The 115,343-nt window shown below is 67.3% G+C and carries 104 protein-coding genes and 7 pseudogenes (1 of these 111 running past the window's edge); 80 read left to right on the top strand and 31 right to left on the bottom strand.

Annotated features, from left to right (window positions below):
* The 6 genes and pseudogenes from ACIQPR_RS44860 to ACIQPR_RS44885 all read left to right on the top strand — a co-directional run.
* On the top strand, positions 1 to 248 hold a 248-nt coding region (locus ACIQPR_RS44860), incomplete at its 5' end, for a hypothetical protein (protein ID WP_403662062.1).
* Between the two features lie 457 nt (positions 249 to 705).
* Positions 706 to 1,461, top strand: a complete 756-nt coding sequence (locus ACIQPR_RS44865) for a hypothetical protein (protein ID WP_403662066.1) — start codon at positions 706 to 708, stop codon at positions 1,459 to 1,461.
* A gap of 100 nt (positions 1,462 to 1,561) precedes the next feature.
* On the top strand, positions 1,562 to 2,713 hold the full coding sequence (locus ACIQPR_RS44870) for a hypothetical protein (protein ID WP_403662069.1): 1,152 nt from the start codon (positions 1,562 to 1,564) through the stop codon (positions 2,711 to 2,713).
* Positions 2,714 to 3,120: 407 nt separating this feature from the next.
* Complete coding sequence (locus ACIQPR_RS44875) at positions 3,121 to 3,381, top strand: hypothetical protein (protein ID WP_403662072.1); 261 nt, start codon at positions 3,121 to 3,123, stop codon at positions 3,379 to 3,381.
* A 93-nt stretch (positions 3,382 to 3,474) separates the two neighbouring features.
* Positions 3,475 to 4,194 (top strand): hypothetical protein, encoded by a 720-nt coding sequence (locus ACIQPR_RS44880; RefSeq protein WP_403662075.1) that lies wholly within the window; start codon positions 3,475 to 3,477, stop codon positions 4,192 to 4,194.
* Between the two features lie 68 nt (positions 4,195 to 4,262).
* A pseudogene (locus ACIQPR_RS44885) lies at positions 4,263 to 4,460 on the top strand (DDE endonuclease); the annotation flags it as partial.
* A gap of 50 nt (positions 4,461 to 4,510) precedes the next feature.
* Here the strand turns inward: ACIQPR_RS44885 and ACIQPR_RS44890 are convergent.
* The 5 genes from ACIQPR_RS44890 to ACIQPR_RS44910 all read right to left on the bottom strand — a co-directional run bounded on the left by ACIQPR_RS44890 (position 4,511) and on the right by ACIQPR_RS44910 (position 14,265).
* Positions 4,511 to 4,909, bottom strand: coding sequence for a hypothetical protein (locus tag ACIQPR_RS44890; RefSeq protein WP_403662078.1), 399 nt, complete (start codon positions 4,907 to 4,909; stop codon positions 4,511 to 4,513).
* Positions 4,910 to 4,979: 70 nt separating this feature from the next.
* Positions 4,980 to 5,744, bottom strand: a complete 765-nt coding sequence (locus tag ACIQPR_RS44895; RefSeq protein WP_403662081.1) for an effector-associated domain EAD1-containing protein — start codon at positions 5,742 to 5,744, stop codon at positions 4,980 to 4,982.
* Positions 5,745 to 5,882: 138 nt separating this feature from the next.
* Entirely contained in the window at positions 5,883 to 6,917 is a 1,035-nt protein-coding gene (locus tag ACIQPR_RS44900; protein ID WP_403662084.1) for a trypsin-like peptidase domain-containing protein, read from the bottom strand.
* Positions 6,918 to 7,238: 321 nt separating this feature from the next.
* Complete coding sequence (locus ACIQPR_RS44905; protein WP_403662087.1) at positions 7,239 to 8,075, bottom strand: hypothetical protein; 837 nt, start codon at positions 8,073 to 8,075, stop codon at positions 7,239 to 7,241.
* The gene (locus ACIQPR_RS44910) at positions 7,981 to 14,265 is read right to left on the bottom strand and encodes an AAA family ATPase (RefSeq protein WP_403662089.1); all 6,285 of its coding nucleotides are present in this window, start codon (positions 14,263 to 14,265) and stop codon (positions 7,981 to 7,983) included. The genes ACIQPR_RS44905 and ACIQPR_RS44910 overlap by 95 nt, the downstream gene beginning before the upstream one ends.
* Positions 14,266 to 14,580: 315 nt before the next feature.
* Here ACIQPR_RS44910 and ACIQPR_RS44915 point away from each other — a divergent pair, with 315 nt between their 5' ends.
* The 5 genes from ACIQPR_RS44915 (at position 14,581) to ACIQPR_RS44935 (ending at position 16,899) form a co-directional block, all read left to right on the top strand.
* A complete protein-coding gene (locus ACIQPR_RS44915; RefSeq protein ID WP_403662092.1) occupies positions 14,581 to 14,727 on the top strand; it encodes a hypothetical protein in 147 nt (48 codons plus the stop codon).
* 42 nt (positions 14,728 to 14,769) lie between these two features.
* Positions 14,770 to 14,940: a hypothetical protein gene (locus ACIQPR_RS44920; protein ID WP_403662095.1), complete on the top strand. Its 171-nt coding sequence runs from the start codon at positions 14,770 to 14,772 to the stop codon at positions 14,938 to 14,940.
* A gap of 3 nt (positions 14,941 to 14,943) precedes the next feature.
* The gene (locus ACIQPR_RS44925; protein ID WP_403662098.1) at positions 14,944 to 15,210 is read left to right on the top strand and encodes a hypothetical protein; all 267 of its coding nucleotides are present in this window, start codon (positions 14,944 to 14,946) and stop codon (positions 15,208 to 15,210) included.
* Positions 15,211 to 15,333: 123 nt separating this feature from the next.
* On the top strand, positions 15,334 to 16,239 hold the full coding sequence (locus ACIQPR_RS44930) for a restriction endonuclease (RefSeq protein ID WP_403662101.1): 906 nt from the start codon (positions 15,334 to 15,336) through the stop codon (positions 16,237 to 16,239).
* An 84-nt stretch (positions 16,240 to 16,323) separates the two neighbouring features.
* Entirely contained in the window at positions 16,324 to 16,899 is a 576-nt protein-coding gene (locus tag ACIQPR_RS44935) for a hypothetical protein (RefSeq protein WP_403662104.1), read from the top strand.
* A 1,256-nt stretch (positions 16,900 to 18,155) separates the two neighbouring features.
* Here the strand turns inward: ACIQPR_RS44935 and ACIQPR_RS44940 are convergent.
* On the bottom strand, positions 18,156 to 19,163 hold the full coding sequence (locus ACIQPR_RS44940; RefSeq protein WP_403662107.1) for a hypothetical protein: 1,008 nt from the start codon (positions 19,161 to 19,163) through the stop codon (positions 18,156 to 18,158).
* 261 nt (positions 19,164 to 19,424) lie between these two features.
* Here ACIQPR_RS44940 and ACIQPR_RS44945 point away from each other — a divergent pair, with 261 nt between their 5' ends.
* The 4 genes and pseudogenes from ACIQPR_RS44945 (at position 19,425) to ACIQPR_RS44960 (ending at position 24,270) form a co-directional block, all read left to right on the top strand.
* Complete coding sequence (locus ACIQPR_RS44945) at positions 19,425 to 20,222, top strand: hypothetical protein (protein WP_403662109.1); 798 nt, start codon at positions 19,425 to 19,427, stop codon at positions 20,220 to 20,222.
* 649 nt (positions 20,223 to 20,871) lie between these two features.
* Positions 20,872 to 22,066 (top strand): annotated as a pseudogene (locus tag ACIQPR_RS44950) (IS110 family transposase).
* Positions 22,067 to 22,184: 118 nt separating this feature from the next.
* Positions 22,185 to 22,685, top strand: a complete 501-nt coding sequence (locus ACIQPR_RS44955) for a hypothetical protein (RefSeq protein WP_403662112.1) — start codon at positions 22,185 to 22,187, stop codon at positions 22,683 to 22,685.
* Between the two features lie 130 nt (positions 22,686 to 22,815).
* On the top strand, positions 22,816 to 24,270 hold the full coding sequence (locus ACIQPR_RS44960) for an NF041680 family putative transposase (RefSeq protein ID WP_403662115.1): 1,455 nt from the start codon (positions 22,816 to 22,818) through the stop codon (positions 24,268 to 24,270).
* 9 nt (positions 24,271 to 24,279) lie between these two features.
* On the opposite strand, the gene ACIQPR_RS44965 is transcribed toward ACIQPR_RS44960, so the two are convergent.
* The gene (locus ACIQPR_RS44965) at positions 24,280 to 24,696 is read right to left on the bottom strand and encodes a hypothetical protein (protein WP_403662118.1); all 417 of its coding nucleotides are present in this window, start codon (positions 24,694 to 24,696) and stop codon (positions 24,280 to 24,282) included.
* Between the two features lie 491 nt (positions 24,697 to 25,187).
* On the opposite strand from ACIQPR_RS44965, the gene ACIQPR_RS44970 reads away from it, so the two are divergent.
* Entirely contained in the window at positions 25,188 to 25,805 is a 618-nt protein-coding gene (locus ACIQPR_RS44970) for a type 1 glutamine amidotransferase domain-containing protein (RefSeq protein WP_403662121.1), read from the top strand.
* A 75-nt stretch (positions 25,806 to 25,880) separates the two neighbouring features.
* Here ACIQPR_RS44970 and ACIQPR_RS44975 read toward each other — a convergent pair.
* From ACIQPR_RS44975 to ACIQPR_RS44985, 3 genes and pseudogenes are all read right to left on the bottom strand, one after another.
* Positions 25,881 to 26,745, bottom strand: a pseudogene (locus ACIQPR_RS44975) (IS5 family transposase).
* Between the two features lie 58 nt (positions 26,746 to 26,803).
* The gene (locus tag ACIQPR_RS44980; protein WP_403662124.1) at positions 26,804 to 27,232 is read right to left on the bottom strand and encodes a RacP protein; all 429 of its coding nucleotides are present in this window, start codon (positions 27,230 to 27,232) and stop codon (positions 26,804 to 26,806) included.
* A 3-nt stretch (positions 27,233 to 27,235) separates the two neighbouring features.
* A pseudogene (locus ACIQPR_RS44985) lies at positions 27,236 to 27,316 on the bottom strand (DUF6192 family protein); the annotation flags it as partial.
* Between the two features lie 66 nt (positions 27,317 to 27,382).
* Here ACIQPR_RS44985 and ACIQPR_RS44990 point away from each other — a divergent pair.
* From ACIQPR_RS44990 to ACIQPR_RS45000, 3 genes are all read left to right on the top strand, one after another.
* Positions 27,383 to 28,663, top strand: coding sequence for a tyrosine-type recombinase/integrase (locus tag ACIQPR_RS44990; RefSeq protein WP_403662126.1), 1,281 nt, complete (start codon positions 27,383 to 27,385; stop codon positions 28,661 to 28,663).
* Positions 28,664 to 28,725: 62 nt separating this feature from the next.
* Complete coding sequence (locus ACIQPR_RS44995) at positions 28,726 to 31,098, top strand: tyrosine-type recombinase/integrase (protein WP_403662129.1); 2,373 nt, start codon at positions 28,726 to 28,728, stop codon at positions 31,096 to 31,098.
* Positions 31,099 to 31,257: 159 nt separating this feature from the next.
* A complete protein-coding gene (locus tag ACIQPR_RS45000; RefSeq protein ID WP_403662132.1) occupies positions 31,258 to 32,256 on the top strand; it encodes a hypothetical protein in 999 nt (332 codons plus the stop codon).
* A gap of 18 nt (positions 32,257 to 32,274) precedes the next feature.
* Here the strand turns inward: ACIQPR_RS45000 and ACIQPR_RS45005 are convergent, their stop codons facing one another.
* Positions 32,275 to 33,897: a DUF4158 domain-containing protein gene (locus tag ACIQPR_RS45005; protein ID WP_403662134.1), complete on the bottom strand. Its 1,623-nt coding sequence runs from the start codon at positions 33,895 to 33,897 to the stop codon at positions 32,275 to 32,277.
* Positions 33,898 to 34,147: 250 nt separating this feature from the next.
* Here ACIQPR_RS45005 and ACIQPR_RS45010 point away from each other — a divergent pair, with 250 nt between their 5' ends.
* Positions 34,148 to 35,134: a phosphotransferase family protein gene (locus ACIQPR_RS45010; protein ID WP_403662137.1), complete on the top strand. Its 987-nt coding sequence runs from the start codon at positions 34,148 to 34,150 to the stop codon at positions 35,132 to 35,134.
* Here ACIQPR_RS45010 and ACIQPR_RS45015 read toward each other — a convergent pair.
* A complete protein-coding gene (locus ACIQPR_RS45015; protein ID WP_403662140.1) occupies positions 35,095 to 36,387 on the bottom strand; it encodes an ATP-grasp domain-containing protein in 1,293 nt (430 codons plus the stop codon). The genes ACIQPR_RS45010 and ACIQPR_RS45015 overlap by 40 nt on opposite strands.
* Positions 36,384 to 36,941 carry a hypothetical protein gene (locus ACIQPR_RS45020; RefSeq protein ID WP_403662143.1) on the bottom strand — a complete coding sequence of 186 codons (558 nt, stop codon included), beginning with the start codon at positions 36,939 to 36,941 and terminating at the stop codon, positions 36,384 to 36,386. Before ACIQPR_RS45020 ends, ACIQPR_RS45015 begins: the two co-directional genes overlap by 4 nt.
* A 62-nt stretch (positions 36,942 to 37,003) precedes the next feature.
* Here ACIQPR_RS45020 and ACIQPR_RS45025 point away from each other — a divergent pair, with 62 nt between their 5' ends.
* The 3 genes from ACIQPR_RS45025 (at position 37,004) to ACIQPR_RS45035 (ending at position 38,759) form a co-directional block, all read left to right on the top strand.
* The gene (locus ACIQPR_RS45025; protein ID WP_403662146.1) at positions 37,004 to 37,522 is read left to right on the top strand and encodes a recombinase family protein; all 519 of its coding nucleotides are present in this window, start codon (positions 37,004 to 37,006) and stop codon (positions 37,520 to 37,522) included.
* A 40-nt stretch (positions 37,523 to 37,562) separates the two neighbouring features.
* Complete coding sequence (locus ACIQPR_RS45030; RefSeq protein ID WP_403662149.1) at positions 37,563 to 38,270, top strand: GNAT family N-acetyltransferase; 708 nt, start codon at positions 37,563 to 37,565, stop codon at positions 38,268 to 38,270.
* A gap of 72 nt (positions 38,271 to 38,342) precedes the next feature.
* Entirely contained in the window at positions 38,343 to 38,759 is a 417-nt protein-coding gene (locus tag ACIQPR_RS45035; protein ID WP_403662152.1) for a hypothetical protein, read from the top strand.
* A gap of 67 nt (positions 38,760 to 38,826) precedes the next feature.
* Here ACIQPR_RS45035 and ACIQPR_RS45040 read toward each other — a convergent pair.
* The 10 genes and pseudogenes from ACIQPR_RS45040 to ACIQPR_RS45085 form a co-directional block, all read right to left on the bottom strand.
* Positions 38,827 to 39,120: pseudogene (locus tag ACIQPR_RS45040) on the bottom strand (recombinase family protein); the annotation flags it as partial.
* A 325-nt stretch (positions 39,121 to 39,445) separates the two neighbouring features.
* Positions 39,446 to 40,204 (bottom strand): N-6 DNA methylase, encoded by a 759-nt coding sequence (locus ACIQPR_RS45045; protein WP_403662155.1) that lies wholly within the window; start codon positions 40,202 to 40,204, stop codon positions 39,446 to 39,448.
* Positions 40,201 to 40,731: a hypothetical protein gene (locus tag ACIQPR_RS45050; protein WP_403662158.1), complete on the bottom strand. Its 531-nt coding sequence runs from the start codon at positions 40,729 to 40,731 to the stop codon at positions 40,201 to 40,203. Before ACIQPR_RS45050 ends, ACIQPR_RS45045 begins: the two co-directional genes overlap by 4 nt.
* A complete protein-coding gene (locus tag ACIQPR_RS45055; protein WP_403662161.1) occupies positions 40,728 to 41,942 on the bottom strand; it encodes a recombinase family protein in 1,215 nt (404 codons plus the stop codon). Before ACIQPR_RS45055 ends, ACIQPR_RS45050 begins: the two co-directional genes overlap by 4 nt.
* Before the next feature lie 67 nt (positions 41,943 to 42,009).
* Positions 42,010 to 43,011 carry a DUF6884 domain-containing protein gene (locus ACIQPR_RS45060; RefSeq protein ID WP_403662164.1) on the bottom strand — a complete coding sequence of 334 codons (1,002 nt, stop codon included), beginning with the start codon at positions 43,009 to 43,011 and terminating at the stop codon, positions 42,010 to 42,012.
* Positions 43,012 to 43,276: 265 nt separating this feature from the next.
* Positions 43,277 to 44,023, bottom strand: coding sequence for a hypothetical protein (locus tag ACIQPR_RS45065; protein WP_403662167.1), 747 nt, complete (start codon positions 44,021 to 44,023; stop codon positions 43,277 to 43,279).
* Positions 44,024 to 44,074: 51 nt separating this feature from the next.
* Positions 44,075 to 44,458, bottom strand: a complete 384-nt coding sequence (locus ACIQPR_RS45070) for a hypothetical protein (protein WP_403662170.1) — start codon at positions 44,456 to 44,458, stop codon at positions 44,075 to 44,077.
* Between the two features lie 382 nt (positions 44,459 to 44,840).
* A complete protein-coding gene (locus ACIQPR_RS45075) occupies positions 44,841 to 46,139 on the bottom strand; it encodes a hypothetical protein (RefSeq protein ID WP_403662172.1) in 1,299 nt (432 codons plus the stop codon).
* 58 nt (positions 46,140 to 46,197) lie between these two features.
* On the bottom strand, positions 46,198 to 46,668 hold the full coding sequence (locus ACIQPR_RS45080; protein WP_403662175.1) for a hypothetical protein: 471 nt from the start codon (positions 46,666 to 46,668) through the stop codon (positions 46,198 to 46,200).
* 848 nt (positions 46,669 to 47,516) lie between these two features.
* Positions 47,517 to 47,861, bottom strand: coding sequence for a hypothetical protein (locus tag ACIQPR_RS45085; protein ID WP_403662178.1), 345 nt, complete (start codon positions 47,859 to 47,861; stop codon positions 47,517 to 47,519).
* Between the two features lie 1,099 nt (positions 47,862 to 48,960).
* On the opposite strand from ACIQPR_RS45085, the gene ACIQPR_RS45090 reads away from it, so the two are divergent.
* The 3 genes from ACIQPR_RS45090 (at position 48,961) to ACIQPR_RS45100 (ending at position 51,074) form a co-directional block, all read left to right on the top strand.
* On the top strand, positions 48,961 to 49,425 hold the full coding sequence (locus ACIQPR_RS45090) for a hypothetical protein (protein WP_403662181.1): 465 nt from the start codon (positions 48,961 to 48,963) through the stop codon (positions 49,423 to 49,425).
* Positions 49,426 to 50,011: 586 nt separating this feature from the next.
* On the top strand, positions 50,012 to 50,386 hold the full coding sequence (locus ACIQPR_RS45095) for a hypothetical protein (protein WP_403662183.1): 375 nt from the start codon (positions 50,012 to 50,014) through the stop codon (positions 50,384 to 50,386).
* Positions 50,387 to 50,528: 142 nt separating this feature from the next.
* A complete protein-coding gene (locus tag ACIQPR_RS45100; RefSeq protein WP_403662186.1) occupies positions 50,529 to 51,074 on the top strand; it encodes an SLOG family protein in 546 nt (181 codons plus the stop codon).
* Positions 51,075 to 51,163: 89 nt separating this feature from the next.
* Here ACIQPR_RS45100 and ACIQPR_RS45105 read toward each other — a convergent pair whose 3' ends face one another.
* Complete coding sequence (locus ACIQPR_RS45105) at positions 51,164 to 51,499, bottom strand: Lsr2 family protein (RefSeq protein WP_403662189.1); 336 nt, start codon at positions 51,497 to 51,499, stop codon at positions 51,164 to 51,166.
* Positions 51,500 to 51,863: 364 nt separating this feature from the next.
* Between ACIQPR_RS45105 and ACIQPR_RS45110 the strand changes: the two genes are divergently transcribed.
* From ACIQPR_RS45110 to ACIQPR_RS45195, 18 genes are all read left to right on the top strand, one after another.
* Positions 51,864 to 53,567, top strand: a complete 1,704-nt coding sequence (locus ACIQPR_RS45110) for a DHH family phosphoesterase (protein ID WP_403662192.1) — start codon at positions 51,864 to 51,866, stop codon at positions 53,565 to 53,567.
* A 31-nt stretch (positions 53,568 to 53,598) separates the two neighbouring features.
* A complete protein-coding gene (locus ACIQPR_RS45115) occupies positions 53,599 to 54,402 on the top strand; it encodes a lysostaphin resistance A-like protein (RefSeq protein ID WP_403662195.1) in 804 nt (267 codons plus the stop codon).
* Between the two features lie 180 nt (positions 54,403 to 54,582).
* The gene (locus ACIQPR_RS45120; RefSeq protein WP_403662198.1) at positions 54,583 to 54,975 is read left to right on the top strand and encodes a hypothetical protein; all 393 of its coding nucleotides are present in this window, start codon (positions 54,583 to 54,585) and stop codon (positions 54,973 to 54,975) included.
* Positions 54,976 to 56,306: 1,331 nt separating this feature from the next.
* Positions 56,307 to 58,148, top strand: a complete 1,842-nt coding sequence (locus ACIQPR_RS45125) for a phage/plasmid primase, P4 family (protein WP_403662201.1) — start codon at positions 56,307 to 56,309, stop codon at positions 58,146 to 58,148.
* Positions 58,149 to 58,155: 7 nt separating this feature from the next.
* Positions 58,156 to 58,389: a hypothetical protein gene (locus ACIQPR_RS45130; protein WP_403662204.1), complete on the top strand. Its 234-nt coding sequence runs from the start codon at positions 58,156 to 58,158 to the stop codon at positions 58,387 to 58,389.
* Positions 58,390 to 58,455: 66 nt separating this feature from the next.
* Positions 58,456 to 61,629 carry a hypothetical protein gene (locus tag ACIQPR_RS45135; RefSeq protein ID WP_403662207.1) on the top strand — a complete coding sequence of 1,058 codons (3,174 nt, stop codon included), beginning with the start codon at positions 58,456 to 58,458 and terminating at the stop codon, positions 61,627 to 61,629.
* A gap of 180 nt (positions 61,630 to 61,809) precedes the next feature.
* The gene (locus ACIQPR_RS45140) at positions 61,810 to 62,310 is read left to right on the top strand and encodes a hypothetical protein (protein ID WP_403662210.1); all 501 of its coding nucleotides are present in this window, start codon (positions 61,810 to 61,812) and stop codon (positions 62,308 to 62,310) included.
* Positions 62,310 to 62,639, top strand: coding sequence for a VRR-NUC domain-containing protein (locus ACIQPR_RS45145; RefSeq protein ID WP_403662212.1), 330 nt, complete (start codon positions 62,310 to 62,312; stop codon positions 62,637 to 62,639). The genes ACIQPR_RS45140 and ACIQPR_RS45145 overlap by 1 nt, the downstream gene beginning before the upstream one ends.
* A 418-nt stretch (positions 62,640 to 63,057) precedes the next feature.
* Entirely contained in the window at positions 63,058 to 63,420 is a 363-nt protein-coding gene (locus ACIQPR_RS45150) for a hypothetical protein (protein ID WP_403662215.1), read from the top strand.
* A gap of 229 nt (positions 63,421 to 63,649) precedes the next feature.
* The gene (locus ACIQPR_RS45155) at positions 63,650 to 66,622 is read left to right on the top strand and encodes a helicase-related protein (protein ID WP_403662218.1); all 2,973 of its coding nucleotides are present in this window, start codon (positions 63,650 to 63,652) and stop codon (positions 66,620 to 66,622) included.
* Positions 66,623 to 67,039: 417 nt separating this feature from the next.
* A complete protein-coding gene (locus ACIQPR_RS45160) occupies positions 67,040 to 67,252 on the top strand; it encodes a hypothetical protein (protein WP_403662221.1) in 213 nt (70 codons plus the stop codon).
* A 66-nt stretch (positions 67,253 to 67,318) separates the two neighbouring features.
* Positions 67,319 to 67,771, top strand: coding sequence for a hypothetical protein (locus ACIQPR_RS45165; protein WP_403662224.1), 453 nt, complete (start codon positions 67,319 to 67,321; stop codon positions 67,769 to 67,771).
* Positions 67,772 to 68,012: 241 nt separating this feature from the next.
* Entirely contained in the window at positions 68,013 to 68,258 is a 246-nt protein-coding gene (locus ACIQPR_RS45170; RefSeq protein ID WP_403662227.1) for a hypothetical protein, read from the top strand.
* Positions 68,255 to 68,662: a hypothetical protein gene (locus tag ACIQPR_RS45175; RefSeq protein WP_403662230.1), complete on the top strand. Its 408-nt coding sequence runs from the start codon at positions 68,255 to 68,257 to the stop codon at positions 68,660 to 68,662. The genes ACIQPR_RS45170 and ACIQPR_RS45175 overlap by 4 nt, the downstream gene beginning before the upstream one ends.
* Before the next feature lie 99 nt (positions 68,663 to 68,761).
* Entirely contained in the window at positions 68,762 to 69,040 is a 279-nt protein-coding gene (locus tag ACIQPR_RS45180; protein ID WP_403662233.1) for a hypothetical protein, read from the top strand.
* 492 nt (positions 69,041 to 69,532) lie between these two features.
* Complete coding sequence (locus ACIQPR_RS45185) at positions 69,533 to 70,024, top strand: hypothetical protein (RefSeq protein WP_403662236.1); 492 nt, start codon at positions 69,533 to 69,535, stop codon at positions 70,022 to 70,024.
* A 394-nt stretch (positions 70,025 to 70,418) separates the two neighbouring features.
* Entirely contained in the window at positions 70,419 to 70,841 is a 423-nt protein-coding gene (locus ACIQPR_RS45190; RefSeq protein WP_403662239.1) for a hypothetical protein, read from the top strand.
* 380 nt (positions 70,842 to 71,221) lie between these two features.
* Entirely contained in the window at positions 71,222 to 71,590 is a 369-nt protein-coding gene (locus ACIQPR_RS45195) for a hypothetical protein (RefSeq protein WP_403662242.1), read from the top strand.
* A gap of 943 nt (positions 71,591 to 72,533) precedes the next feature.
* Here the strand turns inward: ACIQPR_RS45195 and ACIQPR_RS45200 are convergent.
* Positions 72,534 to 72,737 carry a hypothetical protein gene (locus ACIQPR_RS45200; RefSeq protein ID WP_403662439.1) on the bottom strand — a complete coding sequence of 68 codons (204 nt, stop codon included), beginning with the start codon at positions 72,735 to 72,737 and terminating at the stop codon, positions 72,534 to 72,536.
* Positions 72,738 to 72,794: 57 nt separating this feature from the next.
* Between ACIQPR_RS45200 and ACIQPR_RS45205 the strand changes: the two genes are divergently transcribed.
* Both ACIQPR_RS45205 and ACIQPR_RS45210 read left to right on the top strand, forming a co-directional pair.
* A complete protein-coding gene (locus ACIQPR_RS45205; RefSeq protein ID WP_403662436.1) occupies positions 72,795 to 73,115 on the top strand; it encodes a hypothetical protein in 321 nt (106 codons plus the stop codon).
* Between the two features lie 262 nt (positions 73,116 to 73,377).
* Positions 73,378 to 75,894 carry a hypothetical protein gene (locus tag ACIQPR_RS45210; RefSeq protein ID WP_403662245.1) on the top strand — a complete coding sequence of 839 codons (2,517 nt, stop codon included), beginning with the start codon at positions 73,378 to 73,380 and terminating at the stop codon, positions 75,892 to 75,894.
* 75 nt (positions 75,895 to 75,969) lie between these two features.
* On the opposite strand, the gene ACIQPR_RS45215 is transcribed toward ACIQPR_RS45210, so the two are convergent.
* Genes ACIQPR_RS45215 through ACIQPR_RS45235 form a run of 5 tightly spaced genes read right to left on the bottom strand, consistent with a single transcriptional unit; the run spans position 75,970 to position 80,268 of the window.
* Complete coding sequence (locus tag ACIQPR_RS45215) at positions 75,970 to 76,428, bottom strand: DUF6283 family protein (RefSeq protein WP_403662248.1); 459 nt, start codon at positions 76,426 to 76,428, stop codon at positions 75,970 to 75,972.
* Between the two features lie 40 nt (positions 76,429 to 76,468).
* Positions 76,469 to 77,866, bottom strand: a complete 1,398-nt coding sequence (locus tag ACIQPR_RS45220) for an NAD(P)/FAD-dependent oxidoreductase (RefSeq protein ID WP_403662251.1) — start codon at positions 77,864 to 77,866, stop codon at positions 76,469 to 76,471.
* On the bottom strand, positions 77,856 to 79,055 hold the full coding sequence (locus ACIQPR_RS45225; protein WP_403662254.1) for an MAB_1171c family putative transporter: 1,200 nt from the start codon (positions 79,053 to 79,055) through the stop codon (positions 77,856 to 77,858). Before ACIQPR_RS45225 ends, ACIQPR_RS45220 begins: the two co-directional genes overlap by 11 nt.
* Entirely contained in the window at positions 79,052 to 79,660 is a 609-nt protein-coding gene (locus tag ACIQPR_RS45230; protein WP_403662257.1) for a toxin, read from the bottom strand. Before ACIQPR_RS45230 ends, ACIQPR_RS45225 begins: the two co-directional genes overlap by 4 nt.
* The gene (locus tag ACIQPR_RS45235; protein ID WP_403662260.1) at positions 79,657 to 80,268 is read right to left on the bottom strand and encodes a hypothetical protein; all 612 of its coding nucleotides are present in this window, start codon (positions 80,266 to 80,268) and stop codon (positions 79,657 to 79,659) included. Before ACIQPR_RS45235 ends, ACIQPR_RS45230 begins: the two co-directional genes overlap by 4 nt.
* 621 nt (positions 80,269 to 80,889) lie before the next feature.
* On the opposite strand from ACIQPR_RS45235, the gene ACIQPR_RS45240 reads away from it, so the two are divergent.
* The 5 genes from ACIQPR_RS45240 to ACIQPR_RS45260 all read left to right on the top strand — a co-directional run bounded on the left by ACIQPR_RS45240 (position 80,890) and on the right by ACIQPR_RS45260 (position 87,085).
* Complete coding sequence (locus ACIQPR_RS45240) at positions 80,890 to 82,809, top strand: helix-turn-helix domain-containing protein (RefSeq protein WP_403662263.1); 1,920 nt, start codon at positions 80,890 to 80,892, stop codon at positions 82,807 to 82,809.
* Between the two features lie 2,101 nt (positions 82,810 to 84,910).
* Entirely contained in the window at positions 84,911 to 85,429 is a 519-nt protein-coding gene (locus ACIQPR_RS45245; protein WP_403662266.1) for a hypothetical protein, read from the top strand.
* Between the two features lie 141 nt (positions 85,430 to 85,570).
* Complete coding sequence (locus ACIQPR_RS45250; protein WP_403662269.1) at positions 85,571 to 85,738, top strand: hypothetical protein; 168 nt, start codon at positions 85,571 to 85,573, stop codon at positions 85,736 to 85,738.
* Positions 85,739 to 85,747: 9 nt separating this feature from the next.
* Positions 85,748 to 86,041: a hypothetical protein gene (locus tag ACIQPR_RS45255; RefSeq protein ID WP_403662272.1), complete on the top strand. Its 294-nt coding sequence runs from the start codon at positions 85,748 to 85,750 to the stop codon at positions 86,039 to 86,041.
* 408 nt (positions 86,042 to 86,449) lie between these two features.
* Entirely contained in the window at positions 86,450 to 87,085 is a 636-nt protein-coding gene (locus ACIQPR_RS45260) for a hypothetical protein (RefSeq protein ID WP_403662275.1), read from the top strand.
* 83 nt (positions 87,086 to 87,168) lie between these two features.
* Here the strand turns inward: ACIQPR_RS45260 and ACIQPR_RS45265 are convergent, their stop codons facing one another.
* The gene (locus ACIQPR_RS45265; protein WP_403662278.1) at positions 87,169 to 87,639 is read right to left on the bottom strand and encodes a LysM peptidoglycan-binding domain-containing protein; all 471 of its coding nucleotides are present in this window, start codon (positions 87,637 to 87,639) and stop codon (positions 87,169 to 87,171) included.
* Between the two features lie 271 nt (positions 87,640 to 87,910).
* Between ACIQPR_RS45265 and ACIQPR_RS45270 the strand changes: the two genes are divergently transcribed.
* The 29 genes and pseudogenes from ACIQPR_RS45270 to ACIQPR_RS45410 all read left to right on the top strand — a co-directional run.
* Positions 87,911 to 88,852, top strand: a complete 942-nt coding sequence (locus ACIQPR_RS45270; protein ID WP_403662281.1) for a hypothetical protein — start codon at positions 87,911 to 87,913, stop codon at positions 88,850 to 88,852.
* Between the two features lie 112 nt (positions 88,853 to 88,964).
* Positions 88,965 to 90,011, top strand: coding sequence for a hypothetical protein (locus ACIQPR_RS45275; RefSeq protein WP_403662284.1), 1,047 nt, complete (start codon positions 88,965 to 88,967; stop codon positions 90,009 to 90,011).
* Between the two features lie 325 nt (positions 90,012 to 90,336).
* Entirely contained in the window at positions 90,337 to 91,578 is a 1,242-nt protein-coding gene (locus ACIQPR_RS45280; protein ID WP_403662287.1) for an AAA family ATPase, read from the top strand.
* Between the two features lie 110 nt (positions 91,579 to 91,688).
* Entirely contained in the window at positions 91,689 to 93,374 is a 1,686-nt protein-coding gene (locus tag ACIQPR_RS45285) for a hypothetical protein (protein WP_403662290.1), read from the top strand.
* A gap of 176 nt (positions 93,375 to 93,550) precedes the next feature.
* Positions 93,551 to 95,458 carry an AAA family ATPase gene (locus ACIQPR_RS45290; protein ID WP_403662293.1) on the top strand — a complete coding sequence of 636 codons (1,908 nt, stop codon included), beginning with the start codon at positions 93,551 to 93,553 and terminating at the stop codon, positions 95,456 to 95,458.
* A gap of 221 nt (positions 95,459 to 95,679) precedes the next feature.
* Positions 95,680 to 96,324 carry a TetR family transcriptional regulator gene (locus ACIQPR_RS45295; RefSeq protein WP_403662296.1) on the top strand — a complete coding sequence of 215 codons (645 nt, stop codon included), beginning with the start codon at positions 95,680 to 95,682 and terminating at the stop codon, positions 96,322 to 96,324.
* Positions 96,325 to 96,452: 128 nt separating this feature from the next.
* Positions 96,453 to 96,587 carry a hypothetical protein gene (locus ACIQPR_RS45300; RefSeq protein WP_403662299.1) on the top strand — a complete coding sequence of 45 codons (135 nt, stop codon included), beginning with the start codon at positions 96,453 to 96,455 and terminating at the stop codon, positions 96,585 to 96,587.
* A gap of 368 nt (positions 96,588 to 96,955) precedes the next feature.
* The gene (locus tag ACIQPR_RS45305) at positions 96,956 to 97,096 is read left to right on the top strand and encodes a hypothetical protein (RefSeq protein ID WP_403662302.1); all 141 of its coding nucleotides are present in this window, start codon (positions 96,956 to 96,958) and stop codon (positions 97,094 to 97,096) included.
* A gap of 275 nt (positions 97,097 to 97,371) precedes the next feature.
* Positions 97,372 to 98,148 (top strand): hypothetical protein, encoded by a 777-nt coding sequence (locus tag ACIQPR_RS45310; protein ID WP_403662305.1) that lies wholly within the window; start codon positions 97,372 to 97,374, stop codon positions 98,146 to 98,148.
* A 619-nt stretch (positions 98,149 to 98,767) separates the two neighbouring features.
* A complete protein-coding gene (locus ACIQPR_RS45315) occupies positions 98,768 to 101,566 on the top strand; it encodes a UvrD-helicase domain-containing protein (RefSeq protein ID WP_403662308.1) in 2,799 nt (932 codons plus the stop codon).
* 127 nt (positions 101,567 to 101,693) lie between these two features.
* The gene (locus ACIQPR_RS45320; RefSeq protein WP_403662311.1) at positions 101,694 to 101,879 is read left to right on the top strand and encodes a hypothetical protein; all 186 of its coding nucleotides are present in this window, start codon (positions 101,694 to 101,696) and stop codon (positions 101,877 to 101,879) included.
* Between the two features lie 88 nt (positions 101,880 to 101,967).
* Positions 101,968 to 102,381, top strand: a complete 414-nt coding sequence (locus ACIQPR_RS45325) for an SsgA family sporulation/cell division regulator (RefSeq protein ID WP_403662314.1) — start codon at positions 101,968 to 101,970, stop codon at positions 102,379 to 102,381.
* A gap of 122 nt (positions 102,382 to 102,503) precedes the next feature.
* A pseudogene (locus ACIQPR_RS45330) lies at positions 102,504 to 102,647 on the top strand (VWA domain-containing protein); the annotation flags it as partial.
* A 146-nt stretch (positions 102,648 to 102,793) separates the two neighbouring features.
* Positions 102,794 to 103,876, top strand: a complete 1,083-nt coding sequence (locus ACIQPR_RS45335) for an AAA family ATPase (protein ID WP_403662317.1) — start codon at positions 102,794 to 102,796, stop codon at positions 103,874 to 103,876.
* Positions 103,877 to 103,970: 94 nt separating this feature from the next.
* Positions 103,971 to 104,390 carry a hypothetical protein gene (locus ACIQPR_RS45340; protein ID WP_403662320.1) on the top strand — a complete coding sequence of 140 codons (420 nt, stop codon included), beginning with the start codon at positions 103,971 to 103,973 and terminating at the stop codon, positions 104,388 to 104,390.
* Positions 104,391 to 104,395: 5 nt separating this feature from the next.
* Positions 104,396 to 104,758 carry an HNH endonuclease gene (locus tag ACIQPR_RS45345; RefSeq protein ID WP_403662323.1) on the top strand — a complete coding sequence of 121 codons (363 nt, stop codon included), beginning with the start codon at positions 104,396 to 104,398 and terminating at the stop codon, positions 104,756 to 104,758.
* Positions 104,759 to 104,810: 52 nt separating this feature from the next.
* Positions 104,811 to 105,302 (top strand): annotated as a pseudogene (locus tag ACIQPR_RS45350) (LacI family DNA-binding transcriptional regulator); the annotation flags it as partial.
* Positions 105,303 to 105,474: 172 nt separating this feature from the next.
* On the top strand, positions 105,475 to 105,807 hold the full coding sequence (locus ACIQPR_RS45355) for a hypothetical protein (protein WP_403662442.1): 333 nt from the start codon (positions 105,475 to 105,477) through the stop codon (positions 105,805 to 105,807).
* Positions 105,808 to 106,062: 255 nt separating this feature from the next.
* Complete coding sequence (locus ACIQPR_RS45360; RefSeq protein WP_403662326.1) at positions 106,063 to 107,529, top strand: hypothetical protein; 1,467 nt, start codon at positions 106,063 to 106,065, stop codon at positions 107,527 to 107,529.
* Positions 107,530 to 107,763: 234 nt separating this feature from the next.
* A complete protein-coding gene (locus tag ACIQPR_RS45365) occupies positions 107,764 to 107,886 on the top strand; it encodes a hypothetical protein (protein WP_403662329.1) in 123 nt (40 codons plus the stop codon).
* A gap of 123 nt (positions 107,887 to 108,009) precedes the next feature.
* The gene (locus ACIQPR_RS45370; protein ID WP_403662332.1) at positions 108,010 to 108,213 is read left to right on the top strand and encodes a hypothetical protein; all 204 of its coding nucleotides are present in this window, start codon (positions 108,010 to 108,012) and stop codon (positions 108,211 to 108,213) included.
* A gap of 1 nt (position 108,214) precedes the next feature.
* Positions 108,215 to 108,667: a helix-turn-helix transcriptional regulator gene (locus tag ACIQPR_RS45375; protein ID WP_403662336.1), complete on the top strand. Its 453-nt coding sequence runs from the start codon at positions 108,215 to 108,217 to the stop codon at positions 108,665 to 108,667.
* Complete coding sequence (locus ACIQPR_RS45380) at positions 108,654 to 108,878, top strand: hypothetical protein (RefSeq protein WP_403662339.1); 225 nt, start codon at positions 108,654 to 108,656, stop codon at positions 108,876 to 108,878. Before ACIQPR_RS45375 ends, ACIQPR_RS45380 begins: the two co-directional genes overlap by 14 nt.
* Positions 108,879 to 109,121: 243 nt before the next feature.
* Entirely contained in the window at positions 109,122 to 110,171 is a 1,050-nt protein-coding gene (locus ACIQPR_RS45385) for a hypothetical protein (protein ID WP_403662342.1), read from the top strand.
* A gap of 26 nt (positions 110,172 to 110,197) precedes the next feature.
* On the top strand, positions 110,198 to 110,881 hold the full coding sequence (locus tag ACIQPR_RS45390; RefSeq protein WP_403662345.1) for a hypothetical protein: 684 nt from the start codon (positions 110,198 to 110,200) through the stop codon (positions 110,879 to 110,881).
* The gene (locus ACIQPR_RS45395) at positions 110,874 to 111,182 is read left to right on the top strand and encodes a hypothetical protein (RefSeq protein ID WP_403662348.1); all 309 of its coding nucleotides are present in this window, start codon (positions 110,874 to 110,876) and stop codon (positions 111,180 to 111,182) included. The genes ACIQPR_RS45390 and ACIQPR_RS45395 overlap by 8 nt, the downstream gene beginning before the upstream one ends.
* Positions 111,183 to 111,498: 316 nt before the next feature.
* The gene (locus ACIQPR_RS45400) at positions 111,499 to 112,287 is read left to right on the top strand and encodes a hypothetical protein (protein WP_403662351.1); all 789 of its coding nucleotides are present in this window, start codon (positions 111,499 to 111,501) and stop codon (positions 112,285 to 112,287) included.
* A gap of 507 nt (positions 112,288 to 112,794) precedes the next feature.
* Positions 112,795 to 113,214, top strand: coding sequence for a hypothetical protein (locus ACIQPR_RS45405; protein ID WP_403662354.1), 420 nt, complete (start codon positions 112,795 to 112,797; stop codon positions 113,212 to 113,214).
* Between the two features lie 219 nt (positions 113,215 to 113,433).
* Positions 113,434 to 115,343, top strand: the 5' portion of a protein-coding gene (locus ACIQPR_RS45410; protein ID WP_403662358.1) for a hypothetical protein. 124 nt of this gene lie beyond the right edge of the window; only the first 1,910 of its 2,034 coding nucleotides appear in the window; the start codon lies at positions 113,434 to 113,436; its stop codon lies beyond the right edge, outside the window.

Below are 115,343 nucleotides of genomic sequence, written 5' to 3' on the forward strand. Positions count from 1 at the left end.
GCGACTACTTCAACGCCGTGGGCAGCGAACTGCGCACCCTGGGCATGACCACGCTGGAGGGCGTCATCACCGTCCCCCACCACGAGGACCTGCGGAACTGGCGCCGACCGCTTCACCTGCGCCCTCACCTTCCCGAGTGCGGCGGCCCCGTCAACGCCTTCCGCCCCGACGGATTCCTCACCGACGGCCTGGACGACCTGCTGACCACCGTGACCCACACCCTCCACAACCATCCTCGACCACGCTGACCAGCACGCCTTCAATCTCGACATCCACCAGTCACAGGCAATCGGTGATGGCCGCTACCAGAACAGCCATCTCGTAGCGGACTGCCAGCCCGTCGAACCGCGCGGCAACGGCCCGGTGCCTTTCGAGCCGATTGATGCCGCACCCGACCGCGTGCCGCCTCGCCGTCCTCAGGATCGAAACCTCGTCGGACGGTTGCCATACGAGCTGCGTTACCTGAGGTTACGAGCCCTAGCGATCCTGGTGAGCACGCACGACGGTTGAGTCGACATTGAGGTTCCAGGTGATCAGATTCCTCGCGTCGGAGTGGGCCCTGGTCGCGTTTGTACGTGAACTGGCTAGCCCATCCTGCACGACAAGCTCGAAGGCGCTGCGCCTGATCGCTTCCCCACGGAGCATCGTCAATCGGTGGGGCCCCACAACTACTGCACGCGTACCAACCACCGAGGGGAATCCTGCATGTCCACGCTCACCGCACGCCCCAGCCTCACCAAGACGCGCCCCGCGTACGACTGCCACACCGGCGCCATGCTCCGCGAGGCGCTCGAAGCGCTCGGGATCGTGCATCACGTGGACCGGCCGTGGCGCGGGCTGCCAACGGAGTACCTGGTGTGCGTCGTGCCGGGGCGTGCGCAGGTGCGGATCCACTGTAGGGCCGACCCGTCCGCCCGCACCTCGGAGAGCCGCCGGTTCGCCGATCACTACGACCTGCCCACGGTCGCACTGTGGGCCGTGACCGCCACGGTCTCCGACGACGAGTCAACCCGGTTCGTGTTCAACGGGTTTGGCGACGGGCACAAGCCCGCGGCAAGCGCGGGCATACAGGCCGGGAAGTGTGCTGCTGCCGTGGCCGACCACTTCGGGCTGACGGTGCCGGAACCTGAGCACACCTGCCTGCACTGCGCGCGCGTTGTCGAGTGGATCGAGGCAGACGGGCAGGGCGCTTGGCACGACTCGTCCAACGGGATCGGGTGCGTGGACGGCGAGAGCCTGCACGCCCCGGAGCCGCTGTGCGGCTGGTGCGAGGACTACGGGCTGATCGAGATCTTCGATGACTCCACCGACGCCCTGAAGGGGCACACCACGTGCGACAACGCACAGTGTGTCGCCCGGCGCATCATGCGCAGCGATCAGGCCGAGCGCGAGCGCCAGGCCGCGCGGGCCCAAGCCGCCGCGCACGAGTGCACCGGCCCCCTGTGCTGCCCCCCGTTCTAGCCCACATGGCGCCCCCGCCCCTGCGACGAGTGCGGGCAGGCCGGCCGGGGGCACGGAGCACATACCCGACCACGGCAGCAAGCCCGAGAGGAAACCCAGCATGACCACGCAGGCCCGCAGCATCGTCCGGGACACCGTCGAGCCCGAATACACCCGGTACACGCCGACCAACGGCGAGAAGCCCAATGGCGCCGACTTCGGCGTGGACGGCTGGCTGTTCGCGCTGCCCGGCGAGACGCTCGCCGGGGTCCGGTTCCCGCGGGCCATGTACGCCGTCTTTCAGGTGAGCGAGCACGGCGCGCTGATCTGGAGGGTGCGGGAGGCGGAGGGCGAGCGCAAGCAGGTCGGATCCGACAGCACGAAGCGTAAAGGCGCGCTCGCGCTCGCGGTGAAGGCGGTCGCTCAACAGCGGGAAAAAGCCACCGCGCCGGCAACTCGTGACCAGGGCACGCATGCGAGCGGTACCGCGTGGCGCCTGGCCCCCGAGGACGGCGAGGGTTCCCAGGTGTCGGCCACCATGACCGAGCTGCTGGAGCGGATGCGTGCGGCCCGACTCGCCGCCCTGCCGAGCGTCGCGGAAATCCGGATGGCCTACCCGCTCGCCGGCGGGGGCGCCACGCTGCGTCTCATGACCGCCGAGGACGGCACGACCGAACGCCACATGATCCCCCTCACGGAGCGGGGCCCGGCGGGTCGGGAGAACGACCCCGCCGGTATCTACCTGGACGCCATCACCGACGGCGCGAACACGGAAGGGCTGAAGACCGCCGCCGGATGGCACCTGATGCGGCGCGGCTTCGACTACGCGCCCGGCGCGGCCTGGGCGCTCTACACCGGCAGCGCGAGCAGCGAGGCGCAGTGGAAGGAGTGGGCGCCGATGCTGCCCGAGGGACACCGGTGGCCGCACACGGTACGCGTCGCTATCACGGCGACAGCCGAACACCTCGCCTACATCGACCGGGCGTACGGTCCCGCACCGGAACTGCCGGACCTTCCGGCCGGTGTGAGCGCGCGCCCGTCCGGCCCGCGTTCCTGGCAGATCTGCTACGCCAACCGCCGGTTCTGGCAGCTCTCCTGCTGGCCCCGGATGGGCGGCGACGTGTGGACCCTGTACGCCGACCCGGCCCGTACCAAGTCTCTCGCCAGGGCCGCGAGCCCAGGGGAACTCCTCGCCACCATCCCAGTCCGTGACGTCGAGGCACAGGCCCGCGCGGCACACGCAAGGCCCACGAGACGGGATCCGACACGATGATGATCCTCAGCAAGAGCGAGGAGCACACGGAGGCCGAGGCCGCCGCAGAGGCCACGTACCGCTGCAGCCTTCCGCCGAACCGGTTTCTGCCCTGCGGCTGCTGCCCGGACCAGGTCTGCGAGGACTGTGAGCACTGCGCCCACACGTGCGAGTGCGGCACTGGCGGAACCCCCGCCCAGGCCGCCGGGACCGCCGGTCAGCTGTGCCCCAACGGCCAGCCTCGCCCGGAGTGCTCCGAGAGCGACCCATGCGAGCCCTGCTGGCAGGACCAGCAGGACGAGGGGGACGCGATCGAGGCCAGCAGGGGCCTTCGCTGAACCACGCCCCCACAGCCCCGCCCCCGGTGCAGGCCGACCCGAACGGCCGGCCGCCCGCCGGTTCCTAGAACTCCGCAGAGCCCTCGCCGGTTGAGTCTGCCGCTCGCGGTGCTGGTCACGGCCGTGCCCGGGCACGGCCTGCCGCGCGAGTCTGCCGTGCTGGTCGGCGCCGGAGTTGTCGGCCCGGTCGCCGCGATGCTCGTGGTGCTCCCGGTCGTCCGCCCTCGCCTGGCCCACGCGGCGCGCGGCAGCTTCCTCTACTGGGTCAAGTGCACCCCCGAGGTTCTGCCGGAGGACCTGCACAACCCCGGCGACCACACCGCGCGGGCCGCGCACGTCATCCACCTCTAGCCGGGGCCTGCGGCTCGCCGGGGACGTCACCGCTGCTTCGCTCGTCGCTCTCGCTGCCGCCCTGCTCGCCGCCCTCATCTGAAGGAGACCGCCGTGCTCGTCGGCGCACGCATCGAACTCACCGCCAGGATCGACGCCCTGGGCTTCACCGCCCACCCGGGCCAACAGGGAGTCGTTCAGGAGATCCACACCGGCGGCCACTACACCGTCCGCATGGACAACGGCCGCACCCAGTTCCCCCGCCGCACCGAGATGACCTCGCCCGGCAGCCGCGACTCCCAGCTTCTGGGCCGGGCCCGCGCCGCGCTCGCGCAGCTCAGCGAAGGCCCGACCGCCCCTGGTCGCCCCGACGGGAGCGACTCCAACGGCTGGTCCACCGGCACCCCCGAGGTGGACCGCACCACCCTGGCGTGGGCCGCCGCCTTCACCCTTCTCGCCGACCACCAGCCCGACGCCCAGCTGATCGCCTACGTTGCTGGCGCCGACGCGGTGCTGCGCGAGGAGGTCGTGCGCGGCATCGCCACCCTGCAGAGCGATCTCGCCGGCGGTGCCCCGGTCGACCACCGGTTCACACGCTGCGCGTACTGCGGCAGCCACGGAGGCGACCCCACATTCCCCACTTGCGAAGAGCGCGGCTGCCCACCCGACTACGAGTTCGTCGGGCACGACCACGGGTGCCCGGTCTGCGGCGGCGCGACGTGGGAGCCCGACTGGTACGGCGAGCAGCAGATCCGCTACTGCGACGGACTGCTCGCCGACGCGCTGCCGCCCGCCCCACCAGGCGGCCTCGCCCGGCTCCTGCGCCGTGCCTGACCGCTACCGAAAACACCCTGACCAACACCTGTCAGGCCCGTTACTGATCTTTTCGGGTTGCGTTCGGGGTGGAAGGTATCTGGTCTCTGTTACGGCGCGGACCGATGGCAAACACCGCATTCACCGACCCCGACCACCTCACCCGCACCCTCCGCTGCGGACTCGCCCACATCCAACGCCATCCCGAACTCATCGACGGCTGCCTCGCCGAGACCGGACTGACCCTCACCGCAGACCACCCGAAGCCGATCCGAAAAGATCAGTAGACCCGCAACGTGTTGATTCCCTGCGGACCCTTAGCCGTGCCACAACCTACCTATTGGCTTCTGCCTATCGATATCGACTGCAGACTGCCGTGGAGCTTCTCCAGCGCGTCCCGCACATGCTGGCGCAACAGCTCGCGTTCCCCGACGAACGCCGCGTAGCTCCGTGCGTTGTACGGATCTGGGATGACGCCGTCGAGGAAGACGACGAACGTGGAGACCGCGCCCTGCGCGGTGTCGATCGCGATCGTAGTCCTCGCTTCGAACTCCCTGGCAGCGGCGCCCACCTGCGAGTTCCCCGAGAGGAGTAGTGCGTCTCGAAGCACCGTGCGGAACCCACGGATCTTCTTGTGCCACTCAGTAGCGGTTATCCGGTCGGGTGGTTCGATCTCTTGGGCCAGTTCAATCCAAGTGAGCACGAGTGACTCGGCTTCCCTGAGTCTCTTGGCCACTGCACCCTCAGACGGCCCCCCACCTGATGATGGCGTGCGCGCCGGGGCTGCGGCCAAGGCAGTGTCGTGTTCAGTGCGGGGGGCGAGGCAGCTGCCGCAACTCGCTCCGTAGACGTGTCAGTAGGGGTTCGAGTTGGTCCAGCAGTGTGGGCACCCGCCGCGTGTGCACGGTCCGCTCTGCAGGCGTTCCCCCGGGGGCGTCCACCGCACGCAGCGTCTCCAGGAGTTCACGAGTAGGGGGCGTCGCCGCTCTCGCGGCAACCACGGCTTCGGTCCCCAGGTCCGACCGGGTGGAGTCTTCCTCCGCCAGCCGGACCACATGACCCAGGAGGTGGCGCACGGCCAGCCGGAGGGCCACTTGATCTTGCTCCGTGGTAGCGAATTCGCCCAGGGCAGTTCCTATCGCGCTCAGGAGTTGTTCCTGGAACTCGGCAGGGTCGTCCGGAGCCCGTACGGGAGGCCGCAGCTGGGTGATCGAGGCCAGTGAGCTGTCGGGTTCTGCCTGCTCTGCCTGGTCGAGCTCGCGGATCAACGATTTGAGCTGCGGATGGAACGCTGCGACCGTCCTGTCCTGCAGCACGGTCATAAGGGTCAGCCGGAGCACTTTGGCGCGCGCAGCACGGTCCATGACATCGGACCACAGCTCTTTAATGCTGCCGGCGTTGTCCCAACCGATCTCCTTGACCGGCAGACCGATCACGCTCTGGAGGAGCAGACGGGCACCAGCCACAGTCGGATAGGCGTCCGTGAGGACTTCACGCAGCTCCTGCATCCGCGTATCGGACCAGCTGGGTGTCGGTTGGTCGAGCGGGGCTACATCGTCCGGATTCCTCACCTTCCTTCCTCCGCAATTCCGGTAGGGCCGGTTGGCTCCCAGGAGGGAAGGCAAGGATCGGTGGGCTTCTCGCCGGTGGTGACCAGCACCCGCCCGCCGTCGCGCTGCCCTCGATCTGTCCCGCGATGCATCCTCGTCTCACACCACTCCGGCTGCGGCCAGGCCGTCTGCCACACGTTGGATCCGGACGCCCTGGTTTCGGAATTCCCGCGCATCACCGACCCCCTCCTCCACCCAGCGGTGATGCAGGGCAACGAGGCGCCACTGCTCGTCGAACACGGGAGACCCAGATGATCCTGCCTCGGTGTCGGTCCAGTACTGGACGACATCGTCATTGACGTGGCGCACGGTGTTGTGATGCACACCGATCTTCTTCACCCCTCCCCTGGGGTGCTGAATGATGTAGACACGGTCACCCACCGCAACGGGGGCTGCGTCCGAGAGTCCGATCGCCGGGGCTTCGTCTGGCATCGCTTCGGCAACCTTGATGATCGCCCAGTCGTATTGCCTGTCGCCCCTTATCGTGTCCGGTACGCAGGCCACCACCGTGTGGGCGAGGTCCCGACCGGAGTGGTCCCTCTCATAGCCGAACCACGCCTCAACGCTCGAAGCGGGCAAGCCGGCCGCAGCGTCGTCGAAGAGCACATGATGGTTCGTCAGCAGTGTGTCGGCGTCGATACGGAACGCCGTGCCGTGGTACTGCCGCCCCGTCGGCATGGTGACCAGGAGCCGGGCAACGGCGGGCGCGAGTTCCACTCCACGGCGCAGAAAGGCGACGTCGAGGAGGGAGTACGTCTTGAAGATCTGCCGTTCCTTCGCGTCCGGCGCGGTGAAGTGCTTCCACGTATCCGGGGCGGGAGCGCGAGGTGCTTCGAGAACCGGTGCCGCCTGGACCAGTTCCTGCAGCCGCAGCCCGACGGCCGTATCAGCACTCGACTCGATGTGGCCGAGCAGTGCATGCAGCCTGTCCTGGTTTCGGGCCTTCTCGAGCAGCTCGTGCCAGACCAGGGACATCGGTCGTCCCCAGCCGATGTCGGCGAGTCTGATGCCGGCCTGCTGCGCGATGGGGATGACCGGTTCTTCACGGTAGTAGGTGTCCGCGAGGAAGTCCCTCAACTCGCGTGCCGCGGGTTGGCTCCAGTCGAACGGAAGGGAGTCCAGGTAGTGCGGCACGTCGGCCCTCCACTCATGGCACGGGGCAGGACACCGGACGCCAGGTCCCAGCTGATCCGCCGGCCGGCACGCCATGCCGACCCCTCCCCTTACGGCCGTTGGATTTTACTCCCGGCCATGGCCGCCAGGCAGCTCCTTGGTGAGTTCCGCCCGCGGTCTGACAATCCCTCACGTTTCGTGACCGCTCCCGTGGCGTCAGTACGGAGCCTCCACAGGACGTGGTGCTTCCGGTCAGAGTCTCGTGGGTTGGTGACACGTGGCCGTCCGGCCGGACGAAATCCGCGTCGAGCATGCTGCTCGGCGCCCAGGGCCTGCCGCTGCTCAGGGATTGTCACCGTCGCCAGCAATCTGCTCGACGCCACTCGTCTGTTCAGCTCCTTCGTCCGTGCCGTGCGACTGGTCGGCCGCTCGGTCGGCTTGTATGGGAAGACCTGCTCGCGCGACGCGGTCGATGACGATCTTTCGGTAGGTGTCGGCCAGCCGTACCAGGGGGTGCTGCATGACCTCGTCCGCAGGTGAACCGCTCGCTTCGCCGGTCTTCGGAGCGTTGAACTGCTCAATGAGCGTTGCCAGCTCGCCGAGAACTTCGATGTACTGCGGTGCGACGGCGGCTCGGCGCAGGATCACGGTCTCGGCATCCGTGAGGTGTTCCCCCGAGGCATTGAGCCAGTCCTCCTCGTTGCCGTCGGGAGCGCTCGCTGCGGCCTGCTCACTGAGCGCGGCGAGGATCACCTGGTGCACGGCGCTCAGGCGTGCGGGGAGTGTTCGGCTGGGCCAGGTGCTCTCCGTCAGCTCGGGGATGTCGGCGAGGGCGTTGGCCAGCGCGGCGGCCCTTGGCGGTGGCCAGCCCTCGGGCCAGGTGGAACGGGCCTGCCACAGTTGCAGGATGGCGGTCCTGGCTTCCTCCGCCCGTGCGGGAGCGCTGACGTCGCCGGCGCGGGCGGCGTCGTCGGCGGCCTGCATAAGTCGGGCGGTGTGGTGGCTGAGCCAGCGGATGAGCGTGTTGTTGGTGCGTTCTTCGTCGAGCTCCGCGAGGATCCGCTCCCCGAGCTCGGCGAGCGGATCAGCGGACTGCTGCCCGGCCGTCTGCGTGGATGAGGTAGAGCCAGCTTCGGCGGTCGTCGTGGCGGGCGGCTGTCCTGTTGCGGCGTCGTCCAATTTGGACCTCCACGATGAGGCTGTATCCGGTGGTCGAGAGGTACTTCAGGAGCGCGTCGCGGGTCACGTGGACGCGTGATCCGTTGGTTGTCCTGCCTGCGCGGCTGTCGTCGGGGTCACCGTCCGACCACTGCGTCCACTGGGCGAGGACGGCCTGGTCGGCTGCGAGGAGCCGGATGCCGTCCTGGTCCGGGTGTGTGTGGGTCTGCCGCCGGAAAGCGTGTCCGGGCATAGGGCCTTCGGCGCGCAGCCCCTGCGCGTAGGGGTCGTGCTCGTCGAGGTTCTCGGGTCGCAAGGCGGGGTCGCGCAGCCAGCCGCGCAGCTCGAAGAGCCCGTGGTCGACCTCGTGCGCGGTTTCGTCCTCGTCGGGGAGTCTCCAGTCCCGGGGATCCGTGGCTGCGGCCAGGGCTCGTTGGAGGTCCTCTGCCCGGTCGGGGCGCACGAGTGCCGAGGCGACGTAGACGTCTTCGTAGCCGCCTGCCCAGGTGATGTTCATGAAGGCGGCGACGAGTACGGACGGGGGCAGGTCGTCGTGCATCAGGCCGAAGATTTCGTTACTGTCCGTCAGTTGGGGGGCGGCCCAGGCGCTGTCGTCCGGGCCGGAACCGAGGAACAGGTAGGGCTGTGCGGGCGCGGGCTCGCTGAGGTCGGCCAGCCATGGCCCGTCGGGCAGCACGTGCCGGGCCAGCCACTCGTTCCAGGGGTTCTCGTTCTCGGTCCATGTCTCGATCAGCAGGGGATGGTGCTCGTCGACGAGTTCGCCGGCCGCGGCCAGCATGGAGTGGTACTCCAGGTAGAGCCGCAGACTCTCCTCCGGTGGGATGGAGCCGTGGCGGTGTCCCATGCGGGCCGAGACCCGTTCACTGCGGAGTTCACGCGTGTCGGTCCACCAGTCCTTCTCGCTCAGACCCCACTTGTCCAGGATCCAGGTCTCGGCCTTGCGCGCGATCTCGTCGACGGAGAGGTTGAAGACCATTGCGAGCGGCCGGAACCAGTAGGGGATGGTGTCGAGCGCATCGAAGCGGTAGAGGTCGCCGGCATCGCTGAGGCCGCCACTGTGCTCGTTCTTGAGGGTCCGGTCGATGCTGCAGCGATCGGGGCGGTTCGCGGCCTCGAGCTGGTCACGGGAAGGGTCGTCCGGAGCCGCCAGGGCAAGGGCGGTACGTCGCGCAAGTTCACGGATCTGCGCATGCGGCAGGTCGGTGCTGGTGGCGTGCCGGACGAAGATGGCGAGGTGCTCTCGCATCAGCGCAGGCTTGTCGCAGGCGACCCGGTGCAGGGCGGTGAGGAGACCCGTGACAGCCGAGAGCCGATAGAAGTGCAGAGCCGGTGCCCGGTAGGGGGCGGCATCGGCGCGGTCGAGGCAGGCGACCAGCGCCGCGGCCAGCGGCCGTGCCGTGGCGTGGTCCTGGTGGCTGAGCAGTTCCCGTGCCGCGTGTGCGGCCCGCCACCGGATCTCACGCCGGGGGTGGCCGAAGGCGCTCCACAGCAGTGCGGGCAGCGGACTCTCGTCCCTCTCGTCCGGCTTGGGATGTGCCGGGGTGGTGTCAGCGTATGGGGATAGAAGGCCGGTGAGGGCGTCGGCTGCGGCAGCGGGTTCGCACAGGTGACCGAGTACGACAGCGACGGTCTGCCAGCCGAAGACGGTCAGGCGCGTCTGCGCACGCGGTAGTGCGCGCAGGATCGCGCTGCGGATCGTGGCGTCGTCGCCGAGGCTGCGCAACTGCCGTGCCAGGTGTGGGGGATCATAGGTCCAGACCAGGTCAGGCAGATGCTCTGCGAGGAGGGCGGTCACAGTGGTCTTGGCCCACGTTTCGACGCCCGGCCATTGACGCCACTGCTCGACGAGGCCGGCCAGGGTCTCGATCACGGTCGGCGCGTTGGTGGAGGCCAGTGAAGCGGCTGCGTTGAGGGCAGGCAGCCGCTCGGTCATCGGCGCGGCTTCGACGACACGGGTGAGGTGCTGCACCAGCGCGTGACCGTACGGCGCAGCTGTTCCCATGGCTTCGATATCTGGGGCGAGCGTGCGCCAACTGGCCTCGGACACCGACGCCGACGCTGTGGGCGCCCCCTCGCTGGGGGTGTCCTCGGTGTCCCCGATCCAGGTGGCCGAGCAGCCCTCTGATTCATCAGCTCGGCCCTGCGGAGTCAGCGCGATGACCGGTTCGAGCATCGGCTGAACGGCCGCCGCCTGGTCGAGGGTGCGTGCCGCGTCGACGAGCTGCGAAGCGAGCCGGGGTTGCGATCGAACGGGGACTCGGAGCCGCAGCCACGTGGCGGCGCGGAGTAGAGCTGTCCGCGCGGCCGCCCGGCTGCTGGCCGACGCTCCGGAGGCGAGGTGCCGTGCCACGGTGATCTGGAAGTCGAGGCGCCGCAAATCGTTGTCGATCAGGTGGTCGAGGGCGAGTGCTTGCCCGCCAGGTAGCGCTCCTGTGGTGACGGCCCCTTCGAGTGCGGCCGGCAAGGCCCGTGCGAGTGCGATGCGGTCCTCGTCGTCCCAGCGGCTCGCCGTGGCCAGACCGAGGCTGCAGTCGAGGCTGGCCGTGGCCTTCAGCACCTCCTCGTACGGGATGACGCTGGCGTCGGTGACGTGCGGGGTGACGGCTTCCACGGCCGCGACCAGACGCGAGGCGGTGACGGCGCGGTCCGGCGCGGACAGGTCGGCGCGCTGCGCCAGGTCGGCGTAGACGCTGAGCAGCCGGGCCGACTCGTCGTTGATGCCGGCGGCCGCGTCGACGGCCTGATCGAACAGGTTTCGGCCCAGCTCGGAGTGGAGGGTGCCCGCGATGTCGGCGCTCCGGGCCAGGAGCTCCAGGCGGTCTGCAGCGTCGTATCCGTCGTCGCGGGCGGCCTGGGCCGCCTTGAGGCACAGGCCGGCTGCCGTGTTCGGATGTGCTCCGCGCTCGGTCAGCACGTCCGCCAGGTCCAGCCACAGGGTGGGCGCCCCGTCGCGCAGCAGCCCGGGGGCCGCGTCTGCCAAGTGATCGATGATGCCCGCGGGGGCACCCGTCTCGATGGCGGCACAGGCCACCATTGTCGCCCACGCGCGGAACTCTCGGTCGTAGGTGAACCAGCGGTACGTGGTGAGTTCGGTGCGCGCTTGCAGGCCAGCCGTGCAGAACGCCTCCACGTCACCGGCGTTGGCCTGGCCAAGGACGGCCCGAACGTGGAGAAGGCCAGCGGTGATCAGAGGGTCGACCCGCTTCACCCAGCCTTCACGTTCACTGGTGTGAGGGTCGTAGCTGCGGCCGGTGCCCTGAGCGGGTGGTCGCAGGGAGGCGGGGAGCAGTTGTTCGGCGTCCGTCTGGGTGTCGCTCAGGGCGGCCGACGCGGCGTGGCTGTAGAGGGTGATCGTTGCCGGGCTCGACGGTGAGGTGAACGCCCGCTGGGATGTGGGCAGTTCACCTGCCCAGTGCTCGGCCAGGGCCAGTGCGGACTGACGGTCGCAAAAGCGCAGGGCCACGTCGAGGAGCTTCCGGTGCCACGGCGGGTGAGGCTCGGTGGCCGGCACACGGGTGAGGGCGGCCGTGACCTTGTCCACCCATGCCGCGGGAGGCGGGGACGCCGCGCTGCCGAGATGGGCCAGCACCGGCGCCTGGGCGTGCGCAGGCACGCGGTGCTGGGTCAGGGCGTCGTATGCCTCCTGGGCGTCCAGTTCCCCGGCGAGCCGGACCGCGAGACGTTCCGTCACCTCTGTGACGAAGGAGGCCGGCCGCCACCGCCGCAGCAGGCGGATCGCGGCCTGCATGCCATCGAGCCGGTAGCGTGCCTCCGCGGCGGCCGCTACATCGTCGGCGCCGACCTCCCAGGAGCTTCCTTCCTCCTCATGGGAAGCCATCCAGCGCCGCACCCACGCACCGGCCATGTCCAGGGCGTTCCTCGCCTCGGCCTGCCGCTGCGGGTCACGTGACAGCACGCCCGCGAGCCGCATCCACACCGGGCCCAGCCACTGGGTATCGCCGTGCCGGGGGGCGTAGGCCTGGAGCAGGTCCACGTCGGCGTACTGGGCCACCAGATCCATGTGGGAGTCGACCAGTTCCGACAGGCTCTTGGAGCGCGATGCGGTGTCGCATCCCCGCGCGGCGAGCCGGACCGCGTCCGACGCCGATCCGGTCTCGGCAACCGCCAGCGCGGCCAGGCGCAACCGTTCCATCTGGACCTGTTCGCGGCGAAATCCATCGGCGATCCCGGCCGGGGAGTCCTCGGCCAGGACCAGGCCGACCAGTTCCGTCAGCCGCTTCGCTAGGTAGAGATGGGTGGCGACATGCGCCGCGGCGTCCGCGCTGGTCGCGCGCTGCTCGAGGAACAGGTCGGACAGGCGGCCGTGCGCCTCGACGACCACCTCGTCGTCCACGCGGCCGCGGACGAACGTCTCGAAGTCCTCGTCCCGGAACTGGATCCGCTCCCCGACAAGCCTGATGCCGGGAGCCAGTCCCTTCGCGAACGCGGTCACCTTCTCGGTGGGCACATCGAGCGCGGATGCCAGGGTGGCCATGCTGACCGGGCGGGCCAGGGCCAGCAGGAACGCCAGCCACCTCTCTCCGCCCGCGTCCGCGCCGCCGGCCTGGAGCCCCGACGCGAGCAGCAGCTCGAACATCTGCTGAGGGGTCCGCTCGCTCTTCTTCAGCAGGGTCGCCATATTCCATGCTTCGGTGCGGTCCTGCTCCAGGGTGTAGTTCTGGGCTCTGGGATTGCCGCCGCTGCGACCGTGGAAGTCCAGGCACTCCTCGTCGGAGGCGGCGGGCCGGTAGCGGCGCAGATGCGCAGCCGAGGTCTCAGCCCTGAACGGCGGCAGCGGCACCTGCGCGGCGCGGTCGGCATCGAGTGAAGGGACGCGGTGGGATCGCGCGGACAGCACCACGGACACACGTCCAGGCAGCGGCAGCCGGACCAGGTCCATTAGGAAGCTCCGCTCGTCGCGCTCCCTAGCCGCGACCGCGCTGTTGTCCGCCGCGTCCACCGCCAGGACCAGCACCGCGCCGTCGGGAAGAGTCGTGACGGCCTGCTCGAGTGTGCGGCTCAGCCGACGCCACAGGTCCCCTTCGTCGGCCAGGGTCCGCACCAGCAGAGGGGTACCGCAACGCTGCGCCACCTCGTTCACGACCTGGGTGACGAACCGCCTGGGGGTGTGCCTTTCCTCCCCCGCGCTGAGGTACTCGCCCGCCCCGTAGCAGTCGAACAGCACTACCTGCGAGCCGTCCGGAAGGTGGTCCCCGATCTGCCGCATCGCCGTGGTCTTCCCGACGCCCGCGTCACCGTGCGCGACGGTCAGCCTGCCGATGTTGGCCGTGACCGCTGCGGCGATGGCCTCGGCGCCCACCGTCGGCAGCGGGTTCTGGAGCGGCTCCAGGCGTGACGGCGCCGGATAAAGGTCGAGCAGATCGGCGACACCCAGCGTCGCCAGCACATCCTGGGCGGTGACGCCACCCCGGCTCGAACCCGGCAACGCCTGCTGACGGACCAGGTCGAAGAGCCGGTTCGCCGAGTCCGGGCCGTGCCCGGGCGTCAGCACGCTCGCTCCCGACTTCACCGCCCGCGCGAGCGCGGTCCGGTCCATCGTCCCGGTCGTCGACAGATCCAGAAGCTGCAGGAAGCGGCAGAACTCAGCGCTCTTCAAACGCTGCCCGATGGTGTCGGCCAGCGTGGCGATCACCGCGGCCTGGTCGGACGGAAGAGCGGCCTTCAAAGCCACCCTGGTCGGGGCGGTCTCCCCGGCTGTCCACTGCGCTGCTGCTCGCACGCTCTCCAGCAGCAGGGGATCTCCGGGGCAGTTGCTCACCAGCGCGATCCGGGCCTTGCCCAGTGCCTGGTCACCGTGGTCGTCCCGAAGACGCGTGTACGCGGCCGCGAGATCAGCGATCACCGACCGTTCCGAGTCCGCCTTCCCCTCAGCCTTCTTGGCCCGCTTCTGGCACAGGCGGGCAGCCGTCCACGCAGTCTCCGCGTGCCGGGTGCTGTATTTCAACTGCGACAGCACAATCCGGTCCGCGCTCGCTACGTCACGCCCCCCGAAGTACTCAGCGACATCGACCGTCTCGTACTGCTCGTCCGGGTCGTCGACAACAGCAAGGCCCTCGACCGTGACAAGTTTAAGCTCCGCACCAGGGGAAACGAGCTCAAGAGCCCGCCCAGCCGTCCACCAGAAGTGGAAATCATCCCCGGCGTTAGACTCGGTCGCGCCCACCAGCACTCCTCCCGCACCACCGACGACACGCCACAACCTACTCCGGTCAGACCGCAGCCCGGACACAACAAGCGCAGCCGAAGCTGACACTGATCGGCCATAGCCAGGAGCGCACGGCGGACGCTGGGCACGACAGCGGCGAGAAGAGTTGGGGGCCGCTCACCACCACCGCGACCTGGGAGAGTGCCTGCGTCACTGCTGGATCTCGAAGGCACACGCAGGACGGCTGCGCTCCCAGGACCCAGGTGCGTTGCTGGGACTGCCGGAGAGGCAGTGGCTGGACGCGAAGGCAGACCGTACGAGCCGTAGAACCCTCGTGCTGTGGAGGAGTTAGCGAAGGACCTATGCCTGGTCGACCCGTCCGGCGGCGGCCGGGACACCGCGGGCATCATAGGTGTCTTCCTCGGTGCCGAAACCCGGGTGTGGATCACCCACGACCAGCCCGCGGCGATGTCGTCGGCGGAGTAGTCCAGTACTGCCTGCCTGTTGGCGTGCGCAACGAACGCGGCCGTGATCTACGTCGAGTGGAAATACGGCCCCGACATGTGCCTGTCGGCGATCGGCACAGCGTGGCAGGCCTTGCAGAACGAGCTGACCATCCCCGAGGGCAAGCTGCTGCCGGGCATCGACGCGGTCAGCGCCCGGCAGGGCAAGTTGTTCAGGGCGGAGCCGATCACATAGCAGATGGTTGAGTACCGGGTGCAGTTGCGCGGGAGGTTCGTCGGCCTGGAGAACGAGTGGGCCACCTGGCAGCCGACCGACCCGGACTCGCAGGGCCGGATCGACGCCGCGTGCGTCCTCGTGTCCCTCCCCGTTGCCGGACCGCCCCGCAGCCCGGACAGTACGGGCGCGGTCCGGCTGCGAGCAGGCCAGCGTCCGCGTACGGCAGGAAAATCGACAAACGACACCCAGCCCGCCGCCGCGGCCACAACCACCCGTCTCGGCATGTGACGGGCATGTGGGAAGCCCACCACCTCGCGATGACAGGCCTTGAGTGACGAGTGGGCGCCCTGGGGCAGCTGGCCCCGCTGGAGGGGCCCCGTTGTCGTTAGCCGTGCGCCAAGATGACCAGTCATGGCCACCCATGAAGAGGAACGCCCTGACGCGGCGGACGACAACCTCGAAATCGAGCCTTGGCATGAGTCGGATCTGCTCCGGGAGCTGGCTGCCCTGCGGTCGATCTCCAACACGCAGCGCCGCGGCTACAAGCTCGAAGCACTGCTGGAGCGGATGTTTCGACGGGCTCACTACCAGGCCGTGCACAACCCGAGGATGGCGCGCCCCCGGCAGACCGACTTCGCGGTCATCTCCCACAGCCACCGCTATCTCGTCGAAGCGAAGTGGGAGAGCCGACGCTCCGGAAGCAAGGCCATCGGTGAGGTCCGCACTCGACTCCGCCATCTTGACAGCACTGTTGTGGGCTTGCTGTTCACCATGTCCGGGATCACCGGGGAAGCGGACGGGGAGATCGTCAGAGACCGCAGGGATGGACTGGTCCTCGTCTTCGACGAGGTTGACATCCTCAGGGCTTTGAGGGACCCCCAGGAGTTGGACCGTCTTCTTCGCCTGAAACACGATGAACTCGTTGTCCACGGGCGTGTCCATCGCGGCGAAAAGGAACGTGAGGCCGAGAAGGCCGCCCGCAGTTCGCGCACGACGGCAGGGAAGCTGCCTGCGAGCCGCTACAGGCTGCTCAACGGCAGCGGGGACACGGTGCCATGGTTCTACGGAGCAGGAGGGTTCAGCTCCGGAGTCTTCTGCCTCGACCTGCCCGATGTCGACTGGGTGCCGGCTGCGGGAAGCGGCGTGTGCCTGGATATTCCGGTCGCCGCATGGGGACAGCCTGACCTCCTCCGCCTCCTGGACGCGCTGAACGAACTGGGGTGGATGGGTGAGCGGAGTCAGTGGAGCATCCAGCAGCATGGCCGGAACTGGCATGGCTGTGGCGCCGATGCCTTTGCCGAAGCCCTCAAGAACTGAGAAGAACGAACCAGTGAGCTTGAAGATCCCCACCACAGCGAGGAGTTCGTCTACTTCGAAGTCTGTGACGGCGGTTTCTACACCGTGTCAGGCAGCATCTCCGCAGAAGAAACACGCCACGTCATGCGCTGCAAAGTCTCCTTCCAGCTCATCGGAATGCCGCTGGACCCCGGCTCGCTGCAGCAGCTCTACCGGCAGTTCGACGTCCCCAGCCGCGGCTACTTCCGTCCGCTGGTCGAACGGTCACTCACCCGACAGCGATTCGACGGCCGCATCCCGCTGCAAGTACTGGGATACATCATCGAGCCCGCCGATCAACGCTGGGACGACGAAGACTGGGTCATCGGCCTCCTGGCCGTGAATCCCTTCTACGGCACTGACCTCCAGCCGCCCGACGATCTGGCAAGCGACCTGGACCGCACTGGCGTGATCGTATGCAACCTGCGCTCGCACCATCCCCTCAGCAAGCCGCAGGAGCGCTACGAACTGTGGTTGTACGAGCGGGCCAGGACTTCAGACGCCCACGCGCTGTGCATTGTCGCCGAGTGGTGGGAGTCCGAGGACAGCGACGAACAGCGACCGGCGGTGGGGCGGGCCGCAGCTGGCTACTTCACCGACCAGGTTCGGGAAGTCTCGGTTCACAATCCTTTGATGGCATAGGCGGCATGGTCCGGACGCGTCAGGCGCGGCCTTGAACAGAGTGGGGACGGTCGGCCGGGACCGTCATCCGGTCCAGCCCAGCCCATCTCATACACCTCGAGGCCGTCTCGGTACGCCGTGTATGCCACCTAGGCGCGCAGCCCCTGCTGCACCGCAACGTCCCAGCTGCCGGGTGCCGGCCACGACGCCCTGCAAGGCCTGGAAAGGCATGACGAGGTCATTCCTGACCCCGGAGGCGCCAGGTCAGTATGCCGCCCCGAGCAAGGCGAAGAGGACGGCTTACGCCGTGCTGCTGCATGGACCGGCTGCGCGTCCAGGCGGCGCCGACGGGAGTCAGTGGCTGTTGCTGCGCGACCGCACCGGCAAGCGCCGGTAGCCGACGCACCAGCAGCAGCCACACTTCAGAAACGCGTCAGCCGCCCAGGACGCCGTCGAGGCAGTCCTGCACCGGCCCGTACAGGCCGCGCGGAACCAGCATGCGGAACAATCGTCCTGCAAGGCCCAGACGACCTCTCCAGCCGAAGGATGCCCGGCTGTCCGTTCATCGTCATAGCAGCGTTCTGCACCGGTTCGTGCTTCTCCCTGCGGATGCTTCTCGGAAGTTGAGCCTGAACCTCCCTTCTGACGGAGTATCAAACTGGTGGGGGGACCGGGCGACCCAGCCCTCCTACCCGTTTGATACGCCGGCGTCTCGCCATGGGCATCCCCGGGTTCCGGGGGTGTCCCTGACGAGACGTTTTGCAGCCACCGGCCGGACGCGACAATGACACTGATCGCCGAAGCTCCGAGCAAGCCACCGATGGGACCCGCCCATGCACCGGTCGGGAGATCGTCCGCCTCTACGGACTGCGGCCCTGGATCGAGCAGAGCTACAAGCAGATCAAGGACGAACTCGGCTGGGCCGACTTCCAAGTCCGCTCCGACCGCGCCATCCGCCGCCACCAGACCCTCGTCTACTGCGCCTTCTCCTTCTGCTGGGACCAGTGGTTCGCCCCACCCGGACCCCTGGATGCCACCGCGCCGGACCCGTGCCCCGACGAGGGGGCAGAGAGGGGGACCCACCCAGTCCCACCAGCCCCAACCGCCTTGCTGGCCCAAGGCCTTACGCGCTATCCGTTCCTGGCTCACCCCTGCCCTTACCCTCACCCGATGGTGGCAAGCCTGGACGGATAAGGACCCACCCTCCGAACTCCAGTCCCTGATCGACGCGGTCACCACCGGACACGGCATTGACCTCTACAGCCGAAGCTAACGAACTACCGGTAGTCGCCGGAGGGTGTCATCCGGTAAGGGTCGAGTGCGGCCGCGCGCTCGTGATACGGGACCAGGCGCGAGACCATCGCCCACATGTCACGCTCGGCGGCGAGCGTGGCGGGAAGGGCGAGGCCGAGGCAGTCGGCCAGGGGTTTGCGGCCGGAGTTGACCAGGGCGCGGACGGCGGCCGCCCATTCGTCGGTGGCGGCGACTGCCGAGCGGTACCAGAGGGGGACGAGGCCGAACAGCACGGCGATCGTGCTGAGCAGCAGCGGGGTGTCGGGCCGGGCGGTGGTCAGGGTCAGGGCAGCCAGGATGCCTGCGGCTACGTGTCCGAAGAGCAGGGCTACGAAGAAGTCGACGCTGGTGCGGGCGAGGTCGACCTGACGGCGGACCTGATCGGGCACGCAGCCGGTCAGCTCGTTCCACAGGAGCTGTGTGTCGAGGCGGTACCTGTCCCAGCCGTATTCCTCGAAGCGGCGGATCGCGTTGCCCAGCCGGGTGGGTGCCATCTGGTCGTCGTCGATGGGGTAGCGGGCCAGGCGCTCCTGGATGAGGGCGCGTTGGACGGCGGTGCGGCGGCGGTCCCGGGTGACCGTGCGCCTGAGGCGACGCTGGGCCAGGAGCTGGGCGAGCTGCTCGCTCGCCTCCGGTGGCAGGTCGCCTTCGTCGCACTGGCGACGTTCCAGACGCAGCACCGTCAGCCGGTCGGCGAGGTGGGCCTTGATCCGCCGGTTCCGCCGGCAGCCCGCCAGGCGGTCGACCCCGACCGTCCACTCGCTCCCGCACTGCGGGCACTTCGCCCTCACGCCGGCCGTCACCGCCCCGGTCCGCGCCCTCGTCCGCCGCGTCCGACGCCAGCTCCTCGACCGGCAGGCGGACGAACAGAACACCGCGGTCGCCTTCGACACCGGAATCAACGCCACCCCGCACCCCCGGCACAGCCTCGGCCCGCCCGATGCCGGCTCGACGGCGACCAGCCGCAGCCGGGGCGCCTTGTCACCACCCATGTGGTCACCGTACGGAACAGACACTCTCGCCGGCCATCAAGACGAGCTCAGGCTGCTTTCCGCAGACCAGCCAGCCCGCGGGCATCAGCCGACAGTCATCCGCATTCTTGCCGCGCTCAAAGGCGCTTCTCGGCTGACCGATCGGCTCGCGCACAGCTCCCCTCGTAACCTCTGGGGTTTATGGTTCGGCTGATCAAGACCGGCCTGACGCGGAGCAGCGCTAGCAGGTCCGGCCGACTACGTGGGGAAGAGGTCCGCACTGTGAGCACGAAACGCTTGGTTGCGTATGCCGACTTGCGTGAGCCGACTCCGATCCTCAGACGGGTGCCGCCGCGCACCTCACCTGTATGGCTGCGACCGGTCGGTTACCTTTCGGTGACTGTCATCTGGTTCGTCGTTTTCCTCTTCGCCGTCGGGACAGTCTTCTTTGCCCTCCCGATCGCGCTCAGCAATATGTCCGGACACGGAGGAGTGAGGCACTCGGCCACATTCCAGCGTTCCGACTGGGTCGCGACCGTAGCCGTGATCATGTTGTTCGCAGCACCCACTCTTGGCGTCGTCTCTTACATGCTGCTGTGTTCCTCGGCCGGCTTCACTCTCAACTCGTTGATACTATTCACGCGGAGCTTTAGATTCCGCTATCGCGACGAGATGCTTTCCTTCGGCGCGCGCACGGGTGGAGTCGGAAATGTCGGCGGCTCCGAGGGATCTTTCAATGGTGACACCATTTCACTCACGCCGTTCCGCATGACACGCTGGTCAAAGATCGGCACAATTCTGGTATGCAACGGAACATGCCTCAACATCAACCAGTTCACGCTAGGCGCCATGTGGGGACCAGGCTTCTTGTTCACAAGTGCTTGGTTCTTCTGGCCGGTGTCCGGGGTTGCCGAGGTTCTCTGCGCGGTGACATCAATCGTCTTCGGCGCATGCTTCTTGTGGGTTGCATGGCAGCGTCGACACAAGTTTTCTGACGTTATGCCCGGCGGTTTCCGGAAGACACCCTATGAGCACTCCTGGCCGAACACTCCACCAGCCTCACGCACCCGAAGCCGATAGCGGCGAGCATGAACAGAAAGACATCTACACCCGGATAAAATTCCTCTAGCGGCTACGCCCGGATAGTCACTTCGCGGCGTCCGGCGGCGCGGACGGTGCAAATTCTGATCCCTTTCCAGTTGGCGGGGTAGTGGCCACTTTTCTAGCCTCAGTAGTTCATGATTCCTCCGGTGTGTGCAGCCGTCGACGGCTCCCCCTACACACCACACGCGAGGCACGCTCCCATAATCATGGAAGGTCACCAGCGGGCAGCGTTCCTCGGAGAACTGGCGGCAGTTGATTACGCGGGCCCACCAGCACCGAGGCCATGGTCGTCGACACATCAGCGCAGCCTGGCCTCGTTCAGCGAGGCCAGGCTGTCGCGCGTTGGTACTACTGGACTTGTCATGCAAGGACCCGACACAGGCACTAAGCTTGTCCTACCTTCCAAGCGTGGGTCTGAGCTGGTCCTTCGTAAGATCGGCGGGCCCGGGGGTTTCGGGTATGGCTGTGAGCTTGTCGCCGTTGGATGGCTCAAAGAACTTGGCCGCCCGGAGCCCCGCGACGACTCGACCGCTAATTGGGATACGCGACTTGATCGCTGTGTAGGACAACGTCGGCGAGGTCGTCTGCGGGATTGCTGTGTGACGACAAGCTGGCGGAGGTGACCGTGCCCCAGATCTGGGCCGGAGTGGACATCGGCAAGGAACACCACCACTGCGTGGTGGTCGACGAGCGGGGCGAACGCCTCCTTTCGCGTCGAGTCTTCAACGACGAGACGGCCCTGCTTGAGCTGATCGCGGACGTCCTCGCGCTCTCCGGGGACACATTGTGGGCGGTGGATATCAACCACGGCGGTGCCGCCCTGCTCATCGGCCTCCTGCTCAGCCACGAGCAGCCGATGGTCTACATCACCGGCCTCGCCGTGCACCAGGCTTCGGCCGCCTACCGAGGTCAGGGCAAGACGGACGAGAAGGACACGTTCGTCATCGCCGACCAGGCACGCATGCGCAAGGACCTCGGTCTCTTGCGACCCGGCGACGAGATAGCCATCGACCTGCGGACCCTGACCGCCCGCCGCCTCGACCTGGTCAACGACCGGACCCGCCAGACCAACCGCCTGCGGGCTCAACTGCTCGATCGAGTTCTTCCCCGCGTTGGAGCGTGCGCTGAACCTGAGCAAGAAGGGCCAGGTCGTCCTCCTGACCGGCTACCAGGTGCCGGCCGCCATCCGTCGCAGCGGAGCCACGCGGATCCGGACCTGGCTGAGGAACCGCAAGGTGAAGAACGCGGCCACGCTCGCCGAAACAGCCGTCGAGGCGGCCAGGGCCCAGCACACCGCCTTGCCCGGAGAGACCCTCGCGGCCGCCATGGTCGCCCGCATCGCCAACGGTGTGCTGGCCCTCAGTGAGGAGATCGCCGAGCTCGACGCGCTCATAGAGGCTCGGTTCAACGAGCACCGACACGCCACGGTGATCCGGAGCCTGCCCGGCATGGGCACTCTCCTCGGCGCCGAGTTCATCGCCGCAACCGGCGGTGACCTGGAAGCGTTCGGTACGGCCGACCGCCTCGCGTCGTTCGCCGGCCTCTCACCCGTGCCACGCGACTCAGGACGCGTCAGCGGGAACATGCACCGCCCGCGCCGCTACCACCGCGGCCTGCTCCGCGCCTTCTACCTCTCCGCCATGGCCAGCCTCAGAACCTGCACCGCCTCCCAGTCTTACTACGGCCGCAAGCGCAACGAGGGGAAGGGCCACAAGCAGGCCGTGCTCGCTCTGGCCCGGCGACGAGCCAACGTCTTGTGGGCCATGCTCCGCGACGGAGAGTATTACTCTGCCTCACCAACCGTCACAACGGCGGCTTGACATCGTCATTGGGAAGTTCCTTAACCTCCGTCCGGCCCTGGCAGGGTGGTTGGCGGGCCTGAGCATGAGCGGCCGAATCGGGATGCGTTGTTCGGCAGGGCAGTTGCATACTCACCGCATGGCCAGGTTCTCTGCTCGGTTCCGGGACCCGCGCAGCACCGAGTACGACTTCATCAGCTTGATCATGGTGCGGTGCCCCGGTTGTGAGAAGGCCGCCCGTGTCGTTCCGGCGCCCGAAGACTCCGGTTCCGGGGGGCGGATTCTGTTCAGGCCGCGGCGCCTGGTCTGTCATGGCTGCGGACTGTCACGGGTGTGGAGCGGCCGCCTTGTCACGCTCTCTGCCGGCACAGCTCAACCAGCGACGGATCCGTACTTCGGTATGCCGCTGTGGCTCCAGGTCGAGACCCGGCACGGGTGGTTGTGGGCCTACAACCTCGAACATCTCGAATTGATCTGTCGGTTCGTCCAGGCGTCGCTGCGGGAACGAGCTCCCTGGTACGACACCGGACAGAAGATGACCTTGGTGGCCCGTCTTCCGACATGGATCAAGAGGGCGAAGAACCGAGACGAGATCCTGCGTGCGGTCAGCCGGATCCACGCCTCACTGCTTGCCGCCTGACCTGCTGACCAGCGTCCGAACGGTACTCGAACTTGATCTCTGGTTCCGCTGTTCAGCGGACGTGCGGGCGGCCTCCGCACCATCATGTGCTCCGACCAAAGAGGCACTTGACCAGTACGAAGGCCGTGAGGTGAGTCTGCTGCCTGATTCTGTTCCGGCGGAGGCGTTCGCGAACGCCTCACGCTTTCGGGACGATTTATTCGACTGTCTGACCACGCGCGGCGACGAACTGTTCGACCTCGTCGACGCGTTGCTGTGCGCGGACGGGCCGGTGGCCTCGCCGGTGGATCTGACGTTGGTGGCCGAGCACCGGCGTGGGCACGGCGCGATGTACGAGGCCCTGAACCGCGGGAGTGTGGACGTGCCCCGACTGCGGCAGGTGCTGGCCGGTCTGCCGATGCCGCGGGCTGCCGATGGGCGCCTGGTCCTGGCGGTCGACGTCAGCCACTGGCTCCGCCCCGATGCGCCGACCAGTGCGGACCGCCTGTTCTGCCACGTCTACGGCCGCAGCGGACGTTCCTCGGACCAGTTCGTCCCCGGCTGGCCGTACTCCTTCGTCGCCGCCCTCGAATCGGGCCGGACGTCCTGGTGCCAGCTCCTGGACGCCGTCCGTCTCGGCCCCGAGGACGACGTCGCCGAGGCCACCTCCGCCCAGCTCCGCCGTGTGGTCACGGACTTGATCGAGATGGGCCGCTGGCACGTCGGCGACCGCGACATCCTCATCGTCTTCGACGCCGGCTACGACGCCCCGCGCATGGCCCACCTCCTCGACGGCCTCCCGGTCGAAGTGCTCGGCCGGATGCGCTCCGACCGTGTCATGCGACGGCCGACTCCCACGCTCAAGGAGTACGCCCTGGCCTATCCCCAGGGCGGGCGACCGCCGAAGCACGGCAAGGAGTTCCGCTTCGCCAAGCCGGACACCTGGGGCGAGCCGGACGCGGCAACGACGCAGGTCACTGACCGGTACGGCACCGCCCGCGCGATGGCCTGGGACCGCATCCACCCCCGCCTGACCACCCGCTCCGCATGGATCGACCACACCGGCGCACTCCCCATCATCGAAGGCACGCTGCTCCGCCTCCAGGTCGACCGCCTGCCCGGCGGAGGCGACCCGCTCCCGCTCTGGCTCTGGTCCTCCGCCACCGGCCTGAACACCGAGGACGTCGACGCGCGCTGGCAGGCGTTCCTGAGGAGGTTCGACATCGAGCACCTCTTCAGGCTGATGAAACAGACCCTCGGCTGGACCCGCCCGAAGCTGCGAACCCCCGAGGCCGGCGAACGCTGGACCTGGCTGATCATCGCCGCACACACCCAGATCCGCCTTCTGCGCGAGGCAGCCGCCGACCTGCGGCGGCCGTGGGAGAAGCCCGCCGAGCCCGGCCGGCTCACCCCCGCCCGAGTCCGCCGAGGGTTCAGAAACCTCCGCCCACATCTCACTTGCCCGGCCCGTGCACCGAAACCCTCAACACCCGGACCAGGCAGGCCACTTGGTTCGAAGAACCGGCGGCCCGCCACCCGCTACGACGTCGGGAAGACGACCAGACGGCCCGAAAGCATCATCGAACGAGACAACCTCAGAGGATAGAAGACGTGCTCAGGGCCCACGCTGGTCCAGGACGCGATCTCGGTATGCACGCCAAGCATCGAAAGCCGACTGGGCGCGGTCCGCGGTGAGGAAGTCTCCCGACCCAGTGTCGAAGGCCCGTGCTTTCAACGCATCGGCGACCGCGAGGGCAGCGTGAGCTGCTGCTTCGCTGTCGCCATGGATGAAGAGACTGACTCCGGCGACCGGGGCGTCATCAGCCTCGTTGACCGGGGTGCTGATGGAGAAGCCGGGACCCTCGTAGTCGCCCCAACCATTCTGCGCATACTCGATGCCCGGCAACACATCTGCAAGGACACCGCGAACGTCGCGGCCCGCGCCCAGGCTCGGTGGCTCCCAGTCTTCGGGTATCTCGTCTATCACCTCGGCCTCGGGCGGAAACCGCATGATGAATACATCCCAGCTCACCCGCACAATCTACGCGCCAGCACTGACACTCAGCCCGGCCCTGAACCGGCCGCCTGGTTAAAAGACAAGGTAAGTACCTGTTCCATATCTCCGCCCGGTCGTGATGTTCCGGCGAACGGCTCGTTGGGCCATCATGGGAATGGTGATGGCCGTGTTCTCGTATAGCTGCCGCCGCCTGCTATGTAGCGCTGAGTAGTTACGCGGACCCGCGGTCGCGCTGCTGGAGGTCGACGAAGTCGGCGTGCGCTTGCTCGGCGGCCTTGGGGTACGCCTGTTGCTTCTCGTGCTCGGCGAGTGCTCGGTAGATGTTTGCGACGCTGGAGAGGCTTGTCCCTTGCGCTTGCCGGTGGGGATGATCAGGGCGGGTTGAATCTGCCCGACCGACTCGCCGTTTGTACGGCGCCGCAGCACGGGAGCGACAGCAGATGGTGCGAGTCCTTGTGATCATGACTTCTCATGGGCAGCTCGGCTCGTCTGGGTTGTCTACGGGGGTGGGACTTCAGACGTTCGCGGCTCCCTACTACGTGCTCACCGAGGCTGGTGTGGAGGTTGTGGTGGCCTCGGTGCGAGGTGGGGAGCCGCCCATCGATCCGCTGAGCTTCGGAGAGGGCGTCGAGACTGTCGCCCTGCAGCGGCTCACCGGGGATGCTGTGGCGATGGGGCTGTTCCGTGACTCTCGTCCTCTGTCGGCGGTGTCGGCTGAGGATTATGACGGTCTCTTCGTCGCGGGAGGCCATGGTGGCATGTGGGATCTTGCCGACAACGCGAGGGTCGCGACGTTCGTTGCTGCCGCACTGGATGCGGGCAAGCCGGTGGTAGCGGTGTGCCATGGGGTTGCCGCGCTCTGCGGGCTGCATCCAGCGACAGGCCGGCCGCTGGTGGAGGGCCGGAAGGTGACTGCTTTGACGACGCGCGAGGAGATTGAGCTCGGGCGGGCTGCGGTTGTGCCGTTCCTTCTGGAGGAGCGTCTCGTCGGGCTGGGTGCGGTCTTCGAGGAGGCACCGGCTTTCACGTCGCACGTTGTGGCAGACGGTCCGCTGATCACCGGGCAGAACATGCGGTCGGCGGACCAGGCTTCGCGATCGCTTCTGGCCGCGATTAAGGGGTGAACCGGCTGTCCTGGACGGGGAGTTCGTGGGACCGTGATGGTGGGACGGTCCGTGTGGCGTTGACGACCGTGAACGTCAGGGAGGGTCAGTCCCGGTGGGCGTCGCGGGAGGCGGACTGTCCGTTCCTGCGGGAGGACCGGCGGGTGATGCGCCTGGTCATGAGTGTGATCGCGGCCCAGGTGATCAAGGATTCCGAGTGCTGGATCAGCCGCTCGTAGTCCCTGGCGTGACGGCGGGCGTGCATGATCCACGCGAGCGAGCGCTCTACGACCCAACGCCGGGGCAGGATCACGAACCCGGTGGCGTCCTTCGGCCGCGAGACGGTCTTGAGGGTGAGATCCAAGTGGGTCTTCGCCCAGGTCACGAGCTTGCCCGCGTAGCCGGAATCAGCCCAGACGATGGTGATCTCGGGGTGCATGAGCCGCAGCCGGAACAGGACTTCCTTCGCGGCGTCGCGGTCGGTCACGTCGGCCGGGGTGACCATGACGAACAGCGGGAGACCCTTGGTGTCGACGACAAGGTGGCGCTTACGGCCGTTGATCTTCTTCGCGCCGTCGTAGCCGCGCGAGTCACGGCCGACGGTCTCCGCGGCCTTCACGGACTGGGAGTCGATGACGGTGGCGACCGCGCCAGGCGCGCGTCCCATCTCGCGGCGGACGTGTTTGCGGAGCTGGTCGCGGATCTGTCCGACGACGCCGGCCGCCGCCCAGCGGGCCATGAAGTTGTAGCAGGTCCGCCAGGGCGGGAAGTCCTTCGGCAGCGCCCTCCACTTGCACCCGGTGTCCACGACGTAGCGGATCGCGTCCACGACCTCGCGGCGGGGGTGCTTCTCCGGACGTCCCCCGCGCCGGGTCTCGCAGGCAGGGGCGGGGAGGAGGGGTTCGATGAGCGCCCACTCGTCGTCGAAGGTGTCGGAGGGGTAGCAGCGCCTGCGCGTCACGGCGAACTCCTCTTCTCCGGAAGGGGGTTGGGGGACGGCTTCGCCGTCCCCCAACCCGTCAGGTGTCGATGTACTCGGCGATCACGTCGAGCGTGGACTCGACGGAGGTGAACTGGGTGTGCAGGTGCCTGATCCACCGTCCCTTGGGCTGGAGCGCCGCGTGCGGGGCGACGACCGCGGAGATGAACCGGCGGATCTCGGTGAGCTTCTCCCGGATGACCACGAGTTCGTATGCCTGGAGCTCGGCAGGGTCCGAACAGAAGCGGTAGCCGTCCTTCTTCGTCCAGATCAGCGGGGGCCAGCCCCGCTCGGTGATCGTGTCGCGGAGGTGGGCCAGGCCCGCGCGGGCCTGGCTGGGAGTCAGCTCGCTCGCCCGCAGGAGCTGGGGGAAGGTCAGCCCCGCCGGACGGGCCTCGAAGAGGACGAACCGGATCGTGTCGGCGTGTCTGAGGGATGCCGCCGACAGGCGCCTGGAGGCGGGGGGCACCGCCTATTCGCCTTGCAGGAGCTTGGCGAGCGCCTCGTCGACGTCGACCTTCCCGGTGTCCACGGCCGTCTCGATCCAGTCGAGGGCCCGTTGACTGAACTAACTCCGGCGTTTTAGCAGGTCAGAGCATGTTTCTGCTAGCTTCCCGTCATGGTTGATCTGAACGATCCCGGGCGGGATCTGACACGTTTTCTATTGCCCGAAGCAGGGCGGTTAGTCGAGACCGGCGAGCCGCAGGAGCCCTACCGCCTGCTCGATCCGGCTGGTCTGCCGGTCGTTCCGGTCGCGGCGTTCTTCGCCGAGTTGCAGGCGGCCAGCAGGCCCATGACCACGGTCCGGTCGTACGGCATGGATCTGCTCCGGTGGTACCGGTTCCTGTGGGCGGTCGATGTCGCCTGGGACCGGGCGACCCGCAGCGAGGCGCGGGACTTCTCCCGATGGCTGCAACTCGCGGACAAGCCGGTCCGCGTTCACTGGCGGTACCAGCGCCAGGGCGTGACTGTCCCCGGCCCCAGACCGAGCGGAGCGAAGCGGGCTGAGCCGGGGGCACCGAACCCGGTGACGGGGAAGCCGACGCCTGGCAGGAAGTACGCGCCGACCACCCGCGCGCACAGTGAAACGGTGCTGCGGTCTTTCTACGAATTCCACCTCGAAGAGGGCACCGGGCCGATCATCAACCCCTTCCCGCTGGACCGCTTCCGGCGAGGCCGGGCCAACGCCCACCACAATCCGATGGAGCCGTTCCGACACGAGCAGCAGGGCCGATACCGGCCGCGCGTGCCCAAGAAGCTCCCGCGCCGCATCCCGGACGAGATGTTCAACGCGCTGTTCGCTGCGTTGAAGTACAACCGGGACCGGGCCCTGCTCGCGGCCTGGGTGTCCACCGGGGCCCGGGCCGACGAACTGCTCACCAGCCGCCAACTGGACGCCGACCCGGGCCAGCAGCTGATCACCGTCGTCCGCAAGGGGACGCGGGAGAGCCAGCCGCTGCCAGCATCGCCGGACACATTCGTGTGGCTGCGGCTCTATCAGGAGGACACGCGGCGTCAGGGCGCCCCACATGGACGTCGGCTGCCGTTGTGGTGGACGCTTCGGCGGCCGTGGAGGCCACTGAACTACCATGCGGCCAGAGCGATGTTCGACCGGGCGAACGACCTGTTGGGATCGAACTGGACCCTGCACGACCTGCGACACACGGCCGCCTACCGCATGGCGCGCGACCCTCAGATGCCCCTGACGGACGTGAAGTGGGTCCTCGGCCATGCCCATCTTTCCACCACGGAAATTTACCTCGCCGCCAGCCGGGACGAGGTGATCGAGAGCGTGCTGGCCCACCACGCCCGCCAGGCTCGTCAGCCGGTCCTGCCGCCTGCTCCGGCTCCCGGCTACGACCCGGAGAGCCTGGACGTGCTGTTCGGACGGCGGCCATGACCACGACGACAACCACGACGCCACCTGCGGCCAGGCGCTCAGGACACCGGCCCTCGGCTCCGTTGCACGGTTCCGTCCAGAGGTCCCTTCGGTCCGCTTTCCCCGCGAGACCGGTTCCCGACACCTGGCCGGCGACCGCCGAAGACAGGGCCCAGGTCAAAGAGCGCCTCGCGGAATTCTCGGCGAATGCGAACAGGCACACGCGCTACATCCGAGGCCGCGGGGCACAGACGATCCTGCGCTGGCTGGAGTTGTTTCCGGGCGGCACATGGCAACAGCGGTGGCTGAACTCCGGCTCTGACGAGCAGCGACGGGGATGGCTCGACCACCTGATGGAGGCGATCAGCGACGGCCGCTACGGACGCGTCGACCGGACCGAACTCTCCTCCGGCGCCCTCGTGTTGGTCTGCGCTGATGTGATCCGTCCCAGCCTGGAGTGGCTGATGACGCGCCAGTCCCTGAACCTGAGGCAGCTGGTCAGCGAGCGCCGTGACCCGGACGGCTTCGCCGCCCTCGCGGCGCCGGAGCTGTGGTCGACGAACCTCGGGTTCAACGCCCGCTACCAGATCGCGATGCTGGTGGTTGCCAAGGGCGGCGGGGTCCGCGACATCAGCGTCGGCGACTGCCTGGAACTGCGGGAGACCGAGGCACGCGTCTACGTGCACGCCGGCTCCGGGCGGTCGCTGTTCTACTCGTGGCTAAGGGAACTCGGGAACTTCCCCTCCGAGGCGCCTACCACCATGCGTGACGTCAGTAGGCACTCCGGCCAGGTCAGCGCCGCCGAACTCGTGGACCGCTACAAGCTGCGGTGCCGCCCCGTCCGCGACCTGATCGTGGACTACCTGACCGAGCGTCAGCCATCGCTGGACTACAACTCTCTCGAAGACCTTTCCCGCACCCTCGCCCGGCACTTCTGGGCGGATCTGGAACGTCACCACCCCGGCATCGGCTCTCTCCGTCTGGACCCTGAGGTCAGTGCGGGCTGGAAGAAACGCTGCCGCACCAAGACCACGGTCCGCCGCCTGCCCGACGGCACATCCGTCGAGGTCGCGAGCCCTCGAACGAACGTCATCAATCTGCTGACGACAGTGCGGGCCTTCTACCTGGACCTAGCCCAGTGGGCTCTGGAAGAGCCGGGCCGCTGGGGCCCGTGGGTCGCCCCGTGTCCGGTCAAGGAAGCCGAGATCTCCCAGCGGAAGCACGTCACCCGGCGCAAAGCTCGCATGGACCAGCGGACCCGAGAGCGGCTCCCGGTTCTTCCCACCCTGGTCAAGACTGCGGCCGACGAGCTCAAGAAGGCCAAGGCCCGGCTCGCCGCCGTCCGCGCGGCGCCACCGGGAACCTCGTTCTCCGTGCTGGGCGAGACCTACATCAAGGTCAAGGGCACCCGCTACACCGACCACGCGGCATCGGCCACCGCCTATGACGCGAACGGCCGGCGGCACTGCCTGGGCCCGGCCGAGCAGCGCGCCTTCTGGGCCTGGGCGGCCGTGGAGTTCCTCCGCCATACCGGAGTTCGTATCGAAGAAATGCTGGAGGCGAGCCACCACAGCATCACCCAGTACAGACTGCCGACCACCGGCGAGGTCGTCCCCCTCCTGCAAATCGCCCCGTCCAAGACCGACGAGGAACGTCTTCTCCTGGTGAGTCCGGAGCTGGCTGATGTGCTCAGCGCGATGGTCTGCCGAGTGCGCGACGCTTCCGGCGCGATTCCTCTGGTCCGTGTTTACGACCCCAACGAACGTGCGTGGAACCCGCCATTGCCGCTGTTGTTCCAGTGGTGCTGGGGCGGCCAGAACCGGCCGGTGTCGGTGTTCACGATCCGAAAGTCGCTGGACGAGACCCTGCTGGCTTCCGGCCTGGCCGACGCCACCGGCCAGCCGTTGCGCTACCAGCCGCACGACTTCCGCAGAGTCTTCGTCACCGACGCCATCATGAGCGGTCTGCCGCCGCACATCGCACAGGTCATCTGCGGCCACAAGACGATTTCCACCACGATGAACTACAAGGCGGCCTATCCGACCGAGGCGATCGAGGCCCACCGGGCATTCATCGCCCGCCGCCGGGCACTGCGGCCGAGCGAGGAGTACCGCACGCCCACGAGCGAAGAGTGGGATGCCTTCCTGGCCCATTTCGAGAAGCGCAAGCTCTCCGTCGGTACATGCGCCCGCGCCTTCGGCACACAGTGTGTTCACGAGCACGCCTGCATCCGGTGCTCGCTGCTGCGGCCCGAGCCGGAACAGCGGGCACGGCTCGCCGAGATCCGCGACAACCTCATCGCGCGGATCGCCGAGGCCGAGCGGGAGGGATGGCTCGGCGAGGTCGAGGGCCTACGCGTCAGCCTCGTCGGCGCCGAGAGCAAACTGGCCCAGCTCGATGCCGAGGTGAACCGGCGGACCATGGTCGTGAACCTCGGCATGCCGTCATTCGGCTAGGAAACGGGACGGCTGCCGAGGGCCCAAGCCCAGAGTCCGGACAATAACGGACGCACGGGACGTTGAAACCCGCATGCCAGTCGGTGGCATCGTTCACTACCGTGGTGCCCGCTCGGTCCCATAGGAGGGACGGTTGACGAGCCGGAGAGGCAGGGACCGATGAAGCAGCTTGAGCTGGTGATCGTGCAGTTTGAGGAGGTCAAACGCCTCATCGAAGTAGGCCGAGTACCGCAGCTCAGGCTCGCGTTCATCCTCCTTGACAGCGCCGTCGAATTGATCATGCATCGCCAAATTCAGGACGCGCTGGCTCTCGAACATTGGGATCTCCGGACTCTGGAGAACTATCGACGAGCCGAGGACGACGGCCGCGGCAACGATGTGATCAGGGCCGAGATCAAGGAACTCGAAAGACAGGTGACTTCGAAGGGAAAGAGGAAGAAGATCAATCACAGCTTTCCCGACAAGATCGACTTCCTGGTCGATCGGGGCAGCCTCCCGAACGAGGTCGGCCCGGTACTCAAGCGGCTGCACGAGTACCGCAATGAGACCTACCACCGCGATCACCACCGCCTCGAAGTGATCCGTCCCGCTGTGCTGATCTACTTCGACACTGCTTGCACTGTCCTTTCCACATACAGCCCTGGATCGGTCGCTGACGAAGAGACAGGGCCTGAACTCGATCGCTTCATCGAGGGGTTCACCGGCTACTGCGATCCCTTTGACTTGCCCGAGCGAGCAGCGAACCAACTTCGGGAAGAGGTGGGGCTGGACCTCGAAGCCGTTCGCGACGCGCTGACCAAGCATCTGCTCGGGCGCCTTGAAGAACTCGAAGGGAACATCCGATATGTCGAGGGCTTCTTCCCCGACCTCCTTCCTGGCGACGCCCTCCGCATCATCCAGGTGGCCGAAGGTGACACAGAGGCGATCTTCAACCGCGATGTGATGCGAAGCCGGACCTACCCACACGACGAAGGCGACCTCGTGACCTGGCGCGAGCGTGCAGCCGCCCTCTCCGGGATCACAGAGAAACATGCCCTCTTCACGGAGTTCGCTGCCATCGAGACATCCTTCGAGAGACTCGAAAAGCAAGCTGCCTTCGCCGTCGAGCAGATCGATGACCAAATTCAGATGCAGTTGGACGCTCATCGAGGGAAGTGAGCTCCACGCAGCGTTAGTTCAGAGAAGGTGCCCCACTTCTTGCGGATCGCCCTTTTGAGCTTGCGCAGGTTCTTCGGCTCCTTCTGCGGCTCGGGCTCGGTGAACTTGATCGCGCCGTTGCGGTTCTTGCCGCTGATCGTGACCCACGGGAGCTTCGGCAGTTTGGTGTCCAGGGCGCCGAGCTCGGCGCGCATCTCGGCCTTCAGCTGGGCGGTGAAGACCTTGCCGTCGCGCGGCTTGTTGAGCTTGTCGTAGTACTCCGCGCGGCGGGTCTCGAAGTCGTCGGGCAGGTCGTCGTCGGGGTTGCGCCACTTGTCGGCGCCGGTCACCCAGATCTCCTTGCAGCGCAGCCTCTCGCGCAGGGCCTGGAAGACGCATGACGGGCTTGTGCTGGTCGTTGGAGGAGCAGAAGTCCAGCACTTCGAGGAGCTTCATCAGGCCGCTGCGGTAGTGGTTGGAGTAGGAGGACTTGAACACCTCCCGCTTGTTGCGGGCGAACTCCGCGTTGGTCGCCTTCATCTCCGCGACCAGGTCCTTGAGGGTCTTCTCCCCGCCGGCCGCCGGGAAGACCACGGAGCGGACCGAGCCGTCGGGGGCCCCGAGGGATGCGGTGGCGATCTTCCCGAGGAGGCCGGACTTGCCGCGGACCTTGGTGAACTCGGCGACGAACGCCTCGGTCACCTTCTTCTCCGCTCGCGCGTTGATGCGGTGCACGGTGGAGTTCAACAGCTCCACCAGGGTGTCGGTGATCTCCCGCTGACGCTGGAACAGCAGCGCGGCCAGCAGGACGTGCCGTACGGGATCGTCGAAGCGCCGCAGGTGGCTCGGGGAGGCGGCCGAAGTGCGGGCCCGCCAGGCGCCCACGACCTGCACGCCGATGCCGGTGAATGCCTTGGCCGGGACGCCGACTGCACGGACCTGCTTGAGCTTCTTGATCTCGTCCAGCAGCGAGTTGAGGCTGACGTTGCCCGGATGGGACTTGATGTCGGAGAGCACCGACTCCGTATCGTCTTCGTCCTCTTCCTGGGCGTCGCCGTCCACCGCCGCCCCGTCGCCCTGTTCGGTGGCCTCGCCGGTCGGGTCGGTGAAGACCAGCGCGTCCAGCCGGCGGGGACAGTCCTGCACGCGCGCGAGCCGTGCGGCGACCTCGGCGACGGCCCGTTCGTCGGCCTGGTGCAGCGCGGACCGGATGATCGTGGTGATCTGGGCCGCGGTCGGCGGCTCGATCAGGTCCACGCGCATCTGCCGCAGCAGCTCGGCCCGCACCTGCTCCTCGCGGCGTTCGTCGTGCCAGATCACGTCCACCAGGTGCGAGACGAGCTTGACCAGGTCGGTCTTCGAGCACTCGTGCCACCCGGTCAGATCCCGCAGCTCACTGCGGTGCCGCTTCGCGGCACGGGAGGTGAAGTCGTAGAAACCCAGCTCGGACGCGGCGACGCCCACCTGCTTGGCGACGTGCTCGACCGCGTCGGGCGGGAGCTCCAGGCGCATCCTGGGAAACCGGCCGCGCCAGGCCAGGAACTTCAGCTGAACGGCGAAGCCCAGCCTCGTGGCGCCGGTCTTGTTCCGTAGCCAGCCCGTCTCGTCGCCGGACAGGGTGAAGTGGTCCACCACCCCGTCCAGACCCAGATCCCGCCCCACTGCTCAGCCCCTTCGCCCGCCCCCGTGATCACCTGTCGGGCTGGACGGTAGAGGCGCCGCTGTACGGCGGGCGCGGGTATCGGCGAAGTGCCCCAGTGCGGCGGGCGGGCCTGGTAGAGGGGCGATTGGCCCGCCCAGGGCCGGGAGGGCGGTTTCTAAGGGCCGTGTCACCAGGACGGATGCGTTTGCGCCGTAGCGTCGTGCGCGGTGTATGTGACGAACAGCCTCCGGGCGGGGCATCCTGAGCGGCATGGACTTCCAGCCGGTTGAGCGCGCCTCGGAGGCGTTCCAGCAGTCACTGACCGCGGAGGAGATCGGGAAGGTCTGCCGACGGGCCTTCGGGGACGCCGCCATGCCCGTGTCCGCTGTCGAGCTGGGCACGGGGATGTACAACAACGTCTACCGCGTCACCCTGGCCGACCATGCCCGGCCGGTGATCCTGCGGGTCGCGCCGCCGGAGGCCCGCCAGTTCCGCAGTGAGCGCCACCTGATGCGCAACGAGTACAGCAGCGTGCCGTGGCTGGCGGTGATCGCGCCGCTGATGCCGCAGGTGCTGGCCGCCGACTGGTCGCACGAGGTGATCGGCCGGGACTGGATGATCCAGACCCACCTGGATGGCATCCCGGCCCCGGAGCACCTGGGAACGTATCCGCGTGCCGCGTGGCCGGTGTTCTTCCGGCGGATGGGCGCCATCACCCGCTCCGTGCACGACGTGCGCGGCCCGCACTTCGGGCCCGTGGGCGGCCCGGGGTACGCCACGTGGGGCGAGGCGGTGATCGCGTCGCTGGAGGAGATCGCCGCCGATCTGGACGGCGTCGGCCTGGACGCGGCCGACGTGCGTAAGGTCGAGGCGGTGGCCGCGCACGACCGCGCCATGTTCGACGAGATCACCGAACCGAGGCTGCTGACCGGGGACCTGTGGACCGTCAACGCCCTGATGGACCCGGCGGCCCCCGAGCCGGTGATCACCGGCGTCCTGGACTTCGACCGCACATGGTTCGGGGACCCCGCCGCGGACTGGACCATCCGCATGGCGACGGCCAAGGCGGACGAGCGCGAAGCGTTCTGGAAGCCCTACGGCGCCCTGGACCGCTCGCCCGCCGCGGTGTGGCGGGCGCGGGTCTACGAGGCCCGGCACCTGGGCGCGATCCGCCTTGAGCGCCACCGGCTGGCCAAGACGGACGCGGTCCGCGAGAGCTACGGCGCGATGGCCGAGGTACTTGCCGGCCTGACCTGAGCGGGCCCGTTCGGGTGCGGCTCGACGTGGATGCGGATCTGCCGCAGGAGCGCGTCGGCCCGCTCCTCGACCCCGGCGGCGTCCGGGCCGGTGACCACGAACGACCCCAGCTGGTGGCCGTTGGTGTCCGGCTCGTGGACGAGGCCGCCGAGCGCCGCCCGCCAGCGGACGAACGGCACACCGGGGCCCACCGTCGGGAGCCCGGAGAGCGACGTCAGCCGTCCGGCGCACGGGCTGGTCACGAACCGCACGGTCGCGTATCCGCAGGCGGTGGGTGCGAGCTGGGCCGGGCGGCCGAGGGCGACGTCGAGCAGGGCCGCCCAGACGTCGATGCCCAGGGCGTGCTGGATCAGGACCCCGATCTGTCCGGCGGCGAGGCGGGCGCCGATCTCGATGACCGTGCACCGCCCGTCCCCGCCGACGATGACCTCGGTGTGCGAGGCCCCTTGCCGGATACCCACCGCGCCGATCGCCGCGCCCACTTCCCGGTACACGGCCGCCTCGATGGACGGGGGCAGGTCGACGGGGAGGCTGTGCCCGGTCTCGACCCTCTTCGCGCCGTCGGTCACCTGCTTGCGGGTGACGGCGAGGTGCGTCGTGGTGCCGTCCTGCGTGAGGGACTCGACGCTGTACTCCGTCCCGGCGGCGTACGCCTGGACCAGGACGCCCGCCTCGCCGCCGCTTGCGTACATGCCGGCTACCGCGCGGGCGCCGTCGGCGGCCGCGGCGGCACCGGCCGGGCCGCTCACCACCGTGACGCCGGCGGAGCCCGCCCCTGACACCGGCTTGATGACGCACGGGAAGCCCACCCGCAGGTCCGCCAGCGCGGCCCGCAGCCCGGCCGGGTCCCGGACGAGGACCGTGTACGGCGTGCGCACCCCGGACGCGGCGAACGCCTCGGCCATGGCCGCCTTGTCCCGGGCCGCGTGTGCCCGGCCCGGGTCGTTGCCGGGCACCCCCAGCTCGGCGCAGAGGTGCGCGGCGAGCTCGGTCAGGTACTCGTTGACGGTCAGCACCGCGCCGACACCGCGGTGACGGGCGTACGCGGCGATCTCGTCGACAGCCCGGCCGGACTGGGCGAAGTCGGTGACGACCCGCCCGGCCAGCAGGCCCTTCAACTCCGGCCCGTAGCCCTCGTACGCCGCGGCGGTGGTCGCGGCGTGGACCAGGTGCCCCCGGGCGGCGGCCGCCCTGACGAGGGCGCCCGCCTCGGGGCCGGCCGCGGCCAGCAGCAGCACGCCCGGGAGGCTCACGCCAGGTAGTCCTCGAAGCCGCCGGTGCGATGGGTGTCCAGGGTGAAGCAGTGGAAGCCGCCCCCGAACAGACGCCGGTGCCGGTGGCGTACGGGCACCACGTCGAAGCCCTCGGCCTCCAGCAGCTTGGCCAGGCCGGTGCACTCCTCGTTGACCAGCACCGTGTTCTCGTCGACCGAGAGCACGTTGAGGTCGATGTACGGACTGGTGAGGACCAGATCCTCGTAGTCGTCGTACACCGGGAACGCGCCCGCATCGGGCTCCGGCGGCACGACGAACTTCCACGAGCGCAGCGGCTCGGGCATCAGGTCCCGGATGCCGTCGTGCCGGGCCAGGAAGACCCCAGGCTTCAGGGCGAGGACCATCGAGTCGATGTGGTTGTCCGCCATCCGCCACACCCGGTGGACGCGGTACTGGTGGCCGAGGTGCCGCTCCAGCCACTCCGCGCCCTGGGTGTGGTTCTCCTGCGCGACGTTGACGACCAGGTCGCGGCCCAGCCGCAGCACCTGCGCGCCGTCCAGCATCATCTCCACGCCGACGTCGTACGGGCTCACCTGCCCTGCGTACGGCGCGGGAGATCAAGGCGCACGCCCCGCACTGCCGGGTCATCTTCACCGTGTACGAGATGAAGCGGCTCGGCCGCGACGCCGCCGAACTCACCGCGCTCGCCGACCACCTCACCGCCCACGGCCTGGTCCTGGAGATGCTCGCCGGGCCCCTGCCCGGCATCTACGACCCCACCGGCGCGGCGCCGCTGCTGTTCGCGTTCTTCGCGGCGATGGCGGAGACCGAGCGGGAGAACATCCGGGAGTCGACGCTGGAGGGCCTCGACACCGCGGCCCGCAAAGGCAAGCACGGAGGCCGGCCGCCCGTCATCACCGACGACATGCTGCGCACCGTGCTCCGGCGGAGAGCGAACGGCGAGTCCGTCGAGCAGATCCAGCCCGACCTGATCATCCCCACCGGCAAACGCAAAGGGCTGAGCCCGTCCGTCGCCAGCGTCTACCGGGCACTCGCCGAGCACACCAAGCGCGAGGCGTACCCCGAAGCCGTCGAGCAGGCGCGCGCCGACTTCGCCGCCCTCCGGGGCGGGGAGGTCCCCGGTCCCCGGACCGAGCCCGAAACCGTACGGTGACCTGGACAGAGCATCAAGACCACCCAGGGGGGACCCATCCATGGCCAAACGCACCGCGAAGAAGACGCCGCTGGTGTCCGCCGACCGCGTCCGCAAAGGCTGGCAGGGCCCGGCTGGCACCCTCATCCGCCTCGCCCGGCCGCAGGACGCCGATGCCGCCGACACCCTGCTCGCCACCTCCGGCGACGGAGTCGAGTTCCTGCCCCAGCTGCGGACCGCCATTGAGGACGGCGCAGTGGCCTCCACACTCCTCGCGGGCCTCGCCGGACCCAAGGCATACCGCCACGCGGCCTCGATCTCCTTCACCAGCCAGCCCATGACCGAGGCCCTCACCACCGTCTGCCTCCCCCTCGTGGCCACCGACGAGACGGACCGCACCATCGCCGCGCTCTCCGCGACCGCCCCCGGAACCCTCATCGACATGGCCATGAAGAACGGCTACGGCCTCGACAGGGCCATGGCCCTGAGCCTGTTCGTCGCCAAGATCCACGGCCTTGCCGTCACCGAACACGCCCGCGGCCAAGGCATCGCCGCCGCCCTCCTCAAGCGGACCTGGCAGGTCTACCGGCAACTCGGCTACTACGTGGTGTACGGCTCCTACGAAGCCGACCGCGACCTCGCCACCTTCTACTCACGCTGCGGCTGGACCGTCCACGCCCCCGGAGAACCCTTCTCCCTCGACCCCATCGCCCTGCCCTTCAGGCTCGGCGCCGGCCACGACCAGTGCATGTTCACCCGCTGGCGCTGACCCGCCGCAGGAAACCTCAAAGCCCGGCCCGCGAGAGCCGGGCTGCCCCTCCAAAACCTACCGGCGGGTTACTTGTCACCTGGTTCGCCGCTCGTTAACGGCACCCCTTTCAGCATCGACCAGCTCGCCTTTGCCGAGCAGCAGGCCCACCTCTACGTCGGCTGCCACGACCGTGAGAAACCGACAGCACCCCGCAGATTCGATCCGAGCCTCAACCCCGTCACCAACGACCAGGGCGTGGTCGTGTTCCCGCTGCGGACCTTCCGCACCCTCGACTTCCACGCCGCGGGGTACGGTCCGGAAGCGTCGATGCTGCTGTGCGCCGGTACCGCCGTGGCCGAGTCCGCGGTTCACGAGGCACTGGAGATGCATCAGCTGTCTCCGGGGCAGCCCGTTCTCGACCCGCACACGGCCGGTCTCACCATTGACGTGACCGTCCACTGGGCGTCCGGCACGATGCCGACCATCGGCTGGGCTCACGCCCAGTGAGCCGCAGTTACTCAGGGCAGGAGTCGTTCAGCCTGAGCAGCGGGGCTCCTACGCCGCGGGAGTGTGTCTATCCCTGAAGCGTCCTGCTACCCGACGGGGACTTGCCCCGTCGGGTAGCAGGACGCCCGTGCTCGTACCCGTCGGCTGCCATCGTGAACATCATCGGAAACAGCTCCTCGGCAGAGGGCTCCGTGAGACTGCGCAGCGTCGCACCCGTCGCGTTGACCAGCCCGACAGCAGCCCGCAACGGCTCAGGGGTCCGTGCGAGCCTGTCGTACCGCCAGACGACGACTTCGTCGCCGGCCGGCAGTTCTGCGACCAGCTCGCGCAGCCCGGGGCGGTCAGTGCCCGCTGTGGTGCCTGAGACCTCTTTGCCAGAGCGCGTGTACTGCCCTGCGTTGGCAGGCCGGGCACAATTCGGCCAGCCGCTGCTGCTCGGCGGGGGGCGAGAGCGTCACCATGGTCCGAGCTGGCGGCCTTGTGGCGAGTCTCCTCGACGGTGCTGTTGCCCAGTGAGCAGCCGGGCTTGGGCGTGGTGCGGCTCATGATGCGAGGCTCCGTCTCGGGTACGGGGTGAGGCCGGGCAGGTCGTGGTGCTTTCTGCCGGGCGGAGAAAGCCGACCTGCGCCGAGCCGGAGTGTCGTCGCTCTCGATGTCAGAGGGATCGGTTCGTTCCTGCGTGATCGTCATCGCTGTACCTCCAGAGCAGCGGCGGGTTCTTCGGTGGTCTCCTGAGGTGACACGATGATCAGCCGCCGTGATCCATTGACCGCTCGGGCCAGCCTGAGCCTCCGGCTCCAGCCGCCCAGGACATGAGCGGGAGTGGGCCACGCGTCGAACGTCTCCAGCGTGAGGATGTCGCGACGGCGCACCACTGCGGGGATGTGCAGCAGCGCCAGATGGACGTAGATCATATGCATGGCCTGCGGTGCTAGGTCCTCCGCCGTCACGTGCAGCTGCGTCTGTGGGTTCAGGCTGTGCCCGATCATCGCCTGCGCCAGGGCGACCATGAACGCGCCCGCCCCGCAAGTGGGTTCATACACTTCGGCGAAGCCGTCCCTCTGCACCTGCTCGACCACCGAGTCGATCTGCATCTCGGCCATCAGCTGAGCGATGTCGTAGGGCGTAAAGTACTGGCCGAGCCGCTCGTTGCCGAGTTCCAGCGCCATGTAGAGGCGGCCGAGTACGTCGCATGGCTCGCGCTCCATCTCTGTGGTCACCAGCGCCAGGGCCTCCGCGAAGCGGTACAGCTCTGTTCTGCCGTAGCCGCCGGCGATCTGGAGGTACTGAACCTCGCGTGCCTGCCAGGACCGGCTCCCGCGGACGTCCACGGCGTTACGAAGAGCCAGCGCCGCCATCTCGACGAAGTTGTCGAAGACTTCGCTCATCCGCTTCGTACCGGTGTTCGCCGCCAGCAGCTTCACGATCTCCCGGTAGCCGCTCATGTGCTCGGCACCGCAACAGTCGGAGCATCGGAGGTCCGGACGCCACGGTGGACCTGCGGATCGGAGGGAAAGGCGTGCAGGTTCCAGGAACCTTGAGCGGCAGGCCGCAGGAACCCGTACGGGCGTACGTGGGTCATACGGTGCCCTCGGTGTTCTGGGCTGATTCCGCAGGAGGCTGTGAGTCGTCCTTCTTCGTCTGCTCGGCGAGGATCTGTTTCACCTGCCAGGCCGTTGCCCGTGTTGCCAGGGGCGATGTCACGCCGCGTGGTGCGCCGCAGAGCCAGGGCGTGCACCGCGGCGCGCAGAGCCTGTTCACGTGCGTCGTCCGCGGCCCGGAGCGTCTCCAGCTCCGGTGTCACTGGGATGAGCGTGACCTTGGTACTTACGCCGACGAGTTCGAGCGCCTGCGCGGCGTTCGCCTCGGTCGCCCTCAGCGTCCGTCCGTGCGCGTACACCCCGTGCTTGGCAAGGTGCGTCATCCACGTCCGGCCGCGCCGGTGGGCCTCGCCCTGGATGGTTTCGCTCACGTCGCGCTCCCCAAGTCCTCGATGACCTGCTGGACGAGCGTGTCCGGCACTGGGGAGGGCAGGACGATCTGTCGGTTCCCGATCTGGTACAGCGTGTGCGTGGCGTTACTCCTGTCCGCGGTGACCGTGAGCCCGCGCCGGGAGGCCGCGGCCCGGATCCGCAGCAGCGGGCTGCCGTCGACGCCCGCACGCAGTCCCGCGGTGACCTCTTGGGCCTGCATCCACTCCTCCATGCTCACCACCGGCTTGTGCACGACCTTCGGCGACCACACCCACTGGGAAATGGGGTTGCGCCGCGAGAAGCCGGCGCGGCCGGTGCGGTTCGCCCGCCGGCTGTACACCTGGTAACCCGTCAGCTTCGGGTTCGAGACCAGGCCCTCGACCCTGTTGTAGGTCCACTCACCCTCGATCGGGTACCGGTCGGGCTCCGCCTTGAGGATCGCGACGATGTCCGGGCCCTTCAGGTGCTCCTCGCGCCGGAGGCGGCACAGCTCCGGGGCGGCGTCGAACCGGCGTGAGTCGGAGTGCGGAGCGAGCTTCTTCTTCGGCCGATCCGCGCCGAAGCGTCCCTTCTCCCGTACTGGGGCGTTCTCGTCGATCACCGCGATGTACGGGTACGGCGCATAGCCGTGGTTCCAGCCGTTGATGGCGTGCTGGATCTGCCCGCCCATCGACATCTCGTTCAGGACGGTGCGGTAGACCTCTGCCTCGACCTGGCCGTAGCGGCGGCTTCGTAGCTGGCCGGACTTGGTGCCGCCGACCGGCTCGTTGGCGTACACCACCTGTGCACCGAGGCGCTCCAGCTCGTGCTCCACGGTGAGGCTGGTCAGCATGGCGCGTGCCATGCGGTCGGAGCGCTCGGCCAGGACGTGGGTGACACCCAGCTGCTCGGCACGGTCCACGAGGTCCTGGAGCCCGCCGTCCCGGGGGGTCGGTACGGCGAGAGCGTCGTACATCTCCTGCGGCCCGCGGCCCCGAAGGTCCGGGGGCAGCATCCCGGACTCGACGTCCCAGAAGTATGCGACGAACTCCTCGCCCTCCTCTAGGCGTTCGGAGGCGAGGACCACCTGCCGCGGGATGGACGAGGCCGGGTTCTGGTTGTCCTTGGTGGAGACACGGCCTAGGAACACCGCGGGGCGAGGACGTGCGTCGGTCTGCCGGTAGTTCGGCAGGTGACTGAGGTCGACGGGCGGGGCGAACGGATTGGTCATGGCGTTCCTACAGACTGGGAGCGGACAGTGGTGCTCTGCTGGGGCCCGGACGGCCTCTCGAGAGCGTTCACCGTGCGGCGTGCTCGTCGTGGAGGGTGGCGGCCTTCTTCCACCAGGCCTCGCGCACGTCGGCTTCATCGCGGGCCCGCGCGCACTGGCCGCGCTGGTCGCCCATGCCGCCGACCAACGGCGCGTGCAGGTGCGGGACAGACGGTAGAAGCAGCGCGGCGTAGTCCTGACCGCCGAGGCAGATGACGTCTGCGTCGTCCAAGCCGAGGCTCGCCGCTTGCTGGCGGATCGTCTCCGGCGTGACGGCCCGCTCGTCCTTGAGGGTGACGTCGTAGGGGTGCAAGGGCCGGTCGAGCGGGACGAGGCCGTGGAGCGCGGAGGCGACGAAGATCAGCACGGGGTCGGTCAGGGCGTCCGCAGCGGCGCGCAGGCACCGGTGGTAGTCGCCGATGTAGAGCTCCCCAGCAGGGTGGCCCGGAAGCGGGTTGCCGTACCCGTTGACGCTCGGGTCCGGCAACTTCTTCTCTCCGCAGGCGATGACCACGACGCGCCGCCGGTGGACGTCGATCTGTCCGCGCTGCCGGGCGTAGAGCCGCCCTGCCTCCGTGAGATAGAGCGGGCGGCTCGTCTCCTCCCACGTCGCCTGGCTCGCGCCGTACGGCTCGGGCCGGACGACGGCGTATCCGCTCGCGGCGATCTTCCGCAGGGTGGAGCCGCGGAACCACGTCTGGCCGGCGCGGCAGGCCGGATCGTCCCGGCCGGGGACGTTCTGGTCCGGGCGCCGTGCGGCGGCGAGCACCGCCTCGTGCTGCCGACCGGGCAACTTCGGCAAGATGCCGGGCACGTCCGCCGGCGCACCGCGGTTGGGGTTCTCCTTCCGCCAGGCGTCGAGGGCCGTTCTTCCGTCCTCGGTCATCCAGTGGGTGCCGCCGTCGGCGGTGTGCGGGATGATCAGGCCGTCGGACATCAGCTTGGCGAGTGCTGCGGGGTGCCCGGCGACGAGGCCGTCATCGTTGGTGTCGAGGATCTTCGCGCCGGTTGGGCTGAGGCCGTGGCTCATTTGGTGGTTCCTTTGTTTCTCTGGATAAACGGTGAGGGTGAAGTGGTCTCATGCCGCAGAGTTGGAGAAGCGTGCCAGCGTGCGCCGTCTTCCTCGGATGCGATGGGGCGCCGTTCGACTGCTGCGTGGCCGGTCTCGTCTTGGCGGACCTTGGCTGGTGCGCGTACTGAAGCGCGCCGTTCGCAGAATCCCGGTTGGACAGCTGCTCGAACCCGTACGCGACTCCCCATGTTCTGAGAGATTGCTACGGATTGAGCACTGAAGATCAGAGATCACCGGGTGCATCGGGGTGGACGGGGCAGGGCCCGAACCCGGAGCTTCTATGGCTGGCGGGGTGGACATGGGGGCGGCCCGAGAGGCTGCACGCGGTCTTCGGGTCCTCGTTGCAGAACTCGACGCAGGTGCAGTCCTGGATTTCGTCCATCACGGAGTCGGAGGAGTCGTCGGTGTCCTCGGCCCGAGGAAGGCACCGGTGGCGGTCAGCCAGGAGGTCGAGACGGGCGAGCGTCCAGCCCTTCCCGTCGTGTCCCGCCTGAGTGGTGATGGAGGTGCATTTCGTGCACCGGAGGCCCTCGGCCACCGAAGTGGTGCTACTGAGGGCGTTGTTGACGACCTCGAAGTTGTCCCTCGGGAGAGCCTCGGGTTCCGCCAGGGCGGCGGTCTCGGCGCCGCCGGTGAAGAACTCCAGCAGCTCCAGCGGTACAGCAATGTCGTGCCCGCGCTGGTGCACGCTCCGAATGGCCGCACCTACAGGGTTGGTGACAGCAGCGCGGAGGCGGTCGACTTCGCCGTTGAGTCGAGAGATCCGGGCGTCACACTGCTCATGATCTACTTCGTCGGGGCCGTCCCACGGTGCGGGAAGGCATTCGGGTCCGCCGGCGGTGAGGATCCCGTCCATACGTTCCCAGAGCAGGCGCACCGGGTGTCCGATAGGCAGCTGCTGGACGGTCTCGGCCATCAAGGTGTGGAGCTCGTCCGTGCCCAACTCCTCAAGGCCGGTCTGCGTACTCACGCTGTTCCATCCTCCTAGTCCGAAGGGGTTCGCTGGCTATGGCCCCGGAGCTCAGTCGGTAACGCGGTAGGGGTGGCCGATCTGCGGCTCCTCCCCGTCGGCGGTGCAGTTGTGTGGCCATCGGCACGCGACGGTCTCGATATGCATGCCGGAGTGCTCTTCACAGCGGACCTGGTTGTTCGGGGTGATCTCGGGGAGCGGGATCGGGATGACCACGGTCGGCACGGATCCGAGCTCGGTTCCGTCGTCCGCGTGCCGCTCCAGGGCGACGGACAGCGCGGTGTCGCGGATGTTGAGGGTCTGGGTCTCGCCGTCGTGGTGGGTGACGAGGGCGGTGTCCTCGTAACTGATCCAACCCGAGTCGTCCCTGGTCGCCTCGACCGTGACGGAGATGACGGCCTTGCCGGTGGATTCACGGTGCTGGAGGGTTTCCACGGCCGCAGGTGTGAGCTTCTGATTTCCATGCTGAGTTCTCCCGTCCTGCAGTCAGGCGATGCGCTCAACGTGAGCGACGGTCACGGTCTCGGCAGCGTCGCGGTCGAAGCCGCGTTTCCCGGAGTGGTGGACGAATCGGGACGTCCCTTGCAGAGCGGGCCCAGCGAGCCGGAGCTGCGTGCGATGCGGGCCGATGGTTCGTGCGCACTTGTGGCAGCCACAGTGGTGCAGGGCCGCTGCCCGACCTCCTTGAGCGCCCGAGCGAGCTGGGCGCCCTCGCCCTCCCTCGGCGCCCGGGGCGTATGAACGCCCCGGGCGCCGAGGACGAAGTCGCCGGTCTCCCCGGCCTCGGCCTTCGAGGCCACATCCAGTGCCTCACACATCAGGCCATCTCGTTACTGCGCTTGCCCGCGGACTTCGCGGAGAGGGCCTGCTGCTCGACGTGGCGTGCCGCGATGTACAGGCCCTCGCGGTTCAGGTGCCGCGAGTAGCTGGAGTCGAGGTAGAGCACGGGCACGTCGCCGGCAGCCTTCAGCAGCGCCGGGTGCAGCAAGTGCTTGATCGGGCCCGAGCCGCCGCCGTAGACATACACGACCTCGGTCGTCGCGCCGGCCTGGGAGAGGACGTCGCCGAAGGAGGAGACGATCTCGTCGACCAGGTAGCTGGCCTCGTCCTCGACGAAGCCGGCGGCACGCTGGTGACGGTTCCTCACCAGCACCGACGGCTCCGCGTGGAGGAAGTCCGCCAGCTGCTTGCGCGAAGAGAACTGGAGCGTGGCGTCCGACTCGCTCATGCGCTCCATGGCGTTCATCAGCGCGGTGCCGTAGCCCTCGTCGAGTGTGGCAGCGGCCTCAGGGTTGAACCGCCCGTCAGTGAAGACCGGGAAGTTCACGGTGCCTTCGCCGACGTCGACGCCGATCGTGTGCTGCACCGCCACCAGATCGGAGGCAGAGACACCTTCCACGATGGACGTGTCGCGGGCGCGCAGATCATCGAGCAGGGCCTGTGCGAGCGGCTCGCCCTTGTCGGTGATGGCGAACTGTGCGGAGGCACCCTCGGCCATCACCTGGACGTCGACGAACTGAAGACGCACTGAGACGGGAGTGCTGAAGTTCTTGATCGTCACCAGGTGCACCGTCGGATCCGCGCTGCCCAGCAGACCGATGAACTCGGCGGCGTAGGCGTGGCGACGCGCGACGAACTCAGAGATCGGCAAAGCCAGGCCGGCGCGCACCTGCACGCGCAGCTCGTGATCGGGCAGCGCACCGTTCTCGCGGACGTAGTCGCGCAGGGCCTTCGCGGCGAAGACTCCCAGGACCAGGACCTTGCTCAGCTCCTGATCGGCCTTGGAGTGCTTGCCCAGCACCTCGAACTCGGTGAATTTCGAGCCACGCACAGACAGCGCTGCGCGTCCGAAGATCCGGCGGTCCGATGCCGCCACCAGGGGAGTGGTGAGCGAGCAGTCGATCTGGTTGTAGAAGTCGCCGGCCAGTACGGAGGCGGCATCCGCGTCGGGGAGCGGCACCTTCGGCGAGGTGCGGGACGTCGAGACGACCGCGCTGGGCAGATCGATCTCGTCGAAAGCCCCCTGCCTCGTGTTCTGGATGACCCCCTTGACGTAGCCGTTGCCGACGTCGATGCCACCGGTAAGAGTGATGGTGTCGTTGCTGCTGGCGCTCATGAATTCGGTCCCTCGGTGTCTGTGCTGTCTGCCTGGAAAATGAAATTCACCGCGTCACTCAGCGCCGAGTACTCGCCATGATTTCGTCGATGGATGCCTGCTTCGGCGGCTCCGGCGGCGCGCTGGGGGCGCTTGCCGCAGGCTCCGCGCCCGTCTCAACCGGTACGGAAACCGGCTCGGGCCGGGCCACCGGCGCTGGTGTTGTCCTCTCGACGACGGCGTCGGCCTGGTCGGTGACCATGAGCTGCGGCTGCGGTTGAACCGGCCTGGCGACCGGGCGGCGATCGGTTGTGGCCTCGTCGTCCTCGTGCTGCTCAGTGCTCTCCAGCGGCGGCCGGCCGCGACGCGGCAGCTGCTCGACGGGCTTGTAGAAGACGTCGACGTATCCGTCGCGCTGAATGGACTCTCGAATGAGCAGTCGCAGCGACTGCGAGATGTCCGCCTGCTTATTGAGCCACTCGATCACCGAGGTGTCGGCAGCGGGCACGGTCCAGCGGACCTTGCGAGGTTCACCGGACTGGCTCGCCATGGCGCTCACCTCGCTCCGCCACTCGCCCCTGCACTTCACCCGACCGTTCGCCGGATGTCTCTCGCTCTGTCACATGGACTCACCGCCCTTCGCGTTTCCTCTCGGATGCGAGTTCACTCTAGTGTCCCTATCGAGTCCTATGCAAGTACCATTCGATACGTCAGTAAGGTGCCATGTGAGTCCCTATCGAGTACCGACGGGGACACTTGCGGGACACCTCGGTGTCTCCGCCTGGGGCGGCCGCGCGCAGGCCGCCGAAGCCGTGTGCTGGTTCACCCCGCGGGCGGCCGCATGGGTGTTCACGCCGGACGCCTCTGAGACGCCCGCCGTACCGGCAGCGATCCAAGAAGGCCTCATTGGGCTACCTGCGGCGTCCCGTTGGCGTCCCGTCTGTGTCTCTGGGGATGTGCCACCAGGCATCCTGCATAGGCGAGTCCTCAAAGAGCACCGGGGGTGACGTAGGGGCAGCACGGTCGGAGCGCGGTCGAGACACCAGGGAGGCACGCGCGGGGCCTTGAGGAGCCCTCTGCAACCATTCGGCGTCTTATCGACGTCCCTGTCGTGTCTCGGGAGTGTCCCGATGAGTTACCTATGAGACACGGGTGAGACGTCGTTTCACGGCTGTCACGTGGGGCCGGGAAGCTTGACTGCGCCCCCTTGGCTCAGCCCGCCGGCGGGCGCGCGGACCAGCTGCGGACAGCCGGCGGAGCGAGACCGGTACCGCCGGCGACGTGCCACTGGAGCAGTGCTGTTGCGACGGTCGGTGCAGGGGCGTCATCGGCTCGCACGATGGGTGGACTTGGGGCGTGTCTGTCGGCTCGGAGCTGCTCCTTGATGCCGGCGACTTATCACCCTGTGTCCGCGTCCGGGCGCCGCAACTCTGCTGCCAACTCCTCCCGAGTGAAGCCGATCGACTGGTCGCAGGTGCCGGGGTGGCCCTCGATGAGCAAACACGCGTCAGAGGCAACGATCTTCTGGCACCCCGGCGCGATCCGCAGCTCCCGTCGGCCCTCGTCGTCCCAGAGCAGCCACCACAGCACGAGCCCTCCAGGCTCGGTGTACTGCATCTGCGCGCACGCTGTGTGCTGCACATCGGGTCCGTGCACACCGAAGTCGCAACCGAGCGGCTCGGCATCGACCTCGAAGTCCGCGCCGGGCAATGCGTTCAGGGCATGCACCTCGTCGTCAGCCAACGCCACTTCTGCTGAGCAAGGCATGGGCATGGGGTCCTCCGACTCCAAATCGAGTGGCAGTGTCACTCTTCAGGCCCGGCAGACACCGAAAACGGCAATAAATCTTGGAAGTGCGATGGTGACCTGCCTCACAGTGGCCTGTGAGGTTTCGGGGGGTTGCCGCAGCTGGCGCAGCGTGATGGTGCAAGGCCGGCTGAGGCGAGCAGTGGAGCAGAGCGACCCGCAGCCGAAGCGACGGCGTCGCGAGAGGACGGATCCGCTGCGCGGCGAAGGCTGTGACACCCACGGCAGCAGAGCCAAGAACCGGGGCTGCGCCCAGTCGGGAGCAGACCCGTACCCCCGCCTCGCTCGAGCCTCACGAGGCGAATCAACGTAGGGGTACGGCCGTATCACGGACGACAAAACGGCAGTACACCCAAAAGGCGTGATGACCAGGGGAAACAGCCTGACCCGTACCCCCGCTGCGCGGAAGGGGAGAGGGGGTACGGGTCAAGAGGGTACGGACCGTTTCCCCTGATGTTCCAGGCTTCCGCTAACGCTCCAGCCGTGGAACAGCTAGGACGACAGCAAGGAAGTCAAAGGGCATAAGGGAACCTGATAACACGTGTCCTGCAGACCCTCGCTTCGCTCGGCCTCTCCGCTGCGCTCCGAGGACGTGTTAGTCGGCATAGCCGACGGGTTCCACCGTTCCCTTCGCTCGCCGGTCCGTCGGTCGCTGACGCTCCCTCCGGCTATGCCCAGCGCTGCGCTTGGGAAGTGGAATGCCCACCACCGACACTGCTTCAGTTCTCCGCCGACGGGGGAGAGTGCCGTTCCGCGTTGGGGGCGAGGCTAGTGGCGGACCTGCGGCGGCTGTATCAACAGAGCGGTATCCTGGCCGTTCTTGTCTGGGGTCTTGGAGACGAACATGGCTTTGCCGGCGAAGCCGAAACAGCCCGGCTCTTGGAGAGCGATAGCCCGGGACGGCGTCCTCAACCCGGAAGAGACAGCAGTCCGTGCCGCCGTGCTGGCCGAACTCCGGGACGCGGAGTGTGCACAGCACACAGCTACCGTGGGGGAGTCTCCAGCTCATGAGCCTGTGACTCCGCTGAATGAGCGCTTGATCAAGTACCGCGCGATGATCGATTGCGCGGGCTGGGCAATGAGCTCCACCCACACTGAGGACCGAGCCCGCATCGAGGCATTCCACACGAACGGCGCGGCTATCATGATCACCATTTCCCCTGGTCGCAACAAGGGCGCACGCGCCTACATGCTGACGCCGGGTTGGGCATGGTGGCGGAAGATCCCCTTGCCTGCGGTGGAAGCGTTCGTCACACGCCTGGAGATCCCGCCCAAGGCCAAACGGCCGCCAGTCGGATCCCCGTGCACCTGCGAGAAGGTGAAATACCCCACCCGGGATCGTGCGATGGACACCCTCACCGACATCACGATCAAGAGGGTCATCAAACGGAACGGCGTCCAGTCTGAACGCAGCGCCTATCGCTGCCCCTGCGACGACCGGGTTTGGCACGTCACCAGTCAGGACCCGCGCATGCCGAAAAACGACGATGACCGGCGGTGAGGAGTTTCCCCTGTCGGTCGCCCTGTGCCGGTCGTGTTGAGGAGTGGGCACGGGGGGAGAGCCTGTTGGAGTCGGCCCGCTCTCAGCGTTGCTGGCCGGGTGGTGTCCGGCGGCGTTCCGGGCCGGTCAGTGACGTGCGACGTAGTGCGCCCGGCAGGGCTCCGGCTTCGGCGTCGTGTCTGACTTTTCAGCCAGCGCGCCGCAGGCTACTGATACTCGTCCCTGTCCAGAGTGGTGGGGACGACGCCGCCAAGAGTCCACCCCCGGCGCACGCGGACAGCAGCGAAGGGTTGCTAGTGGATCGCCGGGCGCTGCGCGTCGCGACGCCCCGTACTACGGCGAGCCGTGAACGATGGGCGGAGCAGATCACGCCAGCGAGAACCTCCGAGGTCAGCCAGCAGAGCTGGCACGGGAGCCGGGTCGAACATCGAGAGCACACCTGCACGAGTGGAAAACAACTGCGACCACGACCGGGAACCCCAGCACCAACGGCCCCGGCCCGCACCGTTCACCTCGGCGGTCGAAGTCGAGCCTGAGCGGCCGAACTCCGGTTGTACGACCACCAGCCCACGCTTTGGAGCGCCTGATGCCTAGCCCTGACGCCCGTTCCGTTCAGCTCGCCCAGTCCCGCTACTGCAACGACTACGGGCCCACCGTCGCCGAATCCTGGGATGAACTCCTGCCGAGCACCCGCGAGTTCATCGTCAAGGAAGCCACCAGTTGGCTCGGGGCTGCCATCGCCGCCGGCCTCATCCCGGCGACCGAGCCAGCCTCCGAGGATCTCGCTGCCGCCGACGATCCGACCCATCTCCGTTGGGGTCTGGACGACGTCATGTGGGGCGACGACGACACTCTCACGGTGCTTCTGTCCGACGAGAATCGGCGCCCATACTGGCTGGAGCTCGACCCGGAGCGCGCCGCCGTACTGTGTCGGAACCTCGCCGGACCGGTCGGTGAGTAGCCGGCCGACAGCGAGACCGGCACTCCGTGGTGTGGCCATGACGACCCACCATCGAGCCCGGTATTCGCCTGCCGGTATGAGTCGGCAACATACAGCCCGCCACACCTACCAGACGTCATCACCACAGCTCTCGACTCCAGCTGTGGAGACCGCCGAGTCCCAAGGTGAGGAGACTCAAATGATTGCTGAAATGAATCCCGAATCGTTCTCGCACGTGGTCCTCGTCACCGGTTCCCGAAGCTGGAACGACGAGCAGAGCATGCGCTCGGCGTTCAACGACGCCTGGCGCGACTGGGGAACGGAGAACGTCACCCGGCCGGTACTCATCTCGGGGCACTGCCCCGAGGGTGCCGACGCCATGGCCGAGCGCCTGTGGCGGGCCGCCGGCTTCGAGATCCGAACCTTCCCCGCCACCTGGTCGGCTCATGGGAAGCGGGCCGGCTTCCAGCGCAACCAGGAGATGGTCGACACCGCCCAGGTCTTCCGCGAGGCAGGGGCGCAGGTGCTGTGCACGGCCTTCCTCGACCTCTGCAGGAAGCCCGGATGCTCGCAACGAGACCGGGAGCAGCTCATGCCACATACGCCGGGGCACTTCTCGCACGGCACCATCCACTGCAGGTCTCGCGCGCGAGCCGCGGGGATCAAGACGACCAAGGTGATCCATCCGTCGCTGTTGCCGCCGTCCTGAGACGCGCGAAGGGCCCTGCAGCACACTGCAGGGCCCTTCAGGGACGGATGGGAGGAGTCGGCCGGGAGGGCGAACGCCAGGGCACAGCGCTACTTGCTCCGATCGATGCCGTGCGCCTCGTCGTAGGCCTTCATGACCGCCTTCGGGATGCGCCCGCGCTCTGCGAAGTCGTGGCCCTCCTTCTTGGCCCACTCGCGGATCTTGTCGCGCTCCTCGGCAGTCGTCTTGGGTACGACTCGTTTCTTGGGCGCCGGAGCCCCGGCTTTCCGACTGACCTCCAGGTACGACTTCAGCGCAGCCTCAAGGCCTTTCTGCTCCTCAGCTGTGAGATCCACCTCGTACCAGGTGTCACCCAGGCCGAAGGTCACGGTAGCCGCATCCGGCTTACCGCTGAGATCTGACTCAATAATGCTTCGAATGGCCATACCGGCGAGAGTAGCCGATATGTAAGGGCCTTGGAAAGTCTGTCGCAGTCATTCGAGATAAGTGTGCCATTGGATGCCTGAATGAGACTCGGGGGTGCTGCTGAATAGGCAGTAGTCGTGATTGGTGCTGCTAAAATCACAGCAATAGGGCAAGGGGGTCTCGTACCCCGTTCCCCACCGACCAACGACCCTGCCCGATCGAGAGGCATCCACCATGTCCACGCTCCATATCGTCGACGACCGTTCGCTCACCGACGAGGACACCGACCTCTTCGAGCTGCTGTGCCAGCGCCGGGGGTGGTCGGATCGGTACCTGAAGGAGATCGAGTCCACCGAGCACGACGAGCTCCTGGACCTGGCCGAGATGGTCGAGGCCCTTGCGGACGCCCGAGCAGCGGGCAAGAGGATCGCCATTGCCCCCGACTTCGACATGGACGGCATCTCCTCCGGGGTCCTCGGCTACGCCGGCCTGTCCGAGCTCGGCTTCGACGTCGAGCTGCACCTGCCCGACTACCGCCGCGGGCACGAGCTCGCCCCCGAGGACATCGCCGAGATCCACGCGAAGTGGCCCGACACGCGGGTCCTGCTCACCTGCGACGGGGGAGTGAACTCCCGCCGTGGTATCGCCGCCGCACGTGCCCTGGGCTGGATGACGCTGGTGACCGATCACCACGAGGAGCTCGCGCCGGGCTCGACCGCGGACGTCACCGTCGACCCGTGCCGGATCGACGAGACCTACGCCCACACCGGGATCTGTGGTGCGCACGTGCTCTACCAGGTGATTGAGGCCTACGCCCGCGTGCACCGGCCCGAGAAGCTCTGGGAGATCCACCTGCTGCGCCTGTTCGCCGGCGTCGGCACCGTCTCCGACGTCATGCCCGTGCTGTACGAGAACCGCCAGCTGGTGCGCGACGCGATCTCGATCGCCCGCCTGCTGCGCGTCGCCGCGCCGAAGACGATTCCCAATCCCTGGGGTGGGTTCGACGCTGATCCCGATGCCATCGACGTCGATCAGTCGATCCTGATGCAGCTGCTGCGCACCGAGCCGCACCACCCGGTCTTCCTCCGGGCCTTCGAGGGCTTCGCGATCGTGCTCAAGGCCTTCGCGCAGGTCGGCAAGATCCGAGATGTCGATGACCTCGACGAGAGTTTCTTCGGCTTCTACCTCGCCCCGGCAATGAACAGCCCGCGCCGCACGGGGGCCTCGCTTGAGCCGTGCTTCGCGGCGTTCACGGCCGCCGGTGCTGACGTCAAGCTCAAGGCCGCCCACCAGGTGATCGAGAACAACGAGCTGCGCAAGCATCTGGTCATCGAGCACATGCAAGAACTTGCCGCCGGGGACCAGCCGTTGGCCCCGTGGGTGTACTTCTCGGACGCCTACCCGGGCATGTACGGGCTGCTGGCCAACCGGATGATGGAGCTCAACGGCCATCCGGTCGTCGTCGTCAACCGACCCGCCGGCTCCGACGATTTCGTCAGCGGCTCCGGTCGCGCGCCGGGGTGGTTCGACATCATCACCAGCCTGGAGCCGTACGACGGTCTCAGCGCCATCGGGCATCAGCAGGCCTGCGGCGTCCGCGTCGCGAAAGCCGAGAAACTGGGCGACCTCGTCGCCGTGCTGCAGGAGGCCACCCAGGTCGCCCTGCTCGCCGGCAGCACTGATGGCCCGAACGGTGATCTCGTGCTCGGCCCGGACGCCGACTGCGACGCCGGCCTCGAGGACATGCAGCCGTTGTTCGAGCTGGTGCGCCGGACCGAAGGACTCAAGCCCTTCGGGCACGGCTTCTCCGCTCCGGTCGTCGAGATCGCGGTCGAGCCCCTGGGCCTGCGCGTGGACCGGATCGGATCCGAATCACAGCACCTGCGGCTGGTCACCCGGTCCGGCCTGTCCTGCCTGTGGTGGAACGTCGCCGAGGAGAAGTTCGACATGCTCCAGGGCTTCGTGCAGCGTGCCAGCCGCACCGAGCTCGGCACGCTGCGCTTCACAGCGACGCTGCAGCTGAACACCTTCCGCGGTGACACCCGCGTCCAGGCCGTCATCAACGAACAGATCACCACGGCTGCTTGAGCCTCATACGTCACCCACAGAGGAGGAGACCTTGACGACTTCACCGATAACTTCACGTCTGCTCCGCATCGGGTGGTGCGTCCTTGTACCCTCCGCCACCATCGCGGTCTACCTCGGCCTCGGCACCGTCGCAGTCCGCCTCATCGGAGAGCCGATCGCTGCGACCACCCTCCTGGACATACTCGTTGTCGTCCTGGTCGGCTCGGTGAGGATCCAGCAGCCCCGGTGGCTCGCGCATGCGCCGGCCCCGCGACCGGGGCCGAAGATCCCACGCTCCGCGTGGACCGTCCTCGGCTGCGCGGTCCTGGCCTTCCTCACCGGCCAGTCGCTGGCCTTGTGGATCTACGTCACGGCCGGGTCCGCCGGCTTCGACGGGTCGAACCAGGCGAGGCACGCGGCCGGGGCCATGGTGACCCTCCTGCTCACCCTGGTTGTGGCTCCCGCGGGGGAGGAGGCCCTGATCCGAGGGCTGATCTACCCGTTACTGCGCAAGCGGGTCGATGTCCTTGCCTCGATGCTGGTCACCGCCGTGGTGTTCGGCCTGCTGCACGGCAACGCCGTGCAGTTCGCCTCGACCCTGCCACTGGCGGTGCTCCTGGCCCTGGTCTACGAACGCACGCGCGTGCTGTGGCCCTGCGTGCTCCTGCACCTGGGCTTCAACCTCGCTGCCGCCCTTGTCCCGGCACAGGCTCTCGGCGCTCTGGCGAACCCCGTTCCCACGGTGTTCCTGTGCCTGGCCTTCGCTGGTTGTGCCTCGGGGCTCTACCGGCGGGTCGCCGGCGGGACTGCGCCAGGCGCCGTCCAGGGCCTGGGAGGCGGATCCGCGAGGCAGTGAGCGAGGTGCTCAGCCTCTTCTGAAAAACGATGGTGCCCTCCGTGCGGGATGTGACGGCCTTTCAGGCGCCGGTCCTGGCGCGGAGGGCATGCTCGTGGTGACCGGGGTGATCCGGTCACCAGGGGTGTGGCTGAAAGTAATTGTTCAGTCATACTCGTCAGGAGAGGAGAGGATCTCATCATGGCTGTCGTCAGTACCTGCACGTACGACTCGCGAGGAACGCTCGTCCGACCCGACACGCTCGACATCAGCCGTGCGAAGATCCGTCTGGACCTCGACACGGGTGAGAAGCCGACCTTCGATCGCGGTCACATGCACGTCTTCGTCGTCTCCGACATGGGTGTCACGGCCGAACAGGCTCGTGAGCGCGTGAAGCTGAGGCTGCGCCGGTTCTTTGATCGCGCCGAGGTCGTCTACGGCTTCCGCAAGATCACGATGAAGAAGAGCCAGAGCAGGAACCGGCTCAACCTCAACACCACGATTTCCTACGAGATCCTCTATGCCGTCGACGCAGACGGGCGATCCCGTAGTCGCAGTCCCGAGTCTGCTCATGCGGGATACCAGCCAGGCTGAAGCATGGTCACTCCTGGGTGATTCGCGCCATCCACGCCTCGCACTCATCAGCACATGCAAAGAGGCCGAAAAGCTCCCTTCCCACGGGGATGCTCTCCGGCCTCTCTGTTTTCACGTTCCAGTGCAACATCGATCACCTGGCGTCAACGATAGCAGCTGTCGGGTATCACTCGCAATGAGAAGTGAACGTCAGTCAAATGCCCTCTCGTATCGAGTAGAGCCTCATGAGTGAACGGCTCGGACAAGGATCTGACTCACGCCCGGGGGGCGCGTCTGGAGCCTTCCGCGAGCCCCGGGACGCCGAGGATGTTCCATGCGGCTTCTGGTCCCGCCGAGGCTCGGTCGTGCCGCCTGGGAGCCGCATCGCGGCTCGGCGCGGAAGTCCGCCTCGGCTTGGTCGCCAGGGCGTGCATCGAGTTGCCAGCTGTACCACGAGACGTGGTACACCCCTGAAAACCCGTCCGACCTGGGTAAACGCCTGTACCGCGAGGCTCTTTCCCGCATCGGGTGTACCACGTGGGAGCGCCGACGTGGTACGGCGTTTTGTCTGGTCAGCCAGCGTCTCCCGTCGATGGACCACGAGTACCACGTTTTTTTGACCGTTTGCATAGGGGGTGCGGTCGGGAGCGATCCAGGCGGCCTCCAGCCCCGGCTCGCCAGTCTGCTCTCTCATCCCCCTGCGCGTGTATCTGGTCTCTATTTCCTGGTACAGGTGGTACAGGGGGTATGTAAACCCTTCCTGACCTGGGGAAACACCTGTACCACGTAGGAAATGGCACGTGGTACAGCCTGCTCTTGGACTCCCGAAATTCCTGCTCCGACCTGGGGAAACGGGTGTACCACGTCACGTGGTACACGCTCGGATGCCCCTAGAGGGTATGTGTCTATCGGGGTCCTCCTGGGGGAGCGTCCAGTTGATGCTCTGGTGGCAGCCGGCTCGGCCGGTCGGAAGAACTCCTCCGAACCTTGACCGCAGGCCGGGCGGCTCACGCCGCCCGCGGGTGCGTGGTCGAACACGAGAAGCCAGTGACTCCGCGGGGCGTGTGTCCGACGGAGTCGCTGGCTTTCGCGTGCCGCCCAGGGCTGCGACGCGTGTGGCATGGCTGTGGCGGTCGCGTGCACCCTCTCCGGTCCCTATTGGTGACCCTTTCGGTCTTCCGCCGACTGTCATTCAGTGTATCAGTCTGATCTCTTGTCTGATGGTTTTTCGATCGTTGCGAAAGGACATTTGAATGACGTAGGGTCGAGATCGCGTTCCATTCGATTACGAGTCCAATCGGCTTCCCACTCATCGCCGGCAGGAACTCGATCATGATCGAGAAAGCAGCAACATGACGCCTCCTGATGCCCTCATACCTGTACCTACCGCCTGTTCCAACGCCGGACCGCGCACCAACCCCGTCGCCGACGTCCTGGCCAGCGTCATGGGGTACTTCTCGAAGCGCAACGACATGGCTCCGCAGAACGAGATCGTCACCCTCGTCACTGCCGCCTACCTCGACCAGATCGACCCGACCGATCCTCCGACGTCTCGCGTGCTGGAGAAGGAGCTGCTGGCAATCGTGGGCGGCGTCATCAGGGCCGAGAATTTCAAGGCGGCCGTGGCCGCCGAGAAGTACCCCCTGCCGAGATATTTGACGTACTGGCAGGTCGCGCAGATTCTCCTGCGTCTGCACCACGTCATCCGGATCGCGCCCAACGCCAAGGACACCGACCGCGAGTACGACCTGCTGGCGATGTACCAGGCCGAGGGCCGCGCGCGTGGGACGTACACCACCAGCGAGGACGACATCCGCACCACGGCGCGCATGTACAACACCCAGCTGACCCTCAAGGAGTTCGCCGAGGTCCTGGCCGTTTTGCGCGAGGACAGCCCGCGCCGGCACCAGAGCACGAACCGTGACTTCATCGCCGCGCGCAACGGCATCGTCTTCTACGGCAGCGAGCCGCTGGACGGCACGATCTTCGGCAAGGACTTCCACTTCGAGCCCAAGCAGGTCCACCCCTTCGACCCCGCCATCGTGCTGCTGACCAAGAACGACGTCGACTACGTGGACGACGCCCCGCAGCAGGTCATCACACACCCCGCTGACGGAGACTGGGAAGTCGTCGCCTGGATCGAAGAGCTCTTCGACCAGCCCGGTGACGAGGGTCTCGCCGACCTGATCTGGGAGATCATCGGCGCGATCATCAGGCCGCACGTGCGCTGGGGCAAGACCGCCTGGTTCTACTCCGAGCAGGGCAACAACGGCAAGGGCACGCTCTGCGCGCTCATGCGCAACCTCGTCGGCAGCGGCGCGCACACCTCGATCCCGCTCTCGGACTTCGGCAAGGACTTCGCGCTCGAACCGCTGGTACGCGCCAACGCGATCATCGTCGACGAGAACGATGTCGGGACGTTCATCGACAAGGCGGCCAATCTGAAGGCGATCGTGACCAACGACGTCATCCAGATCAACCGCAAGTACCGGATGCCGATCGCCTACCAGTTCTTCGGCTTCATGGTCCAGTGCCTGAACGAGTTCCCGCGTGTGAAGGACAAGTCCGAGTCGTTCTACCGCCGGCAGCTTTTCGTGCCCTTCACCAAGAGCTTCACCGGAGCCGAGAAGAAGTACATCAAGGACGACTACCTCCAGCGCCGCGAGGTCCTGGAGTACGTCTTCTGGTACGCGGTCAACCGTGCCGGCGCGTCGTCTCCGGGTGACTACTACCAGCTCTCGGAGCCGGTGGCCACCAAGGAAGTCCTGGCCGAGTACAAGGAGGCCAACGACCCCGTGCGCGCCTTCTGGGAAGAGTTCCGCGGACGGCTGGTCTGGGACCTGGCACCGTTCACGTTTCTCTACGACCTGTACAAGGCATGGTTCGCCGACGTCTCGCCGTCGGGCTCGCCGGTGAGCAACAAGCAGTTCATCACTGACCTCGTGGCGATCGTCCGGCCGGATGCCCTGTGGCACTGCCCGGACAAGAACCGCAAGATCCGGCCCGGCCAGATGATGCACACCCCCGAGGTGCTCATCGCCGAGTACGAGCTGAAGAAGTGGATGCACACGAGCTACACCGGCAGCGACCCGAAGAAGAAATCCCAGCCGACGCTGCAGGCCAACTACCGCGGACTGCTGCGGCAGACGGGCGCATCAGCCCCGCCCGGCGACACCACTGACGAACAGGACTGATGCATCCATGGCTAGAACTGCTGGCGCACTCGGCGAACGCACCCAGGCCGTACTCGATCTCGCCCGCGGCCAGGGCCGCCTGATCACGACGATGTCCGGTGTCGCGTGCGAGCAGCGGATCACCAACCTCGGCGTCCGCTCGCAGATCACGGCGGACCCCGTGGAGAAGGCCCGGCTCTTGAGTGAGGCGTCCCGGCGCATGAATCTACCGCGTCGGCGCTCCCCTCACGACTCCCTCTGAGGCCACGCACGCCTCCTCCCCAGGCACCGGCCGTGATGGTCGGACCGACGTAAGGAGATCCCCGTCATGACCACACAGCGAACACCCGTCACGGCCTCGAAGGCGCGCTTCACCTTCTACGACATCGAGTCGTTGCCGGACGTCTTCACCCTGTGCGCCTACACCCCGCGGACCGACAGAGCCGTCGACGACCTGGAGGTCTTCTTCCTCGCCGACGACCAGCAGCTCTCCGACACCGTGGACCCGCAGGCGCTCTATCAAGCCGTGGTGCGCTCCAACCCGGGCCTGCCCGCGGTGAGCGTCCAGCTGTGGAATCTGCGCGGCGAGCGGGGCAACCTCCGCCTCGCCGAGCTGATGGGCCTCTCGAACGCGGACCAGGTCAACGACCGCAGCGAGATCTCGTCCTATCCGGTGAGCCTGCGCCCGGTCTGCGACACGGATCCCGAGTACGACCCGTTGAAGCACCCGTTCCTGGCCGGGTACAACTCGTGGAACTACGACACGACCATGCTCGCGCTGTACCTGATGGAAGCCTTCCCGGCTCCGCACTCCGGCCGTCTTGTCCAGCCGACCACGGCGCGCGAGATGCGCGAGCACAACGACAAGCTGTTCAACGAGCACACCGGATACATGCCCGGCTACCTCGGCTGGGACGGCCCGGCCGCCAAGATCCGCCGCGCCATGATGCACTCGGGGCGGCACCTGGACGTCGCCCGTCTCAATGAGCTGCAGACCAAGGTGAGCCTCAAGCGTCTGCTCGGGATGCTCGGCCGCCAGATCAAGGAGTCCGGAAAGCTCAGCCACGACACATCGATCGCCGCGGTCGAGGATCTCTACGAGCTGCTGGCCTACAACGTCTCCGACTGCCTGGGCCTGGCCCAGCTCTTCCGGCACCCGGCCTACGCCAGCAACTTCGATCTCAAGGCCGGGCTGCTGGCGCAGTACTCCGAGACCGTCTACGCCAACAACGGCTCGGTGCGCCGGGACCGCCTGACCATCGACTCGTCCTCGGCGAAGTTCGTCGGCCGCATCCTCGCGCCGTACACCTCGCTGAACGACATCGAGGCCGTGTCGTTCCTCTATCCGGCCAAGGAGGTGGCCGAGGAGCAGGGCATCGCCCAGGTCAACGTGCTCGACGAGTGCGTGCGCTTCTTCGAGGAGAACGTGGCCCCCGACCCTGCCAAGGACCCAGCCGTGACGCCGGCACAGGCGACGGCGCACCGCCAGTTCATGCAGGTCGTCACCTACTACCGCTCGATCGAGGGGCAGAACTTCAACGACTCCGAGGAATACGGCGACCTGTTCGATCTCCCTGCCAAGTCCTTGCGCGAGCTGCCGAAGACGCCGAACAACGTGCCCTACTTCCACCGTGACGCCTCCCCGTCGTCGTGCTTCGCCACGTTCAGCACCGGCGGCATCCACGGCGCGGAAGCGGACATGGCAGTCTTCGACGCCGACTCCCTCGAGCACCGGGAACAGGCAGCCATGATCGGCCTCGCCAAGCTCTTCTACCCGGACGCGAAGGACTTCGTCGCCGAGGCCAAGCGCCAGCACAACCTGCTCGCGCTGCCCGACGGCACAGCTGTCGACAAGCGGCTCGTGCTGCTGGGCTCGGACCCGAAAAAGGTGAAGTACCGCAAGCCGAAGAAGGACGACCCGGACCAGGCCGAGCAGCTCGCGCGTGCACGGGCCCAAGTGCCGGATCCGGCTCAGCTGCTGAACACTCAGCGCCCGGACACCGAGGCGATGCACGTGCGCCTGGCCGACGGGACCGTACTCGACGGCAAGGTCGTCCTGGCCGTCACCTCGGCGGTCCAAGCCGTCTATCGCGATGAGCCGGCGAGGAAGGCACCCGCGCTGTTCACTGCGAAGGCCGACAAGTCCACCAAGCTGCACCCGAAATTCGCACGGACCTCGGCAGGCCTCGTCATCCACGAGGACTTCACGAGCTACTACCCGAACCTGCTGCGCCAAATGAGGGCGTTCTACAATCCCGATCTGGGCGAGGACCGTTACACGACGATCTTCTTCGAGAAGGAGCGCCTGGGCTTCGAGATGAAGAAGCCGGGGATCTCCGCCGAGGAGAAGGCCCGGCTCACCACCTTGCGCAACGGCACGAAGCTGATCCTCAACTCGGCCTCCGGAGCCGCCGACGCCGCGCACCGGACCCCGATCAGGATGAACAACCGCACCGTCTCGATGCGGATCATCGGCCAGCTGTTCAGCTGGCGGATCGGGCAGGCCCAGACGCTGGCCGGCGCGCGGATCATCTCGACGAACACCGACGGCCTCTACTCCGTTGTCGGCGGCGAGAACGGCTTCGACGAGACGACCAACAACCGGGTGCTCGCCGAGCAGCAGGCCGTCATCGGCATCGGCATCGAACCGGAGCTGATGTTCCTCATCAGTAAGGACTCGAACAACCGGCTCGAGCTGGAGGCGCCCAGTGAGGACCGGAGCGTCGCCGACAGCCCGATCATCACCGCCTCCGGCGGGACGCTGGCCTGCCATGCGGGTCCTACCCCGACGAAGTCGCTGGCCCACCCGGCCGTGATCGACTTCGCCCTGGCCCGCTACCTGCAGACCGTCGCCAGCAGGGGAGAGGAGGCTCTTGCCGAGCCGTTCGATCCCGTGCTGGGCCGGAAGATGATCGAGGAGGCGATCGACCCGGCCGATCCCGGACGGACGCTGCTGCTGTTCCAGAACGTTCTCGCCGCCTCGCGTGGCTCCATCACCTACCCGTTCGCAGCCGACCCGGTCGGCGCCGGGCCCGACCGTGACGACAACGAGGACGCCGATGCGCAACTGGTGAACCCGCGGGCCCTGCAGATGGTCAACCGGGTCTTCATCGTCCACGACGGCACCGATAGTGCCGTGAGCCTGCACAACGCCGGCGCATGGAAGGTGAACCCGGTCAGCCAGAGCAAGCGACGTGAGTCCGGCAGCGCCGGGGTGCGACGTGACCCGATCGCTCTGGAGATCCTGCGCCACCACGGGTGGGCGAGGAACCGCAGGGAGGCCAGCACCTCCGACGGCTCCACGCTGCTGCCCGATGACCAGGACGTCGTGATCCGCCGGATCAACGGCATCGACCCGCGCTGGTCGGTGGTCGTCGTCAACGACGACCTTCGTACGCTGCCGGCCTCCCGGGTCGAGCGGCTCATCGGGGCGCTCGATCTCGACGTCTACACCCGGATGCTCGACGAGACGTTCACCAAGAACTGGAAGAACGCCGCCTGATCAGCTCCCCGCTTCACCATCGGACCGCAGGGTGCCGGGCCGTGCCGACACGACGCTGCTCGGTGCCCGATTCGAATGTGAGATGAAGGTGAATCTGGCTCGCCATGGCAAGGGAATCGAGAGACGTCATGTTCCAGACCACACTTCCCGTGCGCACCGTTGAGAGGGGGGTGACAAGTTGTGAGTGCTCCGACCGAATCAGTCCAGCCCGGTCAGCGCTGGCGGCGTAAAAGCGACGGGATCCTGACCAAGATCACCTCCGTGGAGCCGCCGGAGCAGTTCCGGCGCTCGGTCCATCACCGCGCACGGCGCCGAACAATCACCGAACTCGGCTCATTCCTGAAGAAGTATGAGCTCGCGTTCCAAGCTGTACCTATCGAAGCCGCGGCGCAGGCCGAGGACGCCCAGCTCCAGGAGAAACTGAACACGACCCGTGACGGCGTCCTGGTCGCTCCGGGCCAGATCTGGGAGTACCTCGACTCCCGGCAGAAGAAGCGCCGCGTCGTCGTCGTGTCTGTGCAGAGCGGCAGGGCCCGAGTCCGGATGCACTACGGCACGAGGCTCTCGACCCTCAGCGTCTCCCGGATGCACAAGCATTCCACCGGCTTCCGGCTCGTCGTGCCCGGTGAGCTGAGGTACGGCGCGTCGGTGGCTCCCTCGCACGAGGACACGCAGCGCTGATGGCTCGCACGCCCGAAGGCGTCGTCGAGGACTACCTCCTGACCCAGTGCCGGGCGAACGGCTTCTTGTGCCTGAAGTTCGTCTCGCCGGCCCGCGGGGGAGTGCCGGACCGAATCGTCGTCGCCCCGCACGGCACTGTGTTCGTTGAGGTCAAACGCCCCGGCGGTCAGCTGCGGAAGCTGCAACAGCGGACGCACGCCAAGTTGCGCCGGCACGGGGCCGAGGTCCACGTCGTCGACGACAAGCCGAGCGTCGACGCATTCATTGCCTACCTCCTCAAGACCTCATCCGACCAACAGAGAGCAGCACCATGCCCCACAGATACATAGGTGTGTCGTGAGCGAGCCTCGCTACGCGTGCCGCCGGTGCGGCACGTGGAAGTGCTCCGCTTGCGATGGGCAGCGGGCGAACACGAACGTCCGGTACGTCGACTACCCCTGCAACCGCTGCCGGGGCCTGACCGGGACTCTCATCCCGACCATGCACACGACCAAGATGTGGGGCACGCACAACGACGGCCCGCTGCCGATGGCGTACCCCTACGGCGAGCGCCCTCCGGCCGGAGAGTGGGCCCTGGGTTTCGGCAACCGGGATTTCCGCAGCCGCACTACCGGGGCGTGCCCGTCCCGGCGGACATGCGGTTGGACCCGGAGTCGTTCCGGCGAGGCGTGGACGCCGCGCTGGAGCGTTACGGCATCGGGGGCGCATCGTGAGGTACAGCGGAAAGATCCGGGAGTCCGTTCAAAGGTGGCGCCGCTCCAGGCTGGTCGCAGTCTGGGGAGCCGGCTGGACGCACAGAGCCTCCGCCTGCTGGATGAACTGCCAGCCGACGCAGACCCCGGGGTGCTGAGCACCATCCGGGGCCGTCCGGCCAGGGCCGACATGCACCAGCTCATGGCCGAGCGCCATGCTGAAGTTCCATCGTCGGACTCCACCCAGGAACCCAGACCGGCCCAAGAGATCACGGTGGCCCAGGCGTTCATCCAGCACAGCACAGCTTCAACCGCCTGGTTCGACGCCCAAGAAGGCAGCCTTCCCGCGGATACGCCGCTGAAGGTGATCTTCGACGAGTCCGATCAGCCGCTATTCGAGGTCATAGTGCGCGGCTGAAGCCGAGACGAGGTCGAATCCACGCCCCAGGCGCGGGATTTCAGATACGAGGTCTGCCGGCAGCCCTTCACCATGGCGGCTGCTCTGGGCTGACACAGGTGGGTCCATCGCGATCACGCTTCGTCCACCCCTCCGGCCAGCGACAGCGCCGACATCACTCCCGAGACATGCCCGACTCGTCCTCATTCAAGGCGCATTTCATGCCTGACCACTCACTCGAAGAGAAGGGATGACCAGCGACATGACTACGGCTACTGCTCCGTCCCCGATCTCGCTGATGCCGCATCAGCAGCAGATCCACGACTTCCTCGTTGACCACCCCTTCGCCGGCGCGTGGCTCGGCGTCGGGGCCGGCAAGACGCTCACGACCCTCAGCGTCCTGCAGACGATCCGCCCGATGGGGCACATCCTCGTCATCGCACCCGTGGCGATCGCCCGCTCCACCTGGATCGACGAGATCGAGAAGTGGGGCTTCCCCATCCGGACGAAGTCGCTCATCGTCGACGAGAACGACAGGAAGCTCTCCAAGGCCAAGCGTCTGAAGCGCTTCCAGGAAGTCGCCACCGATCCGCCGACGATGTACTTCATTAACCAGGACCTGCTGACTCAGCCGTCCCAGGAGACGAAGCTGATCACGCCGGTGTCGGGCGCAGTGCCTGCCCCGACCCTCTCGCCGGAGGCGACGGCGATACTGGGTCTGCTGCAGGCGCGGGGGCCACTGGGCCGAGACGAGCTGATCGGCGAGTACCGTGCTCTGGTCGCGGGCAACGCCAACAACCGGGTCCCCGCCAAGGCCAAGATCCGCACCTGGATACAGGAGTTGCTCAAGTCGGCCCTGGTGACGTGGGAAGCCTATGACTGCCGAACCTGTTCCGGCGCAGGCTGCGCTCAGTGCCGCTTCGGTCTGGTCGACCAGCTGCCGGTCCAGAACATCAACGGCCAGAGCACCATCATCTGGCCCTTCCAGACGGTCATCATCGACGAGTCCCAGGGCTTCAAGTCGCATGACTCGCAGCGCTTCCAGGCTCTGTCGAAGGTGCGGCCAGCCATAAACCGCCTCATCGAACTGACCGGAACGCCAGCTCCGAACGCGCTGACGCTCGACAGCCCGATCCTCACGCCCACCGGCTGGAAACCCATGGGCGAGGTGCAGATCGGCGACTTTGTTGTCGGCGCCGATGGCCAGCCAACCGAAGTCGTCGGGGTATGGCCCCAGGGTGATAAGCCTATCTTCCGCATCACCTTCAACGATGGGACCTTCGTCGACTGCACCGAGGACCACCTCTGGGCCGTAAACAGCCGCAGTCGCCGAGGAAAGGAGCTTGACCCGCTGGTCATCCCCACCGGTGAGCTCACGAAGGCCCGCAGCCGCAGCCGTGCGACCGATCTTGAGATCGGGCTCATGGACAAGAACGGAGCTCCGCGTTGGACCATCCCGACGGCCTCTTCGGTCCAAATGCCTTCGCAGAATGTCCCCCTGGACCCCTACCTTCTCGGTGTGCTTCTCGGTGATGGCAACACCAGTCACTGTCCGTCCTTCACCACCATGGACGACGAGATCAGGCAGTACGCCGAGGATGCACTTCCCTCGGGGACGCAACTTTCTCGCAAAACCCCTCGTATGGACTCGAAAGCTGACGCCTACTACATCACGACCGGGAAGCGCGGGGGTAGCATGCCCGGGTCACACAGGGGACAAGCCCCTAACCCTGTGAAGAAAGCGCTCAAGGAACTTGGGTTGTATGGTCGGCGAAGCTGGGAGAAATTCATCCCCGAGCCCTATATGTGGAACGACGAAAGCGTTCGGCTCGAACTTTTGCGAGGACTGTGTGACACCGATGGTGCCAGCAAAATCGGCCGTGGATCGACTTCGCAGTTCAGCACCTCGTCGCCACAGTTGGCTGCCGATGTAAAGTACCTCGTCTGGTCCCTGGGCGGCTATGTCACCGAGCGTTTCGAGCAGCGCGAAGGCCCTCAGGAGATGCCGCCCGGCCACTTCTCCATGATGCGCCGCCACCATGTCCTTTCCTTCGGTCTGCCGGTGAACCCATTCAGGTTGACGAGGAAGGCGAGGAACTGGGAGAAGCGCTGGCGTGTCCGAGAGAGGGCGATCCGCTCCATCGATCCCTTCGGCACTGCCCCAGCACAGTGCATCACGGTCGCCGCAGATGACGGGTTGTTCCTCACCAAGGACTTCGTGGTGACGCACAACTCGCTACACGATCTGTGGAGCCAGGTCTACCTGCTCGACCAGGGCCGGACGCTGGGTCAGAACATCACCGCGTTCCGTGACCGGTGGTTCACGCCGAAGATGGTGCCCGGCACCACGACGCCGGCGAAGTGGATCCCCACTGCGAATGCCGAGGCCGAGATCCACCAGGCGATCTCACATCTGGTGATGAGCGCTCAGAACACGAACCTGCAGCTCCCGGCGCTCAGCATCCAGGACGTCAACGTCACGCTCCCGCCGGACCTGCTCCAAGCCTATAAGGACTTCAAGCGCGACCTGGTCCTGGACATCGTGCAGACCTACACCGACGGCGACGGGAAGCTGACGCAGAGCGTCGAATCGATCGTCGCCGCGAACCAGGCGGTACTGACGAGCAAGCTCATGCAGTTCGCCTCGGGCACGCTCTACACCGCGGATCCTGACGACCCGGCCACGAAGGGCCGGTACGAGGTCATCCACGACAAGAAGATCGAAATGACCGAGTACCTGGTGCGGAACAACGGCGGCGAGCCCGTGCTCATCGCCTACCACTTCAAGTCCGACAAGGAACAGCTGCTCACGCGGCTCCGGAAGGTCGGCATCGACGCGCAGGCCTTCGACGGTTCGCGCGACATGGTCCGCCGGTGGAATGTCAAGCAGATCCCGGTGATGCTGCTCCACCCCGCCGCCGCGGGGCACGGCCTGAACCTGCAGCACGGCGGCTCGACGATGATCTGGTACACGCTGCCGTTCTCGCTCGAGCACTACCTGCAGACCAACGGGCGGCTCTTCCGCACGGGCCAGACGAAGCCGGTAACGATCCATCGGCTCATCGCCAAGGGCACGCAGGACGAGCGGATGCCCTCCGTGCTCGCCGGCAAGCAGCAGGTCCAGGACGACCTCATCCAGGCCGTGTCCGGGGACTTCAACTCCGAGCAGGCGCTCCTCGCTGCCCTGGAAGAAGAAATCCGCGAGGACCTCACCGACCTCTAGGCCTCCGAACGGGTCTGACCTGCACTCATTCAACGGCGGCCCCACTGGGATCCCACAGCCGGGCCGGCACCATCGCGCACGACCGGAGCCGATCACCGTGATCGTCTCCGTACCCGCCCCCTTCGCCCACGACGGTGACGAGATCACCGGGACCGAGAAACAGATGCTCGACGAGCTCCACCTCCGCAAGACCGTTGGGCCTTGGGGCGGGTCCCGATCTCGCTGACGAAGTGCTGGTCGCATTGTGTGAATGTGCGCCTGAGTTCCCCGTAGCCCCGCTCCTCGCGGACGGCGCCCCCGGTCTTGCGGAGTGAGCCGACGGTCGCTCGTCACTCGCAAGGGTGAACGCTGAGGAAGCCTCACCTGTTCATCAGCTCCCAGACCGCGTACTCACGCGCAGCGGTCACCATCGGCTGGATGCAGGTCGTGCTGCACGGACTCCCGGTCACCGCCAAGCGACTCCGTGAGGACCGGATCCTCGAAGAGGCTGCCGTCACCGGCGCCGACCCGCAGCACCTGTGCGTGGTCTTCAACATCACCCCGGAGACAGGTCTGCGCTACATCCGCTTCTTCCAACCAGACCCGGCGTACAGCGACGACGCGTCGCCCAGCCACATGGAAACATCGTGACCGGAGTTCCCACCTGTCAGCGGCCAGTTAGGGTTCCCCAGTCGTAGCCAGCTGACGGGGAATCACATGGCCGCGACGAAGCACACCGTCAGTGATGGCTATGAGCACCCCCATTACAGAAGAAGGCGCACCATGATGCCCGTCGTGCACCTCACCACCAGCTACCCGGAATACGTCTGGGAACTGCACACCCCCACCGACGTCGTCGCCCGCGCCGAGGCACTGGATGGCGAGATCGTACGGATCTGCCGGATCACCGTCCCGCTGTGCCACCGCGGACACGGCTACGCCAGCCTCTTGTTGCGGGCCGTCCTCGACCACTTCCCCGATGTAACTGTCGGCCTCGCAGCGAGCCCGCCCCCTGCAGCGCCCGGACTCGATCGCACAGCGTTGCGCGCCTGGTACGCACGCCACGGCTTCGTTCCCGCTCCTCTGAGGAACGATCCACACCGCATGCTCCGCCCGCCCGCCCCCGGGTCGTCACCGGCCGTGTCCGACGCATCGAGGATGGGGAGTTGAACTGGCCGCGAGTGGGGGCCGCCTGCGGGGAATCACTGACCATGCGCGGGGAAAAGATCTTGGCCGCTGTCTCCCACCGGGAGTGCGCCGCGAGCCAAGTTATCGCGCATCTGATCCGGCACCGCCTCGGAACTCAGAGGTGGCACCGCATCCGAGATGGCCGGGACATCTGCTCCATCCTGCGCGCAGGAGCAGTACCTGCGTCGCGTCACCGAACTGACTCAGGATACGAGGCCGTCGCATGACCAGCACCAACAACGACACTGCCGCCGTCGTCACCAGTGCCTCCCCTGCACCCCTGCCTCGGTCCGGCGGCGCGTGGGCCCGCGACCTCGGCGATCAGTACAGCAAACTCGCCCGGACCTCGACAGACCCGCAGCAGGCTGAAGCCAATGCCGCCGAGGCGCGCACGTACTACGACATCGCGGACCGTATGGACCGCGCCATATCCGACACCGGCCAGCCCGGAGAGGAGCACAAACCGTGACTGTCACCAACGACGAGAAGCACCGCCCGCCCGCCCCGGAGCGCTGGACCGACGGCATGCGCACTCAGCCCCTTCGGATCGCCGCGCGCACCGAGTGGCTGTACAGCGAGTACGACCCCAGAGTGATCGTCCCGGAGGGACGCACACGCCACGCGTTCTCGCGCAGCGCCAACGTCACCGCGTCCGATGTGCCCAGCCCCTCCGAGTCCATGCAGGACCTGGCCAGCCATCTGCACCGCGCTGTCGCCGCCTTCGGCGACGACAAGGACCTGGTCATCGAGGTTCGGCTCGCCGACGACGACAACACCCGGGTCCTCGAAGAGTTCTTCTCGCAGGAGCTCCGCATCAGCTTCGATCCGACGCGAAGCGTCACTCAGCCGGGGGAGGAGCGGACCGATCGCTGAGAACACTCCCGCTCCCGCCGCCGAGCTGCCCAGCTCGGAGATCATCCCTTGGGGTACGGCGTTCTGCCGATCGGCTACTGCAGGTCCTCCGTGTTCGGCATGGAGTACGTTGAGCGTCGGGTCTCCTGGAGCGGGATGGACCCCGAGAACGGCGAAGACCTCTGGGCCGTGGCGCACATAGGCGCGTGCCTGGCTCCCGACGGCGCCCGGGAGTACGGGCCGCCGCCGTCATTGCGCAACGACAACTGGCCAGCGCGCTACCTGTTCAGCCGCAAGGAGGCTCTGCGCCGAGCAGCCGTGGCCGTCAGCCAGATCACGTTCAACAGCTGGACGATCGTCCGGCGGAACAAGCACTGCACGGCACATATCGCTGGGTGAGCGCGTGACCACCTCGGCTTCGCGCCCTACGGGCGTTGGCCTCGGGGGTCTGGGTCGGCATAGCCGACCCGGATGCGGGATCGACACCGGAACAGGCCGGGTGTTCGTGTGTCGGTCCGTTCCCCGTTGATACCTCGGCGTCTCGGCATGGACATCCCCGGGTTCCGGTGGTGCCCCCGACGAGACGTTTTGCTGCCACCGGCCGGAAGCGACAACGACGCTGATCGCCGACGCCCCGAGCAAGACACCGAAGAGACCCTCAATGCGTCAGCCGGGACACGCATCGGCCTCCAACCAGACTCCTGACGGCCTCCCGCGAGCGCCGCGCTCTGACGACGGGGCTGGCCATGGATACCAAGGAACCGAGCGCCTCCATCATCCGCGCAAAGGGCAGCGCCTCCCTCTAGGTCATGCGAGGGAGCCCGCTCGGGGAACCGAGACGGCCCTGTCCCGATTCCCCGAGCGGGACTCGATCTTCAAGGACCAGAAGTGATGAAGCACAAGACCACAGAGATCGTCGACGCCGCGATCCAGATGTACGCCGACCTCCAGGAGATAGCCGGACTCATCTCGCGCGTGCTCGCGAAGTTCCCCGCGGAGACGGTGCCTCAGATACTCAGGCCGTTCCTCGGCTCACCGAGCGTCGCGTTCGCGCGACCGTCCATGACGGGCGACGGCAAAATCACGCTGCGACTTGAGCGCGGGCTGTCCCAGGTGCAGGCCCAGATCCCCGATACGTGGCTGATGATGCACCAATCGGAACTGACAGCCGCCGTACGCGAGATCTACTGGGGGGACAAAGAGCACCGCCTCCGCCGCGAGCTCACCCGACTTGAGAAGTCCATCGGGGACCACAACCGCCAGGCTGAGCATCACCGTGTCAGAGCGAGCGAGGCACTCCAGGAGTACAACCGCCTCGCCACCAGGATCCGCCGGCGCTCGGCCCGTAAGAGCCGCGCCGCCGGGGGAGACACCGATGCCTGACTTCATCACCTCCGGTTCCGGCGGGGAGGCCGAGCAGGTGTTTCCTGGGCACGAAGGCGGAGGCGGCCCGGGACGGAGGCGGCCCGGGAGTTCGGGTACACCGTAACGATCGCCGAGAGGACGACTTGGTGCGGGTCGCGGACAGCCCCATGCCCCGGACGCCGCCGAGAAGTATGCCGTACACCTTCTGAGCACTGACGACGAGCGCGTCCGCGACAAGCGGGGCCCGTCGGCGCGATCCCGGTCAGCGACAGACACCTGGCTGTTCGCGGGCTACGCCTCCTCGTGTTACCCAACCGAGCTGGACCCGCTGCCGCGCCGTCAGGACGGTCCCGGCAACACTCCGCCCGCGACGACCGACCGCGTTGCGTGCGTAATGGAAAGGAAGCACGACATGGAGCAGACGGCCGCCAGTCCCTCCGCACCCGCACAGTTCACGCCCTCGCTGCGTGTGGAGCGGTTCGACGAGGTGGTGCAGTACGACGACGCGGGGATGGCCAAGCCGCCGCAGCGGATGTACGAGAAGGTGTGGCAGGGGCGGTGCGGCCCGGACTTCACCGTCGAGGACGGCGAGGACAGCTACCGTGTCCGGCCCTTCCGGCTGCGCGTCCGCTGGCTCCATGATGGCGACGCCATACCCCGCTGGAACAGCATTGAGGTAACCGGCCAGGTGGTCCTGCCCGACGACTGCCTGCACCGCCGTCCCGTCCGAGAGATCTGGACCCATTGCCACGCCGAGCTGGGGGAGGTTCCCCACTGGTTCCTCCAGTTCGTGAGCGCCAACCCCCCTGCTCCACGCACCGCCACGGAGGGCTGACACACCACCCGGCCCGGCCGGTTCGCCGTCGTACACGGCGGGCTCGGCCTGTCCCGGCTCCTGTCGTCGCTGTGGCCCGTTGCCGTTGCCGGCCGAACGTCATGCTCGCCGCGCCGATCGCTACCCTGCTCACTGCGATCGTCCGCCACCTGTGCGCCGATGTCTTCAGCCGACAGGATCTAGCTGGGCATCTCTTGGCCGCCCAGCTCTTCCCCGGCAGCACCCGCCACACCCTGACCCTGCCCCCGCGGGATCTCCAGACCTGCTGGGCGTCCTGCTGGAGATATGCATCGCCTTCTCCGGCGGAACGCTCTCGCCTGAGGCGTGCGGTTTCACCGAAGCCGACACGCGATGCAACCGCCACACCAGCGAGACGCCGCATGGAACTGCGCCTGCTCTCCGCGCCTGCCGACCCAGGCTTCCGCCTCAGCCTCGATGGCACCGCCCGCTTCGTCCACGAGGGCTACACAGTCTCGGTCCAGGTGCGCCGTGCCACGCCCGAGGACGCCCTGAACTACCACGAGTACGAGTACGACCCTGACGAGGTCGTGATGGCCGGTGCCGTGACGCTGGAAGGCACCGACGTGGGTGCCGCCTGGGCCGTCGCGAACGAGCGCGACGCCCACGACATGCGAGAGGCCCTGGAAAGGGTCCTGCGCGAGGCCGTTGACGACCTCCGCCGCACTGTCGCCCGTCTGAACGCCCGGGAGGAGGAGACCGACCGCACGTGCCGCGCCCAGCAGCCGTAACCCCTCACCACCGGCCCCGCCCCGTCGAACCGGCCTGACCGCTCGTCCGCTTCCACCGCCCACACGCGAAGGAGACGCCCTCGTCGACGCGATCGAGCCTCACGACCACACCGTGACCGACCCACGAGACCTCGGGCAGCTTCCCCCCCCCGGCCACCGCGCCAACTATGTACCGCCTCGGCACCGATCCCGGCCAGGAACTCTGCATCAGCTGGGCACTTGGCTACGGCGGATAGGCATTCGACCCTCAGCTCCTCGACGCCGACACCATCATCGACAGTGCGGCCCGCTTGCACTTGCTGCTGGCTACCGGCAGGCGGGCATGATCCGGCACATGACCCCCTGCGCCGCCGCCCCGTTCAGGCCTGTGGCGGGATCATCCCGGGCACGGCTGCGCCGACCACGGAGCACGCCAGACTCCGGCGATGGTGTGGCACGACGAACCTCAGTGCTCGGGCTGGACCAGAGCGCGCCGCGCAGAATCCAACCCACATCACGCCCCCTCAAGGAGGGACTGACCCATGGCCCGCACGCAGAAGATCACGCAGAATCAGGTCAACCATTGGAAGAACACGCTGGAGCAGATGCTCGAAGAGGGCGACTTCAGGTAGGACGGTCGGCCGCTGAGTCCCGAGGGTATCGCCCAGCGGAAGCAGGAGATCGCCATGCTGCGCGGACTGAACACCCTTCGTGTGGGCCAGATCGTCGATCTGGACACCGTTCAGCCCATTGACGAAAACCCCACGTCGCTGGAGGCGCCCAGTCTCGGCGAGTAGGGGCAGCTCGGCACCAGGTGAATCCGGTCCCGAGCGAGGGCGGCCGAAGCGAGAGGGAGTCTGATCAACTCTCGGAGACGAGAGGCGCGGCCCTTGTGAAACCCCGTCGAAATCCTCCTTTCGGCGGGGTTTCTCTGTGTCCGGATTGACCTTCCTGCGCGCTGGGGCTACATCAAATCCGCCTGGTTGCTTCTCCGGAAGAACGTCAGCCAGTACTGCCCCGAGCACACCCCGAATGGGTCGCCGAGCGGCGCGCCCGAAAGAAACGCGACAATCCCGAGGAAGAGGGCTGAGCAGTGCCAACCACCCGTCAGCCCCTGGCCGCCCGCATGCGGCCAACGTTGCTCGACCAGATCGTCGGAAAGGCGCACCTCGTCTTCCCGCGCTCGCTGCTCGAACTGCTCGTGTCCGGCCGCGGCGCGACCTCAATGCTCCCGTACGGCCCGCACGGATGCGGCAGACCACCATCGCCAGCGTCGTCGCGCACCAGACGAGCCGCGCTTCGTCGAAGCCCAGGCGACGGTCGTGATCGCCATGGCTCCCAAGTCGCCGGCAATCGTCTGCGGTGTCGGCCAGGCGCTCGGAGATGTACGGGTGGCCGCACGGGCGAGGTCCCGGTGCATCTGCGCAATGCGTACTACCCGGGAGCCAAGGTCCTCGGCCACGGCCAGGGATATCTGTACCCGTACGGCTCCGAGCACGGCCTTGTCACCCAGCATGACCTACCTGGCCGAGCGCTCGGCACGTAGTACCGCGTGCCGACATCCAACGGCTTCGAACAGACCATCAGCCAGCTGCTGAGCGCCGACCGTAGCCCCACGACGACCCAGGAGAACAGACCATGGCCTACACCACTGTTGACCCGCCCCTCCTCACCGAGGACGCCCTCACCGTCCCGTACGACGAATCCCGGTCGCCCCTGCTCCAGCGCCCCCCAGCTGAGGCACTGCTGTCGGTGGATCCGTTCCGGCGTCGCTTGACGATCTCCGCTCGCGCTGGGCGGAGTACCTGATGAGCAGCACGACGACGGCCGCCCTCGTCGGGGCGGCCCCCAGTCTCCGGCTGGCACTGGCCGCTGGCCCCCAGGCCACGGCCGGCTTGCAGAGCCCGGACAACGACGCCGCGCGGACCATGTCCGCTCTTGGCTGGTGCGCCGCGTTCGTGGACACGGTGCGCCTGGCCGCAGCCGGTGGCCTTAGAGCCGACGATTCCGGGTTCCGTGCGGTCGACGCGGACGGCCGCACAGGACGGCGGGTCAAGGGTGAACGGGTGCGGCTACTCGCTCGCTGCGGATACCTGGCGTCTCACCCCTCGGGCCTGGTCGTGGCGACGGAGGACGGACACGAGGCGCTCAGGCTCGCCGAGGCTGCCGGGCCAGACGTGCTGTGCGATGAGGCCGATGTCATGACATCGGTTCGCAAGGCCCGCCGCGCCCGCCAATGGGACAGCCGCGCTGGCCAGGACGCGCACGCCTTGCCGGTCCTCCCAGGGGGTGGTGAGGAACGCCGCCGCCTGGCCGCCGCCCGCAAGCGCACGGAGCGGGCGGCCGTCGAGGCGGAGAAGACCCGCAAGCGCATCGAGGCCCGGATGCGGCGGGCAAGGATCCGAGACCGGCGGGAGGTCCGCCAGAAGGCGGCACGGGAGGCTGCGCACACCGCGCCACGCCGGTGCTGCCGGGGGGTGTGGCCGCTGGAGGGGCGGTGCGGGGAGTGCCGGGAGCTGGCAGCGCTGGGCATCGAGGATTTCCCTGCGCTCCCTGCGGGCGACAGCAGGACGCAGCAGGATCACGACAACAACAGGGATGGACACACGGACATGGCGGGTAAGCGACGCATCACGGTGAACCGGATCACAGAGCTTCTGTGGCACGCGACCACGCGCGGGCAGGTCTACACGATCGTTGAGGAGGACGACCTCGAGTTCCCGTGGATCGTGGTGTCCCCCGACGGTGAACCCGTCGCTCGTCTGCCCGTGACCATCGACGAGCCGTCGACCGACGACATCCGCGACATTGTCAGGGCACACGCCGACGGCAAACCCGTTCCTGGCCTTCCCGCCCGCTCCGAGCGGGCCGCCGAGGTCCCCGCCTCCGGCGACGCCGACAACGCGCCGTCCCCCGTGCGGGCGGTCGCGCTGGACCTCTACGAGACCAAGTGGGTGGCCGAGTGCGACCGGCATGGCCCCGTTTCCATGGCCCTCAACAAGCACGGCGACCCGGTGGCCGACATCTCCGCCGCCTACGTGCACACCTCCCGGGATGAGGCCGACGACGCCGCCCGCCTCCATCTGGACCAGCACACCGCACAGGACGTGGAGATCATGACCCCCGACGACATCGACGTTGCCCAGTCGCTGAACTTCAGCCGCGCCCAGTGGCGCGCCCTCCGATGGATGCGCGAGGGCAAGGTGCGCGAGACCGCAGACGGGTTCACAGCCTTCGACATCTCCCCAGACAAGGCCGACATTTCCGCGAAGATCAATAAGCAGCGCGTACCGGGCCTTTGGAGGGCCGGATTGGTGAAGGTGCACGCTGTCGCCCCCGGCGTGCGCACGTTCGACCTCACCGATAAGGGCGAGGCGGCGTTCCACCTGTGGTCCCAGGCCGTGCGTATCGGTGCCGTGACCGAGCCGGAGAAGGACACCAAGCCCACGGCCGCGAAGGAAGGCCCCTACCGTTGGCTCTCGGCGGGGGACACCTGGCCTGGTGAGGCTGAGGCTGCGCAGGACGCCGCCGACGCGGTGGCCAAGGCCAAGGCTGAGGCGGCAGGGCTGCGCACGGCCGAGGAAGAGCGCGCGGCACTGAAGGCCGCGACGCCCACCGACGAAGAAGTTGTCGTGATCAACACCTTGGGGCGCGAGGGCCTGGACGAGAATGCAGCGGCAGTGCTGGCGGCCGCATATATCGGGCACGTCGTTACCCGGTACCGGCCCGAGGCTACGTCGGTCCGTCTCGATGAAGGCCCGAACGAAGATGAGCGGCACGTGTCGCGGACGTACAACGTCAACGGCGTTGAGAAGCCGATCACGACAGAGGCGGACGACACGCTGTCGGCGATCCCCACCCACCTCACGGACGCCACGGCCTGCACCTGGCACGCGCTCTGCACGTTGGTGAATGAGCGGTACGGGGTGTACTGGCTCGACCTTCAGGCCGCCATGGAAGCAGGCAGGGCCGTGCTCGCCGAGTTCGCCACCGATGAGGAGCTGGAGCCGCGGGCGTCGCGTGAGTTCGTGCACATCGCCGAGCCGGGCACGAGCGCTGAGGTGATCGAGTGGGCCGGGGCTGGTCTGCTGTGGCAGCACGGGGACGGGTTCGCGCACGCGGGCTGTATAGTGCCCGCTGCCCGTGTAGCGCCGCTGATGGAAGCGGGGACGCTATACCGGTCTGCCGACGGACGGGTCTACCCCGTCAAGGACGCGAAGGCCGAGACGGCTGGCGAATCCGAGGTGAGCAGCGCCGCCGGCGAGGTCATAGCGGAGACGGGCGACGAGGCGGCGGACATCGTCATTCGCCACTGCCGCGCCTAGGGGGAATGAAACGACCTCTTCCTCAGATCCGGCCCTCTGCGCGATAGCTACGATGCCTAGCTCGCCGCTGCTCCATTACCCTCGCCTTTCACGGCCGACTCGGCGGCGCCGAAGCTGCTCCTCGCGCGCTTCGAGGAGCGCTTCCAAGGTGGGGTGTAGGCGCGGCCAGGTATCGGGGGGCCTCAGACGGCCTTGGCTCAGCGCCTTCACCGTGATCGCCAGGTGAACAGCCAGGTGGTGTTGTCCGATCACTGCGAGCCACCCGGCACACCAGGGCAACGGCTGAGTGCTGTCGGACTGTTCGAGGGGGCAGTCCACGACAGGGGCTTCAAAGGTCGCTAGGTCGCGAGGTGTGCCGTTGGCGCGGGCTAGCAGGTCCATCTCGTGATCCGACACGGCTGTGAGATCGGAATCCCTACGCCACAGGCACTGGGCGCATGGATGGTCCCGCGAGTGGTACGTCGCGCCGGGCTCGAAGGCCAGGACCGTAACGTGGACCGCATCGTCGCTGTGCGGTCCGCTGGTGTGCTCCACGTTCGTCTCCCCATGGATTCGACTGCCTGGTATCGGACAGCTAGGAAGCGCTCTTCCATTCCTGTTCGCTCAGCGGCGCCCGGCTCAGGTGGGGCTTCACCGGGCCGAAGATCATGGGGATGAGCATGTCCGGCGAGAAGAGGCGCGCAGCTGGCTTCTCCAGACTCATCACGTCCAGCAGAGCCCTGAGGGCACGAGGGTTGCGGGCCCCAGTGGCCACCGCCTGGTCGATGAATCGGGCGAGGAGTCGCTCCACTGCGTTGGGGGGTGTGTCGGTGGCGCCGGGGTAGAGCGCGTCCTGTCCGACGGCGAGGTCCCAGGCGGCGGCGACCGGGCGGGCGGCAGCCCGCTGGAGGCGCTTGGCGGTGCCGGGTGCGGTGATACTGGTGGTGCGCAGGATGTCCCGGACGGCTATCGCGCACTGGGCGGCGACTGTCAGACCGTGGCCATAGACGGGGTTGTAGGCGGCGATGGCGTCGCCGAGGATCGTGTAGCCGTCTGGCCAGCGTTGTGCCTTTTCGTAGTATCGGCGATGGTTGGCGGTGCTGCGGGTGGTCGCGATGTCTCCGATCGGTTCGGCGTGCTCTAGGAGCCGGCCGATGACGGGGTCGCCGAGGCTGCGAGCGAAGTCTCCGAAGAAGCCCGGGTCGCTAGTCGGTTCTCCGCCGCGGGTTCCGGAGAGGGTGACGATCCACTGGTTGTCCTCGATGGGCAGAATGATGCCGCCCTGGCCAGGGGCCTTGGCGGGGTTGGCCTGGACGTTGATGAGCGGGAAGTTGCGGTCGGCGGTGGTGCCCGGGGCCCGGTAGAGACGGGTGGCGTAGGCGACGCCGGCGTTGACTTCCCGTTCACGGGGCCTGGGCAGGCCCAGGCGTTCGAGCCATACGGGGGTGTGGGAGCCACGGCCGGAGGCGTCGACGACGAGGTCAGCGTCCAGGGTGAGTTTGTCTCCGCCGGTGCTGACATTGAGGGCGGTGACGCGGTTGGCATCGCCGACGAGTCCGAGCGCGGTGGTGTTCTCGCGGAACGTGACGTTCGCCAGGGCTCGGACGCGGGCGCGCAGCACGGAGTCGAGGAGATCGCGGGAGCAGACGAGATTGCGGTGATGGGCCGCTGTGAAGCGCCGGAACCAGACCTCGTTGGGTGCTCGGGAGACCATGTCGCCCATGATGTGGACGAGACGGCCGCCCTTGGCGACAACGTCGTCGGTGACGCCGGGGAGCAGGTTGTTGAAGGCACGTACTCCGCCGCTCCACACCAGGTGGGCGTGGCGGGCTTGTGGGACGCCGCGGCGGGGTTCGGGTCCGTCGGGCAACAGATCGCGTTCGACGATGGTGACGTCGGCGAATTCGGCCAGGGCGGCTGCGGCGAAGAGCCCGGCTGCGCTTGCCCCGATGACGACGGCGGTGGGTCGGCGGTCTGTGGAATTACGAGGCATGTGTATCGGCGCTTTCTGTGCCGGTCACCCGCTGGCGGATGCCGTCGACGAGGCGGGGGTGGTGCAGGACCTGCGCGATGGTGTCGATGTGCTCGTGGATGTCCGTGCCGAACTTGAGCTGCTGGTCCGTGAGCGTCTCGGGGCGGGGCACACCGGCGCGATGAGCGTCGATGGCAGCGCGCACGGTGACGGCGCGGGCTACGTCGCGGGCCTTGTCCTCGGCGTAGCCGGAGGGTGCGGCTCGGTGGGCTCTTTGGTAGAGGTCCTGATCGAAGTAGGGGACTAAGACGCGTAGGGCGTCGTGGATGCGCTGCTGGCGCTGCACCAGGCGGAGGTCCAGCGGCATCCAGAGGCCGAACCGGGCGGGGGCGGAGGAGGGGGTCACCTCACCCACCGCCCGCCACAATGAGCGCAGACGCCAGTACTCGCGCCGGTCACGGACCCATTTCTGCTGGAGGGGACCGGCCTGGGGAACGATGAACCCCATGGCCACGAGGATCCCCGACAGGAGCGCGAAGGGCGGTGCGATGTTGGTGCTGAGGATGTCCCAGTCGCGGCCCGACCAGCGGGCGCTGATCGCGATCAGTTTCACCACGTCGAAGACGAGTCCGGAGGCGAAGCCGAGCTGCAGGAAGACCACGCCCGATCTCAGCCAGCGGTTCTCGACCTCGGGGAACCACTTGATCAGCATGTAAGTGGCGACCGCGGACGTCGCCATGTGGGCGCCCAGGTACAGGAGGATGTGCTCGCTCATCCAGGGGGTGCTGGCGTAGTAGGTGTCGAGGTCGTAGATCCTCGGCTCGGGCACGCGGGCCAGTAGGAAGGTCACCCACAGCATCACGATGATGCCCGTGTAGATCCAGTAGATGAGGCGCATCCGGCGCTGGCGCCCGGCGGAGGGCTCCTCCCGCCATCGCATGATCATGGTGAGGGCGGTGGCGCCGAACGCGGTCAGGAACGAGTAGGCCCAGGGCGAGGCGATGTTGGGGACGCCGGTCCCCCGGTTGAGGCGTTCGATGTTGACGGGGGTGATGACGACGAGCACGGCCGTGGCGAAGCCCAGCAGAAGCGTTGTGGCCTTGACGTTGGGATCCCGCCAGGCCCGCACGATGGTGGGTAGCTTGAGGAGAAGGGCGATCGCGAGGAACGCTGTGGGCAGGGCGTACGGGATGTGAAAGTACGCGCTCACGACAGGCGCCCACCGCGGTTGAGGAGGGAGAGGTTTATTCGGCCCTCGACAGTCGCGTCGCTGACCGGCCCTTGCGCGTACTCCCCCGTCATCCAGGTCCGCACCGCCCGGCCGAAGAGCAAACCGAAGGTCTCCGCGTCCACTTCGTGGTCGTCGGCGGAGTGGGCCCGGGCCGTCACCGTGAGGACGGACTCCCTCGACGCGTCGTACTGGTCGAGGATCTGTTCCACAGCTCGCCGCACCGTTTCAGCCGACTGGGGGGCGCCGTGCGTGCGGGCGGCCGCGGGCATCCCGGCCGTGTGATGGCCCGCGTTGCCGTCCTCTTCGTGCCACAGTTCGTGGCCGAGGATGACGAACTGGGCGCCGGGGGCGGTGGCTGCCTCGACGACGATGAGGGAACGGTCCCCGAAGTCCAGGCGTACGCCCGACATTCCGGCTTCCGGCGGGAACGAGTGGAACTTGAGCTCGATCGGCCGGCCTTTGCGGACACTCATGGCCCGGCAGAACTCCTCCATCACAGCCCGGGGTTCGGCCGGACGCTTAAGTAACTTCGACACCTCCTCCCCTAAGTCGCTGAGCAGCGCCTTCATCGCCCTGGTACTCATGTGCCGGACTCACCCTTCTGCGGCAACACCGATTGCAGCACTCCCCGGAGAACCCGTTCCACTTGATCCCGTGTCAGGTCGCCGTCCTGCCTCATGTGCGCGCTTTCCACTCCGTATTCGCGCATGAGCTGCGACAGAGGATCGGTGTCGGTGCCTTCCAGCTTCCGCAGGACGGGAAGCAGCACGCGGTTGAGCGCCTCGTCGGCCGCAGCGGTGAAGAAACGCTCGCCGCCGTCGACGCGGAAGTACCCCGCCAGATGATGCAGGAGATCGACGTTGGGCATCTTCTTGCCCTCGCAGACGCTGCGCGCCCAGAAATCGGAGATCCCCAGCGCCTTGTGGAGGTCGGCGGCCAGGTGCTTCATCTCTTTGCCGGTGTCGGCGAGATAGGCGTCACTGACCACCTTCATACGCGCGCAGACACGGTCGGAGACCGTATCGGGCGTCGGTTTGCCGCCCTTCACCAGGCGTCTGACAACGGTGACCGGCAGAGCCGTCTTCGCGGCCAGAGTCTGCACGTCGAAGATGTCCGCGCGGTCGAGGCCCTGTTCGGTGATCAGCTCGTTCAGACGTCGCAGCGTCTCGGGCAGTGATGTGGATGGCTCCAACGAGGTTCTCCCTACGGGCCCGTGGGGGCGGCGGCTCCCGCGCATGTGCAGGGCAGCGTACGTGCAAACAGCCCCGGTTCACAACGATCGTTTCTCAGCCGAACGCGATCGTTAGATTTCCAGCGTTCTTCCCAGATAGGGGCAGACCCTCGCTCGTCTCCCCGCAGGGCAGCTCTTTCCGCCTGACGAGTCACGCCAACGATCGTTCGCGAAATTCGATCGATCGTTGACACTCGGCGTTTGCGCGTAGCAATATCACCGGACAGCGGAGGTGCCTCGTCCGGCTATCGGGCGTGATCACCATCGCCGGTGCTGTCCTGCCCATGCCCCCCACCACAGGGAGACACCCTTGCACGCGCCACGCGCGCCGAAGGGCGCCCATCTAGCGGGATTTGGTTCCCGGCCCTGCCGTGGGGGCGAGTTACTCCCTACTTCCGGACGCCCTCCGAACCCCCTGAGTGAGAGCCGCTCTGGGGATGGATGTCTCGGGGTGTGCCGCCGTGGTCGGCAGTACGGGTTGACGGGAGTGGAGCTATGAGGTCGTGATCGCCGCAGGCCTATGCCGGCGAGTCGGTACCAGGGGTGCCACACACCCTCGCCCCAACTCTCGAGGAGTACGTCATGCCGACCCTGGGCTCGCTCCCCACCGACCAGCCTGAACTCGAACTGACATTCGTGGCGAGCGGTTCCCAACGTGCCCAGACCGCAGAAATCAGCGGCGTGGTCACGTTGACTCCGTACCAGCTACTGGAAGACGGAGTCCCGTCGGCCCTGCCCGATGGCTCGCTCGTCCTGATCACCGACACGTCGCCCTTTCGTCTCCGAGGCCGCAACGCGACGATGCTCGAGCGGTTGCTCCAGCGGATGAGCCGGGACGGCGGAGCAGGTCTGGGTCTGGCCGTAAGTGCTCCCCCCGGCGTGCGCCAGCCGTTCCCCCCGGACATCGTGGACGTGGCCGCCCGGCTGGGCATCGCCCTGTTCGCCACGTCCGCGCCTACCGAGTGCTGGGAGCGCGCGCACGAGGAGATCCAGCAGTCCCGCCTGATGTTCGCCGAGCGCCGCGCTGCCCAACTCGGCTCGCTCGTACAGGAACTGCCGGCTCAACTGGCCGATCCCCGGGCCATGCAGCGCATCGCGGACTGGCTCGCCCGAGTCCTCGACTGCCAGGTTCTGGTCAGTGAACCGGAGCGCGTCCTCGCCGCCTCACCGGCCACGGCCGCAGAGCAGTTGGCCCGGGCCATCATCCGCCAGTCCGTGGACGGAAGTCTCCCCGAGACGCTGTCCGGACCTCACACTCAGCTCATCTCGCTGGCCCCGGCCTCGGCTGCGGACACCGTACTCGCAGTGGCCCGCAAAACCCCTTTCGATGAGGCGGACCTGCGGTTGCTGCAACATGCGGCAAAACTGCTGGGCCTCGTGGACCAGGCGCACCGTGAGTACCGGGCGGCCTCCGACGCGTCCCGCGCGGCGCGCAGCGCAGCAGTCGAGCTTCTTCTGGACGGCGAGGTCGAAAAGGCGCGGCGCGTCATGGCCAATCTGGCGCCTGGACTTCTGGAAACGGAAACTGTACGCGTCTTCGTTGTGGAGACCCAGCAGGCGCACCGGGATCTGGCTGCACGCCGCTGCAACGCAGTTGTCGGCCAGCAGACCCTTGTCTTCTCTGACCCGCGAGACAATCGGCGGATCCTGATCGTGCATCCGATCCGCTCCGACGGCGACACCGGAGCGCAGGTCTCCGCCGAACTCACCCGCCTGGTGGGCACACTGGGACCCCCCTCGTCCCTGGGTGGCAGCGGCGTCTACTCTGTGACGCTGCTCGCCGACGCGCTCAACGAGGCCATCACCGCACAGAAGTTCGCCGCCTTCCAGCTGGACCCCGTGGCTCTGTCCGTGCACGGCTCCGACCTCGTCAGCCTCCTACCGCAGGTAGAAGCCCAGCAGTGGGCCCGCCGACTGCTGAACCCGCTGATGCGCGACGAGACACAGTGGGAGTCCATGCGGGAGACCCTTCCGGCTGCCCTCGCCCACCCGTACACGGTGGCCGCTCGTCGGTTGCGCCTGCACCGCAACACCGTCATGCGCCGCGCTTCACGAGCTGCCGAACTCTTGTGCGTGGACTTTGCCTCCATCAACGACCGCATCGCCGTCGCCCTGGCCATGGAACTGGTCACGCAGCGGGAGGTGTCCGCATCGCCGCAGCTGACGGGTTCGGAACCGCCTTCTCTGGAACGACTGTTGGGCACTCCGCAGGTACACGCCTGGGCACAGACCCTGGTCCGGCCGGTCCAGGCGGACAGACGCGATCTGGTGTCCACGGCACTCTCCTGGCTCGCGTTCAACACCCACGTCGAGCCCGCGGCCCGCGAGCTCGGCCTCTCTGCGGTCACGGTCCGTTCCCACCTGCGAGCCCTGGAAGGCCACATGCAGCGCGACCTGGCCACCCTCGTCGGTATACGTGATCTCCAGTTCTCGTTGCACGTCGTCACGGGGCAGCCTGACTTCAGCTCAGACCGTCCAGACATGTCCGTAGTCGCCTCCTGACTGTCGCCGGGCGCCGGCGCGGGACCTGGCCTTCGTCTCCCTCCCATCCTCCGGTCTGCCGACCTCGAAGGGCGGCACGACGGCGACGGTTATGTCCGCTCGTACCCGCACGAACCGAACGGTGTGGCGCAGACGGTCTCCAGCGTCCCGGGAGATGTCCGCGCAGACCTCCACGACTGTCTCCGGAACGACCAGTGACACCTTCAGCTTCTCCCGTGAGCCTCAACATGCAGAGAAGGACCGCCTGGCCCACGAGTGATCTGTCTCACGGGCTGAGATAGTCCGTCGGCGCTTCGCGCCCGGCCAGCCGACATGTCGCTGGTACGTTCCAGATATCGTCTTTGTCCCTCCGAGTCGTGCCGGCCGGGCATCAGGATTCCGGGACGGCGCGGCGCTACGGTGGCCGTGCCGACGGCCGTCTCGAGGATGTCGCGCACACTGAACTTCCGCCAGGAGTGCCCCTGACCGATTGCGTTCGCCGCCGCCCTTGAACACACGGCCCTTCGCGCCGGCCGCGGGCCATGCCAGCCACCTGCGGGCCAACTCCACAGCATTGGTCGACGGCCACAACGTCCAGGGTGCCGAGAGACCCTCCCGCAGGAACAAGTCCTCCAGTGCGTACCGCCTTTCGACGTAGGGACGCTCAAGCAGGCTGCGGCCGCTCAGATGGGGCAGGTCGAAGGCGACATAGTGAGCCAGCCAGACGGCCGCGGCAGGTTGTGCGGCGGCACCCCGTCGGTGCAGCCGACGCGTCTGTCAAGCCTCTCGAAGCGAGCCTGCTCTCCTCCCACGCAGCCAGTTCGCCGTCGAAGATCACGGAGCAGTCCAATCAGCCGATGGATTCGGTGATCTCTGGAAAGGCCGTAGCCAGCTCACCGCCCCCTGCGTGAGCGCAGTACCGGGGAACCGTCAGCAGCCCGCGCTGCGAAGGCCCGGAAGCCATCATTCGGTTCGGCAAATCAATTCAACGGGAGGGTGAACGTCTCGGCGGGTGCCGCCAGCGTCGGCTCGGCGGGAAGTTCGATCACATCGGAGGTGCTATCACAAACCCCTCACCGACCCAAGGAGGACACGAGAAAAGCGGCTCGTCAAGAGGGGGTAAACTCACCCCGTCAAGATCACGAAGGTCCACCGGTGAAACGGCGCTTTGCCGACCAACTGGCCGGTCGAGGCGTGGCGTTGTGGATGTGGCGGAAAGCCTGTCAAGTGCCGGATGAGTCATGCCGGGCACCGCGATAGGTGCATCCCCGACACGGCCGTCATGAGGAAGGTGCACTTCCGTGCTGGCACGCGGCCAACTGGTGCAATGCCAACAGGTGTCAATGATCAGTTTGTGCACCGGCGAAATGGCATCGCCCGCAGCATATGCCTAGTGTTGCTGATGCAAGCCCGGCCCCACCACCGGACGAGTACAGGCCGGCGGCGAACTGACCCGGTGAGCGGCAACGAATGCGCCGCAGGCACCAGGATGCGGGCGTCAGAGGGTGGCTCTAACCACCGTCCCGGCACTCGCTCTCGCCAGCGCAAAACCAGGCCCCTGCCAGGGGCTGTGCACAACGACTCTCAGCAGAGTCCACCAGCAGATCTGAGGAACCACTGGGGCCTTCCACCGGCCTGTTCGAGCACGTCGGCGGTGCACAGAATAGACCTGTGCGCGGCGTGAGAACAGCGCGGCCGCTGGACTTCTATGAGAGAAGGCCCCCCGAGTCAGACGGGGCGAACTGCATGACCTCCAAGCACGCGACGGACCAGCCGGCACCGCGCACCACAGTGACGGCTCACCGCCGATGCTCCTGGGCACAGCGGGACCGTACGAAGGACCTCGGCGCAGCCGGGCTGAGTGGCTAGCACCCGACCACGCCCGACGGCGCGTCCGAGCCTGTCGCGGGTTTACCAGATCCACGGCCGGCCCTTCCGCCCGGGGAGGATCTGCTTTCCCCGAGCGAACGGCGCGCAGCAGGAGCGAAGCGAGCTCCCAGCAACTGCTCCTGCCGCGCCGCAGTGAAGAACGACTGAGGTTCGCTGCTCAGGCATGTGCCGTAGCCAATACGCACCCTGGCATTGCAAACCTCCCGGATCTCGCATATGAAGGAGCGCACCGGTGATCCACCCCCACCCAGAAGCGTCCAACTCTGACGAGTTCAAAGGCTTCAACGAAGCCCGGCGCATCATGTGGTGCCATGACGCTCGTGCTCGCGTGTACGAGCGGTTCGAGCAGACGAGGTTCGTCGGTGACATGAACGTTGCAGCGGTCCACGTCGACAACACCACCAGGGCAGACCGTGTGTTCCTCGTGGCATTCGACAAGGCTGGCCAGCAGATCGGCGTCGACACGCTCTACATTGACGAGCCAAATCAACACCTCGACATCGCGCCCGAGTTCGACCACGACTTAACCGGTATGGACGTCGTGCCGGACTCTCAGCTTGACCAGGCCATCTCTCGCGAGAACGGCTGGGTCGTCAACCTGAAGGTACTGCGCGAGTACGACTCCATGGCCGATCGCCGGGCCACTCAGCGCGCGGTGTTCCTGGCGCATCTGCAGGACATGATGAAGAGCGGTGACGTCCGCGGATTCCTGTTTGGCCGGGGTGAGTCCGATGACACTGATGCGGCGTGAGAGACCACGACCTCGTACCTCAGACGACCCCGTCGGCAGCCTGGCCGGCGGGGTCGTCTGATCTCTGACGCTGTTCCAGTGCTGCATTCTCGCAACAGGTGCATTGACGAAGGTCCATTACCAGGGGCGGTGCGCCCCTGTGTGGCGATCCTTTCCCACACTGTCGGAGATCATTGCCCGCTGTGCGCGGCAGTTCACGTCGTCGAGCTGCGCCGCCCCGCCGCCGCCATCGCCGCCAGGGCACGCATGGCCCTGGGCGCCTATCGCGCCGTGCCCGGGCACGAAGCCGCCCACGAACTCGACTGCTGACTCCACGACATGTGGTCCTACAGCTACTTCGCCCTCCGCAACGACAGGGACACCACCCGGTGGACCTTGATCAGCAAGGAACTCTTCGACGCCCAACAGCTCCTCAAGACCACCGAGCCTGCCGCCCTCGCCCTGGCCGCCCATGCCACCATCGGTCGCTTCGAACACGCAACGGGCGTCACGCCTGGCGTAGGGCCGGAAACCCTCTGTACCCGCGCCGAAGCTGACGCGCCGGATACGCCGCCTTCGACCGCCTCCGCCTACACATCCCCCTTGACCACCGCGACGACCGAGAGCTCGTAGCCCAGGCTTTCCTCGCCATCCTTGACAACCCTGACAGCTCCGATCCCTGCACCAGCCGCAATCCCGACGAGGACGAGCAGGGGCCCACCTGTTGACCGGACACCGCTCCCTCTTCGACGGCAGGCGCCTTGCGGGCCTTGCCCGTCAACTCGAAAACCTCTCCACCACCGCAGACGCACGCCACCCCCTGCGGTGTATCCAGCGATACAACCGACTCTGAAGGTCCACCCGACCTCCAACAGGGGAGGGGATCAGCACAGCTGATCCGGGTGCCGAACCCAGGCGGGGTGCTTTGCAGGGAGACATGCCGTGGACCGGCTCACGCCGGTCCCGGGTGACGCCGCGCGGTGAGCTCTACGAGGTCACACAGTTCGTCTTCGGCACCGTCGACTTCCAGGAGCAGCAGCCATGAGCAAACCGCTGGGCACGGACGACCTCACGGTCAAGTTCCACAGCGACCGTCCCAGCGTCGACCGCGGCGTCGGCGTCTGCTGCGACGAGGCCACGATCTGGCAGGCCCCTGAAGGAAGTCTCTACCGCGTCGTCCAGCGTCTGGACCCGGCCGAGTTCCAGATCGCGACCCTCGTCCCCACCGGGCGGATCACACTTCTGACCTTGCACAAAGAAGCAAACGGCGTCGCCGACCAGGATGAAGCGATGAACCACTGGCTGGACATCCGGAACCTTCCCCCGGCCTCGAATGGCGACTGGGTGGAGCCGGCCGGACCACACAGGACCACGAAAGGAACAACGATGGCCGAGCTGAGCATCGACGAGGTCGTACAACACTTCACCACACGCGACGGGAACGGCTGGATCGCGAGCGACGAGTACTTCCGAGCCGACACGGAACGCCGCGCGCAGTTCCGGGCAGCCGTCGCGGACCGGATCAGGGATCTGCTCGTCGACGGCACCGGAGACGGAGACCTCGTCGACGGTGCGGTCACGGCCGAGAATATCTGCAACCAGATGTGGCACCTGATGAGCCACGCCGCGGAGGAGGACGCGCTTGCGCAGCCCGAACCGGTTGAGAACACCGCCTGAGAAGACGACGATGCCCCGACTGCCTCTTTGCGATCAGGGCATCGAATCAGGCTCGGTACCCGGCAGTGCTGCCGGCCGGGTCGTCACACCGGCGGAATGAGCAGCGAGGTCCACGCGTAGATGAGATCCGGATTCTGGATCTTGTTCGTTTCGACCAGGATGCCGATCGGCACTCCCGTCGTCCCTGAGATCGCGGTGAGCGTATCGCCTGGCTTGATGGTGTAGGGCTTCACCTTCGGCGCGGGCTTCGCCTCGGCCGGTGCACCTGATCCGTTGGGCTTGTCCTCGTCGCCGCGACCGGGCCTCGGATCCTGGCTTGCCCCGTTCTCGTCCTGCTTCCCCGTGCCGCCCTCGCTCGGCTGCTGGGCGCTGCCGTCTCCGGCGTTCCTCTCGCCGGGGTTCCACGGTGCCCCGACCGGGGCGTGATTGCCCTGCAGTGCCTGGATGAGGCCGCCGTCGGACATCGCGAGCTGCGTCAGGCCCCATCCGGCGAAGAGCGCCGCTCCGCCCACCATGACGCTGGCGGCGATGACGGGTCCGTTGCCGAAGCCCATCGGGCCGACGTGACTCCCGGCAGATGCTCTCGTCTGTGCCGACGGTTTCGACGCCGTCCCCACTGGCCTCTGAATCGCAGCCGTCATCCCTGTCTCAACCCCTCTGTGAATAGCTCGTACGATCATTCGTGCCCGACGTCGATATCCTACTCATGCCCGAATCGAAGTTGCTGGAATAGTGGACTGGATGGCAGTACGAATCCTATCCGATAGCCCATCGATGGAGCCTTGAACCGCCGACCGCCAGACCGAACGAAGGAACCGCACCACCATGACCAACTACTCCATCTCCGCCAAGAAGATCACCGAGGGCAAGACCGTCTTCATCCGCGGGAAGCTCGGCTTCGCCGTACTCGCCCGCCTCATCGAGGGCGCGGAGCTCGTCGCCAGCGACCAGCGCAAGACGAAGAACGGTATGAGCCCCGTCGGTAAGCCGCACACCACCGCGACGATCATTCACGCCGAGGTCCAGTTCGCCGATCCGAACAACCCCACCCTCGAAGAGCAGTTCGTCTCCGAGCGTCGCTACGACTCCCCGAAGCGGCCCGAAACCGGATCCAACTACTCCATCGACTCCAAGGGCAGCACTCTGCCGGTCATCGCGATCCCTTCTGCGAAAGGCGACGGCACCTACGACCAGGACGAGTCCGGCCGGGAGCTCGCGCAGGGCCTCGACGTCACGCTCGTGCTGCGCACCTACAAGCCGAAGGACTTCAGCAACCGCGGCCTGGCCCTCGAACAGGTGATCGTTCACGAGGCGCCGCGCTACTACAAGGCCGGCGGCATCGATCAGGCTGAGCTGGCCGCGCGTGGCATCGTGCTCAACGGCACGCCGCGCCCTGTTCAGGCCACTCCTGCCAGCGCTGTCCCTGCCGCCGTCCCGGTGGGGACCGAAGTGGAGGACGGCCTGTCCTTCCCGACCCCGCAGCCGGCGTCCGCACCTGTGGCCGTGGCCGCGCAGGCTCCGGTTCAGGCTCAGGCCCCGGCGCCCGCCGTGGCTGCGCCCGTCGCTGCTGCTCCTGCTCCGGTTGCTGTTCCGGCCACAGCTCCGGCGCCTGCCCAGCCGGAGACCCTGGAGGAGAAGCTTGCGCGCCTGGAGGCCGAGAACGACTCCCTCAAGAACAACGGTTCGCCCGTGGGCGCGCCGGTGGCCACCGGCTCCTGGAACGGCTCCGGCCAGGCCCCACAGGCGGGGATCACCTACCAGGGCTGATCCACGCTGATCATCGATGAGACCCCTGTACTCGCAGCTGTTCTGTGCAGTACGGGGGTCCTGTCTTTCTCTTCCCCTCCTGACGCCTCCGATCGAAAGCGTGCGTCCCACGATGACTGCAGCCGACCCCCATGCCTGGTTCCCGCAGTTCTACGGCAACCCTGCGATCCGCACCCTCGCCAGTGCCTGTCGGTGGACCATCTCCGGACAGATCGGGGAAGAGAGCCCTGACGATCCCGCCAAGCCGCCGAGGCGCAAGGCCCCGATCGACGTCCGGCACCTGCTCGCCGGCTGCACCTCCAGCTGTCAGCACGCCGGCCCACTACGCGGAGCCTTCGCCCTGGACGAGACCTGTCTGCTCACTCTCGACGAACTCACCGCGGCGATACCGAAGGCCGCGAACACCGCCTTCTATCTCCAAGCCCAGACTGACGGGCTGCTCGTCCTCGACATCGAGGCCGACTGCCCGTCAGGTGTGGCCGCAGACCTGCTGCGGCTGCCGGGCATCCTCTACTCGGAGCTGTCGATGTCCGGCCAGGGCTTCCATCTCGTCATGCCGCTGCCGAAGAACTTCCACGACTTCCCCGTAGCCGCCAGCAAGCGCGTCCTGCGTGAGGAACACGGCTGGTACGAGCTGCTCCTGGACCACTGGTCGACCTTCACCCGCCAGCCGGTGCCCGATCGCATCCTTGCTCGCGTCAACGCAGCAACTGGCGCGCTGGCCTGCGCCTCCATGGAAGACCTCTACGCGCAGCTGGCCGTGAACGCCAGCGAGAGCTCCGGTGCTTCAGCATCAGATGTCGACACCGCCGAGGACATGCCCGACATCCCGTACTCGCAGGCCATCGTCGAGCAGACCCTGACCAGCGCACGCCATCAACTCCGGGACCCCGGCGACTTCAACCACGACATGTCCCGTTGGGAGTTCTCCGTTCTTGCCTCGCTCTACGGGTGGATGCGGACGCAACTGCGCGCCTACAGCGCCGTCGGCGTCGAGTACTCGACGGGCGATACCGCGTGGTTGCTCTACAAGGCGGCGGTCGATGTCATCCCTGCGCGCCCCAAGCACAGCGAGCGGCGCAACGGCCGGCCCTTCCTCCTCGACCGGGCGGCTGCGCTCGTGGCCGACCGCGAGGCCCGTTCCGCCTCGACCAACTGACCGACGCTCCGTGCCTGTTCCTGCTTCTGGTTCACCCGCTGCCACCGGCAGCGGGTGGGGCGGATGACGGGTGCTGTGACAGGGCCGAGCACAGGTGGGGCACAGTGCTGGATCGCGCGGAGCGCGATCGGGTGGCGAAGTGCAGTGGGGCTCCATCGCCACCCATGGCGGGAGTACAGGTCTCCGCCGAGTTCCGACGGCGCGGCCCGCTCCACAGGACCGTTCACGGCCTGTGCGGCCTCGGCGACGTCGAGAGCAGCAGCGCCGTCCTCCGACATCTCTTCTCTTTCTCTCTTTCTCGCCCGCGCACAGAAAAGACATCGGCATGAAGTTCAACGACACCCTGACGACCCTCATCAAGCAGTCCCTTGAGGTCGGCGCGACGCCCGCTCTCATGGGCGAGCCCGGCATCGGCAAGTCCAGCTTCGTCGAGGGCCTGGCCTACTCCATGGGCACGCGGGCTTTCACGCTGCCGTGCAACCAGCTCGCCGACAAGGCCGACCTCACCGGTGCACGCCTGGTGCTGTACACCAAGGACGACGGCACGCAGAGCTACAAGCAGGTCTTCTACCCGCACCAGGTGATCCAGGAGTGCATCGACTACGCCGAGACGAACCCGCGTGAGTGGCCGATCCTTTTCCTCGACGAGATCAACCGCACCACCTCGGACGTCACCTCCGGCGCGCTGACCCTGGTCACGCTGCGCCGGATGGGGTACGTCGAGCTGCCCAAGAACGTCCGCATCGTCGTGGCCGGCAACGACAGGGGCAACGTCACCTCGCTCGACGAGGCCAGCCTGTCCCGCTTCGCGATCTTCCACGTCGAACCCGACGCCGCCACCCTCATGTCCGTCCTCGGCGACAACATGAACCCCTGGGTGAAGACGGTGCTCACGCAGTACCCCGGGCTCATCTTCCAGAAGTCGACACCCGAGGCCATCGTCGCCGACGGCCAGGACGACGACGACAACGGCAACGTCACGATGGCCGATCTGTTCGACGGCGGCGAGGAGATGAACCAGCTCACCACGCCGCGCACCATCGACAACCTGTCGAAGTGGCTCAACACGGCCGACCCGCAGCAGCTGGCGCAGTACCTGGCCACCCCGATCCAGAACGGCGACCGCGAGACCTCGCTGCTGAACGAGGCCATCGAGGCCTACGTCGGGGACACCATGTTCACCACGCAGCTCGTGTCCACCATCGCCCAGGACCTGGCGAGCAACGCCGGCAGCGTGCAGCAGAACCGGGTGAACGTCCCGAAGCCGAACTGCTATCAGAGCCTGAAGGACGCAGCGACCATGACCGCCATGGCCGCGGTCATCGCGACGCTGACCGACAACGAGAAGTCCGGGTCGCTGCTGTACGCGCTCAAGGAGAGCCAGGACAACGCGCGCCTCATCGAGCAGCTGGCCCAGGTCATCACTCAGATCGAGCCGGAGCACACCCGCACGCTCATCGAGATGGTGACCAGCCATCAGATCGACCGCCAGAACCTCGAGGCCTTCATGGAGATCGACGCTCCGATCGTCAACCAGGCCAAGCCGGTCCTCTCGGCCTTCCTCTGATCGCTCGCTCATTGGTGGTGGGGACTGCGGCGGGCTGCCGTCCTTGCTGCAACTCCCCACCGCCGGCGGCGTTCTGCCGCTGCCTTGTCCTCAGAAGGAGACCACGACCCATGACGATCACCGTCACGAACCAGAAGCCGGCCATGCTCGACGCACTGCACACCATCTCGTGCACCGGTGACTACGACCCGATGCCGGCGATCCAGCAGACCCTCATCGACCCGCTGCTGGAGCCGTTGAACCCCAACGCCCCGGCAAGCATCACCGACGCCCAGGGCGCTGATCTGACGGGGGGCATCCCGGATCTGGTCCTGAGCTGCCTCGGCGACACGCTGAACGTGGCCGGAGAGCAGACCGTCAAGGAGTTGCTCGGGCAGACCCTGATCAACTTCGACCAGGGCACACCGCTGCCGGTCGCCGAGCTCTTCGCCGTCCAGGCCGGACAGCGGAACAAGATGCCCGCGCCCTCTCTGCGGGTGCTCTACACCGCGCAGGCCGATGTCCTCCCGGCCGCGAAGGCTCTACTGGCGGGGACCGGCGACGAGAGCGCCTTCTTCGCCTCGATCGCCTACACCTTCCACCCCGACACCCTCGGGTTCTGGTTCCAGTCCTCCGCGGCCTTCGACGACTTCAAGATCTGGCTGTCCCAGCAGACACAGACGATGGCCAATGCGCTGCCGCCGGCCACCACCAAGCTGCTCAACGACTTCACGGCTCTGTCCCTGAAGGGACTCACCGAGTCGCTGCTGGTGCGCAAGGACGACTCTGACGCCAATGATGAGCACTCCTTCGCCCGCGTGCTCGTGCACATGCTCATGAACTACGCCGGGCAACAGCGGGCTCAGGTCAGCCAGCAGAACACCGCCCTGGACACCGGCGTCCTGCCGTTCACGGTCGGGGAGCTGTTCTGCCCGCGCTCCCTCGTCCTGGTCAACGTCGAGGCCCATGCCCGGGCCACTGCGGCGAAGATCACGGGGGAGTGGAACCTCATCAACCAGTCGCTGGCTTCGCCGGTGAAGGTCGTCTCGAACACGTCGCTGTCCAAGCTCACGTCGCTGCCACGGGCCGCCGCCCGGGCCGCCGCCCTGGGAGCCAACCAGCAACCGGGCCAGCCTGGCAGCCGTAGCGCCCAGGTGGCCTTCCGCAAGCAGCCGCCGAGCAAGCTCGACCTGCTCAAGGACATCACCCGTGTGCTGCGCCGGATGGGCAAGGTCAACAAGTCGCAGAACATCCTCCGCACGACGAAGGCGACCTTCCTCAAGGCCAACCGCCGGAACCCGGACGACTTCAACAAGCCAGGCCGGGTCACCTCGGTGCAGTACATGCCCGACCTGCACATCTACATCGACACCTCCGGTTCGATCTCCGAAGAGAACTACCAGGAGGCGGTCATGATGCTCATTCGGATCGCCAAGAAGCTCAACATCAACCTGTACTTCAACTCGTTCAGCCACTTCCTGTCCCAGGAGGTGTTGCTGCGCACGGAGAACAAGTCGACGGCTCAGATCTGGAAGGAGTTCCGCAGGATCCCGAAGGTGTCGGGCGGAACGGAGTACACGCAGATCTGGCAGTACATCAACGCCAGCCGCGTGCGCCAGCGCAGGCTCTCGCTCATGGTCACCGACTTCGACTGGCTGCCGCCGTCCACGCGTCAGGACCACCCGAGGAACCTGTACTACGCACCGTGCTCCGCCATGGACTGGTCGTACATGGTCGACCTGGCGAAACGCTACGCCGACTCGATGCAGCACATCGATCAGAGCATCCGGCAGAGGCTTCTCGGCATGGTCGTCTGACCCTGCTGCCCCCAGAACCGCCAAGAGCGGTGCCGTGCAACCAACTCCCCTGGCCGGCACCGCTCTTGGCGACCCCTGACTTTCCCTCTCACCCATCCGCATCCCTGCTCGGGACACCGTGGCGCATCCATCCAGCGCGCCACCACGCCGAGCGACCCGTACCGAAGGAGGACCCGGTGGGTCTCAGCAACTTCACACCCGGCGGCTCCGACGACGACAAGGGCAACGGCGGTGGCAGCAGCTCCCCTCCGCAGTTCCCGCCCGTGGGACTGCCGTCCAGCGGCGGCAGCGCCGACGACGTCAAGGATCTCCTCGTCGACTACAACGAGAAGTTCAAGAACGCCGATCCGACCATGTTCCGCGACACGCTCATCGGGCAGGTACTCTCGGTCGTCATCAGCAAGACCAAACCCAACGTTCTGCTGGTCGGTTCCGCCGGCGTCGGCAAGACGAAGATCGTCGAGGACATCGCACGGCGCATCGCGCTCGGTGACACCCTCATCCCGGACCAGCTCAAGGACCACACGATCTACGAGCTGCCCATCACCAACATTATCGCCGGGACCGGCGTCGTCGGCTCGTTGGAGGAGAAGGTCAAGGCGATCGTCGAGTTCGCCTCGGATCCCAAGAACAAGGCCATCCTGTTCATGGACGAGATCCACCAGATCACCGGAGGGTCCGGCAGCCGTGGCGACGCCGTCGGCCGCAAGATCTCGCAGATCCTCAAGCCGGCCCTGGCCCGCGGTGACATGTCCGTCATCGGCGCGACCACCAGCACCGAGTCCCGGGCCTTCGACGAGGACCCGGCCTTTGCCCGCCGCTTCACCCGGCTCATCGTCGACGAGCTGAGCGTGGAACAGACGCTGGCCGTGATGACCACGGTCCGGCCCGGCCTGATGGCGCACTACCGTCACCAGATCGGGGTCTCCGACGACGTCCTGGCCTCGGTGGTGCGGATCGCCGAAACAAACTCCCGGGCCGGCCAGCACCGGCCGGACAATGCCATCACCCTGCTCGACCGCGCGATGGCTGACCGGGTCCTGGAGCAGAAGAAACTCATCGTCCAGGCCGAGAACGCCGGCGACACGGCACTCGCGCAGACCTTGCGGTCCATCCCGCAGGTGCCGCTGACCAATACCCGTGTGCTCGATGTGGCCAAGCGCCTGATGACCGGAAACGCCCAGCGCAGGGACCTCGACGTCGCAGCGCTGAGCGCCACGCTCACCAACCGCCTGCAGGGCCAGGACGACGTGCTCGCCAAGCTCACGGACCGTCTGGCCCGCGAAGAACTCGACCTGTTCCCGACGAAGACGCCCACGACGTGGCTGTTCGCCGGAGCCTCGGGAGTAGGTAAGACCGAGGCAGTCAAGATCATCGCCGAGGAGACAACCGGCACCGAGCCGATCATCCTCAACATGACCGAGTTCCACAGCGAATGGTCGACTTCGAAGATCATCGGCTCACCTCCCGGCTACGTCGGATCGGACTCCAACCAGGAGCTTCCGTTCGACACCCTGGAGTCCAACCCCCACCGGGTGATCCTGCTCGACGAGTTCGAGAAGGCTGACACGGCCGTGCAACGCCTGTTCCTCTCGGCGTTCGACGAAGGCTACATCCGCAACGCCCATGGCAAGATGCTGGACTTCTCCAAGGCCCTGGTCATCTGCACGACCAACGCCGCCCGTGATTCGCTCGACGGCAAGATGATCGGCTTCGGCAACAACCCGCAGACCATCTCGAACCAGAGCCTCAACAAGACACTGGGGCAGTTCTTCGACACGGAGCTGCTGGGCCGGTTCTCACTGATCGTGGGGTTCAACCCCATCGACCGGCAGACTTACCGGCAGATCATGGCCGCCGACTACGAGCGGCAGCGTGAACGGATCGCCGCGGCCAAGCCGCGGCTGGCCCAGGTACTGCCCGCGTCGATGCCCGACGACGAACTGCGCGCCATCGAGGAGACCACCTACGTGGACTCCCAGGGCGCGCGGCCGGCGCGCAAGGCTGTTCGCGCCTGGATCGAGGACCACCTGCTCGCTACCCCGTCAGGCGGCACAGCCTCGGTATCCCCGGCGGACGACTGAGCAGCCGTTCGCATCGCACCGGGGGCTCCTGTTCCGTTCCGGAATAGGAGCCCCCGGCGTCATGCCCGTCGACGACATCACAGCGGCGCTGGCCCGGGCCCTGACCAGCATCGCGAGGGCGAACACGCTCCCCCGTCAGGCGGCCGGGCCCGGATCAGACAGCCGCCGCCGGCCCGGCTCCGAGGGGCCAGCCGGTGCCACCCCACTCAACAGGAAGTGACATGACCGAGGAGATCCGGACCACCGCAGGGCGCCCAATCGGGGCACGCGGTCTGAAGACTCGCAGCCAACTACTGCTCTGCCTCAAGGAGTTGCTGGCCGAGCACGGCTATCACGCGACGAGAGTGATCGATGTCGCCCGTCGCGCGCGCACCTCGCCCGCGACCTTCTATCAGTACTTCGCAGACGTCGACACGGCCGTCCTGGGCCTGGCCCTGCCCGTGGCGCAGGAGGGAAGCGACGGACTGATCTACGCGGAGATCGGCAGTGGGTGGGGCGACGGGCGTCACGCGGCCGAGAGCACGGTGGACGCCTTCTTCACATTCTGGCGGGAGCACGAGGTGGTCCTGAGGGTGGTCGACCTGCGGGTGGCCGAGGAGGACAGCCGGTTCACCGAGACCCGCCGCCGCATGCTCTCCGGTCTCCTGGGGCACCTGGAGTACGCGATCACCGCTCGTCCGTCATCACCTGGCGCGACGGACGAATCCTTCGCCGCAGCCGAGGCGCTGACGGTGCTGCTTGCCGCGGCCGCCGGGAGCCAAGACCCCGAGACAGCGTACTCACAGGTGGTTCGCCAGATGCTGGTCGAACTCATCGCCCACGCCGTGTCCGGCGGAACCGCCGCCGTCCAGCTGCCGACTGCGTGACCCCTCAGGGACGCGAGTCGAGCGCGCGATGTCAGACCGGCGACACGCTCACAGTCCTGATGTGGTGCGCCAACCCCGACCCAGACGGGCGGTCCCGCCACAACCCTCTCGGGAGTGCCGCGTTGGCCATGACCGCCAACGTGATCGACACGCTGACCGGGCGGCCACGGGCCAGCGACGGCTCGGTCCAGCCCGCACCTGGCCGGACCGCCCTTCCCCACCAGACGACTTCGGCGCCCCTGCCCCCGGCCGGGCACCACTGATTCCGCTGTCCATGGGCAGCGCAAGGGACGTCCGTCATGTCACTGTCGCTCTCTCAGCTCGGGAGGCACCTGCTGGCGCCGCCGAGGTGCTGCGCGGCCCACCGAGCCCGCACCACTATCAGGACTATCTGCTGCCGCTCGACCTCCTGATGCACGCCAGCGACGTACCTCGCCCCCACGCCCTCATTGCCCAGAAAGGGGGACAGCCACGTCCGCTACGTTCCCCGAACCTCTGCACCCCGCCGGTCTCGGCGCCCGGCTCGACCACGTCGCCGCCGTGGGCACGGCCGAGGGGTAGCTGACGACGGATGGGGGGCGACGGCGTTCGGTCGGCCCTCGCATTCAACGAGGACACGCAGCTCCGGACCGTGATGATGCTGCTCGATGATGCCGAGCGCGCCCCCGAGGAGGCCCTCGCCGTAGCCCGCCTGCTCCTCGCCGCGCAATCGCGCGAACCTTCTGCCCTCGCCCGCCGTGACTCGGCGCGTACCGCGACGAACATGGCGTGAACCGCAACATGCGCGGCCTACTGACCGGCATGCAGCACACGCGGAAACTGGTCGACGACCACGCGCTCACCCTCGACGACCCGCACGCCCAGTGACGGCGCAGCGCGGGCGATCATCCTCGCCCTGGTCATCGCGTCCGGCGTGCCCCTCGGCCTGTGGGTATGCCGATGCAACCCCGACCCTCTCGCCCGCAACCATGCCCGAAACGCCGACCACGCCCCGTTGCACATCGCCAAGAGCGAGGGCCGATACCCCGCGGCTGCACCACGTGCCGAGTGCCCACCGAACGTGCCCAGGAGAAGCCCGAGATGACCACCAACCGCACGCGCTACCACGTCGGCATGAACGAGATCGGCCTCGACTCCGAGTACCGGATCGAATGCCTCGGCGACCTCGACGGCGCCCGCGCGTGGCTTGAGGCCGACATCGAGAACACGGCCGAGGATGCCGAGGACCGCAGCGAGTTCGACGCCTGCCTCGCAAAGCTTGCCACCATCCCCGACGCCGAGATCGTCGGCGAGCACCGTATCGACGCGTACCTGTTCTGGGTGCGCGCTGTCGAGAACTGCGGCTGCCCGGAGAGGCTGCGTGACGACCGGTCGTACGCCGTCCAATGGAGCACCGGCGACGGGCAGTGGCACGGCAGCATCGTCTCCTCGGCGATGTCCGGCCGGAGCGAGGCCGACGCGTACGTCGCTGACGTGCAGGACCTCGCCGCCCCCGGCGTCACGGTCCGGGCGGTGGAGATCCGGCTGACGCACACCGTCCTCCCGGCGCCCACCACGGCGAAGCCGGCCGATGTCGGCCACGGGCCCGTCGCCGCCCGCACGCTGCGCTCCGGGTGCCGCATCAGTCTGTTCGACACCGACCGCCTGATCTACCGGGTCGAGTACCTGCACGCCGGCAACTACCTGCGGCTCCACACCGTCCCGCCGGCCGGCGAGCACCCGGGCTACTTCGTCTTCGCCAAATCGCCCCACGACCTGATCGAACTGATCTCCCGCGGCCCGGCGGTCGACATCACGGGCAAGCCCGTCGTCGACGCCAGCTGACCCCGGCACGGGCCGCTCAACCCGGTCCGCGCCCCTCACTCTCGGCCGGCCGCACACCGCGGCCAGCCGACCGGGACCCGGTGCCGGGTGTGCCGGTGGACGCGCTGCCAGGTCGACCACCGCCACGGGGGTTACGGCACGCCGGCCGCAGACACCCGCTGACCGTAATCCGCCCCGCACCGCCCCGGCGTCGACCAGTCGGGGCGGTCGCATGTTTCTCCACGAACGGGCTCGTGGGTAGCTGCGCACACGGGCCCCTGGGATCTCGATGCCGTCGATGGTCCCGACCGACGCTCGGACTCGACCTCGAAGTGAGGTGAGCTGCCGCTGATGAACGACGGCGCCCATGGGCAGCGCGCGGTGCCCGGGGCGTGGCTTCGCCGCATACCCCGGATTCAGGGGCCTGACGGGTGGGTTGAGAGCAACACGGGCGGGGCTCGTCGGCTGACGAGAGCCCCGCCCGTGCTCGTACCCGCACCCATGACCCAGCTCTGTCGCTGTGCCTTTCGCTCACCTTTGAACATTCGACTGACTATTCATTTCTTGTCTCAATTGTCGCGAGACGTCTTTTGTGCGTTCTCTCGATCTGCCTCTCGACCCACTGGAGAAAGGCAACGACATGCCTGTCCTGCTTGATGACCTCGACCTCTCGGCCAATGCCGTTGCCCAGAAGACCGTCGACCCGAAGTTCTTCTCCTCGAAGCTCACCGGCAACGGCAAGCAGATCGGCCTGCTTAACGAGTCCCTGCTGCCGGTCAACACGGCCACCAACACCGCCTACGCCATGGCCACCGACATCGAGGTCAAGCAGAGCTCGACGCAGCACGACATCACCACGACGTCGATCCCGCTCGCGTCGATCACGCGCCGTGCCCTGAACGCAGGCGGGTCCTTCGCCCTGCTGAGCCCGCACGCCGACGACCGCTTCGCTGTGGACACTTCATCCAGCCAGTTCGACGACTGGGACGTCGTCTTCGACATGATCCCGCAGGCCCTCGTGCTCTACGAGGACAAGTCCGGTGGCAAGTCCACGCGCGACCTCGTCATCCAGTACCGGATGGAGCTGTACTTCTTCAAGAAGGGGCTGCCCGAACCGGAGTACGCGACCGCGGTCCCGCGCTCTGCAGGCTTCGGCAACCACGACGCCGCCGTCTTGCTGCAGTGGGACACCAGCCCGCTAGAGAACGCCCGTGACTACGTCCAGGACGTGCTCACATCCGCCGGTCTGACGGCCTCCAACCTCGGCGATGAGTTCGACGAGTGGATGCGCCAGTACTCGATCTACGAGCGCATCACGCGCCTGGCCCAGATCTGGGACTCCGAGGCGATCGCCGACGAGGTCTGCCGCTACATCCAGGACATGCCCGCGGGCCCGACGGAACAGCAGCTGAACATGCTCGCCGTCCAGCTGCGCTACCTGGAGAACTACAACGTCCCGCTGGAGGCCTACCGCCAGATCCACAAGCAGGTGGATGCGACCTTCTCCGACCAGATCGCCACGAAGCTGTCGAAGCAGAACCTCAGCCTGCTGATGAACCACACGCTCGACCACCTGGAGCAGATGAAGCCTCAGCTGATCGTGCCTGCGCAGCCGGCCACGCCACCGAATCTGCCGCCCCACCTGTCCAAGCAGCAGCTCGACGCGCTCACCACGCACGAGCCGCTGGTGATGACGCAGGCAGGAGCCGGCACCGGCAAGTCGACCGTGATCCTCGAACGGATCAAGTACCTCGAAGCCTGCGGCGTCCCCGCCTCGGACATCACGGTGCTCTCGTTCACCAACGCCGCTGCCGACAACATCACGGAGAAGAACCCGGATGTCGGCTCGATGACGATCGCCAAGATGATCATAGACATCTACTCGATGAACCACCCGAGGCACAAAGTCTCGGCGATCGACACAATCATCAACTCGATCGACATCTTCTACCCGAACAGCCAGTTCGCGGCGACGTTCCGCCTCCGCCTGCGGGAGGTCGACCAGAACAGGACCGGCTCGTTCACGGCCCTGAACACCTTCGTCGAGAGCCACTTCGACGAGGTGATCGCCCTGCTCGACCGCATCGAGCAGACGTCGCTGGAGCTGCAGATCATTATCTGCTATCAGAAGGTCGACGACATGGCCGAGCCGGCCCACGTGCAGTCGAAGTACCTCATCATCGACGAGGTGCAGGACAACAGCGTGTTCGAGTTCATCTACGTGCTGAAGCACATCACCAAGCACGCTCAGTCCCTGTTCATCGTCGGCGATGCCTCGCAGACGCTGTACGAGTTCCGCTCGGCGAACCCCCGCGCACTCAACACGCTGGAGGGCTCGGGGGTCTTCGCGACCTTCAGACTCACGACGAACTACCGGAGCAACCAGGAGATCCTGGATTTCGCGAACGTCGTGCTCGGCGGACTGGAGACCAACCAGTTCGCCAACATCCAGCTGCAGGCGAACTCGCTCGCCATGCCCACAGCGGACTCGTTCCAGGAGAAGGTCACCCTGGAGTACCGCGAGGTGGCCAGGCTCACCGCGTTCGTCACCCAGGACCTGCAGGCGATCGTGCGCAACACTGTCATTCCCGACTACGTGGACAAGTGCCTGGACCGGGGCGAGCAGGTGGCCTTCCTGGCCCACTCACGCCGCGAAGTGTCCTTGATCCAGGATGTGCTCGAAAAGCGCTACCCGGACCGCCACATCGCGTCCCTGGTCAGCGATCGGGTCTACGCCACGGACATCTTCTCGAAGTACATCAAGCTCTTCTGGAACGACGTCCTGCAGGCACAGCCGGCCAACGCCGCGTTCGTGGTCTCCCAAGGGATCAAGGACAACATGGACAAGCTGGCGAAGAACGCTGCCAATGCCAGCGTTGAGAAGGCGATCCTGCGCACGATCTCCGAGTGGTGGATCGAGAACAGCGCGGCCATCAACGGCTGGGTCACGCTCTGCCACCAGAGCACGCTCACGCACGTGGCGTTCTTCGACCGGCTGCGCGACAACCTGCTCTCCTTCGAGATTCGGCGGAACCAGCAGAAGCTGAACATCAACAAGCAGAAGAACCAGGAGCGCAAGCGGAAGAACCTCGAGTCCAAGGCCGACCTGGTCGTTTCAACAATCCACGGTGCCAAGGGTCTCGAATTCGACAACGCTGTCGTCCTCTACAGGGAGGACACGAAGATGACCCAGGACGTCAAGCGGATGTTCTACGTCGCCTTCACCCGCGCCATGAAGAGCCAGTACGTACTTGGCTACGGCACCGTGAAGAACCCGCCGATCCAGAGCAGTTACGAGCAGATCGTGACGGCTCTGACCGAGCGCGACAAGAGGAACGCCGCTCGCGCCCTCGGCATCGATCCGGACCTCCTGGACGACAACGACAGCGCCGCGCCCGGCGACACCGTCGATCCCTCTGCCGTCACCGCGGCCGTCTGACCAACCGCCGCCACCTCATGTCGCGGGAGCGGGTGTTCTCGACGAGCGAGACACCTGCCCCCCGCGGTCCTCCACACGTCACACGCCTGAATGACCCAGCCCCCAACTGGTCACACCATGACGGTGTTTGGCACACAGGGCGCCCGGCACGAAGGCGTACGTCGAACCGTTCGCCGAGAGCCACGCCGAAGCCTGGCACTACCTCGGTCAATGGCTCGTCCACGGCGAGGGCCTCTTCGCCATCAATGCCCTGGCCGAACGCCAGGCGCGGCGAGCCGCCCCCGCCATGTTGCCCTCGCGCACAGCGGTCTAGGCGGGACGGCCGTGTTTGAGCAGTGCCCGGCCTTGCCTCCCGCCCCCGGCCTCCACCACCTTTCCCGCCGAAGAACAGGAATCCGCCCATGGACTTTCCCGGCCTGGAACTGAAGATCCGCATGGCGTTCGTGGCTGGCCCGGACATGCGTGTCTTCGTCCCCGTGCGGCTGTACTACACGGACACCGACCCCTACGCGGTGCAGTTCTCCTTTGACGTCGCGCCCGACCAGGTGGTCCGGTGGACGTTCGCCCGGGAACTGCTCTACCAGGGCCTCACCGCACCCGCTGGCATCGGCGACGTGAAGATCACTCCGATCGGCCCTCACCGAAACTGCTGCTTCAGCATCGAGCTGGAATCCGCCGACGGATACGCCTGCCTTGAAGGACCGGCAGCTTCCGTCACGGCGTGGCTCGCCGAGACCTTCGAGGTCGTCCCCGCAGGCCGGGAGTCTGAATCCGTCGACATCGACAGCTTCCTCGACAAGCTTCTGGCCCACTGAGCCAGGCGCCGCCCCGCACGCCCGCAACGCGCCCAGCGTAAGAAGATCCGCGCCGCCATGTCACACGAGCAGCGTGCAGCAGCCGCCGCAACAGCGACGGCCTCGGCGACCGTGCCGCCGTCTACCTCGTGATCGACCGCTCCTACTTGACGACGAGCTGCTTCACCGACGGCGTCAACCAGCGGTTGAGCGACCGGATCCTCAGCCTGTCGGCACACCTCGACGACGATGGCAAGGTCCCGGCGCGCGGCCTGCAGGGTGGTTGACCGCGTCGAGCACCGCGCGGCCCGTCGAAGCGGCCAGCAAGGGTGTGCCGCCGTTGCCCCGGACAACAGCGGGCTTTTGATCCGCTGAGTGCCGCTGCCCGCCGCCAACTTCACCCACTCAACTCCTGCGATAGCGAGAAGCCTTCATGCCCGCATCCACGATCGTCGCTTCCAGCGGGGAGTTCCGCCTCTACGGGGACTCCGTGCAGACCTTCGCCGATCTGCCCGTGGCCACCTACACCATCACCTTCTCTCAGACGGCCGGCTACAGCCTGCGCCAGACGGAGCCGCTGGCATCCGCCGAAGAGACCGTCTATGGCAGCCACGCCTCCCGTGTTCAGCGGATCGTCACCGGCTACTCCGCCATGGACCGCTCGCTCGGCGTCATCCTCTCCGGCGACAAAGGCATGGGTAAGAGCCTCATGCTCCGCTTGCTCGCCGAGCGGATGCGCGAGGTACACCACCTGCCCACCGTGCTCGTACAGCACGACACGCCGGGGCTGGCTGCTTTCCTCGACGAGCTGGGCGAAGTCGTCGTCGTCTTCGACGAGTTCGAGAAGATCTTCTCGAACGAGGACGACGAGTCGCAGAACCAATTCCTGAGTCTGTTCGACGGGCTGAGCACGACGAAGCGCCTCTACGTCCTGTCGGTCAACGAACTGCACCGCGTCAACGACTACATGCTCAACCGCCCCGGCCGCTTCCACTACCACATGCGCTTCGCCTACCCCGAGCCCGAGACGGTTGCCACCTACCTGCGCGACCAGGTGCCCGGAGTGTCCGAGAAGCAGGTCGCCGAGATCGTCGACTTCTCCCGGAAGTACGACATCAACTTCGACCACCTGCGGGCGATCGCCTTCGAGCTGCGCCTGGGCGAGTCGTTCGCCGAGGTGATCGGGGACCTGAACATCAAGCGCAGCGAGCACGCAAGTTCGCGGGTCGAGGCTCACATCGTCTGGGATAACGGCAACACCGACGTCTTCGACGGCCGTGTCGATCTGTTCGACAGCGACAGCCTGCAGACCATCAACGACTGGGACACCGCTACTGGGCTGCAGTTCCGCATGCGCGACGCCGTCCCGTCCCAGGACGGCTACCAGCTCCCGGATGGTGCCTTCACGCTCACCTACCTCCGTGACGAGGACGACAAGTCGTCCGACGACGAGAAGGACCTGCGTGCCACCGCGGTGATCCTGCGCCGTCCCCCGAAGTACTCCATCGACTTCTGAGGACGCCCCCACCCGAACCGCCGAGGAGCCACCCCGGTCTCCTCGGCGGTTCGCTGTCCGGCTCGCTTCCCCATGCAGAAAGCAACCTTCGACCATGCCCACGTGTCGCATCGTCTCCCAGCTCGACATGAGCGCAGCGCACCGTAAGTCCCACGAGGAGATCACCCGGGCCCTGAAGAGAACAGCTCTCGCAGGCAATCCGCTGATCGATCCCAATGGTTTCGAGGACGGCACCACGCCGTTCTGCAACTCGGAGGATCTCAACGCTACCGTCCGGCTGGTCGCGATGGCCCTGCGTGAATCCGGACTCGTCCCTGGGCTGGACACCTCCGTGCTCGCCAACGAGAACGACGAGCCCTACGTCATGGTCGAGGTCCACGGTGGAGCCCGCAGCGTCTACCTCTCGCGGGGCACTGAAGCCCGTCGGCTCACCGACGACTGTGAAGCAGCCGGCTGGGCCGGCGTCCTGGGCGTAGCCCGTGAGCTGATCTCCTTCAGCAACGGCCTGCACTGAGCGCCATGCTGCCTGCCCCGAATGTGCTGGTCGCCTGCCTGGCCGTTGCCGCGCTCGGCATCCTGTGCTTGGCCGCCGGCGTTGGCCGTAAGCGGCGCTGGCGGGACCCCGCCCGGTTGTTCAGCTGGCCCCAGAAGCAGCAACTCCTCAGCCAGGCCAACGGCCGGTGCGAGCACAAACCGCCCCTCTGGGTCCGGTGCGCGGCACCGGGAACCGAGGCCGATCACATACACCCCTGGAGCCGCGGCGGGGCGACTGAGCTGTGGAACGGCCAGATGCTCTGCCGTCGGCACAACCGGCGGAAGTCGAACCGCGTGCCGAGCCCCCTCTACCGCTGGCGTCTCGCGCGTCGGCGCAAGAAGTACTGACCACCCCGACACACATCAGGAGCAAATGGATGGCCTGGATCATCTGCCCGAACTGCGGCGTGAAGCACGACACTTCCGGTCGCTACCGCATGCAGGGGAGCACCAGGTGAGCCGCGTGGAGACGACCCGACGAGCGAGTCGGCCGGGCCGGGCAGGCATCAGAGACGTGGCCGCCGCCGGGGTCTCGATCACGACCGTCTCCGACGCCCTCAACGGGAAGGGCCGGCTCCCGGACGCCACCCGACGCCATGTCCGTGAGGTCGCGGACCGGCTGGGCTACCGCCCGTCGGCCGCGGCCCGAACCCTCCGTACCGGCAAGTCGGGGCTGATCGGCCTGACCGTGACGACGTACGGGGATGAACCTTTCACCTTCACCGAGTTCGCGTACTTCGCGGAGATGGCCAGAGCCGCCACGTCGGCCGCGCTCGCCCGGGGCTACGCCCTGGTCATCCTGCCCGCGACCTCGCGCCACGACGTGTGGTCGAACGTCGCGCTGGACGGCACGGTCGTCATCGACCCGTCCGACCAGGACCCGGTGGTCAGCTCGGCATCATCAACAGCCTCGAAAAGGCCCTCGACTCCCGTGAGACGACACACCTCACGGTCGCCGACTACAGGTTCTACATCTCTGGCGGGCTCGCCAACGGCGACACCCCCACGAACGCGACCCAAGCGATCCCCAAGCGATCTGGGACGCCTACAAGCTGCCCGAGAGCGTGCTCCTCGCCATGGGCTTCATCCCGGACTACGAGCAGCCGCTCGCCCACGCGAACAGCCGCGGGGCCAGCACGCCCCTCACTGACACCGACGTGGTCGACGCGATTGCGCTCGGCCTGGGCACCTCGCCGGAGTGGCCCGGCACGGACACTCTCAAGTGGATCGCCGAGGCCATCGGCAAGGTGCGTGACGAACCCGGCAACGCTGAGCCCGCCGAGTACCTCAAGCGCTGGTCAGAGCCGTACGGCTTCGACCCGCTGTCGAGCCAGTTCCTCTCGGCGTACATCGGCGAAGAGATCGGCAAGGCCGGCGAAGAGGAGAGCGAGGACTGACAGCACTCGCACGATCCGTAACCTGCAGCACTTGGTCAACGAGCTCAACCACCACCTTGAAGAGGCCGGATACGACTTCACAACGCCCCCGCGACCGACACGGGATGCGGCACCTCCAGGTTGACGACGCCAACGTGCGCGGCTGGTTCTTGCGGGAGGGCTGCTCCCAATGGCTGTCCGGACGGATTTCGACTGATCGCCTGCTGGCGACCACCACACCCGCCTGCCGCACGCCCCTACTGGAAGGACCCTGTGATGGCGCTCCCCACCCCCGTGCTGTTGCGCACGCTCATACATGACGCGCTCACCACAGCGCTGACCCGCGACGCCGCCACACTGCCGGCCTCCATGCTCTACACGCCCGGCTGCCGCCCCGCGCTGTTCATCGACAGCAGCGTGGTCCGCGGCGGACCGGGAGCCGGCAAGACGTTGTGGGCCCGAGTCCTGACCGACCCTGACCTCCATGCGGCAGCCGCCCATGACTTGAATATGCCGCGCCTGGAGGATACCCGGGTGATCTCCGTCCCTGGGGCCACAGGAGACAGAGGCGGCTATCCGGCCGTGCCGGAGCTGGAGGCACTGCTCGGCGAAGGAATCCGCCCCGTGACGGTGTGGACCGCTGTCGCCCTGACCGCCCTGGGCGTCTGCGACCTCACACACCTGCCCAGTTGGCGCGACCGCGCGCAGTGGTTGCTGCGTAACCCCGACGCCCTGCGTCAGGGCGTGGCCGACCTGAACTCGCAGGGCCGTACTCATCTGGTTGTCTTCGACAGTCTGGACCGGCTCCACCCCGATCAGCGCACTACGGATCGCCTCGCCTCTGGAGTCCTCCAGCTCGCTGCCGACCTGGCCCGCCTCGGGCCGCGCGTGAGGGCGAAGGTCTTCCTCCGCCCCGATACCCTCGACGCGGCCCTGTGGGCGCTCAGGTCCGAGGCCCGACGCGCTCTGCGTACGGCCGACTTGAACTGGAGCACGCCGGACCACTGGGGCCAGGTGACCGGAATGCATCTCTACGGACTGTTCTTCCAGCTCCTGGCGAACCACCCCGGTGAGGGTGCCGCCGCCTTCCGTTCTCTGACTCCGGGCTGGAGGCTCACCCCCGACGGCCGCTTCAGCGCCCCCGAGCAGCTGACCGCCGATCCCGTCGCGCAGGAACGCCTCTTCACCGTGATCGCGGACCCGTACATGGGCGCGACGGCCCGCAGGGGTTCCTCGTACCGGTTCACGCTCACGTATCTCCAGGACGGCGTCGGCGGACTCAGCCCGCGCCCGTTCCTCATCGCGCTGAGGCAGGCCGTGCGGCACGCCCTGGACGATCACCCCGACCACCCGCGCGCCCTTCACCACCGGGACATCCGCCGGGGTGTGCCGGAGGGAGCGCGTGCGCGCGCAGCGGAGGTCGAGCAGGCCATGCCGTGGGTGCGGGCGGCATTCGCTCCGCTGGCCGGTCAGCAGCTGCCGATCGACTCCGACCAGGTCATCGCCCAGTGGGACCACGCGTGCCTGCCAGACCGTCTTCGCCGTCTCGGCTCCCGCGCGGCGGACCCGTACCCCAGCGGCATGCGGCACCTGGCCCGCTACCACGACCTCTTCGAAGAGCTCATTGCCGCTGGCGTCGTGCACTCCAGGACCGATGGGTCCTGGGACATGCCCGAGCCGTTCCGCATCGCGTACGGCCTGGGACGCCGAGGAGGTGTGAAGCCGGCCTCGGCCCCTGTCTAGCCTCGGCTGAGGCGCGCCGGGACTCCGGTCACGCACCGGCACGCGCACCAGCCATCGCGCTGGCCCGCCGCCGGATACCGACGAGTGGGGGTGCGCCTCCCGTCGGCTGCGGCGAGTGGTCGCACCGCGTGAGCGCAGGCGCTGGTTGGCTCGGTTCCTGAAGCCGAAGGCATTGCGTGCTTCGAGCCGCGCATCACCCGCGCCCTCAAGGCCCTCGCCGAGGCGGGCAAGCCCGTGCTGCTTCGCACCTTGTGGAGGGAGCTGGAAGGGCCGCCGGCGTTCGAGCGGCAGCCGCGGATGGTCGACGACTCCGGCACTTCGGCCAACGACTGCGGAGTGGACGAGGTGCTGTGGTGAGCGACGTCCCCGACTACGTCCATGGCCCCGGCCTCAAGCGGCCCCGCCGCCCGCAGAGCACCACTTCGGCTGGCCGGGTCGCGTGGCCGTGGGCCGAGTCAGGTGCACGTACGAGCCTCGTGCGTGGCGGGCTGGATCGACACCGACGAGCAGGAGCTCGAGCGGGGCGCCGACGGCAGACCCCGTACCCGGGACGGCCAGCCCGTCACGCGTCAGACGACGCGCCCGTGTCCCAACTGCTGCCCCGAGGCGGCCCAAGCCCTGGCCGACCCGATGTTCACGCGCGGCCAGCAATTCTCGAAAATCCGTAAGCGCAAGGAGCGCTGACATGTCCTTAGCCCAACCCACCGAGACACGCCCCCCGACCTGGCGCGAGGAACTGACTCACGACCTGACTGACGCCACAGAGAAGACTCGGGCGGCCTGGCTGTCGCCGCGCAACGTGGTCGCCACCTACCTGCGGGCCGTCATGCCCCACCTGGAGGCGGCGTTCCACCGGGGCAGGCTCGGCCACTTGCGCGACCAGGGGATGCTCCCGCCCTCGCTGACGCACTCGCTCACCGGCCGCGAGAAGCAGGTCATCGTCCGCGTGGCGCGCGGCATGTCCAACGCGGAGACCGGCGCGGACCTGTGCCTCGCCGAGGACACGATCAAGACCCACCTGCGGCGCATCTACAAGAAGACCGGTGCGAACGACCGGGCCCACGCTGTCGCCCTCCTGCTGATCCGGGGCGACATCACGGCGGCAGGCGTCCTGGAGCCCCTGGATGACGACCGTTGACGCCCTCTCCCGCACCTGGCGCCCGCAGACAGCACCGGCCGCCCGGTCCACCTCGTCGAAATCCGGCGGCGCGGCGACGAGTACCCAGCCCCTGCGCTGGCGGACATGGTGCAGCTTCTTCCCGTTTCACAGCGCCACCGTGAACGTCTGGCTCCCGGACGGCTCGTATCTCATCGAGGCGACCACGCCCACCGACACCGCGGAGTTCTAGGACTTCTCCTGGGGCCACGGGAACAAGCGCGAGATGCCGCTCGACACCCCCGCAAATGAAGTGGCCGACGCCGTCTTCGCCACGCTCCCGGCCCAGGAGAAGCAGAGCGTGCTGGTCAGCTGAGCCCCGTACGACAAGCCGGGGTCTCCGTTCCACGGAGGCCCCGGCTTCGTCATGCCGTCGTGCTCGCCGCCTCCGCCACAACATCCCACCGCACGTCAGAGAAAGCGCAGCACACTCATCATGACCAAGCCGACCAACCCCTACGCCCACGCCCACGCGGACTTCCTGCGCGAAACCGTGGAGCACCAGCTCGTGGTGCTCCACGATGACGGTCTCTACCGCCATCTGAGGATCCAGAAGCCCGGCACGCGCATGTGGTCCTGGGACATCACCACCTGGCCGGGGCACCTGGCCACCTCCGGCGACATCGCCGACGGCTACATGTTCACGCGCGAGCCCGAAATGATCCAGTTCTTCGCGCGCAGCGACAGCCAGCGGAGCTACTACTCCGACGGCGCACCGAGCATCGACGTGCGCTACTGGGCCGAGAAGCTCTGCGGCGGCCGTTCGTACGAGGTGAAAAAGTACGACGCCGACGTGTTCCTGCAGTTGGTGCGCGAGCACCTGGAGCAGCACGAAGAGCTCGGCAGCGAGGCGCAGGAGTTCCGCGAGAAGAAGCTCGCGCTGCTGAAGGCGCTCCATGCCATGCGAAGCCTCGACGAGACTGACTCCCAGACCCTTCTCGAGGTGCACTGGCGCGCCCGCGCAACGCTCACGAACGCCGAGTCGCGGAGCGGCTACACAAACGGCCCCCTGGTCCAGCTGGATCGCGAGGCTGCCCATACCGCCTCCCAGGCGCTCTGGAGCACTGACGGCCTCTCCGACGAGCAGCACAACCGCCTGATAAAGGATCACGACTGGCACGAGCTCGGAGACACCGACATAGATCAGCAGTCACCGGCGGAGCGTCGGCAGGAGATCCTCGACGACGCGAAATGGCACGCCGACAGCGAGTCCGAGGCACACAAGTGGCTCCAGGACCAGAGCGAGATCTTCGGCGCCGACACCTGGGAGTGGGACCTGCGCGACTACGACATCCACTTCCTGTTCACCTGCTACTGCATCGACCTGGCCGTGCGGCGCTACCACGAGTACCAGGCCCAGCAGGCTGCCCTACCGGAGTCCATACAGCTCAGCAGCCGCGTCTTCGGCTTCCTGGTACGCGGCTTCCGCGCCCTCGGCCGTCCGCGACGGCGGAGCAGCCACCCGACGACCGAGGCGGTGCAGTGATGAGCCGCCGTCCTGTCCAGGCCCCCGTGATTGACGCAGCGCAGGGCGATGAGGTCCACCCCGCCTTCGGCGTCGCGGTCGTGACGCGGAGGAGCGGCGGAGGTCGTTCGCTGTTCCAGTCCGACCTGCTTCACAACGAGACCATCGCGATCTCCGTCCACGAGGCCACGCGCAGGCGCGACCTCAGCCACGACTGGGTCCATCCGGGCCGAGAGCTCGTGGAGATCGAGATGAGCCTCGCGCAGTGGGGCTCGCTCGTGTCCTCCATGGGGCTCGGCAGCGGCGTGCCGGTGACCATTCGGCGTACCGAGCACAACGCCTTCGTACCCGAGATCCCTCATCAGCCTCGTACGGCCGAAAGCCTGCGGGAGGTCCGCGAGGTCACCGACCGGATGTACGCCGAAGTCAGAGCCGCCACCGCGGCGCTGCACGAGGCGATCCACGAGAAGAAGGGCGTGAGGGCCACCAAGGAAGCGCTCAACGCACTGGAGCACGCCGTCGCCAGCGCAGGCAGCAACGCCCAGTTCACCGTCGACTCGCTCGTGGAGGCCGGTGAGCAGGTCGTTGCCCAGGCCCGCGCCGACATCGAGGCCCACGTCCTGGAGGTTGTCCGGCTGACAGGTGCCGAGCCCTCCATCGAAACCTCGTCATTCGATGCCCCGGCGCTGCCGGGGCCCACTACCAGCCGAGAGGAGTCCACCGATGCCTGAACTCACCGCGCCTGACGAACTGTTCGACGGCGATCTCGTCGCCTCCGACGAGCGCAGCCTGGCCGACCGCTCCGACTGGATCATCCAGGACGGCCAGATCGTCCACGCGCCCGTCGTCGGCTGGACCTGGGCGTGCTCCAAGTGCGGCGAGTCCGGAACCCTGCCGGAGGACGCTGTTGCTCTCTTTTGCAAGGCCTATCCGTTCGGAACACGGCACGCAGCCAACCCGTTTGGCACCCAATTGCCGCTTCTGATCTCCGTCGTGCGCAAGTTCCCCGGCTCTGCTCCGGGGGCCGACTGAAACACGAACCTCGACAGGGAGGGACACCGGCCATGAACGCGCTCACGATCACCGGGCCGCCGTACACGGCCTGAGCTGCACGCAGGTACCCCTTGCTGACCTGGGGATTGGCGGAGCTGCAGACAGAGCCAAATCCGCGAAGCTGCATCACCGCCGCACCGGGCTCGTTCATGGCTGCAGACGCGTGCATAGCCGATCGCGCCATCTCTGCACGGCTGGGAAAGTGCCCCATCGCCAGCCTTGGCCTCCCGCCCGTTCTGCTACGGCGGGGGGCTTGAGGCCTGGCATCCGACCGCATTTAGGGAGAACGCCCGTCATGTCCAACCGTCTCGAAAGTGTTCGTGCCTCCGGCGGTTGGCCCGTCGACCTCCTCTACCCCGGTACCAGCATCGATGGCGAACTTGTCCGCGACGGTGAAATGGCCGTCGCCCTGTGGGACCACAGCAACGGCGTTGCCCTGCACGGCACGCAGCAGGAACTACTCAGCCGCCTCGAACAGCTCACCGCCGTCGTCCGCGCTGCCTCGCCGCCGCCGACCGAGCTATTTCATCTGCCTGTTCACCTCGAACCCGGCGACGTCATCCCGGAGTCGGGCGCCGTCTGCGCCGACCACGTACATGACACCACTCGCTGCGACACCCCGGGCATCACTGTCCGTGACCCCCGCCGCGCCACCTGCGCCGCCTGCATCGGCGACTGGAACGACATCTACAGGGCCATCGCCACGGTCCTCTACGTACCGGCCGATCCAACCAATCACACGGTCAGCCCCAGCCTCCCGTACTCCCTCACCGGCTGGGTCACCGGCGACAGCGACAGCGGCAAAACACCCGTGATCACCGTCAAACAGCGCGAAGTGCTTCAGCTCATCCACGACAACCCCGGCAAAGTCGTCTTAGGGCAACGCGGCGCCCATACAGCCGGCTACCTCCACATCCACAACTACTCTGCACGCGTCCTGCACGACTGCGGGCTGATCTGCCGGGGGTACGCCACAGGCATCAGCGCCCGCCCTATCGATCGCCGCAACGAGGACAAGGTCTACACGTGGGCTCTCACCCGAGCAGGACTCCACACCCTCTGCGGCGGGCAGCCCCACATCTAGCAGGACCGGAATGATCTGTACACCGACCTCGGCGACGGCTCGCTGGATGAGGTTGTGCGCCTCTCGTCGACCTCGCCGTCGAGTCCGGCCGTGCGAAGTTGCCTGCTGAGGCGTACGACAGGATCTACAGCACGACCGTCCTGGTCGCCGAAGTCACTCCCTGACCTCGTACTTGATGCGCGACATGCCGGTCCCCGCCGGGGCGGGACGTTGGTGTGACAAACCCATTGACGGCTGGCCGTATCACGGCCGTCCCGCTAGACGAGGTACTCGCCGCCGCACCGCAGCCCCTGAGCGGACCGGTGCCCCTACTGCACCTGCGGATGCTCGCGGCCGACCGGAACATCGCCAGCGTGCACACGGCGTTGTCTGGGCTCGCCGAGTGCTGCTGGCGGATGGTCCAGAAGGTCCGGGCGCTGATCGCTGGCTACCAGGAGCCCCGCACCAGACCGGCGGACGGGCTCGGACGAGCGTCTGGCCCGGCGCCCCTCATCAAGGATGAACACCATGGCAATTGACTACAGCGTCGAAGGAATCATCAAGCTGTCCCCGCCTGTTCCGCTCGCGCAGTTGTGGGAGCTGACCGAGAGAGGCGACTTCCACGTTGCCCCCCACGGCATCGGCGAGTGCGAGCTGACGGAGTTGGTCAAGCAAGAGGAGTGGGTGCTCGTGCCCGACACCGACAGTGGAACCGATGACCAGGGCCGCCCGAAGTCCATCAAATACTTGCGAGTGGATGCCCCTGAAACCTACTCCTACGCGATCAACAGCCGCCTCATGGCGCTGTCCGCATGGGTGGGCGAGACCCACGACGTCGACGGTGAGCTGCACTACCAGGATGGTGATGCCGGCACGAAGGGCTCGATCACACCCTTCGAGAACGGTGAGGAGCCCGAGTGGCGCGAGACCACCGGAGCCCCGCTCTGACCCGCAGCCGCCATACGCGTTGGTGAGGGCGCGAATCCCCGCTCAGGTCGGAAGAAGTGGCCAATTCGAGGGCCACTGAACGACGTTCGAGCCCGCCCACACGGCCCCGGACGTCGCCCTAGGGATGCCTCGCCGCCGCGCGCTTCTGGCCTGGGCACCACACGAACCATGCACGTTCTGTACCCCTTTGCTCTCACGACCCACCAGGAGGACCGCGCCATGTCCGAGATCACCACCGGCCCAGCCCAGGTCGGCAATGGCAAGGCCGTGCACTACGTCCTTAAGAGCGCGCTCCACTCTCACACCATTGGCTGCGGTCGGCCAGTATCCCGGGAGCTGACTGCCGAGGAGGCCGCCAACCGCAAGGCATGCGGCCTCTGCAAGCGCGTTGTGGAGATCTTGGCAACCAACCCGTTGGCCAGGACCGAGTCCTCCGCCGCCGACGCTCCGGAGCAGGTCCCGGCCGCCCTGGCAGGGGACAGCCGGGGCGCCGACATCGAGCGGCGCGTGTGCCCCTTGGATGTCGATATTGTCACGGCCTCGACTATGTTCGACCCGGAGTTGACCTACTACGCGGACGGCACTCGGGTGGTCATGCGGGCCAGAGACACCGAGCGCGCTGGCGTTACGTTCGGCATGGCCGAGAGCGGACTACCGAACGTCTGCGCCTACCAGGCCGTTCGCTGGGGCGACGACGCCGTCGACCTGGTTGCCCCCCACGTCCTTCACCGCGCCGACCAGGACGACCAGGCGCGCCGACAGGTGCTGGTGACCGAGGTCGCTGCCCGGATGCTCGTCCTGGCCAGCCGCGCCACCGCCCACGCCTTCCAGCCGGTCGACCTGGCGAACGGCGAGCGTATCGCCTGGACGTTCCGCACGGGCCACGGCGCCCGCGCCCGCTACCACTGGGTGTCCGTCCGCAACATCATCGGCCAGGGCGACGGCAGCGAGTACCGGGGGCAGGCTGACCAGGCCACCCGCCTCGCCCGCCGCACCGGCTTGGACGACGCCCCCATGGCTGAGCACATCGCCGTGGTGAGCGCCGAATCCACCGAGGTTCTGGAGCGCATGGCCGCCGCCCTGGACCCGGACACCGTGCGCCTGGAGCCGGACGGCGCCGCTCGCTGGGCCGTCGTACGAGGCGGTACCTTTCTCCGCACCGTCCACGATGAGGGCGCCCGCATGCGCCGCGGCCGCTACGCCGCCTGGGCCCCCTACGCTGAGCGCCCCGACGGCAAGGCCGGGTTCCATCACGGACTGGAGGCCGCCAAGGACGCCGTGGCCCAGGCGTGGCCTGTGGAGGTCGCCTCGATCGCTGGCGAACTGGGCGTACCGGTTACCCAGGTGATGGAGGTCGCCGAGCAGGTCGACCAGGAATGGAAGGCCCAGGGATACCGCGCCGTCTTACGCGCCGAGGCGTACGAGGGCACGGACAGTCGTGTGACCCAGCCCGCCGCCGCCGAGGTGCGCCGCCGCCTGGAGCTGCCCTTCCACGGCCCGGCAGACTACAACGGCCCCACCGGCCTGTGCGGCTACGACGACCACGCCGCGCCCCTGCTGTCCTCCGGCAAGCTCGCCCAGCACGAGCGCCAGCAGGGCGTCTTGGGGGTGTGCCCGGGGAACTGCCACCCCGCCCGCGGCAGCCGCGAGGAGTTGACCATGTGCGACACCACGTCCGTCTTCAACAACCCACCACGTTCCCGGGGCCTGGCCTGCCACGCCAAGGACGGAGACCTGGTGGTGGTCGATGGCCGGGCGATGGAGGTCAAGGGCCTCCAGGTGGACAAGACCACCAACGCCCACGTATGGCTGGTCTTGGACGGCGTCAGCGCCGGGCCGCTCCGCTTCGCCCTGGAGGACCGGCTGGAGTACCGGCGGCGAATGCGCCGCGTGGACGTGCCGTGCCAGAAGTGCAGGGTGTACGTGGTCATGGAGGTGGACGAGGCGGTCGACGGCGTGCCCAACACCCGCCTGTGTGGCCTGTGCGACCGCCCGCAGCAGGGAGAGATGACCGAGGGCCAGGCCCGGGCCCGGGTGGCCGGTACGTACCCGCACGCAGAGGCGTTCCAGGCCGAGCGGACCGAGCACGGCCGTCTGATCGGCTACACGTTCCGGGCCGGCCGCCTGCA

It is taken from the genome of Streptomyces sp. NPDC091280, from assembly GCF_044768565.1.
Taxonomy (GTDB): Bacteria; Actinomycetota; Actinomycetes; order Streptomycetales; family Streptomycetaceae; genus Streptomyces.

Bases quoted from the DNA above. Each gene is read 5' to 3' on its own strand.
- ACIQPR_RS45155 (WP_403662218.1), top strand. From the start codon at position 63,650: ATGACCAGCGACATGACTACGGCTACTGCTCCGTCCCCGATCTCGCTG.
- ACIQPR_RS44870 (WP_403662069.1), top strand. From the start codon at position 1,562: ATGACCACGCAGGCCCGCAGCATCGTCCGGGACACCGTCGAGCCCGAA.
- ACIQPR_RS45110 (WP_403662192.1), top strand. From the start codon at position 51,864: ATGGTCGAGGCCCTTGCGGACGCCCGAGCAGCGGGCAAGAGGATCGCC.
- ACIQPR_RS45010 (WP_403662137.1), top strand. From the start codon at position 34,148: ATGGACTTCCAGCCGGTTGAGCGCGCCTCGGAGGCGTTCCAGCAGTCA.
- ACIQPR_RS45220 (WP_403662251.1), bottom strand. From the start codon at position 77,866: ATGCCTCGTAATTCCACAGACCGCCGACCCACCGCCGTCGTCATCGGG.
- ACIQPR_RS45125 (WP_403662201.1), top strand. From the start codon at position 56,307: ATGACGCCTCCTGATGCCCTCATACCTGTACCTACCGCCTGTTCCAAC.
- ACIQPR_RS45045 (WP_403662155.1), bottom strand. From the start codon at position 40,204: ATGAGCGGCTACCGGGAGATCGTGAAGCTGCTGGCGGCGAACACCGGT.
- ACIQPR_RS45190 (WP_403662239.1), top strand. From the start codon at position 70,419: ATGGAGCAGACGGCCGCCAGTCCCTCCGCACCCGCACAGTTCACGCCC.
- ACIQPR_RS45185 (WP_403662236.1), top strand. From the start codon at position 69,533: ATGAAGCACAAGACCACAGAGATCGTCGACGCCGCGATCCAGATGTAC.
- ACIQPR_RS45315 (WP_403662308.1), top strand. From the start codon at position 98,768: ATGCCTGTCCTGCTTGATGACCTCGACCTCTCGGCCAATGCCGTTGCC.
- ACIQPR_RS45255 (WP_403662272.1), top strand. From the start codon at position 85,748: ATGTGGTCCTACAGCTACTTCGCCCTCCGCAACGACAGGGACACCACC.
- ACIQPR_RS45160 (WP_403662221.1), top strand. From the start codon at position 67,040: ATGCAGGTCGTGCTGCACGGACTCCCGGTCACCGCCAAGCGACTCCGT.
- ACIQPR_RS45240 (WP_403662263.1), top strand. From the start codon at position 80,890: ATGCCGACCCTGGGCTCGCTCCCCACCGACCAGCCTGAACTCGAACTG.
- ACIQPR_RS45405 (WP_403662354.1), top strand. From the start codon at position 112,795: ATGGCAATTGACTACAGCGTCGAAGGAATCATCAAGCTGTCCCCGCCT.
- ACIQPR_RS45325 (WP_403662314.1), top strand. From the start codon at position 101,968: ATGGACTTTCCCGGCCTGGAACTGAAGATCCGCATGGCGTTCGTGGCT.
- ACIQPR_RS45400 (WP_403662351.1), top strand. From the start codon at position 111,499: ATGTCCAACCGTCTCGAAAGTGTTCGTGCCTCCGGCGGTTGGCCCGTC.
- ACIQPR_RS45095 (WP_403662183.1), top strand. From the start codon at position 50,012: ATGCCTAGCCCTGACGCCCGTTCCGTTCAGCTCGCCCAGTCCCGCTAC.
- ACIQPR_RS45360 (WP_403662326.1), top strand. From the start codon at position 106,063: ATGGCGCTCCCCACCCCCGTGCTGTTGCGCACGCTCATACATGACGCG.
- ACIQPR_RS45205 (WP_403662436.1), top strand. From the start codon at position 72,795: ATGCTCCCGTACGGCCCGCACGGATGCGGCAGACCACCATCGCCAGCG.
- ACIQPR_RS45395 (WP_403662348.1), top strand. From the start codon at position 110,874: ATGCCTGAACTCACCGCGCCTGACGAACTGTTCGACGGCGATCTCGTC.
- ACIQPR_RS45170 (WP_403662227.1), top strand. From the start codon at position 68,013: ATGACCAGCACCAACAACGACACTGCCGCCGTCGTCACCAGTGCCTCC.
- ACIQPR_RS45230 (WP_403662257.1), bottom strand. From the start codon at position 79,660: ATGAGTACCAGGGCGATGAAGGCGCTGCTCAGCGACTTAGGGGAGGAG.
- ACIQPR_RS45165 (WP_403662224.1), top strand. From the start codon at position 67,319: ATGGCCGCGACGAAGCACACCGTCAGTGATGGCTATGAGCACCCCCAT.
- ACIQPR_RS44865 (WP_403662066.1), top strand. From the start codon at position 706: ATGTCCACGCTCACCGCACGCCCCAGCCTCACCAAGACGCGCCCCGCG.
- ACIQPR_RS45145 (WP_403662212.1), top strand. From the start codon at position 62,310: ATGGCTCGCACGCCCGAAGGCGTCGTCGAGGACTACCTCCTGACCCAG.
- ACIQPR_RS45275 (WP_403662284.1), top strand. From the start codon at position 88,965: ATGACTGCAGCCGACCCCCATGCCTGGTTCCCGCAGTTCTACGGCAAC.
- ACIQPR_RS45340 (WP_403662320.1), top strand. From the start codon at position 103,971: ATGCCCACGTGTCGCATCGTCTCCCAGCTCGACATGAGCGCAGCGCAC.
- ACIQPR_RS44990 (WP_403662126.1), top strand. From the start codon at position 27,383: ATGGTTGATCTGAACGATCCCGGGCGGGATCTGACACGTTTTCTATTG.
- ACIQPR_RS45080 (WP_403662175.1), bottom strand. From the start codon at position 46,668: ATGGCGAGCCAGTCCGGTGAACCTCGCAAGGTCCGCTGGACCGTGCCC.
- ACIQPR_RS45135 (WP_403662207.1), top strand. From the start codon at position 58,456: ATGACCACACAGCGAACACCCGTCACGGCCTCGAAGGCGCGCTTCACC.
- ACIQPR_RS44940 (WP_403662107.1), bottom strand. From the start codon at position 19,163: ATGGGTGGTGACAAGGCGCCCCGGCTGCGGCTGGTCGCCGTCGAGCCG.
- ACIQPR_RS45210 (WP_403662245.1), top strand. From the start codon at position 73,378: ATGAGCAGCACGACGACGGCCGCCCTCGTCGGGGCGGCCCCCAGTCTC.
- ACIQPR_RS44955 (WP_403662112.1), top strand. From the start codon at position 22,185: ATGGCCAGGTTCTCTGCTCGGTTCCGGGACCCGCGCAGCACCGAGTAC.
- ACIQPR_RS45120 (WP_403662198.1), top strand. From the start codon at position 54,583: ATGGCTGTCGTCAGTACCTGCACGTACGACTCGCGAGGAACGCTCGTC.
- ACIQPR_RS45260 (WP_403662275.1), top strand. From the start codon at position 86,450: ATGAGCAAACCGCTGGGCACGGACGACCTCACGGTCAAGTTCCACAGC.
- ACIQPR_RS45105 (WP_403662189.1), bottom strand. From the start codon at position 51,499: ATGGCCATTCGAAGCATTATTGAGTCAGATCTCAGCGGTAAGCCGGAT.
- ACIQPR_RS45375 (WP_403662336.1), top strand. From the start codon at position 108,215: ATGTCCTTAGCCCAACCCACCGAGACACGCCCCCCGACCTGGCGCGAG.
- ACIQPR_RS45295 (WP_403662296.1), top strand. From the start codon at position 95,680: ATGACCGAGGAGATCCGGACCACCGCAGGGCGCCCAATCGGGGCACGC.
- ACIQPR_RS45380 (WP_403662339.1), top strand. From the start codon at position 108,654: ATGACGACCGTTGACGCCCTCTCCCGCACCTGGCGCCCGCAGACAGCA.
- ACIQPR_RS45075 (WP_403662172.1), bottom strand. From the start codon at position 46,139: ATGAGCGCCAGCAGCAACGACACCATCACTCTTACCGGTGGCATCGAC.
- ACIQPR_RS45345 (WP_403662323.1), top strand. From the start codon at position 104,396: ATGCTGCCTGCCCCGAATGTGCTGGTCGCCTGCCTGGCCGTTGCCGCG.
- ACIQPR_RS45265 (WP_403662278.1), bottom strand. From the start codon at position 87,639: ATGGGCTTCGGCAACGGACCCGTCATCGCCGCCAGCGTCATGGTGGGC.
- ACIQPR_RS45030 (WP_403662149.1), top strand. From the start codon at position 37,563: ATGGCCAAACGCACCGCGAAGAAGACGCCGCTGGTGTCCGCCGACCGC.
- ACIQPR_RS45000 (WP_403662132.1), top strand. From the start codon at position 31,258: ATGAAGCAGCTTGAGCTGGTGATCGTGCAGTTTGAGGAGGTCAAACGC.
- ACIQPR_RS45270 (WP_403662281.1), top strand. From the start codon at position 87,911: ATGACCAACTACTCCATCTCCGCCAAGAAGATCACCGAGGGCAAGACC.
- ACIQPR_RS45385 (WP_403662342.1), top strand. From the start codon at position 109,122: ATGACCAAGCCGACCAACCCCTACGCCCACGCCCACGCGGACTTCCTG.
- ACIQPR_RS45180 (WP_403662233.1), top strand. From the start codon at position 68,762: ATGGAGTACGTTGAGCGTCGGGTCTCCTGGAGCGGGATGGACCCCGAG.
- ACIQPR_RS45280 (WP_403662287.1), top strand. From the start codon at position 90,337: ATGAAGTTCAACGACACCCTGACGACCCTCATCAAGCAGTCCCTTGAG.
- ACIQPR_RS45195 (WP_403662242.1), top strand. From the start codon at position 71,222: ATGGAACTGCGCCTGCTCTCCGCGCCTGCCGACCCAGGCTTCCGCCTC.
- ACIQPR_RS45285 (WP_403662290.1), top strand. From the start codon at position 91,689: ATGACGATCACCGTCACGAACCAGAAGCCGGCCATGCTCGACGCACTG.
- ACIQPR_RS44925 (WP_403662098.1), top strand. From the start codon at position 14,944: ATGGTTGAGTACCGGGTGCAGTTGCGCGGGAGGTTCGTCGGCCTGGAG.
- ACIQPR_RS45055 (WP_403662161.1), bottom strand. From the start codon at position 41,942: ATGACCAATCCGTTCGCCCCGCCCGTCGACCTCAGTCACCTGCCGAAC.
- ACIQPR_RS44930 (WP_403662101.1), top strand. From the start codon at position 15,334: ATGGCCACCCATGAAGAGGAACGCCCTGACGCGGCGGACGACAACCTC.
- ACIQPR_RS45060 (WP_403662164.1), bottom strand. From the start codon at position 43,011: ATGAGCCACGGCCTCAGCCCAACCGGCGCGAAGATCCTCGACACCAAC.
- ACIQPR_RS45300 (WP_403662299.1), top strand. From the start codon at position 96,453: ATGACCGCCAACGTGATCGACACGCTGACCGGGCGGCCACGGGCCAGC.
- ACIQPR_RS45130 (WP_403662204.1), top strand. From the start codon at position 58,156: ATGGCTAGAACTGCTGGCGCACTCGGCGAACGCACCCAGGCCGTACTC.
- ACIQPR_RS45335 (WP_403662317.1), top strand. From the start codon at position 102,794: ATGCCCGCATCCACGATCGTCGCTTCCAGCGGGGAGTTCCGCCTCTAC.